Annotated in this window: 106 protein-coding genes, 1 tRNA gene and 3 pseudogenes (1 of these 110 only partly in view); 44 read left to right on the top strand and 66 right to left on the bottom strand. The window is 65.2% G+C overall.

The window, feature by feature from the left end; all coding sequences use genetic code 11:
• Positions 1-137: 137 nt before the first annotated feature.
• The 7 genes from rsfS to rplU form a co-directional block, all read right to left on the bottom strand.
• Complete coding sequence (gene rsfS, locus IPM60_05115) at positions 138-623, bottom strand: ribosome silencing factor (protein ID MBK8907289.1); 486 nt, start codon at positions 621-623, stop codon at positions 138-140.
• A complete protein-coding gene (locus IPM60_05110; GenBank protein ID MBK8907288.1) occupies positions 586-1,203 on the bottom strand; it encodes a nicotinate-nucleotide adenylyltransferase in 618 nt (205 codons plus the stop codon). Before IPM60_05110 ends, rsfS begins: the two co-directional genes overlap by 38 nt.
• A 19-nt stretch (positions 1,204-1,222) precedes the next feature.
• Positions 1,223-2,506 carry a glutamate-5-semialdehyde dehydrogenase gene (locus tag IPM60_05105; protein ID MBK8907287.1) on the bottom strand — a complete coding sequence of 428 codons (1,284 nt, stop codon included), beginning with the start codon at positions 2,504-2,506 and terminating at the stop codon, positions 1,223-1,225.
• Entirely contained in the window at positions 2,503-3,651 is a 1,149-nt protein-coding gene (locus IPM60_05100; GenBank protein MBK8907286.1) for a glutamate 5-kinase, read from the bottom strand. The genes IPM60_05105 and IPM60_05100 overlap by 4 nt, the downstream gene beginning before the upstream one ends.
• Positions 3,652-3,655: 4 nt before the next feature.
• Positions 3,656-4,672, bottom strand: coding sequence for a GTPase ObgE (gene obgE, locus IPM60_05095; GenBank protein MBK8907285.1), 1,017 nt, complete (start codon positions 4,670-4,672; stop codon positions 3,656-3,658).
• Between the two features lie 187 nt (positions 4,673-4,859).
• Complete coding sequence (rpmA, locus tag IPM60_05090) at positions 4,860-5,117, bottom strand: 50S ribosomal protein L27 (protein MBK8907284.1); 258 nt, start codon at positions 5,115-5,117, stop codon at positions 4,860-4,862.
• A 4-nt stretch (positions 5,118-5,121) separates the two neighbouring features.
• Positions 5,122-5,535, bottom strand: coding sequence for a 50S ribosomal protein L21 (rplU, locus tag IPM60_05085; GenBank protein ID MBK8907283.1), 414 nt, complete (start codon positions 5,533-5,535; stop codon positions 5,122-5,124).
• 212 nt (positions 5,536-5,747) lie between these two features.
• On the opposite strand from rplU, the gene IPM60_05080 reads away from it, so the two are divergent.
• Complete coding sequence (locus IPM60_05080) at positions 5,748-6,188, top strand: VOC family protein (protein ID MBK8907282.1); 441 nt, start codon at positions 5,748-5,750, stop codon at positions 6,186-6,188.
• Between the two features lie 24 nt (positions 6,189-6,212).
• Here the strand turns inward: IPM60_05080 and IPM60_05075 are convergent, their stop codons facing one another.
• The 5 genes from IPM60_05075 to IPM60_05055 all read right to left on the bottom strand — a co-directional run bounded on the left by IPM60_05075 (position 6,213) and on the right by IPM60_05055 (position 9,638).
• Positions 6,213-6,515, bottom strand: coding sequence for a DUF1244 domain-containing protein (locus IPM60_05075; GenBank protein MBK8907281.1), 303 nt, complete (start codon positions 6,513-6,515; stop codon positions 6,213-6,215).
• A 126-nt stretch (positions 6,516-6,641) separates the two neighbouring features.
• The gene (locus tag IPM60_05070; GenBank protein MBK8907280.1) at positions 6,642-7,127 is read right to left on the bottom strand and encodes an Hsp20 family protein; all 486 of its coding nucleotides are present in this window, start codon (positions 7,125-7,127) and stop codon (positions 6,642-6,644) included.
• Between the two features lie 317 nt (positions 7,128-7,444).
• Positions 7,445-7,660, bottom strand: coding sequence for a dodecin domain-containing protein (locus tag IPM60_05065; protein ID MBK8907279.1), 216 nt, complete (start codon positions 7,658-7,660; stop codon positions 7,445-7,447).
• 220 nt (positions 7,661-7,880) lie between these two features.
• Positions 7,881-8,504, bottom strand: a complete 624-nt coding sequence (locus IPM60_05060; GenBank protein ID MBK8907278.1) for a YbhB/YbcL family Raf kinase inhibitor-like protein — start codon at positions 8,502-8,504, stop codon at positions 7,881-7,883.
• A gap of 87 nt (positions 8,505-8,591) precedes the next feature.
• Positions 8,592-9,638, bottom strand: coding sequence for an NAD(P)/FAD-dependent oxidoreductase (locus tag IPM60_05055; protein ID MBK8907277.1), 1,047 nt, complete (start codon positions 9,636-9,638; stop codon positions 8,592-8,594).
• A gap of 156 nt (positions 9,639-9,794) precedes the next feature.
• Here IPM60_05055 and tsaE point away from each other — a divergent pair, with 156 nt between their 5' ends.
• Genes tsaE through addA form a run of 5 tightly spaced genes read left to right on the top strand, consistent with a single transcriptional unit; the run spans position 9,795 to position 18,522 of the window.
• Positions 9,795-10,274: a tRNA (adenosine(37)-N6)-threonylcarbamoyltransferase complex ATPase subunit type 1 TsaE gene (gene tsaE / locus IPM60_05050; GenBank protein MBK8907276.1), complete on the top strand. Its 480-nt coding sequence runs from the start codon at positions 9,795-9,797 to the stop codon at positions 10,272-10,274.
• Positions 10,264-11,271 (top strand): phosphotransferase, encoded by a 1,008-nt coding sequence (locus IPM60_05045; protein ID MBK8907275.1) that lies wholly within the window; start codon positions 10,264-10,266, stop codon positions 11,269-11,271. Before tsaE ends, IPM60_05045 begins: the two co-directional genes overlap by 11 nt.
• The gene (locus IPM60_05040) at positions 11,268-12,038 is read left to right on the top strand and encodes a nucleotidyltransferase family protein (protein MBK8907274.1); all 771 of its coding nucleotides are present in this window, start codon (positions 11,268-11,270) and stop codon (positions 12,036-12,038) included. The genes IPM60_05045 and IPM60_05040 overlap by 4 nt, the downstream gene beginning before the upstream one ends.
• Positions 12,039-12,078: 40 nt before the next feature.
• Complete coding sequence (addB, locus tag IPM60_05035; GenBank protein ID MBK8907273.1) at positions 12,079-15,042, top strand: double-strand break repair protein AddB; 2,964 nt, start codon at positions 12,079-12,081, stop codon at positions 15,040-15,042.
• A 6-nt stretch (positions 15,043-15,048) separates the two neighbouring features.
• Positions 15,049-18,522, top strand: a complete 3,474-nt coding sequence (addA, locus tag IPM60_05030; GenBank protein MBK8907272.1) for a double-strand break repair helicase AddA — start codon at positions 15,049-15,051, stop codon at positions 18,520-18,522.
• A gap of 15 nt (positions 18,523-18,537) precedes the next feature.
• On the opposite strand, the gene IPM60_05025 is transcribed toward addA, so the two are convergent.
• From IPM60_05025 to IPM60_05015, 3 genes are read right to left on the bottom strand one after another with little or no spacing between them, the layout of a single operon-like run.
• Positions 18,538-19,515 (bottom strand): NADPH:quinone oxidoreductase family protein, encoded by a 978-nt coding sequence (locus IPM60_05025; protein MBK8907271.1) that lies wholly within the window; start codon positions 19,513-19,515, stop codon positions 18,538-18,540.
• 22 nt (positions 19,516-19,537) lie between these two features.
• Entirely contained in the window at positions 19,538-20,362 is an 825-nt protein-coding gene (locus tag IPM60_05020; GenBank protein ID MBK8907270.1) for an MBL fold metallo-hydrolase, read from the bottom strand.
• 43 nt (positions 20,363-20,405) lie between these two features.
• A complete protein-coding gene (locus tag IPM60_05015; GenBank protein ID MBK8907269.1) occupies positions 20,406-21,155 on the bottom strand; it encodes an SAM-dependent chlorinase/fluorinase in 750 nt (249 codons plus the stop codon).
• Positions 21,156-21,325: 170 nt separating this feature from the next.
• Between IPM60_05015 and IPM60_05010 the strand changes: the two genes are divergently transcribed.
• Complete coding sequence (locus tag IPM60_05010; protein ID MBK8907268.1) at positions 21,326-21,589, top strand: Usg family protein; 264 nt, start codon at positions 21,326-21,328, stop codon at positions 21,587-21,589.
• Positions 21,590-21,597: 8 nt separating this feature from the next.
• On the opposite strand, the gene rpoH is transcribed toward IPM60_05010, so the two are convergent.
• Positions 21,598-22,488 (bottom strand): RNA polymerase sigma factor RpoH, encoded by an 891-nt coding sequence (gene rpoH, locus IPM60_05005; protein MBK8907267.1) that lies wholly within the window; start codon positions 22,486-22,488, stop codon positions 21,598-21,600.
• Between the two features lie 787 nt (positions 22,489-23,275).
• Between rpoH and IPM60_05000 the strand changes: the two genes are divergently transcribed.
• Entirely contained in the window at positions 23,276-23,914 is a 639-nt protein-coding gene (locus IPM60_05000) for an ABC transporter substrate-binding protein (GenBank protein MBK8907266.1), read from the top strand.
• 18 nt (positions 23,915-23,932) lie between these two features.
• Here IPM60_05000 and hisI read toward each other — a convergent pair whose 3' ends face one another.
• On the bottom strand, positions 23,933-24,418 hold the full coding sequence (hisI, locus tag IPM60_04995; protein ID MBK8907265.1) for a phosphoribosyl-AMP cyclohydrolase: 486 nt from the start codon (positions 24,416-24,418) through the stop codon (positions 23,933-23,935).
• 231 nt (positions 24,419-24,649) lie between these two features.
• Here hisI and IPM60_04990 point away from each other — a divergent pair, with 231 nt between their 5' ends.
• The 3 genes and pseudogenes from IPM60_04990 (at position 24,650) to IPM60_04980 (ending at position 28,599) form a co-directional block, all read left to right on the top strand.
• Positions 24,650-24,826 (top strand): 50S ribosomal protein L32, encoded by a 177-nt coding sequence (locus tag IPM60_04990; GenBank protein MBK8907264.1) that lies wholly within the window; start codon positions 24,650-24,652, stop codon positions 24,824-24,826.
• A 131-nt stretch (positions 24,827-24,957) separates the two neighbouring features.
• Complete coding sequence (locus tag IPM60_04985; GenBank protein MBK8907263.1) at positions 24,958-27,603, top strand: MMPL family transporter; 2,646 nt, start codon at positions 24,958-24,960, stop codon at positions 27,601-27,603.
• 29 nt (positions 27,604-27,632) lie between these two features.
• Positions 27,633-28,599, top strand: a pseudogene (locus tag IPM60_04980) (dihydrodipicolinate synthase family protein).
• Positions 28,600-28,630: 31 nt separating this feature from the next.
• Here the strand turns inward: IPM60_04980 and IPM60_04975 are convergent.
• Together IPM60_04975 and IPM60_04970 are read right to left on the bottom strand one after the other, a co-directional pair.
• Positions 28,631-28,981, bottom strand: coding sequence for a two pore domain potassium channel family protein (locus IPM60_04975; protein ID MBK8907262.1), 351 nt, complete (start codon positions 28,979-28,981; stop codon positions 28,631-28,633).
• Positions 28,982-29,231: 250 nt separating this feature from the next.
• A complete protein-coding gene (locus IPM60_04970) occupies positions 29,232-30,926 on the bottom strand; it encodes a SulP family inorganic anion transporter (GenBank protein ID MBK8907261.1) in 1,695 nt (564 codons plus the stop codon).
• Positions 30,927-31,218: 292 nt separating this feature from the next.
• On the opposite strand from IPM60_04970, the gene IPM60_04965 reads away from it, so the two are divergent.
• Both IPM60_04965 and IPM60_04960 read left to right on the top strand, forming a co-directional pair.
• Positions 31,219-33,015 carry an SLC13 family permease gene (locus tag IPM60_04965; protein MBK8907260.1) on the top strand — a complete coding sequence of 599 codons (1,797 nt, stop codon included), beginning with the start codon at positions 31,219-31,221 and terminating at the stop codon, positions 33,013-33,015.
• Between the two features lie 124 nt (positions 33,016-33,139).
• A complete protein-coding gene (locus IPM60_04960) occupies positions 33,140-34,393 on the top strand; it encodes a mechanosensitive ion channel (GenBank protein ID MBK8907259.1) in 1,254 nt (417 codons plus the stop codon).
• Positions 34,394-34,424: 31 nt separating this feature from the next.
• Here the strand turns inward: IPM60_04960 and IPM60_04955 are convergent, their stop codons facing one another.
• The 5 genes from IPM60_04955 to argH form a co-directional block, all read right to left on the bottom strand.
• Entirely contained in the window at positions 34,425-34,610 is a 186-nt protein-coding gene (locus tag IPM60_04955; GenBank protein MBK8907258.1) for a hypothetical protein, read from the bottom strand.
• A gap of 195 nt (positions 34,611-34,805) precedes the next feature.
• Positions 34,806-36,152 (bottom strand): class I SAM-dependent RNA methyltransferase, encoded by a 1,347-nt coding sequence (locus IPM60_04950; GenBank protein MBK8907257.1) that lies wholly within the window; start codon positions 36,150-36,152, stop codon positions 34,806-34,808.
• Positions 36,153-36,161: 9 nt separating this feature from the next.
• The gene (locus IPM60_04945; GenBank protein MBK8907256.1) at positions 36,162-36,908 is read right to left on the bottom strand and encodes a DNA-binding protein; all 747 of its coding nucleotides are present in this window, start codon (positions 36,906-36,908) and stop codon (positions 36,162-36,164) included.
• Entirely contained in the window at positions 36,905-37,762 is an 858-nt protein-coding gene (locus tag IPM60_04940; protein ID MBK8907255.1) for a HipA domain-containing protein, read from the bottom strand. The genes IPM60_04945 and IPM60_04940 overlap by 4 nt, the downstream gene beginning before the upstream one ends.
• A gap of 61 nt (positions 37,763-37,823) precedes the next feature.
• Positions 37,824-39,224, bottom strand: a complete 1,401-nt coding sequence (gene argH / locus IPM60_04935; protein MBK8907254.1) for an argininosuccinate lyase — start codon at positions 39,222-39,224, stop codon at positions 37,824-37,826.
• Between the two features lie 47 nt (positions 39,225-39,271).
• On the opposite strand from argH, the gene IPM60_04930 reads away from it, so the two are divergent.
• The 3 genes from IPM60_04930 to IPM60_04920 are packed head-to-tail and all read left to right on the top strand — an operon-like array spanning position 39,272 to position 41,856.
• The gene (locus IPM60_04930) at positions 39,272-39,832 is read left to right on the top strand and encodes a TlpA family protein disulfide reductase (GenBank protein ID MBK8907253.1); all 561 of its coding nucleotides are present in this window, start codon (positions 39,272-39,274) and stop codon (positions 39,830-39,832) included.
• Positions 39,833-39,848: 16 nt separating this feature from the next.
• Complete coding sequence (locus IPM60_04925; GenBank protein ID MBK8907252.1) at positions 39,849-40,865, top strand: endonuclease/exonuclease/phosphatase family protein; 1,017 nt, start codon at positions 39,849-39,851, stop codon at positions 40,863-40,865.
• Positions 40,852-41,856, top strand: coding sequence for an ADP-ribosylglycohydrolase family protein (locus IPM60_04920; protein ID MBK8907251.1), 1,005 nt, complete (start codon positions 40,852-40,854; stop codon positions 41,854-41,856). Before IPM60_04925 ends, IPM60_04920 begins: the two co-directional genes overlap by 14 nt.
• 161 nt (positions 41,857-42,017) lie before the next feature.
• On the opposite strand, the gene IPM60_04915 is transcribed toward IPM60_04920, so the two are convergent.
• Positions 42,018-42,446, bottom strand: coding sequence for a hypothetical protein (locus IPM60_04915; GenBank protein ID MBK8907250.1), 429 nt, complete (start codon positions 42,444-42,446; stop codon positions 42,018-42,020).
• A 237-nt stretch (positions 42,447-42,683) separates the two neighbouring features.
• Between IPM60_04915 and IPM60_04910 the strand changes: the two genes are divergently transcribed.
• On the top strand, positions 42,684-43,106 hold the full coding sequence (locus IPM60_04910; GenBank protein MBK8907249.1) for a hypothetical protein: 423 nt from the start codon (positions 42,684-42,686) through the stop codon (positions 43,104-43,106).
• A 41-nt stretch (positions 43,107-43,147) separates the two neighbouring features.
• Here IPM60_04910 and IPM60_04905 read toward each other — a convergent pair whose 3' ends face one another.
• A complete protein-coding gene (locus IPM60_04905; protein MBK8907248.1) occupies positions 43,148-43,318 on the bottom strand; it encodes a hypothetical protein in 171 nt (56 codons plus the stop codon).
• A 155-nt stretch (positions 43,319-43,473) separates the two neighbouring features.
• On the opposite strand from IPM60_04905, the gene IPM60_04900 reads away from it, so the two are divergent.
• The 5 genes and pseudogenes from IPM60_04900 (at position 43,474) to IPM60_04880 (ending at position 49,034) form a co-directional block, all read left to right on the top strand.
• The gene (locus IPM60_04900; GenBank protein MBK8907247.1) at positions 43,474-45,384 is read left to right on the top strand and encodes an aminopeptidase P family protein; all 1,911 of its coding nucleotides are present in this window, start codon (positions 43,474-43,476) and stop codon (positions 45,382-45,384) included.
• Between the two features lie 180 nt (positions 45,385-45,564).
• On the top strand, positions 45,565-45,957 hold the full coding sequence (gene sdhC, locus IPM60_04895) for a succinate dehydrogenase, cytochrome b556 subunit (GenBank protein ID MBK8907246.1): 393 nt from the start codon (positions 45,565-45,567) through the stop codon (positions 45,955-45,957).
• Position 45,958: 1 nt separating this feature from the next.
• Positions 45,959-46,372: a succinate dehydrogenase, hydrophobic membrane anchor protein gene (gene sdhD, locus IPM60_04890; protein ID MBK8907245.1), complete on the top strand. Its 414-nt coding sequence runs from the start codon at positions 45,959-45,961 to the stop codon at positions 46,370-46,372.
• Between the two features lie 68 nt (positions 46,373-46,440).
• Positions 46,441-48,232 (top strand): annotated as a pseudogene (locus IPM60_04885) (succinate dehydrogenase flavoprotein subunit).
• A 22-nt stretch (positions 48,233-48,254) separates the two neighbouring features.
• On the top strand, positions 48,255-49,034 hold the full coding sequence (locus tag IPM60_04880; GenBank protein MBK8907244.1) for a succinate dehydrogenase iron-sulfur subunit: 780 nt from the start codon (positions 48,255-48,257) through the stop codon (positions 49,032-49,034).
• Positions 49,035-49,259: 225 nt separating this feature from the next.
• Here IPM60_04880 and msrA read toward each other — a convergent pair whose 3' ends face one another.
• Together msrA and IPM60_04870 are read right to left on the bottom strand one after the other, a co-directional pair.
• Positions 49,260-49,883 carry a peptide-methionine (S)-S-oxide reductase MsrA gene (gene msrA, locus IPM60_04875; GenBank protein ID MBK8907243.1) on the bottom strand — a complete coding sequence of 208 codons (624 nt, stop codon included), beginning with the start codon at positions 49,881-49,883 and terminating at the stop codon, positions 49,260-49,262.
• Between the two features lie 82 nt (positions 49,884-49,965).
• Positions 49,966-50,634, bottom strand: a complete 669-nt coding sequence (locus IPM60_04870) for a dienelactone hydrolase family protein (GenBank protein MBK8907242.1) — start codon at positions 50,632-50,634, stop codon at positions 49,966-49,968.
• Between the two features lie 69 nt (positions 50,635-50,703).
• On the opposite strand from IPM60_04870, the gene IPM60_04865 reads away from it, so the two are divergent.
• Positions 50,704-51,264, top strand: coding sequence for a PaaI family thioesterase (locus IPM60_04865; GenBank protein ID MBK8907241.1), 561 nt, complete (start codon positions 50,704-50,706; stop codon positions 51,262-51,264).
• Complete coding sequence (locus IPM60_04860; protein MBK8907240.1) at positions 51,258-51,683, top strand: PaaI family thioesterase; 426 nt, start codon at positions 51,258-51,260, stop codon at positions 51,681-51,683. The genes IPM60_04865 and IPM60_04860 overlap by 7 nt, the downstream gene beginning before the upstream one ends.
• Positions 51,684-51,755: 72 nt before the next feature.
• On the opposite strand, the gene ychF is transcribed toward IPM60_04860, so the two are convergent.
• From ychF to pgeF, 6 genes are all read right to left on the bottom strand, one after another.
• Entirely contained in the window at positions 51,756-52,856 is a 1,101-nt protein-coding gene (gene ychF / locus IPM60_04855) for a redox-regulated ATPase YchF (protein ID MBK8907239.1), read from the bottom strand.
• Entirely contained in the window at positions 52,846-53,463 is a 618-nt protein-coding gene (locus IPM60_04850; protein MBK8907238.1) for an aminoacyl-tRNA hydrolase, read from the bottom strand. The genes ychF and IPM60_04850 overlap by 11 nt, the downstream gene beginning before the upstream one ends.
• 40 nt (positions 53,464-53,503) lie before the next feature.
• Positions 53,504-54,142, bottom strand: a complete 639-nt coding sequence (locus tag IPM60_04845) for a 50S ribosomal protein L25/general stress protein Ctc (protein ID MBK8907237.1) — start codon at positions 54,140-54,142, stop codon at positions 53,504-53,506.
• 63 nt (positions 54,143-54,205) lie between these two features.
• The gene (locus IPM60_04840; protein ID MBK8907236.1) at positions 54,206-55,138 is read right to left on the bottom strand and encodes a ribose-phosphate pyrophosphokinase; all 933 of its coding nucleotides are present in this window, start codon (positions 55,136-55,138) and stop codon (positions 54,206-54,208) included.
• Between the two features lie 312 nt (positions 55,139-55,450).
• Entirely contained in the window at positions 55,451-56,602 is a 1,152-nt protein-coding gene (locus IPM60_04835) for an aminopeptidase P family protein (protein ID MBK8907235.1), read from the bottom strand.
• Positions 56,603-56,629: 27 nt separating this feature from the next.
• Entirely contained in the window at positions 56,630-57,397 is a 768-nt protein-coding gene (gene pgeF, locus IPM60_04830; protein ID MBK8907234.1) for a peptidoglycan editing factor PgeF, read from the bottom strand.
• A gap of 490 nt (positions 57,398-57,887) precedes the next feature.
• Here pgeF and IPM60_04825 point away from each other — a divergent pair, with 490 nt between their 5' ends.
• From IPM60_04825 to IPM60_04815, 3 genes and pseudogenes are all read left to right on the top strand, one after another.
• Positions 57,888-59,219, top strand: coding sequence for a dihydroorotase (locus IPM60_04825; protein MBK8907233.1), 1,332 nt, complete (start codon positions 57,888-57,890; stop codon positions 59,217-59,219).
• Entirely contained in the window at positions 59,210-59,806 is a 597-nt protein-coding gene (locus IPM60_04820) for a GNAT family N-acetyltransferase (GenBank protein ID MBK8907232.1), read from the top strand. The genes IPM60_04825 and IPM60_04820 overlap by 10 nt, the downstream gene beginning before the upstream one ends.
• Positions 59,807-59,882: 76 nt before the next feature.
• Positions 59,883-60,038 (top strand): annotated as a pseudogene (locus tag IPM60_04815) (isocitrate lyase/phosphoenolpyruvate mutase family protein).
• Here IPM60_04815 and IPM60_04810 read toward each other — a convergent pair.
• The 3 genes from IPM60_04810 to hrcA form a co-directional block, all read right to left on the bottom strand.
• Positions 60,039-62,012 carry a PBP1A family penicillin-binding protein gene (locus IPM60_04810; GenBank protein MBK8907231.1) on the bottom strand — a complete coding sequence of 658 codons (1,974 nt, stop codon included), beginning with the start codon at positions 62,010-62,012 and terminating at the stop codon, positions 60,039-60,041. It lies immediately after the preceding pseudogene.
• Between the two features lie 203 nt (positions 62,013-62,215).
• Entirely contained in the window at positions 62,216-62,962 is a 747-nt protein-coding gene (grpE, locus tag IPM60_04805; GenBank protein MBK8907230.1) for a nucleotide exchange factor GrpE, read from the bottom strand.
• Between the two features lie 33 nt (positions 62,963-62,995).
• A complete protein-coding gene (gene hrcA, locus IPM60_04800; protein MBK8907229.1) occupies positions 62,996-64,081 on the bottom strand; it encodes a heat-inducible transcriptional repressor HrcA in 1,086 nt (361 codons plus the stop codon).
• Positions 64,082-64,298: 217 nt separating this feature from the next.
• Here hrcA and rph point away from each other — a divergent pair, with 217 nt between their 5' ends.
• From rph to IPM60_04780, 4 genes are all read left to right on the top strand, one after another.
• Positions 64,299-65,024, top strand: coding sequence for a ribonuclease PH (gene rph, locus IPM60_04795; protein MBK8907228.1), 726 nt, complete (start codon positions 64,299-64,301; stop codon positions 65,022-65,024).
• A 129-nt stretch (positions 65,025-65,153) separates the two neighbouring features.
• Positions 65,154-66,335 (top strand): aspartate aminotransferase family protein, encoded by a 1,182-nt coding sequence (locus IPM60_04790; GenBank protein ID MBK8907227.1) that lies wholly within the window; start codon positions 65,154-65,156, stop codon positions 66,333-66,335.
• A 1-nt stretch (position 66,336) separates the two neighbouring features.
• Positions 66,337-67,251, top strand: a complete 915-nt coding sequence (gene argF, locus IPM60_04785) for an ornithine carbamoyltransferase (protein ID MBK8907226.1) — start codon at positions 66,337-66,339, stop codon at positions 67,249-67,251.
• A gap of 19 nt (positions 67,252-67,270) precedes the next feature.
• Complete coding sequence (locus IPM60_04780; GenBank protein ID MBK8907225.1) at positions 67,271-68,185, top strand: Hsp33 family molecular chaperone HslO; 915 nt, start codon at positions 67,271-67,273, stop codon at positions 68,183-68,185.
• Between the two features lie 55 nt (positions 68,186-68,240).
• Here IPM60_04780 and IPM60_04775 read toward each other — a convergent pair whose 3' ends face one another.
• The 3 genes from IPM60_04775 to IPM60_04765 all read right to left on the bottom strand — a co-directional run bounded on the left by IPM60_04775 (position 68,241) and on the right by IPM60_04765 (position 72,310).
• A complete protein-coding gene (locus IPM60_04775) occupies positions 68,241-69,374 on the bottom strand; it encodes a glycosyltransferase family 4 protein (GenBank protein MBK8907224.1) in 1,134 nt (377 codons plus the stop codon).
• Positions 69,375-69,638: 264 nt separating this feature from the next.
• Positions 69,639-69,839: a hypothetical protein gene (locus IPM60_04770; GenBank protein ID MBK8907223.1), complete on the bottom strand. Its 201-nt coding sequence runs from the start codon at positions 69,837-69,839 to the stop codon at positions 69,639-69,641.
• On the bottom strand, positions 69,824-72,310 hold the full coding sequence (locus IPM60_04765) for a hypothetical protein (GenBank protein ID MBK8907222.1): 2,487 nt from the start codon (positions 72,308-72,310) through the stop codon (positions 69,824-69,826). Before IPM60_04765 ends, IPM60_04770 begins: the two co-directional genes overlap by 16 nt.
• 624 nt (positions 72,311-72,934) lie before the next feature.
• Here IPM60_04765 and IPM60_04760 point away from each other — a divergent pair.
• Together IPM60_04760 and IPM60_04755 are read left to right on the top strand one after the other, a co-directional pair.
• Positions 72,935-74,422, top strand: coding sequence for a hypothetical protein (locus IPM60_04760; protein ID MBK8907221.1), 1,488 nt, complete (start codon positions 72,935-72,937; stop codon positions 74,420-74,422).
• A gap of 2 nt (positions 74,423-74,424) precedes the next feature.
• Positions 74,425-75,027 carry an acyltransferase gene (locus IPM60_04755; GenBank protein ID MBK8907220.1) on the top strand — a complete coding sequence of 201 codons (603 nt, stop codon included), beginning with the start codon at positions 74,425-74,427 and terminating at the stop codon, positions 75,025-75,027.
• Positions 75,028-75,143: 116 nt separating this feature from the next.
• Here IPM60_04755 and IPM60_04750 read toward each other — a convergent pair whose 3' ends face one another.
• On the bottom strand, positions 75,144-75,992 hold the full coding sequence (locus IPM60_04750; GenBank protein MBK8907219.1) for a sulfotransferase domain-containing protein: 849 nt from the start codon (positions 75,990-75,992) through the stop codon (positions 75,144-75,146).
• A 302-nt stretch (positions 75,993-76,294) separates the two neighbouring features.
• Here IPM60_04750 and IPM60_04745 point away from each other — a divergent pair, with 302 nt between their 5' ends.
• Positions 76,295-77,233: a PRC-barrel domain-containing protein gene (locus tag IPM60_04745; protein MBK8907218.1), complete on the top strand. Its 939-nt coding sequence runs from the start codon at positions 76,295-76,297 to the stop codon at positions 77,231-77,233.
• A 69-nt stretch (positions 77,234-77,302) separates the two neighbouring features.
• Here IPM60_04745 and IPM60_04740 read toward each other — a convergent pair whose 3' ends face one another.
• On the bottom strand, positions 77,303-77,782 hold the full coding sequence (locus IPM60_04740; protein MBK8907217.1) for a gamma-glutamylcyclotransferase: 480 nt from the start codon (positions 77,780-77,782) through the stop codon (positions 77,303-77,305).
• A 239-nt stretch (positions 77,783-78,021) separates the two neighbouring features.
• Here IPM60_04740 and IPM60_04735 point away from each other — a divergent pair, with 239 nt between their 5' ends.
• Positions 78,022-78,753, top strand: coding sequence for a hypothetical protein (locus IPM60_04735; protein MBK8907216.1), 732 nt, complete (start codon positions 78,022-78,024; stop codon positions 78,751-78,753).
• Positions 78,754-78,881: 128 nt separating this feature from the next.
• On the opposite strand, the gene IPM60_04730 is transcribed toward IPM60_04735, so the two are convergent.
• Complete coding sequence (locus tag IPM60_04730) at positions 78,882-79,118, bottom strand: DUF1467 family protein (GenBank protein MBK8907215.1); 237 nt, start codon at positions 79,116-79,118, stop codon at positions 78,882-78,884.
• A 225-nt stretch (positions 79,119-79,343) separates the two neighbouring features.
• On the opposite strand from IPM60_04730, the gene IPM60_04725 reads away from it, so the two are divergent.
• A complete protein-coding gene (locus IPM60_04725) occupies positions 79,344-79,820 on the top strand; it encodes a VOC family protein (protein MBK8907214.1) in 477 nt (158 codons plus the stop codon).
• 347 nt (positions 79,821-80,167) lie between these two features.
• Here IPM60_04725 and IPM60_04720 read toward each other — a convergent pair whose 3' ends face one another.
• From IPM60_04720 to IPM60_04635, 18 genes are all read right to left on the bottom strand, one after another.
• Positions 80,168-80,956 carry a type III pantothenate kinase gene (locus IPM60_04720; protein ID MBK8907213.1) on the bottom strand — a complete coding sequence of 263 codons (789 nt, stop codon included), beginning with the start codon at positions 80,954-80,956 and terminating at the stop codon, positions 80,168-80,170.
• Complete coding sequence (locus tag IPM60_04715; GenBank protein ID MBK8907212.1) at positions 80,940-81,758, bottom strand: biotin--[acetyl-CoA-carboxylase] ligase; 819 nt, start codon at positions 81,756-81,758, stop codon at positions 80,940-80,942. Before IPM60_04715 ends, IPM60_04720 begins: the two co-directional genes overlap by 17 nt.
• Positions 81,758-83,251 carry an NADH-quinone oxidoreductase subunit NuoN gene (gene nuoN / locus IPM60_04710; GenBank protein ID MBK8907211.1) on the bottom strand — a complete coding sequence of 498 codons (1,494 nt, stop codon included), beginning with the start codon at positions 83,249-83,251 and terminating at the stop codon, positions 81,758-81,760. The genes IPM60_04715 and nuoN overlap by 1 nt, the downstream gene beginning before the upstream one ends.
• A 22-nt stretch (positions 83,252-83,273) precedes the next feature.
• Positions 83,274-84,794, bottom strand: a complete 1,521-nt coding sequence (locus tag IPM60_04705; protein MBK8907210.1) for an NADH-quinone oxidoreductase subunit M — start codon at positions 84,792-84,794, stop codon at positions 83,274-83,276.
• Positions 84,795-84,810: 16 nt separating this feature from the next.
• On the bottom strand, positions 84,811-86,772 hold the full coding sequence (gene nuoL, locus IPM60_04700; GenBank protein ID MBK8907209.1) for an NADH-quinone oxidoreductase subunit L: 1,962 nt from the start codon (positions 86,770-86,772) through the stop codon (positions 84,811-84,813).
• 6 nt (positions 86,773-86,778) lie between these two features.
• A complete protein-coding gene (gene nuoK / locus IPM60_04695) occupies positions 86,779-87,087 on the bottom strand; it encodes an NADH-quinone oxidoreductase subunit NuoK (protein ID MBK8907208.1) in 309 nt (102 codons plus the stop codon).
• Between the two features lie 2 nt (positions 87,088-87,089).
• Positions 87,090-87,704, bottom strand: a complete 615-nt coding sequence (locus IPM60_04690; protein MBK8907207.1) for an NADH-quinone oxidoreductase subunit J — start codon at positions 87,702-87,704, stop codon at positions 87,090-87,092.
• 117 nt (positions 87,705-87,821) lie between these two features.
• Complete coding sequence (nuoI, locus tag IPM60_04685; GenBank protein ID MBK8907206.1) at positions 87,822-88,310, bottom strand: NADH-quinone oxidoreductase subunit NuoI; 489 nt, start codon at positions 88,308-88,310, stop codon at positions 87,822-87,824.
• 77 nt (positions 88,311-88,387) lie between these two features.
• Positions 88,388-89,419 (bottom strand): NADH-quinone oxidoreductase subunit NuoH, encoded by a 1,032-nt coding sequence (nuoH, locus tag IPM60_04680; GenBank protein MBK8907205.1) that lies wholly within the window; start codon positions 89,417-89,419, stop codon positions 88,388-88,390.
• The gene (locus tag IPM60_04675) at positions 89,412-91,481 is read right to left on the bottom strand and encodes an NADH-quinone oxidoreductase subunit G (GenBank protein MBK8907204.1); all 2,070 of its coding nucleotides are present in this window, start codon (positions 91,479-91,481) and stop codon (positions 89,412-89,414) included. Before IPM60_04675 ends, nuoH begins: the two co-directional genes overlap by 8 nt.
• A 10-nt stretch (positions 91,482-91,491) precedes the next feature.
• Positions 91,492-92,781: an NADH-quinone oxidoreductase subunit NuoF gene (gene nuoF / locus IPM60_04670; protein ID MBK8907203.1), complete on the bottom strand. Its 1,290-nt coding sequence runs from the start codon at positions 92,779-92,781 to the stop codon at positions 91,492-91,494.
• The gene (nuoE, locus tag IPM60_04665) at positions 92,781-93,470 is read right to left on the bottom strand and encodes an NADH-quinone oxidoreductase subunit NuoE (GenBank protein MBK8907202.1); all 690 of its coding nucleotides are present in this window, start codon (positions 93,468-93,470) and stop codon (positions 92,781-92,783) included. Before nuoE ends, nuoF begins: the two co-directional genes overlap by 1 nt.
• A complete protein-coding gene (locus IPM60_04660; protein MBK8907201.1) occupies positions 93,467-94,645 on the bottom strand; it encodes an NADH-quinone oxidoreductase subunit D in 1,179 nt (392 codons plus the stop codon). The genes nuoE and IPM60_04660 overlap by 4 nt, the downstream gene beginning before the upstream one ends.
• Positions 94,646-95,263, bottom strand: coding sequence for an NADH-quinone oxidoreductase subunit C (locus tag IPM60_04655; protein MBK8907200.1), 618 nt, complete (start codon positions 95,261-95,263; stop codon positions 94,646-94,648).
• A 38-nt stretch (positions 95,264-95,301) separates the two neighbouring features.
• Positions 95,302-95,877, bottom strand: a complete 576-nt coding sequence (locus tag IPM60_04650; protein MBK8907199.1) for an NADH-quinone oxidoreductase subunit B — start codon at positions 95,875-95,877, stop codon at positions 95,302-95,304.
• On the bottom strand, positions 95,847-96,212 hold the full coding sequence (locus tag IPM60_04645) for an NADH-quinone oxidoreductase subunit A (protein MBK8907198.1): 366 nt from the start codon (positions 96,210-96,212) through the stop codon (positions 95,847-95,849). Before IPM60_04645 ends, IPM60_04650 begins: the two co-directional genes overlap by 31 nt.
• A 75-nt stretch (positions 96,213-96,287) precedes the next feature.
• Positions 96,288-96,364, bottom strand: a tRNA-Asp gene (locus IPM60_04640).
• 157 nt (positions 96,365-96,521) lie between these two features.
• Complete coding sequence (locus IPM60_04635; protein ID MBK8907197.1) at positions 96,522-96,950, bottom strand: hypothetical protein; 429 nt, start codon at positions 96,948-96,950, stop codon at positions 96,522-96,524.
• Between the two features lie 190 nt (positions 96,951-97,140).
• Here IPM60_04635 and fbaA point away from each other — a divergent pair, with 190 nt between their 5' ends.
• A complete protein-coding gene (gene fbaA, locus IPM60_04630; protein MBK8907196.1) occupies positions 97,141-98,220 on the top strand; it encodes a class II fructose-bisphosphate aldolase in 1,080 nt (359 codons plus the stop codon).
• A 329-nt stretch (positions 98,221-98,549) separates the two neighbouring features.
• Complete coding sequence (locus IPM60_04625) at positions 98,550-100,463, top strand: Na+:solute symporter (protein MBK8907195.1); 1,914 nt, start codon at positions 98,550-98,552, stop codon at positions 100,461-100,463.
• Positions 100,464-100,814: 351 nt separating this feature from the next.
• Here IPM60_04625 and IPM60_04620 read toward each other — a convergent pair whose 3' ends face one another.
• The 4 genes from IPM60_04620 to IPM60_04605 form a co-directional block, all read right to left on the bottom strand.
• A complete protein-coding gene (locus IPM60_04620) occupies positions 100,815-100,958 on the bottom strand; it encodes a hypothetical protein (protein ID MBK8907194.1) in 144 nt (47 codons plus the stop codon).
• 126 nt (positions 100,959-101,084) lie between these two features.
• A complete protein-coding gene (locus IPM60_04615) occupies positions 101,085-101,906 on the bottom strand; it encodes an ABC transporter permease (protein MBK8907193.1) in 822 nt (273 codons plus the stop codon).
• Positions 101,907-101,911: 5 nt separating this feature from the next.
• Entirely contained in the window at positions 101,912-102,682 is a 771-nt protein-coding gene (locus IPM60_04610; protein ID MBK8907192.1) for an ABC transporter ATP-binding protein, read from the bottom strand.
• 107 nt (positions 102,683-102,789) lie between these two features.
• The gene (locus tag IPM60_04605; protein ID MBK8907191.1) at positions 102,790-104,616 is read right to left on the bottom strand and encodes a D-alanyl-D-alanine carboxypeptidase; all 1,827 of its coding nucleotides are present in this window, start codon (positions 104,614-104,616) and stop codon (positions 102,790-102,792) included.
• Between the two features lie 368 nt (positions 104,617-104,984).
• On the opposite strand from IPM60_04605, the gene IPM60_04600 reads away from it, so the two are divergent.
• The 6 genes from IPM60_04600 (at position 104,985) to IPM60_04575 (ending at position 113,030) form a co-directional block, all read left to right on the top strand.
• A complete protein-coding gene (locus tag IPM60_04600; GenBank protein ID MBK8907190.1) occupies positions 104,985-106,619 on the top strand; it encodes an alpha-D-glucose phosphate-specific phosphoglucomutase in 1,635 nt (544 codons plus the stop codon).
• A gap of 324 nt (positions 106,620-106,943) precedes the next feature.
• On the top strand, positions 106,944-107,282 hold the full coding sequence (gene clpS / locus IPM60_04595; protein MBK8907189.1) for an ATP-dependent Clp protease adapter ClpS: 339 nt from the start codon (positions 106,944-106,946) through the stop codon (positions 107,280-107,282).
• Positions 107,283-107,290: 8 nt separating this feature from the next.
• On the top strand, positions 107,291-109,606 hold the full coding sequence (gene clpA, locus IPM60_04590) for an ATP-dependent Clp protease ATP-binding subunit ClpA (protein ID MBK8907188.1): 2,316 nt from the start codon (positions 107,291-107,293) through the stop codon (positions 109,604-109,606).
• A 42-nt stretch (positions 109,607-109,648) separates the two neighbouring features.
• Positions 109,649-110,752 carry a CoA transferase gene (locus IPM60_04585; GenBank protein ID MBK8907187.1) on the top strand — a complete coding sequence of 368 codons (1,104 nt, stop codon included), beginning with the start codon at positions 109,649-109,651 and terminating at the stop codon, positions 110,750-110,752.
• A 168-nt stretch (positions 110,753-110,920) separates the two neighbouring features.
• Entirely contained in the window at positions 110,921-112,522 is a 1,602-nt protein-coding gene (locus IPM60_04580) for a hypothetical protein (protein ID MBK8907186.1), read from the top strand.
• Positions 112,515-113,030 carry an isoprenylcysteine carboxylmethyltransferase family protein gene (locus IPM60_04575; GenBank protein ID MBK8907185.1) on the top strand — a complete coding sequence of 172 codons (516 nt, stop codon included), beginning with the start codon at positions 112,515-112,517 and terminating at the stop codon, positions 113,028-113,030. The genes IPM60_04580 and IPM60_04575 overlap by 8 nt, the downstream gene beginning before the upstream one ends.
• Before the next feature lie 7 nt (positions 113,031-113,037).
• On the opposite strand, the gene IPM60_04570 is transcribed toward IPM60_04575, so the two are convergent.
• On the bottom strand, positions 113,038-113,749 hold the 3' portion of the coding sequence (locus IPM60_04570; protein ID MBK8907184.1) for a hypothetical protein. Its footprint extends 266 nt past the window's final position; 712 of the gene's 978 nt are visible here — the last part of the coding sequence; its start codon lies beyond the right edge, outside the window; the stop codon is at positions 113,038-113,040.

Below are 113,749 nucleotides of genomic sequence, written 5' to 3'. Positions count from 1 at the left end.
GATCGACTCTGCCGGAACCGTTTAGTCCGGTCCCCGCTGTCGATCAAGGGGCGGATGAGCGATGTCGATACGGCCGGGCGCGCTGCACTGCGCTGATAAACCGCGCGGCGTAGGGCTTCTGACGCGATCGTTCGACTTCAGACTGAATGACCGGCTTGTGTGGTTGCGCGTTCCGCTGCGGGGACCAGCAGCGGCGTTCCCCACATCTTCTCGAGTTGATAGAAGGCGCGAATCTCGGGGCGGAACAGGTGCACGATCACGTCCCCGGCGTCGATCAGCACCCAGTCGCATTGCGGCGCTCCCTCCACCGCAAGCCGAGGCGCGCCGAACGCCTTGATCTTCTCCCGGAGATTTTCGCTCATCGCGCCGACGTGGCGCTGCGAGGTTCCCGACGCGATCACCATGTAATCGGCAATGGTGGTCTTTCCCGCGAGGTCGAGGACGACGACATCTTCGGCCTTGCCGTCCTCCAGTGAGGCATGCACGAGCGCAAGCAAAGGATGATTCGCCGGCGGTCTGCCTGTTGCAGTTGGTATGGCCCCGTATCCCTGATCTGTTGTTACTGTGCTGTCGCTTCCGGCACGACTAGGCCTTCTCCGGCGTCCATTCCGGTTCCCGGCCATCCGGCCCACGGGTCCGCCGCCGGATTTCGGTCGCCGATGTGGCGTGCGTAGGGACGCGAAGAAACGTCCAAGCCGGGGGACGCAGGTCGGCGAGCGCCCGCGCCCGTGACGGAGGCACCCGCGCTTTCGCGAACCGCCGCGACGCAACACCGGACAACGCCCGTAAAGAATAGGTCGGGCGCGGAAAAACCGCAATGGGGACGCTGCGGAACAGCCTTCGCCACTGCTTCCATTGCGGGATCTGGACGAGATTGTCAGCTCCCATCAGCCACACGAAGCGGATCGCTCTGAAGCGCCTTCGCAGTGCGGCGATGGTATCCACGGTGTGGGACGTGCCGAACTCACTCTCGATGCCGGTAACCCGGATGCGCCGGTGGTCGGCGATCCGCTGCGCCGCCTCGATCCGCGCCGCCATGGTCGCCATGTCGGCGGTCGCCTTCAGCGGGTTCTGCGGAGACACCATCCACCAGACTTCATCCAGGCGCAGCCGCTCCAGCGCGATCAACGAGATGTGCCGGTGCCCGTCATGGGCGGGATTGAACGAACCGCCGAGCAGCCCCACGCGCCTGCCGCACCTCATTATCTGGCGGCGGGCCCGGTCACGGGCGGCATTGTCCCGAACCGCGCACAACGTACTTGAAGCTGGTCAACTGCTCGACGCCGACCGGGCCGCGGGCGTGCAGCTTGCCGGTGGAGATGCCGATCTCCGCTCCCATGCCGAACTCGCCGCCATCGGCAAACTGGGTGGAGGCGTTGACCATGAGGATTGCGCTGTCGAGGCGGTTGACGAACTGTTCCGCCGCCGCCGGATTTTCGGTGATGATGGCCTCCGTGTGGCCCGAAGAATGGCGGGCAACGTGATCGATGGCGGCGTCCAAGCTTTCGACGACGCGCACCGAGAGGATCGCGTCCAGGTATTCGGTGTCCCAGTCCCCATCGTCGGCGGCGGCGACTCGCGTGTCGATGGCGCGCGTCTCGGCGTCACCGCGCACCTCGCAGCCCGCTTCCATCAACGCATCGAGGATCGGCGGCAGCACCGTCTTGGCGATCGCCCGGTCGATGAGCAGGGTTTCGGTGGCGCCGCAGATCCCGGTCCGCCGCATCTTGGCGTTGAGGGTTACGGCCCGCGCCATGTCCGGATCGGCGTCGGTGTGGATATAGGTGTGGCAGATCCCCTCCAGGTGCTTGAATAGCGGCACCCGGCTCTCGGCGGTGATGCGCTCGATCAGCGACTTGCCGCCGCGGGGCACGATCACGTCGATGAATTCGCTCATCTTCAGCATCTCGCCGACTGCTGCGCGATCGGTGCTCGGCACCAACTGGATGCTTTGTGCCGGCAGGTCCGCGGCGATCAGCCCGACGCTGAGACTTTCCATGATCGCCGTCGAGGAGTTGAAGCTTTCTGAGCCGCAGCGGAGAATGGTTGCATTGCCGGCCTTGAGACAGAGCGCGCCCGCATCGGCGGTCACGTTCGGGCGCGATTCGTAGATGACGCCGATCACCCCGAGGGGCGTGCGGACGCGCGAGATATCGAGGCCGTTGGGCCGCCGCCACGCAGCCATCACCGCGCCGATCGGATCCGGCAGCGCCGCGATCTCCTCCAGGCCCGCCGCCGTCGCCTCAATGCGCTCGGGCGTCAGTGCCAGGCGGTCGATCAACGCCGGCGCCATGTTCCTTTGTTGCGCAGACGCCAAGTCCCTCGCGTTGGCTTTCAGGATGTTGCCGATTTGCGCCCGCAGGTTGGCGGCGGTTTGGCGCAGCGCCGCGTCCTTGGCGTCGGGCGAAGCGGTCGCCAGACGGGTCGCGGCGTCGCGGGCGCCGGCGCCGATGCGCTGCATCATTTGCGCCATGCTGTCTCGGCGATCGATGACGTCGGCGGTCATGGCGTCTCCCATCCATAGTCAATGGCCAGATCGTCGCGGTGAATGATCTCCTCGCGCCCACGGTACCCGAGACGTTCCTCGATTTCACCGCCTTTGTGGCCCATGATCCGGCGCGCATCCTCCGCCGAATAGCTGCTAAGCCCGCGGCCCAGTTCGCGGCCGTCGGCGCTTCTGACCACGACCGCGTCGCCCTTGCTGAATGTCCCCTCCACGGCCACGACACCCACCGGCAACAGGCTGCTGCCGACCGCCAGCGCCCGTTCAGCGCCGGCATCGACGATGAGCGCGCCGGCGGGTTTAAGCGAACCGCCGATCCAGCGCTTTCGCGCCGTGCGCGGCGTCGCTCCGGGCAGAAACCACGTGCATCGCGCTCCCTCCCCGATGCGGCGGAGCGGGTTCAACGGCTTGCCGTCGGCGATCACCATCCGGCAACCGGCGCCCATAGCGATGCGCGCGGCCGCCAGCTTGGTCACCATGCCGCCGGTGCCGTCGCCGCCCGCGGCGTCCCCGGCCGCCGCCTCGATGTCCGGCGTGATCGCGTGGATCTCCGACACCAGATGCGCCTCGGCGTCGCGCCGCGGGTCCGAAGAGTAGAACCCGTCGATGTCCGATAACAACACCAGAATATCGGCGCTGATCATAGCGGCGACGCGGGCGGCGAGGCGGTCGTTGTCGCCGAAGCGGATCTCGTCGGTGGCGACGGTATCGTTCTCGTTGATCAGCGGCACCGCGCCGGCGCGCAGCAGGGTGGTGAGCGTCGCGTGGGCGTTGATGTAGCGGCGGCGGTCCTCGGTGTCGGACAGGGTCAGCAGCACCTGCGCCACGGTAAGACCATGACGGGCCAGCATCTCCTGGTAAGCGTGGGCGAGCTGGATCATGCCGGTCGCCGCCGCCGCCTGCTTTTCATCGAGGCGCAGCGTGCCCATCGGTAGTCCCAACTGCCGGCGGCCGACCGCGATCGCGCCCGACGAGACGAGCAGAACCTCCTGGCCGCGGGCCCGCATCGCTGCCACGTCCTCTGCGAGCGCCGTCAGCCAGGGCGCGTGAATGGACCCCCGCGCCTCGTCCACCAACAGCGCCGAGCCGATCTTGACGACGATCCGGCGCCCGCCGGCGAGACGTGCGGATGTCCGTCCGGTGTTCATGCCCTCAAGCGCCGGTTGCGACATCGCCGGCAGCCTCGCCGCGGATCCCGGCGCGGACCCGACGCAGGATCTCTTCGCTACCGGTTCCCGCGATGGCCGACGCCATGACGACGGAAGCGCCCGAGGCCTCGGCGAGCCGGCGGCGCTGGCTCTCCGCCGCATCGGGCGACAGCGCATCCACCTTGTTGAGGGCGACGATCTCCGGCCGCTCTTCCAACCCGGCGCCATAGGCGCTGAGCTCGTGGCGCACCACCTGGTACGCCGCCGCCACGTCGTCGCCCGTCGCATCCACCAGATGCACGAGAACGCGGCAGCGCTCGATGTGGCCGAGGAAGCGGTCGCCGAGGCCGGCGCCGCCGTGGGCGCCCTCGATCAGTCCCGGGATGTCGGCGATCACCATCGTCTCGTCGTCGACCTCCGCAACCCCCAACTGTGGATGGAGCGTGGTGAATGGATAATCGGCGATCTTCGGCCGCGCCCGGGATACAACGGACAGAAATGTCGACTTCCCGGCGTTGGGAAGGCCGATCAGGCCGGCTTCGGCCACCAGCTTCAGGCGCAGCCACAGCCACGCCTCCTCCCCCGGCCAGCCCGGATCTGCCCGCCGCGGCGCCCGGTTGGTGGAGGTCTTGAAGCGGTCATTGCCGCGGCCGCCATCGCCGCCGCGGAACAGGGTCACGCGCTGGCCGACTTCTGTAAGATCCGCGAGCAAGGTTTCCTTGTCCTCCGCAAACACCTGGGTGCCGGCCGGAACCGCCAGCACCACGTCTGCGCCGGCGGCGCCGGTGCGCTGGCGGCCCTTGCCGTGCTCGCCGCGGCCGGCTTTGAAGTGCTGACGGTAACGGTAGTCGATGAGGGTGTTGAGGCCGGCGACGCATTCGATGACGACGTCACCGCCGCGCCCGCCGTCGCCCCCGTCCGGGCCGCCGAACTCGATGTACTTCTCGCGCCGGAACGACACGCAGCCGTTGCCGCCGTCGCCGCTCTTCACGAACACCTTGGCTTGATCGAGGAACTTCACGGCGAGGGACTCAAGCTATCGGCACGACCCGGTCGCGGCGCGGATGGAGCGGGGTGAGGCCTTACTTGTGGCTCGAGGTCGACGCCTTGCATGGGGCGCCCGCTCCGCGCACGACAACCGGAATGAGCCGGAACAGTCCTTCGAGTGATGTCACGCGCCACGCCGCCACGGGAAGGGCAATACGCGCTCAGTCCGCCGTGGCGATGGTGACGAACTTGCGGCCGCCGGCCTTGGTCAGGAACTGGACGCGTCCTTCGGTGAGGGCGAACAGGGTGTGGTCCTTGCCGATGCCGACGTTGTCGCCCGGATGGAAGCGCGTGCCCCGCTGGCGAACGATGATGTTGCCAGGGATCACGACTTCGCCGCCGTACTTCTTGACGCCGAGCCGCTTGCTCTGGCTGTCGCGGCCATTGCGTGAGCTGCCGCCCGCTTTCTTGTGCGCCATGCTGCTACTCCTCCATGCCGCTTGCGCCGCCGGCTTCTGCAGCCGGCGCTGCGCTCGTTCCGGCCTCTCCCGCATCATCGGCCGACCGCTTCGGCGGCTCGCCGGTGGGGCTGATCCCGGTGATCCTTAGCACCGTCAAATCCTGTCGATGCCCGTGGGTGCGGCGATAGTGCTTGCGGCGCTTTTTCTTGAACACCAGAATTTTTGGCGCGCGCTTCTGGTCGACGATCTCGGCGAACACTGCCGCGTTCTCGACCAGGGGCGCGCCAAGCTTGAGGGCCGCGCCGGCGCCGCCGAGCATCAGCACGTCGGGGATCGCCAAGCTGTCGCCGGGCTCGCCCGCCAGACGCTCCACTTCGATGCGGGCGTTCTCCTTGACGCGATATTGTTTTCCGCCGGTGCGGATGACTGCAAACATGCGCGCGATCCAATGATGACGTGAAGACAAATAACATGCGTCCCGGAACGACGAGCGCCCGGAAGACCGGCACTATATGGGCTTTGGCTTCGTTGTCAACGGCCGCTGGGCGGTAGCGTCGGGCGGCATCGCTGCCTATGTTGCATCGTGCCGGCGTGAAGTCCGACCTGGGGGACCCCGGGGGCTCAACTGGAAGCACGGAGAGGAGAGATATGCAGTACCTGCATACGATGGTCAGGATCAGCGATCTGGACGAGAGCCTTGATTTCTACTGCAACAAGCTGGGCCTCAAGGAAATGCGCCGGCAATCCAGCGACAGCGGGCGCTACACGCTGGTGTTTCTCGCGGCGCCCGAGGATGCCGAGCGCGCCCGCAGCGACTCGACGCCGATGCTGGAGCTCACCTACAACTGGGACCCGGAAGACTATGCCGGCGGGCGCAATTTCGGTCACCTCGCCTTCAGGGTCGACGACATCTATGAGACGTGCCAGCGCCTGATGGATGGCGGCGTCACCATCAACCGCCCGCCGCGGGACGGCCGCATGGCCTTCGTCCGCTCGCCGGACGGCATTTCCATCGAGCTCCTGCAGAAGGGCGAGGCGCTGCCCGGGCGGGAGCCGTGGTCCACCATGGAGAACACCGGCGCGTGGTAGAGGGGATGCCCCCACGCACCTCCGTCAAAAAGCGTGCAGGGGCTTGCTGTCTTCGAAGGCTTTGATCTGCTCGGGCGTCGCTTCGCCCTGGTGCCGGTTTTTCCACGTCTCGTACGGCATGCCGTAGACGAACTCCCGAGCCTGTTCGTAGTCCAGGGGGACGTCTTGGGCCTCCGCCGCTTTCATCACCCACTTTGCAAGGCAGTTGCGGCAGAAGCCGGCGAGGTTCATGAGGTCGATGTTCTGCACGTCGGTCCGCTGCCGCAGATGGGCGATGAGGCCTCGGAAGGCCGCCGCTTCGATCTCCGTCCGTGTTCGTTCGTCCATCTCGCTCCTCCATCATGCGCTCCCTGCCCGGCGTCGTGGACCGGAAACGCTGGAACAGGACGGGCGCCAAAGTCAAAGACCCGGCGCCCGCAATTCACATCAACAAGCGTTGTTGGTCAGCCAGTGTCAGGCGGCGGCCTTATCGCCCTCGATCAGCTTGCTCTCCGTCGCCTCGACGCTCTCCGGCATCCCGGCAGCAATGGTGATCTTGCGCGGCTTCAGCGCTTCCGGCACCTTGCGGACCAAGTCGATCGTCAACAGGCCGTTGTTGAGCGCGGCGCCGACGACACGAACGTGGTCGGCAAGCTGGAACTGCCGCTTGAACGAGCGACCGGCGATGCCGCGATACAGCACTTCGGCGCTATTCTCGGCCTCCTTGCGCTGACCTTCGACGAGCAGGGCGTTCTCCTGGAAGACGATCGACAGATCCTGCTCGGAAAAACCGGCAACCGCCAGGGTGATGCGGTAGTGGTCCTCGTCGGTCTTCTCGATATTATAGGGCGGGTAGCTGTTGCTGGTCTCCGCCCACTGGTTCGAGTCCTCCAACAACCGCATCAACCGATCGAAACCGACGGTCGAGCGGAACAGCGGAGAAAAATCAAAACGGGTCATGGCTACACATCCTCCATGTAAGCAATGTGCCAAGTGTGAGAGGTCACACGCGGTCGACCCCTCGGTTCCCGGCCGGGCCCTTCAAGTGGCGCCCAGCCACTGGAGAAATGGAGCGATCGCCACCTTCTGTCAAGGGGCGGCGGCGGACGATCGACTGCGATAACAGCGGGTTGGAGGCTTCTTGCAGAGGCGCCGCGACGATCGTCGCACGTGCTGCACAGGCGCCGGCGGCGGCTCGAAGAACCGCCGCCATGCCGATCCTTCCGGATCACGGAGTTGAGGTCCGGTGGGCGGACCCAAAACCGCCGCAGCGCTTGTTACGCGTGCCGTTCCGGATGGTAACGGAACGACGCGTGGACCCGCGCCCGGTACTCGATCACCTTGTTCTCCTGCATGCGCAGGTCGAGCATTTCAACCTCCGCGACCCGGAGATCCTCGAGATGCTCGGCTGCCTGTTCCACGGCGCTTCTTGCCGCTTCTTCCCAGGAGGTGTTGCTGCTGCCGATGAGGCGAATGACGCGGTAGGTAGCCATGACGTTTCTCCCCTCTTGCCCATGGCTGATGCCACGATGCACGCCCGGCGGGGCGAAAGGGGGCGACCGTCCCGGTTCGTACCCGGCAGGCGCACGCTTCCCCGCTGCATGAACCCGGTGTCGGGAGCAACAGCGGCAGACCACCAGCTTAGCGCTTTCCCGCCCAACTCGCCAACCGCATTCGACAATGTCGCCAGGGCTGGGAGTCGCGAGACGAGGGTCAGCGGAGCTCGGGGTTGAGGGTGTAGAGGCCGATCCACTCGCCCTTGCCTAAAACGTGCCCCTCCATCGCCGCCAGTGCCTCCGGCGCGCCGAACCGGTCCGGCAGGTTCAGGCTCGGAACGTCCAGCGCGTACACGGTGAAGTAATAGCGATGTTTGATGGAGTCGTTCCACGGCGGGCAAGGGCCGTCGTAACCGCCGTAGTCGCCCTGCATGTCGGCGTCGCCGGCGAACCAGTCGGTGTAGCTGTTGATGCCGCGCACCCCATAGTCCGTGCGGCCGGGAGGCTTGCCGCGGGCGGACACCCGCTGCGAATCCTCGCCCGGCAGGAGTTCGGCGGTGTGCGCCGGGATGTCGACGAGCACCCAGTGATAGAAGTCAACGCGCGGCAGGTCGGCCGGCACCGTCATGTCCTCCTTGTTGACATGATCGGGCTTGGAGGGAACGTCCGGGTCATGACAGATGATCGCATAGGACTTCGTGCGGGCTGGCGCTCCCGACCAGCGGATGCCCGGGCTGCGGTTGCGGCCCATCGCCACGTGGCCCTCTTCGGCCGGGTTGCAGAACGCGAACTCGTCCGGGATCATCGTGCCGTTCGGCCACGCGTCGATGGTGACATTCAGCGTTTCCGTCATGGATTTGCCCCTTGATCTTCTGGCGAGTGGAGGCGCTTCTCTAGCACGGGCCGGCAGCGACCTCCACAGCCGAGGTCACGGCGCCGCGAATGCGCCCCCTGGCACGCCTTTCGTCGTCGAGTACTCGAAGTGCAGCGCCTCGCCGGGATGGACCAGGGGATGAATCGCGTGCGCCGCAATGGCCGCCTCCGCGAATCCGGTGAGGATCAGCTTCAGTTTGCCTGGGTAGGCGGCGATGTCGCCGATCGCAAACACACCCTCGAGGTTGGTCGCGCAGGTGGCGGGGTCGACGGCGATGCGATGGTGGTCAAGGTTCAGCCCCCATTCGGCGATCGGCCCCAGATTCTGCGACAACCCGAAGAACGGCAGCAGCACGTCAGCCTCCAAACGGCGCGTGTTTCCGGCGAGGTCCGCGACGATGACACCTCGTAATTCGCCGCCGTCGCCGTCAAGGGCGTTCAACTGGTAGGGGACCACCAGTTCGATGCGGCCTGCCGCTTCCAACGCCTTCAACGCCCGCACGCTTTCCGGAGCCGCACGGAACTTGGCGCGGCGATGGACCACGGCGACGCTCGCCGCCACGTCGGCCAACGCCAGCGCCCAATCGACCGCCGAATCGCCCCCGCCGGCGATCACCACGCGGCGGCCACGATAATCCTCGCGGCGCCCGACCAGATACTGCACGCCGAAGCCGGCGGGTCTGCTCTCATACGCTTCGATCCCGGCGAGCGGCGGCCGGTTGGGGCCGAAGGCGCCGACGCCGGCGGCGATGACGACCGCCCGGCAGTCGATGGGGGTTCCCGCCGACGTCTCCAAGTGCCAGCGCCGGTCCGCGATGGCGCGGAGCGCGACCACCTGCTGCCCCAGGTGCAGCACCGGCTTGAACGGCGCCGCCTGCTCGCGCAAGCGATCCACGAGGTCGCTGGCGAGGATGCGCGGGTATCCCGGGATGTCGTAGATCGGCTTTTCCGGATAGAGTGCGGCGCACTGGCCGCCGGCCGCGTCGAGGGCGTCGATCACTTGGCAGCCGAGCCCCAGCATGCCGCACTCGAACACCGCGAACAGGCCGACCGGTCCGGCGCCGATGATGGCGACATCGCATTCATGACTGGCGATGGTCATAGAAACCCCCTTTGGAAACAGCATGGCGCCCGGATATGATGCTCTGCAACATGACGCCCGCCGGCGCTGCGAGCAAGCATCGGGCGGCGGATGCGGCGGATGAAAGACGATGCGCAACAGGCTTGGCGCTGTATGCTGGCAGACAAGCTGACCCACATGGATTTCCGCAAGCACCTCCCCGGCGAGGCGGCGACGGCGGCGATCGGCCGGAGCTTGGCGCTGATCGCGCGACCGGGCGACGTGCTGGCGCTGTCGGGCGACCTCGGCGTCGGCAAGACCGTGCTGGCCCGCGCCTTCATCCGCGCCCGCTGCGGACATGTCGACGAGATTCCGAGCCCGACCTTCACCCTCGTGCAACTCTACGAGCCGGCGCCGCCGTTCATGACGACCGTTTACCACTTCGATCTCTATCGCCTGAACGGACCGGAGGAGGCATTCGAACTCGGCATTGAAGACGCCTTCGCCGATGGAATCTCGCTGATCGAATGGCCGGACCGCCTCGGCGATCTGCTGCCGGCGGCGCGGCTCGACGCGAACCTGCGGTACGCCGATGCGCCCGGCCACCGGATCCTAACCCTGCGCGGCAGCGAAAACTGGGCGAAGCGGCTGGTTGCTCTGGGCGAAGATGTCGGCTGACCGACACGCCCGCATCACTGCCTTCCTGGACGCCAACGGGTGGGGCGGGGCGGAGTCGCGGCGGCTCGCCGCCGACGCCTCGTTTCGCAGCTACAGGCGCCTCGCGCGCGATGGCCAAACGGCCGTGCTGATGGATGCGCCGCCGCCGAAGGAAGACGTGAGGCCGTTCATCCGCGTCGCCGACCACCTGCGGCGGCACGGGCTCGGGGCGCCGGCCGTCCTCGCCGAAGATACCGATGGCGGCCTGTTGTTGCTGGAGGACCTGGGCGACGACACCTTCACCCGGCTTCTGCAAAGAGGCGAGCCGGCGGAGCCCCTCTACGCCCTCGCCGTCGACGTTCTCGTTCACCTTCACCAGTTACCGGTGCCGGCGGGTGTCCCAGCCTACGATGACCAGCGCCTGCTCGACGAGGCGTCGCTTTTCACCGACTGGTACCTGCCGGCGGTACTGGATCGTCCCGTGACCGCGCCCGCCAGAGACGCTTTCCTGGGCGCCTGGTGCGAGACCTTGCCGGTGGTCCGGGACCAGCCACGCATCCTGGTGCTGCGGGATTTCCACGTCGACAATCTGATGCGGGTTGCCGGCCGCGAGGGACTGCCGGCCTGCGGCCTCCTCGATTTTCAGGACGCGGTCGCCGGGCCGGCAGCCTATGACCTGATGTCGCTCGTGGAGGACGCCCGCCGCGACATCCCCGCCGACCTGAAGGCTCGATTGCGAGGCCGCTACCGCGACGCTCTTCCGGGCCGAGACTGGACCGGCTTCGACGAAGTGTTCGCGGTTCTGGCGGCGCAGCGGCACGCCAAGGTCATCGGCATCTTCACGCGGCTCTGCGTGCGGGACGGCAAGCCCGGCTACCTGCACCACATCCCACGGGTCTGGCGGCTGTTGGAAACGGCGCTCGCCCATCCCGTCCTGGCGGGCGTCGCCGCCTGGTTCGAACGCCATGTGCCGCAGGACCGGCGCACCATCCCGCCATGCCGGATCGCCGCACCATGACTAGGGCGGTTCAGACCGGGACCAAGGCGATACAGGCCGGCCCGATCCGCCGCGGCATGGTGCTTGCAGCGGGGCTGGGTCTCCGCATGCGGCCGATCACCGACAAGACGCCGAAGCCGCTGATTGCGGTCGCCGGCCGCTCCCTGCTCGACCGTGTCATCGACCGGCTGGAGGCGGCGGGGGTTGGCAAGGTGGTCGTCAACGCCCACTACATGGCCGACAAGGTGGTCAAGCATCTCAAGAAGCGAAAGACGCCCAAGATCCGCGTCTCTGTCGAAGAAGAACGGCTGGAGACGGGTGGCGGCGTAGCCAAAGCGCTGCCACTGCTGGGAAAAAGGCCATTCTTCGTGGTCAACGGCGATGTCCTGTGGTTCGATGGCCCCTATCCGGCGTTGACGGCGATGATGGCGGCCTGGGACGACAGCCAGATGGACGCGCTGCTGCTGCTCCATCCGACCAATGAGGCCTACGGCTACGAAGGCGACGGCGATTTCGTCATGGACCCCGTTGGGCGGCTGACGCGCCGGCCGGAACGCCGGATCGCCCCGCTGCTGTTCGCCGGCGTTCAGATTCTGCATCCGCGCCTGTTCGACGACGCCGGGGACGGCGCCTATTCTCTCAATGTCCTCTACGACCGCGCGATCGAGGGCGGGCGGCTCTTCGGCCACCTTCATGACGGCACGTGGTTCCACGTCGGGCGGCCGCGCGACCTGGATGTCGTGGAACAGTACCTGGCCTCGGTCGATTGCGGCGTGAACCGCAGATGACCGGGCGCAGATGACCGGCGCGCGGATGCCCGGCGCGCGGATGACCGGCGGCGCCAACGTCTTCACCATCCCGGCCGGCATGCCGTTTGTCGATGCCTTGGCAGCGGGGCTCCGCCACCGGGTCGGCGACGATGCGGCGGCGCTTACCCGGGTCCGGGTCCTGTTGCCCAACCGCCGCGCTTGCCGCGCGCTCGCCGAGGCGTTTCTTCGCCATGGCGGCGGGCGGCCGTTGCTGCTGCCGCGCATTTCGCCGATCGGCGATGTCGACGAGGATGAACTGGCGTTTAGCGGGGCAGGGGAGAACGCGGGAGGCGAGGCCGGTACGCTGGACATGGCGATTTCGCCGGCGGTGCCGGATCTGCGTCGGCTGCTGCTGCTTACCCGGCTGATCCTCGCGATCCCGGGCGGCAGAAGATCGCCGGACCAGGCGGCGCGGCTCGCCGCCGAGCTCGCCCGGTTTCTCGACGCCGTGCGCATCGAAGGCTTGGACTTCGCCGGTTTGCGTGATCTGGCGCCGGATGCTCTGGCCGAGCATTGGCAGATGACCCTCGACTTTCTCTCCATCGTGACCGACGCGTGGCCGATGATGCTGGACGCCGAAGGTGGGCTCGACGCCGCCGAGCGCCGCAACCGGCTCCTCTACGCGCAGGCCGAAGCCTGGACCGCGGACCCGCCGTCGACGCCGGTGATCGCCGCCGGCTCCACCGGCACGATCCCCGCGTCGGCGCATCTGATCGGGGTGATCAGCCGACTGCCGCACGGCGCCGTGGTTCTTCCGGGTCTGGACCAGGATGCGGACGACGAGACGTGGGCCGCCCTGACGGAGGAGCCGACCCACCCCCAGTACGGCATGGCCCGGCTCCTCGCCCGCCTCGACGTGGACCGCCGCCAGGTCGTCCCGTGGCCGGCGCCGGGAATAGCGGCGACCGCGCCGGAGCGGGCGTCCCTCATCAACCGCGCCCTCAGGCCGGCGGCGACGGTCGACGGCTGGCGCCGAGATCCGCCCATCGCCGACGCCGCCGTCGCCGGCGTCTCCATCCTCGACGCGCCGGGACCGGACGAGGAGGCGCGCGCGATCGCGTTGTTGATGCGGAGCGTGCTGGAGGATGAGGAGCGGCGGGCGGCGCTGGTGACCCCCGACCGGGCGCTGGCGCGGCGGGTCGCCGCGGAACTGGAACGATGGGGCATCGCAGTCGACGACTCGGCCGGGCGGCCGCTGGCGGAGACGCCGCAGGGCGCGTATCTCCGCCTGATCGCGCGGATGGCCGGGGAGGCGCTGGCGCCGGTGCCGCTGCTGGCGGCGCTCAAGCATCCGCTCGCTGCGTGCAGCCTGCCGCCGCAGGCGTTCCGCGCCCTCGTCCGCCGCCTGGAAGAGCGCGTCCTGCGCGGGCCGCGGCCGGAAGCGGGGATCACCGGCCTCAGCCGCTCCGTCGCCGACCACGGCGCCGATCTGGTGCAGCTTGTGGATCGCCTCGGCGCGGTCCTCGACCCCTTGCTTGAAATGGTCGAACGGCCGGTAGCGAGCCTTGCGGACCTCGTGCAGGCTCATGTGGCGGCCGCCGAGGCGGTTGCCGCCAGCGACCAGCAACCGGGCCGCGACCGATTGTGGGCCGGCGACGCCGGGGAGGCTTCGGCGGACTTCGTCGCCGACCTCACGGACGCAGCGGACGATTTCGAACCGCTGGCGCCGCGGCACTATCCCGCCCTGCTCGATTCCCTCATGGCCGGGCGGGTGGTGCGGCCGCGCTATGGCCGCCATCCGCGCCTGTCCATCTGGGGCCCGCTGGAAGCGCGCCTGCAGCGGGCCGATGTGATGATCCTCGGCGGCCTCAACGAGGAGACGTGGCCACCCCGCGCTGCCGCCAGCCCGTGGATGAGCCGGCCGATGATGCAGGCGTTCGGCCTGCCGCTGCCGGAGCGGCGCATCGGATTGTCCGCGCACGACTTCACACAGGCGTTCTCGGCGCCCGAGGTCTGGCTCACCCGGGCGCGCCGCATCGAGGGCGCGCCGACCGTGGAGTGTCGTTGGCTCTCGCGCCTGCGGAACATCGTCGGCGACGGCGATGCGGGACGGCGGCTGTCGGCCGGCGGGCCGTGGCTCGACTGGCAGGCGCGACTGGACACCCGCGACGCCTGGATCTCCATCGCGCCGCCGGCGCCGACGCCGCCGGTCTCGGCGCGGCCGCGGCGCCTGTCCGTCACTCAGATCGAGTCGTGGATGCGCGACCCCTACGCCATCTACGCGCGCCATATCCTGACGCTGAAGGCGCTGCAGCCGATCGACATGGATCCCACCGCAGCCGATCTCGGCACATTCATGCATCTGGTGCTGCAGCGGTTCATCGAGGCGACGCCAGGGGCGCTGCCTGAGGACGCCGAGGCGCGGCTGACCGCGATCGGAGAGGAGGCGTGGCGCAGCATGCCGCCGCACGCCGCGGTGCGGGCGTTCTGGTGGCCGCGCTTTCGGCAGACGGCGCGCTGGTTCCTGGAAGTGGAACGGGAACGCCGCGCGTTCATCCGCTCGACGCTGACCGAGGTGTCGGGCTCACTTGTTGTGGATGCACCGGAAGGCCCGTTCGCGCTCGTCGCCAAGGCCGACCGCGTCGATATTCTCGATGGCCAGATCGTCATCGTCGACTACAAGACCGGGCAACTGCCGAGCGGCAAGGACATCGCTGCTGGTTTCTCGCCGCAACTGCCGCTGGAAGCCGCCATCGCCCGCGCCGGCGGCTTTCCCGGGGTTCCGGCGGGGACCGACACGGGCATCGAGTATTGGCGTCTACGCGGTGGCGCGGAAGGCGGCACGATCAAGCCGGTCAAGAACGCGGACATGCTCGCCGAGCAAGCCCTCGCGGGGTTGGTCAACCTGGTCGCCCGCTTCGATGTTGCCGACACGCCCTACCCGGCTCGGCCGCGGCCGTCGGCGGCGCCGCGCTTCTCCGACTACGAGCACCTGGCGAGGGTCAAGGAATGGTCGGCGGGCGGTCGCGAGGAAGGGGACTGAGGGGGCATGAGCACGCTTGCCCAAAGCCGGCACCCAGAGGACGCCGGCAGCCGGCAACGGGGCGCCGCCGACCCGACAGCGTCGGTGTGGGTGGCCGCCTCGGCCGGCACCGGCAAGACCAAGATCCTGACCGACCGGGTGCTGAACCTGATGCTGGCCGGTACGCCGCCGCACCGCATCCTCTGCATCACCTTCACCAAGGCCGCAGCTGCGGAGATGAGCATCCGCCTTGCCGAGGTTCTCGGCGCCTGGGCGACGGTATCCTCCTCCGAGCTGGAAACCCGGCTGCGCGACGTTCTCGGCCGCACGCCGGACGACCGTCAGCGCACCGTGGCACGGCAACTGTTCGCCCGCATCCTGGATGCGCCGGGCGGCATGAACATCCAGACCATCCACGCGTTCTGCCAGTCGGTGCTGGCGCGGTTTCCGGTGGAAGCCGGGATCTCCCCCCACTTCACGGTGCTCGACGAACGCGACCAGAAGGAATTGATGGCGGCTGCCATGGAGGAAGTGCTGGCCACCGCCGCCCATCGCGCCGATCTCGCCGAAGCCTTCGCCGTCATCACCGGCCATGTGCAGGAGTTGGAGTTCAGGGAACTCATCGCTGCTCTGGCCGCCGAGCGCACCCGCCTCGGCCACGTGCTCGACGCCTACGGCTCGGTCGCCGGGGCGGCCTCAGCGCTCGCCAAGCACCTCGGCCTCCGGCCCGGCGAGACACCGGCGGCGGTGGTGGCGGACGCCTGCGAGGACCGCGCCTTCGACGCCCTCGGGCTGCGCATCGCGGCCTCCGGGCTTGCAGGCTCCGGCAGTGCCACCGATCGCAAGCGCGGCGCCGCTATCGCAGGTTGGTTGGCGTTCGCGCCCGCCGAGCGCGCGGCGCAGTTCAGCGGCTATGTGGACGCCTATCTGACGTCGACGCTCCCGACCCGGGTGCGCAAATGCCTGATCACCGACAAGGCGGCCGCAGCCACGCCGGGTGCCTGCGAAATCCTGGAGAGTGAGGCGGAACGGTTGCTGGCCGTCGTCATGCGCCGCCGCGCTGCTGTCACCCGCGAGGCCACCGCCGCGATGCTGGTGGTCGGCGACGCGCTGCTGGCGGCATACCGGCGCCTCAAGGACGCGCGTTCGTTCCTCGACTACGACGACCTCATCCATTGCACCGCCGGGTTGCTGGAGCGCCAGGGCAGCGCGTCCTGGGTGATGTTCAAGCTCGACGGCGGCATCGATCATCTACTGATCGACGAGGCCCAGGACACCAGCCGCGATCAGTGGCGCATCGTCCGGGCGCTGACCGGGGAATTTTTCGCAGGCGAGGGTGCGGCGTCAACATATCAGCACAACCGCACCGTGTTCGCCGTTGGCGACGTCAAGCAGTCCATTTTCAGCTTCCAGGGCGCCGATCCGGCCGCGTTCCTGGAAAACCGGACCTGGTTCGGCGAGCGCGTCAAGGCGGCGAAGCGACCGTGGCGTCCGATCAGCCTGGAGGTTTCATTCCGATCGACCCGCGCGGTGCTGGCGGCCGTTGACGCGGTGTTCGCCCGGCCCGAGGCCGCCGACGGCGTCGCCCTCGATGGCGACATGATCGTTCACCGCGCGTGGCGGCAACTCGACGGCGGTTCTGTAGAGATCTGGCCGCCGATCCTCCCGCGCGACCAGGACGAACCGATGCCGTGGCGGCCGCCGGTGGAACGCTCGGCCGGCGACTCGCCTGAACTGCGGCTCGCGCGGCTGGTCGCAAAACGCATCAAGGCAATGGTGAGCGGCGAGGCCTTGGAGTCGGCGGACCGGCCGATCCGCCCCGGCGACATCATGGTGCTGGTCCGCCGCCGCGGCTTGTTCGTCGAGGAATTGATCCGGCAGTTGAAAGAACAGCACGTGCCCGTCGCCGGCATCGACCGCATGCTGATCACCGAGCAGATGGCGGTGATGGACCTGACCGTCCTCGGCCAGTTCGTGCTGTTGCCGACCGACGACCTGACCCTCGCCACCGTCCTCAAGAGCCCGCTGATCGGCCTCGACGAGGATGCACTGTTCCATCTCGCCCACGGCCGCGTCGGAAGCCTGTGGCACACGCTCCGCGCCCGCGCCGCCGACGATGCGGTGCTCGTCGACGCCGTCGGGAGACTCCACGCCTACATGGCGCTCGCCGATCAGGTGCCGCCGTTCGAGTTCTATACCCGCGTGCTTGGTCCTCTCGGGGGCCGGCGCCGGCTGCTCGCCCGCCTCGGCCCCGATGCCGAGGATCCGATCTCGGAGTTTCTCAACCTCGCCCTGGCCTTTGAACGCAGCCACGCGCCGTCGCTGCAGGGGTTCCTGCACTGGCTGCAGACCACCGGCGTCGAGATCAAGCGCGATTCCGAGCAGGGCGACCGCGACACGGTCCGCGTCATGACGGTGCACGGCGCCAAGGGCCTGCAGGCGCCGATCGTGTTCATGACCGACACCATGCAGGTGCCGGGAAAGTCGCCGAGGCTGACCTGGTCGGAAGCGCGGGGAGGGGAGCTGCTGCTTTGGCCGCCGCGCAAGCACGATTGCGAGACCGCCGCCAGCCGCGCCCAGGATGCGGAAAAGCGACGCCAGGCCCAGGAATATCGGCGGCTCCTGTATGTGGCGATGACGCGTGCCCGGGACCGCCTGATCGTCTGCGGCTGGCGTGGGCCCAAGGGCGGCGGCGAGGACTGCTGGTACCGGCTGATCCGCGCCGGCATCGAGGCGCGTGCCGCCGAACTCGGCGTCGAGCAGGTAGAGGATCCGTTTCTCGCCGCCGCGGAAGAGAGCGACGAGGCGACGCCGCTCCGCCTTTCGTGCCCACAGGAGCGTTCACCAGAGCGCAAGGAAATGCCGGCTCCAGGCGCTATGCCGCCGCTTCCGCCCTGGGCGGACCGGCCGCCGCCGGCGGAGCCGGAGCCCCCGCGCCCGCTGGCGCCGTCCCGCCCGGAGGACGAGGATCCGCCGGTGCTGTCGCCGCTGGGGCCTGACTTCGGCAGCCGCTTCCGCCGCGGCCGCGTCAGCCACCGCCTGCTGCAAAGCCTGCCTGACCTCTCCGCCGGCGACCGCGAGGCTGCTGCGCGGCGCTGGCTGGCGCGCCCGGTGCATCGGCTGAGCGCGGCGCAGCAGGACGAGATCGCCCGCGAGGTGCTGGCGGTAATCGGCGATCCGGAACTGGCGGCGGTGTTCGGCCCGGGCAGTCAAGCCGAAGTGCCGATCACCGGCACCATCAATGGCCGGGTCATTTCGGGGCAGGTGGACCGCCTCGTGGTCGAGCCGGAGCGCGTCACCGTCCTCGATTACAAGACCAACCGGCCCCCGCCGCGCGACCCCGCCAAGGTCTCACGCGCGTATCTCCGCCAGATGGCAGCGTATCGAGCGGCGCTCCAAGCCATCTACCCCGACCGGCCGGTGCGCTGCGTGCTGTTGTGGACCGACGGCCCCCGCGCCATGACGCTCTCGGACGCGCTCCTCGACCCCTTCGCGCCGTAGCCGCTGAAGCAAGCCTTACGCGACCGTCAGCACCAGCTTGCCGGTGGAGCGGCGGGTGCGCAGCGCCTCCAGCGCCGCGGCGGCTTCGGCGAGGGGGTAGGTCCGGGAGACGTGGGGGCGCAGCTTGCCCTCGCCGACCCACGCCAGAAGTTCCCGCATCGATTCCGCGAAGGCGGCCGGATCCAGGGTCCGGTAGGTTCCCCACACGTAGCCGTAGACGGTGAAATTCTTGACGAGCAGGATGTTGGCCGGGATCTGAGGGACGGCGCCGCTGGCGAAGCCGACAACGAGGATGCGCCCGCCGGGGCGCGTGCAGCGGAGCGACGCCTCGAAGGCAGTGCCGCCAACCGGGTCATAGACCACGTCGACGCCTTGTCCCGCGGTCAGTTCCAGCACGCGCTCGCGGATGTCCTCGCGGCGATAATCGATCAGGGCGTCGGCGCCGTAGCGCTCCGCGACCTTCAGCTTCTCCGCCCCGCCCGCGGTGGCGAGCACCCGGGCGCCCAGAGCCTTGGCGATTTCGACCGCGGTGAGGCCGACGCCGCCGGCGGCTCCGTGCACCAGCACGGTTTCCTCCGGCCGCAACGCGGCCTTGTAGCGGAGTCCAAGATGCGACGTGCCGTAGGCGACGGCGAAGCCGGCTGCGTCCACTTCCGAAACGCTCTCGGGCAGGGGAAACACGTCTTTGGCGGACGCCACCACTTCCTCCGCGAAGCCGCCGTGATCGACGATGGCCAGCACCCGGTCGCCGGGCCGGAACGCATCGACCCCATCCGCACATGAGACAACCTCGCCCGCCACTTCGAACCCCGGGATGAAGGGCAGCGGCGGCTTGGTCTGGTACTTGCCGGCGATGATCAGGGTGTCGCCGAAGTTGAGGCCGGCAGCGCGGACTGCGATGCGCACGCCGTCTGCGACCATCGGCGGCGGCGGCGCCTCTTCCACGACGAGGTCTTTCGGCTCTCCCCACGCCTTGCACACGACGGCACGCACTGGCTGCACTCCCTCCGGGCGTTCAGGACTTCAGGCGGAGAACCATCCCCTCTCGGGCGACGACGATATTTGCATTCTGCCGCCCGACCTCGTCTTCGAGATTCTGCATGAAGACGTCGTTGTGATCCGGTTCGTGATGGAACACGACGAGCTTTTTGGCGCCCGCCATCCTGCACAGGCGGAGGCCCTCATTCCAAGTCGAATGGCCCCACCCGATGTGATCGGCGAACTCGGCCTCGGTATAGGTGCTGTCGTAGATGACCGCGTCGGCGCCGTCGATGAGGCCAAGCACGCTCTGGTCCGGTTTCCCCGGCACGTGCTCGGTATCGGTGACGTAGCAGACCGACTTGCCGGCGTGCTCGATGCGATAGCCGGTCGCGCCATTGGGGTGATGAAGCGGCGCGGTGCGCACGACCACGTCGGGAAACAGGTGAAAGTGATCTCCGGCCTCGAAGTCCTCGAAATCGACGATGGCCTTCATGGCATCCAGGGGCACGGGAAACATCGGGTCGTGCATCTGCACGGCCAGCGCGTTCTGCACGCCGCCCTGCTCGCAGAGGTGCCCCGCCATGACGCGCACCCGTCGGTGGGCGTCATAGGCAGGCCGGAAGAACGGGAATCCGTTGATGTGGTCCCAGTGCGTGTGCGTCAACAGCAGGTGGACGTTGCGGACGTCATTCTCCTGAAACACCTTGCCGAGCTCACGAATGCCGGTGCCGGCGTCGAGAATGAAGCAGTGATCCCCGGCCGCGACTTCTACGCAACTCGTGTTGCCGCCGAACCTGATGTGGTGGGGTGAGGGGCAGGCAATGCTTCCCCGTACGCCCCAGAACCGAATAGAAAGCATCGCCCCCGCTCACCGCGCACTCTCGTGCAACGCCTGTCACGTCTCAATGTCTAATTGTCGCCCCGCTCTCGATGACGACAGCATCGCCGATCTTGACCCCGAGCCGATCCGAGGCCCGCGCCCGGTTCGCCGCCAGTTCGACAAGTCCATTCGCGTTGCCATACCAAAACATGTCCCCGACCGGTACCCTTTCGAACACCTCAGCGTACGACAACCGCTGCCCCGCAATCGTCACCGCCGCCGTGGTGGCCAGCGATGAGAAGCGGAACCCGGTCATGACGTTGCCGAATACATCTATGTAGATAATGCTCGCAAGGTCGTCCGGCCAATGGTCGCGGCGGACGCAAGCAGCATGCAGTTCCTCACCCACGGGGGCAGGATCGCGGGCGAGTCGGGCCGCCACCGGCGCGAACAGATCGCGGCCGTGAAACGACGCAGATATTCGCTCCGGGCGCCACGTGATGGTCCAACATCTGGCCTTGCTGTTGGCCCGTCGCATCACGAGTTCGAACAAGCCGTTGTCGGGGCCGACGAACCAGCGATCGTCGGCGTTCACCACCACCGGCCGGCGCGCCCCGCCGACGCCGGGGTCCACGACGCAGAGGAACACGGTGCCCGGCGGAAACTCCGTCACGTACGCCGGCAACAGGTAGGCAGCGGCCTTGGGATCATGAGCAGGAGCGTCGGCGAAGAGGTCGATGATGTCGACCTCCGGCGCGCCGCGCCGCAACACGGCTTTCATTTGGCCGAGGTACGGTCCCGTCATCCCGAAGTCGGTGAACAGCACGATCATCGGGGCAGTGTCACGAGCGCCTGGGGTCGCCAAAGGAACACAAGGGCTGTTAGCAGCCGAATGGTGGTGCTGACAAAATGCCGACTGGAACGTGTTTTCAATTGAGTGCGCCGAAAAACACCGGCAGCATTCATGATGATCCTGGTCCAACACCGTGAGGCGCACCAGAAATGCTTTCAATCGAAAGGCCGCTTCTGCCGTACCAGCTGACCACTGCGGAGATAACCTATCATCTGCCCGATTACCCGGAACTGCTCCAGAACTACATCTGGCAGGATTTCGACTTGGCCCCGGACTTCCCCGTTCTACGCCGTTTCCTCAAATTCTGGCAGAAGAATCTCGATGGCCGGGTGCACTCCGTCTCAGTCGCTGCTTCGGCGCCCGTCCGGCCATCGTCGTTTCAGTTCACCCGCTCGCTGCAAACGCTGCACTGAGCGGGCAGTTACGCGAGCGCCTCCACCGGCTCCGCGGACAGGGCCGCCACGCTCTTCCGCACCTTGTCCAGCGCCCGCGCCTCCAGTTGGCGGACGCGCTCCCGGCTGATGCCGTAGTCGGCCCCCAACTGTTCCAGCGTCTTGGGGTCGTCCTTGAGCCAGCGTTCCGCCAGGATCGCTCGCTCCCGGTCCGGCAGTTGCTTCATTGCCCGGCTGACCAATTGGCGGCGCTGACTGCTCTCCTGATGGTCAGAGGCGAGCGCTTCCGGCGAGGGCGACGTGTCGATCAGCGTGTCCTGGAACTCCAGGCCTTCGTCGCCGTCGCGGCTGAGCGGCGCGTTCAACGATGCGTCGCGCGCGGTGAGGCGGCGGTTCATGTCGACGATGTCCTTGGCCGGAAGGTCGAAGACCTTCGACAGCCGCGCCGCCTGATCCGGATCCAGATCGTCGTTGTCGATGATGTTGAGTTGCCGCTTGATGCGGCGGAGGCTGAAGAACAGCTTTTTCTGCGTCGCCAGCGTCCCCAGCTTCACCATCGACCAGGAGCGGAGGATGTATTCGGTGATGGCGGCGCGGATCCACCACATGGCGTAGGTCGCCAGCCTGAAGCCGCGCTCCGGCTCGAACTTCTTGACGGCCTTCATCAGCCCGATGTTGCCCTCGGAAATCAGATCGGCCACCGGGATCCCGTAGCCGCGGTAGCCCATGGCGATTTTGGCCACCAGGCGCAGGTGGCTGGTGACCAGCCGGTGGGCAGCCTCGACGTTACCTTCTTCCCGCCACCGTACGGCGCAAGTGTACTCCTCATCCTCGTTCAGAACCGGGAACGCCCAGATCTCTCGAAAATAGCGCGCCAAGCCGCCGTCCGCGGAAACAGCCGGTAAGTTCATTGTCGCCATGACACTGTTCTCCCTCTCGTTCACTCAAAGACTTGAACACCGCCGCGACCCGACCCGCAGGGGCCTTGTCTCGCGGGGCGGCGCCCGCATCTACCGGGAGGTCGACATCGATACCCGAATGGGATGCCCCAAGTGGGCTGGCTTGAAGTCGGCAGACTCGCCGTTTGCCTCCGTCGCCATACCCCTCTCGCGAAGCGATATGCGATCCCGCTCACCATAAAGGCCAAGCTCCAACACGGCGGCCCATCCTCGGCACCGCCGCATGTACAGGTAACGTAAGGTTAACACCCACTAAAGTCAAGGGTCTTTCCGCGGCTGTCGCATTTCGTGTGCTTGAGGAGGTCTGCCGGCGATCCCCTTGACGCCTCGCCCTCGCCCTTGACCGTGATCCCTCCCAAGGGTATGTTCATTCGATGTTCTTGTCCACGGCGAATCATGGGTTCCCTGTCCAGAGCGGGGCGCGTCAGGCGCGGGGTCTTTCAAGGAAAGCAAACCTAATAGGAACCGTTTGAATTCAATGCACTAACCTCGCTCTTGCATACATTTGCATACAAAAACATACATCTTTGGGCTCCAAACGGACACAAAATAAGCATTTTCAGGTACATAGTCCTATAATGTCTGCGCAAATCTGTCGCAAAGTGGCGATAACCGCACCAGATGGCCCTGAACCCGAAGTCGGACAGCCAAACGCCACGGGGCCAGGCGCGGTTCCGCTGCGCGTTGCGGGGAGGCCCGCACCGGCCTAGGTTCCGGTTGCGGCATCGTGGCACGGAGTGAGGCTCTCATGCGCTTGTGGTTAGCGGCCCTTGCGGCCTTCGCCCTATACGCCGGCGGTCAGGCGCTGGCCCAGACGAACGAGGCCCGGACAGGCGAACCGGCCGCCGTCGTAGCACAGTTCCATGACGCGCTGCTCGACGTGTGGAAGGACGCGGACAAGAGCCCGGCGGCGGAACGCTTCGATCGGCTGGCGCCGGCCGTGAAGCAGGCGTTCGACCTGCAGCGCATGATGCGTGGAGCGGCCGGCTCGAGCTGGGGCAAAGCCACCCCTGAGCAGCGTGTGCAGCTGGTGGAGGCTTTCACCCGCTACAGCGTCGCCACCTACGTCGATCGCTTCGACGCCTATGACGGGCAAACATTCCAGACGATCGGCACGCAGCCGGTGGCTGAAGACCAGGTCCTTGTCGAGACGCGCATCGTGCAGCCCAGCGCCGAGCCGGTGTCGTTGACGTACGTGATGAACCGGGAGGCGGACCAGTGGCGGATCGTCGACGTCCGCTACGTGTATGAAGGGAAAGCGGGCAACGAGATCCCGCGCCTGCACGGGGAATTCCGCCAAACCCTCAGGACCGGCGGTCCCGACTTGCTGGTGGAGAGACTGAACGCGCTCGCCGACCAGCGCCTCGCCGGCACCGGCGGCCAATGATGCCGGCAAGTAGCGCTGTCAGAGCCGGGTGGGATTGGGAGCGTCACCGTAGACCTCTTGCGGATCGAAGGTCTTGGCCGTCTCCTCGAACGACAGGCGCAACGACGCGTCGGCGGAGCCGCCTACCGGGATCGAGCGATAAAAGCACGACCGGTAGCCGACGTGACAACTGGCCTCGCCCTCGACGCGAACACGCAGCCAGACGGCGTCCTGATCGTCGTCGATGCGCAGTTCGACGACCTTCTGCACGAAGCCGCTGGTCGCGCCCTTGTGCCACAGGCACTGGCGGCTGCGGCTCCAATAGAACGCTTCGCCCCGGCGGATCGTCTCGGTGAGCGCCTCGGCGTTCATGTAGGCGTGCATCAGGACCTCGCCGCTCGCGGCGTCGGTGGTGACCACCGGGATCAGCCCGTCTGCGTCGAACTTCGGCGCGAGCCTGTCTCCTTCCTCGACTTGCTCGACGCTCTCGCGCTCGGCAAATACGTCTGTCGCATCACCTGGCATCGTTTCACCTGCCATCGCTTAACCAAAATCGTGCTCGTAGCCTCGGTTGATATGTCACGGTGCGTTGCCGGAGGCAAGGCAAGCGCAGATTCTGCTGGGAGTGGACGCCGGTCGCGGCTATAAGTCCGGCTTTCCGGCAGCGAAGCGAGCGGACGCGCTTGATCGGCAAGCGGGAGCTTGCGCCAGTCGGCAAAGAGTACAGGCGGACAGTAGTGGCGAAAGGTTGAAGTCATGGCGGTACCGAGAAAGAAGACCTCGAAGTCGAAGCAGGGCCTGCGCCGGTCCCACCACACGCTCGACGGCTCGACCTACGTCGAGGACAAGGAGTCGGGCGAACTGAGGCGGCCGCATCACATCGATCCGACGACCGGCAAGTACCGCGGCCGCGAGGTGCTGAAAGTCAAATAGCCCGCGGCCGCGCCCCGCCTTTCCGCGGCCGCGCGCCCGCGGCGGCACCCTCGTCGGCTACACCCGCGACCGCCCCCTCCCTCCCTCTGCTGCGGCCGGTGCCCGCGCTTCATTTCCAAGACCGAGACGCCGTGATCGAAGTTGTGCGTTCCGTGCCCCGACGGCTGTTGTTGTGGTGGACTTTCGTTGTCGGCCGATTCGCGTGGCCGGTAGTCGTCGCCAGCGCCGCTGTCACTGTTGCCGCGGCCGCGTACGTCATCGCCAACTTTGCGATCAACACATCGCACGCGGACATGTTTTCCGAAGACCTGCCGTTCCAGCGCATCGAGAAGCGTCTGAACGCTGCGTTTCCTCAGGAGAAGAACAGCGTCGTCGTGGTGATCGGCGCTCCGACGCCAGGTCTGGCGGATGACGCCGGGGACAGGCTGGCGGCCCGTCTGGCGGAGCGTCCCCATCTGTTCCCGCACGTCTTCGATCTTCAAGGAAGCGCGTTCTTTCGCCGCAACGGTCTCCTCTACCTCGACGTCGACGCGCTTTATGCGCTCGCCGACCGTCTTCTGGAGGCGCAGCCGTTCATCGACGCCCTGTGGCGGGACCCGTCCTTGCGCGGCCTCGCCGCTCTCCTCGCCGCGGCTGCCGATGCAACTGTCGAAACGCCTGCCGATGTTCCTTTCGATCTGAGCCCGATTCTGAACGATATCGCGGCCGTCGCCGAAGCAACGGCGGCGGAACGGCCCGGCAGCCTGTCGTGGCAACGCCTGATGGGCGGCGGCGCCGTCCAAGAGGCGCAGCGGCGCGTCTTCCAGGTCAGCATCGCCCTTGACTACAGCCGGTTCCGGCCGGCGCAAGCGGCTGTCGACACCATTCGCAGCGCCGCCGCCGAGCTTGGATATACGCCGGAACGAGGCTACCGCGTTCGCCTCACCGGGCCCGGGGCGCTGAACGACGATGAGCTGCAGAGCGTCTCCATCGGCGTTGGGCTTGCCGGCGTGGTGTCATTGGTGCTGATCGTCGGCCTCCTGCTCATTTGCTTTCGCTCGCCGCGCCTGCTCGTGGCCTCTCTGTTCACGCTCATCGCCGGCCTGATCTGGACCGCGGCATTCGCGGTCGCAGCGGTTGGGACGTTGAACCTCATCTCCGTCGCGTTCGCGGTGCTGTTCATCGGCCTTGGCGTCGACTTCGGCATCCACTACGCGCTCGCTTATCGTGAATGCAAGGAGGCCGGCGGCGATCACACGGCGGCTCTGCAGGCGACCGCGCGGCGCGTCGGCGCCGGCATCCCGTTGAGCGCGATCGCCGCCGCGATCGGTTTCTACGCGTTCCTGCCGACCAACTACACCGGGCTTGCCGAGCTCGGGCTGATCGCCGGGACCGGTATGATCATCGCCCTGTTTGCAAGCTTCACAGTCCTGCCGGCCTGGATGACGATCATCGAGCCGCGACTACGGAAGCCGGTTCCATGGGAAGCAACCGCCCAACTCGACGCCGCCAACTGGATCCGCCGCCACCACCGGCCTATCCTGGCAAGCGCGGCAGCGCTGGCGGTGGTTTCGGCGGCGCTGGTGCCGCTGGCGCGCTTCGATTTCGATCCGCTCAACCTCAAGGACAGGGACAGCGAATCCGTTGCGACGCTGCTGGAGATGGCGGTGGCCAAGCCGACCAGCATCTATGCCGTCTCGGTGCTGGCGAACGATCTGGAGTCGGCGGCAGCGCTGGCGCCAAAACTGGCCGCGCTCGACGCCGTCCAGAGCACCCGGACCCTCGCCAGCTTCGTGCCCGCCAATCAGGACGAGAAGCTCGACATCATCGACAATCTCGCCCTGTTCCTGGGGCCGACGTTCGCTGCTTCGCCGGCGCCGGCGCCGGACGAGGGTGAGACCGTGCTCGCGCTCCAGGACCTTCAAGACCGCCTGCAACGTCTGGCGGACCGGCGCGACGGGCCGACGGCAGAGGCGGCGGCGAGACTGCGCAGCGCCCTGGAGGCGCTGATGGAACAGCGGGCGCGGAAGCCCGACGTCCTTGGCGAGCTTGAAGACCGGCTGCTCGGCGGCCTCCACGGTCGTCTCGATACATTGCGGAGATCTCTCGCTGCGGAACCCGTAGCCCTGGAGTCGTTGCCGATCGACCTGCGCGAGCGCTGGGTGGCGCCCGGCGGCGAAGCTCGGTTGGAGGTTTACCCGGCGCCTGGCATCTCCACCTCGCAGGACGCGCTCCGCAGCTTCGTCGAGCAGATCCAGGCCGTCGCTCCCGACGCAGCCGGCCCTCCGGTCATCATTCTGGAGGCGGGGAAGGCAGTGGTGCGGGCTTTTCTTGAAGCCGCCGCGATCGCCATCATCGCCATCGCCGCAATGCTCGCCATCGTCTTCAGGCGCAAATCCGACATTGTCATCGTGTTCACTCCGCTCGCCTTGGCCGCACTGCTGACCGTGGCGGCATCGGTGGTGATCGGCATCCCCTTCAATTTCGCCAACGTCATCGTGCTGCCGCTGCTCTTCGGGATTGGTGTCGCCGGCAGCCTCCACCTCGTCGTCGGAGAGGCTAGGGGCATTGCGGCCGGCGCCAGGGCCGGTCAAGTCATGGGGTCGAGCACGCCACGTGCCGTCGTATTCAGCGCGCTCACCACGATCGCGTCGTTCGGCAGTCTGGCGCTGTCCCAGCATCCGGGCACGTCGGGCATGGGCGTCCTGTTGACGGTCGCCATCGGCCTCACGCTCGTCTGCACCATCATCGTGCTGCCGGCGTTGTTGGTGGTGGCGGAACATGCCCGACAGCCGTAACCTGCGCTCGACAAGCCGCGAAAGGACGCATGATGGGAACCCGAGGCTTTGCCGGCGTGCTGGTGCCGGTGCTGACGCCCTTCCACGACGATCTAGCGCCGGACCGGCGGCGGTGGGTGGCGCTGTGCCGCGCCCTGCTCGACGCGGGCGCCGATGGTTTCGCGGTATTCGGCACCACCAGCGAGGCCAATTCGCTCACTGCCGAAGAGCGGCGCGGCCTGCTTGAACACCTGCTGTCGGCCGGGGCTCCGACCGAGCGGCTGATGGTCGGCATCGGTAGCTGCGCGCTGCCGGAAGCAGTCGAGAACGCCCGCCACGCGGTCGCGGCCGGCTGCGGCGGGGTGCTGATGCTGCCGCCCTGGTACTACAAGAACCCGTCCGACGATGGCCTGTTCGCGTTCTATGCGGAAACCATCGAGCGTGTCGGCGACGCCGCGCTCCGCATCTATCTCTATCACTTTCCCGCCATGTCCCAGGTGCCGCTGTCCCTCGATCTGATCGCGCGCCTGATCGCGGCCTACCCGGAGACCGTCGTCGGCATCAAGGACAGCGGCGGCGACTGGGCCAACACCAAGGCGATGATCGAGCGCTTCCCCGGCTTCGACGTGTTCTGCGGCTCCGAGGAGTTCCTGCTCGCCACCCTTCGCCACGGCGGCCGCGGCTGCATCACCGCCGTCGGCAACGTCAACGTTCACGCCATCAACACCCTGTATCTGGCGTGGCGCAACGGGGACGGCGCGGCCGGGAAAGACCTCAGCCGGCATCGCGCCGACGCGGACGCGCAACAAGCGCGTATCGGCGATCCGCGCCCTGTTCACCCGCGGACCGACGATCCCGCTGTTGAAGGCGGTGCTGGCGCGGCACACCGGCGATCCCGGCTGGACCCATGTCCGGCCGCCGTTCTGTCCGGCGGACGCCGCCGCCGCCGAACGCCTCGATTCCGAACTCCGCGCCGCCGGCTATGATCCCGGCCCGCTGTTCGACTCACTTCGGTAAGACCGGACGGCTCGCGGCGACTGAGCCGGGATCATCCCTTGGGCGGCCGCGCGCTGCGCAGCGTGGCTTGGGCAAGGGCAGTCACGGCGGCGGCGAAGAGCCCGATGCCCGCGAAGAGGTAGCCGATCGTGAAGAGTTTGCCGAGCGCGGTTTGCGGGGCTAGATCTCCGTAGCCGACGGTGGCAATCGTGACGACCGAAAAGTAGGCGGCATCCAGAAACGACCATCCTTCTACCAACCAATAGAAGATCGTCGCGATGAGAATGAGTGTGGCGGCGAGCATGAGTACGCCCTGCACCTCGGGTTCCTGAACAGCGTGATAAAGGCTTCGGACCAGGCGCCGGATGCTGACGAAGTGGCCCGCAGGTTGTTCTTTGGTCATAGATTTCGCGACCTCAGGCGCCACCTAGCTTTTGGTGGCAATGCACTACTGTCTCGGTGTACGTCGTCGAGGCGCTGGACCGTCTGACGCATCATTGGAGGGTGTCAACTGACTGTGTTCCGGCGCTCGCGAGAGGAGCGAATATATCGGATACGTTCAAGTTCGACAGTGGTTCGACCCCTTGAGGAGCTTCCGCATTTCACGATGTGGCGCGACCGGCGACGTGTGGACGCGCTGCACCGAAGCTGCCTCAGTTCTTCAAAGTCTCGGAGCCATCACGCCTGTCTCCTCCTGCCTGCTCGGCATCGGCCTCTGAGACGTCAAGGTGATGGCGAATACCGCTGCGGGCATTGACGAACATGCGGCCCGCACCGAGCCGTTCAGCAAAGCCGGATGCCCGTACGTAGGCGAGGACGTCCGGGTTAAGGCCGGCAAGCCAGAGCGTCACGCCCTCTTCCGCCAAGCGGCGTTCGCCCTCCATCAACATCTGCAGCGCGGAATACTCGATGTCGAACACCCGGCTGAGGTCGAGCATGAGTATTCGGGGCTTTCGCTGGGTCACACGTTCCCGGATCCGCTCGCCAACCAGCTCGGCGTTGGCGAAGAAGAGCCTGCCTTCCGGACGCAGGATCAGGAGATCCTTGATGGTCTGGTCGCCGGGGTGTTCGGGAGATAGAGGGCGCAGAATGTCCTCTCCTCGCTTGCGGCCGATCTCGTAGACGCGCGGATGGGCCGCCTGCCTGGCCAGCCCTAGGAGCGAGAGGACCACTGCAACAACAATACCCTCAAGTGTGCCAAAGACGAGCACGCCGAGGAAGGCCACGATCGCCCAGTGGAATTCCATGCTGCGGACTTTGCGGATCGCCGCGAACTCCGTCGGCTGGAGCAAGCCGATCGAGTACACAATCACGATCGCCGCGAGCACCGCCTGCGGCAGGAGCCCCAGCAGCGGCGCGAGAATCAGCATCGTTGCTGCGGACATCACCGCTGTGACGAGAGAGGCCTTCTGTGTCCGGCCTCCCACGGCACGGACCACCGCCGTTTGTGATGTGCCGCCGCCTGCGGGCATCGCTCCCAAGAAGGCGCCAGACAGGTTGGCGGCGCCGGTCGCCAGAAGCTCCCGATTGGCCCTGATCGTCGGCTCTGACGGATGCGCGAACGCGCGGCCCGCGGCGATCGTTTCGGTGAAGCTCATCAGGGCGATGCCGATCGCACCTGGTAGCAGCTGCATCGCGAGGCCGGGAGTCGGAAGCGTAATCGATGGCAGCCCCTGCGGGATGATGCCCACCGTGTCAACGCCTGCCGAGCTGATGCCGAACAACCAGGATGCCGCCACGCCACCGCCAACCACCGCGAGCGGCGCCGGCGAGTGTGGCCAAGCGCGTTCCATGAGAAGGAGCACGACCAAAGCCGTCAAGCCGAAAGCAAGAGTGATGCCGGAGACGTCGGGAAGGTGGTGCGCGATACTCAGCACGTCGCGGAAGAAGCCGTCCTTCGTTATGTGGACGCCGAGCAGCTTCGGTATCTGGTCGAGAACGATCACGAGGCCAATCCCGGCCTTGAAGCCCGTGAGGACCGGCGCCGAAATGAGATTCGCGAGGAAACCAAGACGCAGGACCGAAGCCACGATCAGGAGGAATCCGGTCATGGCTGCGAGCGTCGCCGAAGCTGTAATGAGCCGCCCGGGGTCCCCGTCCGGCACGGCAATTCCGAGTTGCGCGGCCACAAGGATCGCCAGAGTTGCGGTCGAACTGACGCTCAGTACCCGCGACGTGCCAAGCAGGGCGTAGACGATCATCGGAACGAAAGCCGTGTATAGCCCCACGCTGACCGGCAAGCCCGCCACGGTCGCGTAGGCCATGGCCTTGGGAAGGACGACAGCCGCCGCTGTCAGGCCCGCAAAAAGGTCGGCCTGCAGCCCGGCGCCAAGTGAGCGTTCCGCCATATCGCTCCCGGTGCGTAGCATCTCGTGTCTCCAGTGAGGCAGGCTGAAAAAGCGTGGCGCCGCGTATGTGGTGGAATTCCCGGTAGGCGGCCTCCGAGGCGGCGAGGGTGGGCTGCTTCAGGGGACGTGGTCAAGGGCCCTGCGTCTCGCCCGCGCGGCGGCACCGGCGGGGCTCTGGTATTGACCGACAGTTGATGCAACGTTTGAGCGGCGCGCGTCTTCGTCCTATGAGTGGCGGCCGGCGCGGAGCCGCGTCGATCACCCTTGGTCAGTGCACCATCCGGAGACCCCGTTGTCCGAGTACGTCTTCCTGGGCATCCTGCTGCTCGCGGCGCTCTACCTGTTCTGGAGCCAGCGCCTGCGCCCGGACGTCACCGCGTTCCTGGTCATGCTGGCGCTGATCGTGCCGTGGCCGCATCCCGGCGGCGAGTGGCGGGGGGTCCTGACCTACGAGCAAGGCTTCTCCGGCTTCGGCAGCGCCGCGGTGCTGATGATCGCCAGCATGTTCATCATGGGTTCTGCGATGGTGCAGACCGGCGCCGCCGAGGTGCTCGGCCTCGGCGCCCTGCGCCGTGTCGCCGGCCGCGAATGGTCGTTGCAGATGGCGGTGCTGACGCTGGCGACGGTGATGTCCATGTTTATCAACGACACCACTGTGGTGGTCATTCTGCTGCCGCTGCTGCTCAACCTGTGCCGCGAGTTCAATCTGCCGCCGTCACGCTATCTGCTGCTCGCAGCGTACGGTGCGTTGATGGGCGGGCAATGGACCCTGATCGGCACCCGCAGCAATATCCTGCTGAGTGATTTTCTCCGCCAGCGCACCGACGCCGGCATCGGCTTCTTCGACTTCACGCCCAATGCCGCGGCGGTGTTCCTGGTGGCGGCGGCGTTCGTGTTCTTCATTGGCCGGCACTGGTTGCCTGCCCATGAGCCCGAACAGGGACCGGAGGCGGTGACACGGTTTCTGACCGAGATCGTCGTCGCAGAGGGCTCCAGCGCCGTCGGCCGCAAGATCCGCGAGCTGGATCTGTTTCGGAACAGGCAACTCCGCATCGTTGCCGTCATTCGCGACGGCCGTCGCCAGGTCCGCTCCGCTCCCCTCGCCGCCGGGGACATGATCCTCATTCGCGGCACCGCAGACCAGATCGGGCGCTTCGTGAAGTCCTCGGATTTCGAGGTTCAGGAACAGACCAAACTGACTCGAGCGTTCCTCGCCAAAGTCGATCTGGTGACCGTCGAGGCGATGGTGTCGCCGTCGTCGTACTTCGTCGGGGCGACACTGGAAGACATCGCGCTCAGCGACCGCTACGGCGTCACCGTGCTGGGCATGGAACGGCGGGGCCACTGGCTGACCGAGCGCCTGACCGAGACGCGCCTCATGCACGGCGACGCGCTCCTGCTGCTCGGTAGCGCCGACGATGTGGAGCGCCTCGGGCGGAGCCGCGATCTGATTTTACTTCAGGAGCACGCCTTTCCGGCGGTGGGGCAGGCCAAGGCGCTCATCCTTCTCGGCTTGATGGCCGGAGTTATCGTGCTGTCGGTGGGCGGCTTGATGGCGGCCGCGATCTCCATCCCGCTCGCGGCGGCGCTCGCCATCCTGTTCGGCTGCATCAGCGTGCGCTCGGCTTACGCCGCCATTGACTGGCCGACCCTGGTCATTCTCGGCGGCATGATCCCGTTCGGCATCGCGCTCGAGGAAAGCGGCGCCGCTTCGGCGATCGCGACGCTGGCCGTGCAGCACCCATCGGCGAGCGGCGCCACGCCCATCGTGTTTCTGGCGGCACTGTTGCTGGCGGCGGTCGTCCTGACGCAGATGATCGAGAATGCCGCGGTCGCCATCATCGTCGCGCCGATCGCGTTTCAGGTTGCGGAACTTGCCGACCTCGACGCCAAGGCGGTGATGATCCCGCTCGCCGTCTGCATCTCGGCCGGTTTCGCAACTCCGGTCGCCCATGAAGCCACAATCCTGGTGATGGGTCCCGGCGAGTATCGCTTCAAGCACTACTTGCTGCTCGGCGGCGTGCTCGCCATCATCACCTGGTTGGTGACCCTCATCGTCACGCCGCTGGTGTGGCCGTTGGCCGGCTGAAGAAAAATCGGAAATGCGTCATTGCCGTTTGTTGTTGATCGCCGTGCTCGTCGCCTTCGTCGGCCTGGCCGTCGAAGGTCACGCCCAGGAACAGGCCGAGCCGAAGACGCCAGCGGAGAAGGAGATCGCCGTCGACAGTGACGCCCGCTCCGACGCCGCGATCGCCGAGCGCATCCGCTCCATCATTCGCGAGCTTCCGGCGCTCGGCGCCGTCAGGATCGAGGTCGCGGCCGGCGTCGTCACGCTGGCGGGGGAGGTCGCCGACGCCGAGAGCGCCGAGGAAGCGGAAAAGCTGGCGGACCGGGTCGCTGGCGTGGTCGCCGTGCGCAACGAGATCAAGCTCGACGAGTCGGTTGAGAGGCGCCTCGCGCCGGCGTGGCAGCGGCTGGAGAAGCGGGTCGCCGACGCCTATGACATGGCCCCCGTCGCCGCCGCGGCGCTGCTTCTGTTCGCGCTCATCGTCGTGCTCGGCATCTGGATCGCCAGCCTGCGCTGGCCGTGGCAGCGGATCGCCCCCAACGCGTTCGTCGCCGACCTGATCCGCCAGTTGCTGCGGCTGGCGTTCATCGCCGCCGGGCTCGTCATCGCCCTCGATATTCTCGGCGCCACCGCGCTGCTCGGCACCATCCTCGGCGCCGCCGGCATCCTCGGCCTCGCCATAGGCTTCGCGCTTCGCGACACCATCGAGAACTACGTCGCCAGCATCATGCTCAGCATCCGCCAGCCGTTTCGGCCCAACGATCTGGTGCGGATCGGCGACCACGAAGGGCATGTCATCCGTCTGACGTCGCGCGCCACCATCCTGATGTCGCTGGACGGCAACCACGTGCGCATCCCCAATGCGGACGTATTCAAGGGCATCGTCGTGAATTACACCCGCAATCCCGAGCGCCGGTTCGAGTTCACGCTGGGCGTGGCCACCGACTGCAACCTGAAGCAGGCGGTCGACGTGGGGGTGGCGGCACTGGAACACCTGCCGTTCGTGCTGCGCCAGCCCGGACCGGCCGGCACGGTGCAGGATGTGGGCGACTCAAACGTATTGCTGTGGTTTTCCGGCTGGATCGATCAGCAGCAGACGGACTTTCTCAAGGCGCGCGGGGAGGGCATCCGCCTCGCCAAGCGCGCCCTGGAGGACGCCGGCTTCGCCTTGCCGGAGCCCATCTACACCATCCGCATGGGCGCCGCGGCGAGCGCCGCAGTCGGGTCCGCGGTTCCGCCTGCGCCCGCCGGCGAGGCGCACCGGACGCCGGCAGCAACCCCGGAGCGCGCCGATGTCGGCGACGCCTCCCGCGAGACCGCCGTCGTCGAGAAGGTCGATGCGGAACGTTCCTCTCTCGGCGAACAGGATCTGTTGCGCCCCGAAGCGCCGGGCGAGTAGGAAGCACCGCGCTTACGGTAAGAGCGCCGGTTTAGGAGTTGCCGAGGCCGGATGCGAAGGTAACGACGAACTCGTGACCATCGTCGTCCTCGCCGAGCACGAATTGGCATGCAAGGCGCGCCTGCTCCCCCTCCATCGAGGTTTCGTCGTCCGCCTCGCCGTCGCCGTCCGCCGACAACGACATAGCCTGAAGGCGATATCGTTCCGCATCGCCCATCGCAGCCCGCGTCCGCGGACGTTCCGTGTCGGTCCGAACTCCGGACCAGGCAAGCGCCGCAGTCGCCGGACCGGCAGTTGAACAGGATCGGGACGCCGTGAGCCGCGGCGATGGACAGCAGCGTCGGCCGCTCCCCCGGCGCGATCCTGACCTTGATCTCCCTGTCAAATCCCGATGACTGAAACCGGATGGTGATCAAGCCGCGTATGCCTTTGCTCGGCGGCGGAACGTGGCGGCCAGCTCCAGATGCGGGGACCACAGGAACTGGTCGACCGGCACCACCCGTTCCAGACGGTAGCCGCCGGCGGTAAGAATACCGGCGTCGCGGGCAAAAGTGCTGGGGTTGCACGAGACGGCGGCAATGACCGGCACCGCAGAGGCGGCCAACTCGCGGGCCTGCGCGGCGGCGCCGGCGCGCGGCGGGTCGAACACCACCGCGCCGAACCGCTGCAGCTCCTGCGGCCGCAGCGGCCGCGCGAACAGATCGCGCTTCTCGATCGTCAGGCCGGCGTCCGTTCGGGCCGTGGCGGTGAGCGCCTGGAGCGTTTCCGCATCGGCATCGACGGCATGAACGCGGGCCCCGGCGTCGCGCAGCGGCAGGGCGAAGGTGCCGGCGCCGCAAAACAGATCCGCAACCGGAGTCAGGGAGCCGGTGGTGGCGCCAACCGCCGCCAGCACCGCGGCGACCAGCGCCGCCTCGCCGGCGGCGCTCGCTTGCAGAAACGCTCCAGGCGGCGCCAGCACGCGGGTGCGCCCGAACGCGACGGTGGGCGCCCGCCGTTGCGCAACCGGTTCGGGCAACACAGTGTCCGAAGCGCGCACCGAAAGCCGCGCCAGATCCGCCGTCTCGGCAAAGGCCGCCAGCCGTTCCCGGGCCTGCAGGTCGGGCTCCCGCGGCAGCTCCAGCACCACATCCAGCCCGCCGTCCAGCAGCGATACCGCAACCCGGCACCGCTCCCCTGTCAGCAGCACCTCGGCGAGCAGGCGCCGCATCTCCGGCAGTAGTGCGACGATGCGGGGCGCCATCACCGGGCACTCTGCAACATCGACGATGTCGTGCCGGTTGCGGACCGTGAATCCGCAAATCGGCGGCGCATTGACCGCCGCAGGACGGAACGCCGCAAATGTCGCCCGGCGTCTCGCTGCTGGCGGCGTCCGCGCCAGCGGTTCCAGCCGGTAGCGGTCGATGCCGGCCCGCTTGAGCGCCTCTTCGAGACGCTCGCGCTTCCAGCGGACGTACGCGTCGTCGGTCAGGTGCTGAAGGCTGCAGCCGCCGCAGCGCCCGAAGTGGCGGCACGGCGGCGGCGCCCGCTCCGGCCCCGGCGACAACACCTCGACAAGCGCCGCGGTCAAGCCATCGCCGAGCCGCTGGACCGGCCGCGCGCGAACCCGATCCCCCGGCACGGTGAAGGGGACGTAGAGCCGCCGCCCGTCCGGCTCCTCCCCGATTCCGTCGCCGCCTGCGCCGATCGCCGTGACCGCCACCTCGACCGTGGCGACGGCGGGCGCTCGCTTACGCCGCCGGTTGTTCCGAGGAGGCAAGGTTGATCCTCACGCCGCCAGGGGCTCGAAATCCGCTGTCGTCATCGGCTCTTCGCCCGTCAGACGTCCGCTTAGCTCGACCAGCAACCGCTGCCGGGACGGGGCGGGCACCGGATTAAGTCGAACGGTTTGAGCTGTGAAATTGCCCTCTCCATCCAGGATTGCCGACGTCAGATCCCGGACGAGATAGCGCGGCGCCCAACCAATCATGACGTAGTCGGTGGTCTGTATCTGCAGAGCGTGTCCGGTCGCAGGATTGGTCAGTTCCAACGCAAGATTCAATTTTTCTCCTGGCGCAAGGCGTTCAAGACGCGTTTGGGCTTCGTTGTTGAGATGCCGCCAGCCGTGCAAGAAGAACCGGCACCTGATCGCACCATCCGCTTGTTTTTCGAGCTTGGGAAACACCTCGAACGCATCGGTGGCGCGCGTGCCGCCGCCAACCTCCAGAATTTCGATAGGGTCGGCGACGCCCGTCAGATCCATGTGGCGGATGTAGTCCTGAAAGTCCGGCCGGCCCGGCGTCATCACTCTGTTCTTGAAGAGGGGAAACAGTTCGCCCGACAGGTAGTCCGCTTTCAGTTGAGGAAAATCATCGAGCAGCCGGAACCCCGCTTGGCAACGCGCATCTTCCGCTCCCCGGATATAGCGAAAACGATAGAGCGGACGCGTCGGATCCGCATCGAGTCGTCCGATCGGAAACCAACGTCGCGTTCTGTCCTGATCCTGCCATGCGAGGAACAGCGTCTTGGCGGTCATTGCGGAAGCTTCCTCATTTCTTTTAGAGAATAGCACATCAGTTCCAGCGCGAACCTCCGCGCGATGGGCGTCATCCAGTCGCTCGGAATGCGATCGACGATGTCTTCCATGACCTCGCGCTCCAGATCCCGCAGTTTCTCAAAGCCGGCTTTCACGAGTTCCGGACACGCCGCGGCAGCCCGCCGCACCAAATCGAGCGGACTGATGCCATGAGCATCCTGCTCCGACCAGTAGATGCCGCCCCGTGCCTTTCGGGCATACTCTCCCATGCGGTCCGCCGTGAGCAGTCGCTCACGGCTCTTCGCGCCGCCGTCATCCGACAACTCCCGCCCGAGCGACGATGCGTGATCGAACGACGGTGCAACGACAGGAAGATGGGCATTGGACGAGCTGCGCAGCACCCCCCAATTCTCGTGATGACGGTCGGTATTTCCGATCAAGGCATCAAGAACAAGGTAACCGCCGAACTGGGACATCGCCCTGCGGGCCGCGGCCTCTTCCTCGAAGACCTTTTTCACGCCCAGCCGGATGTTGGCTAGCGTGTGATCGGAATTACGAAACCGCCGATCAGGATCATAACCAAGCACGTTGCCGACGAGGATCTGGTTCCCGTGAATCAGTTCCCCGGATCTGCTTGCGAAGGACAAAGTGGTTGAGCCGAAAGTGCCATCGAACTCCGCCAGTTCCACAAGTGCGTGCGAGAGGCGAAGATGCGCCGCAACCTCTGCGGCGATCTTTTCCGCCCAGTGTTCGCCTGTACCCGGACGCGGAAACTTGAAGAGCCAATCCGTGTCGCTGTCGGGGTCCCGGTACCAAAACTTCTGTTTGCTCCCAAGTGCCTCGTGTTCCAGCACCCATGCCGGCTGAACACTTACGACCTTGTATGGTCTGAGGGGCACGGTTTCGCTAGCGTCACTAGAGAAATCGCCGCCGGGCCTCGACAATGGCGGCGCGGACGTTGGGGGGGGAGGTGCCGCCTTCGCTGGTGCGGCTGGCGACGGAGTTGTCGAGGCTGAGGACTGCGTAGACGCCATCCGTCAAGGCAGAATCCACCGCCTGCAGCTCCGAAAGCGGCAACGATTCGAGAGCACACCCCAGCTCTTCGGCCTTTTTCACAAGCGCGCCGACGATGTGGTGGGCGCGGCGGAACGGCAGACCCTGGACCCGCACCAGCCAGTCTGCGAGGTCGGTGGCGGTGGTGAAGCCGTCGCCCGCCGCCGCCCGCATCCGCGCCTCGTCGAACTCCGCCCCGGCGATCATCCCGGTCATCGCCCGGACGCCGAGCAGAAGCGTGTCGGCGGCGTCGAACGCCGGCTCCTTGTCCTCCTGCATGTCCTTGGCGTAAGCGAGCGGCAGGCCCTTGATCACCGTCAGCAATCCCACCAGGGCGCCGATCACCCGCCCCGTCTTGGCGCGGATCAGCTCGGCGGCATCCGGGTTCCGCTTCTGCGGCATGATCGAACTGCCGGTGGAGAAGGCGTCCGGCAGGCGCAGGAACCGGAACCGCTCCGAGCTCCACAGCACCATCTCCTCGGCGAGGCGCGACAGGTGGACGGCGAGGATGGCGCCGGCGCCGAGGAACTCCAGCACGAAGTCGCGGTCGGAGACGGCGTCCAGCGAGTTGGCGCAGGGACGTTCGAATCCCAGCGCCGCCGCGGTCATGGTCCGGTCGATCGGGAACGATGTGCCGGCCAGTGCCGCTGCGCCGAGCGGGCATTCGTTGAGTCGGCGCCGCGCGTCGGCGAAGCGGCCACGGTCGCGCCCGAGCATCTCGACGTAGGCCAACATGTGGTGACCGAGGGTCACCGGCTGCGCGGCCTGCAAGTGCGTGAAGCCGGGCATGATCGTCGCCGCGTGCCGGTCCGCCTGGTCGAGCAGCGCCCGCTGCAGCCCCGTCAGCGCTGCGCCCAGATCGTCGGTGGCGTCTCGCAGCCATAGGCGTAAATCCGTCGCCACCTGGTCGTTGCGGGAGCGGGCGGTGTGCAGGCGGCCGGCCGGCTCGCCGATCAGCTCGGCGAGCCGCGCCTCCACGTTCATGTGAACGTCCTCGAGGGTGCGGCGAAAGGTGAACCGGCCGTCGCTGATCTCGCCATGAACGGCGTCAAGGCCCTGGAGGATGGCGTCGCCGTCGGCTTCCGATATGATGCCCTGGCGGACCAGCATGGTGCAGTGGGCCTTCGAGCCGGCAATGTCGTGGGCGAACAGGCGCCGGTCGAAGTCGACGGAGGCGTTGATCTCCTCCATGATCGCCGCAGGTCCGGAGGCGAAACGGCCGCCCCAGATCGCGCTGGCCGCTGGCTTTGGATGATCGGTCAACGATGGCCTCGCAAGCTCAAGGAGTGACGACAGTGCAGATGCCAACCATGCTTTGGGCTCGCATCATAGGGAGCGTGGTGGCGCTGATTGTGGCGATAACCGCCGTCCGCGCAAGCGCGGACGCATGCGCTGAGCCTCCCGCGAGCCTCGGCAAGTTCGATACCGCTGCCGCTGGCGCGCCTGCACCCGAGACGCCGTATCTCGATGCCGACGGCGACGAGCACAAGTTCGCGGAGCATCGGGGTCAAGGCTTGGTGGTCAATCTGTGGGCGACATGGTGTGCGCCATGCGTCGAGGAGATGCCGGCCCTCGACGCCTTGAACACCGCGCTCGAAGGCTCCGGCGTCCGCGTGCTGCCCCTGTCCGCCGACTTCAAGGGTGCAGATGCGGTTCGCCCGTTCTTTGCCCGCAACGGAATCGCGGCCCTGCCGGTGCTGATCGACAAGCGGGGCCGGCTGGCGCAGGCGTTCGGCGTCCCGGGATTGCCGACCACCATCCTGATCGGCGCCGACGGTCGCGAGAAGGGGCGCGTGCTCGGCGTCGCGGAATGGGATGATGCCGACAGTATAGCTTTCATCAAGGCCTGCCTTGGTCCCGAGACCGGGTAGCATGGGCGATCCCACGATGGCCGCTGCCGAGCAGTCCGACAGCCTGCGCATCGCCACCTTCAACGTCGAGAACCTCGGCGCGATCGGCGACCACGGTGTCACGATCGAGGAGCGGATTCGGTTGCTGCGCCCGCAACTGCTGCGGTTGCGCGCCGACATCCTGTGCCTGCAGGAAGTCGACAGCCAAAGTGACGGCCGGAAGCTGAAGGCCCTGGATGCCTTGTTGGCGGACACCCCCTATGCGCGCTTCCATCGCGCGGTGTCGTTGAGTCGCTCCAAAGGTATCCCGCGCGACAAGCACAACCTGGTCATCCTCAGCCGCTATCCGCTGGTCGAGCACCGGCAGATCCACCACGACCTGGTGGCGCCGCCGTTCTTTTCGTCCGCCGTGCGCGACCCGGATCGCGGCGAGCCGACACTGATCGAGTGGGACCGGCCGATCCTCTATGCCGCCGTCCGGCTTGATGACGACCGAATTCTGCACATCGTCAATCTGCACCTGCGCGCGCCGCGGGCTGCTTTCGTGCCAGAGGGCAAGGAGAAGGGCGGCGCATGGCGCACCATGTCCGGATGGGCGGAAGGCTTTTTCCTGGCGGCGGTCAAGCGCGCCGGTCAGGCGCTCGAGGTGCGCCTGCTGCTGGATCGCATCATGGACGATGATGCCGAGGCCCTCATCGCCGTCTGCGGGGACTTCAATGCCGACACCCATGAAGTGCCGGTCAGGACCATCCGCGGCGACGAGGAGGATGCCGGGAACCCGCATCTCGCCATGCGGACCCTGGTACCGGTGGAACGCGGCCTGGCGGACTCGCGGCGGTTCTCTGTAGTGCATCACGGGCGCCCGCAGATGCTGGACCACATCCTGGTGTCACGCCCGATGCTCGGCCGGTTGCGGGCCGTCGAGATCCACAACGAGGCGCTTGGGGATGAACTGATCACCTCCCGCGCCGTCCGCGGATCGCCGGAATCGTTCCATGCGCCGGTAGTGGCGGAATTCGTCGGCCGCGTGGAGAACCACGATGGCGGCTCTTGAAGATCGCTTCGTTGGCGCGTTTCTCGGCCAGTGCGTCGGCGACGCCGTCGGCTTCATGGTCGAGGGCAGTTCGCCGGCGGCTTGCCGTGCGTACGCCGACCAGGTGTTGATCCGGGGCGAGGCGTTCGAGGGCCGGCGCGGGCCGTACCGGCTCGGCCAGTATTCCGATGACTCTCAGCTCGCCCGTGAGCTGATGCGGAGCTACGTCACTTGTCGGCGCTTCGATCCTGCGGAATACGCGGCGCGCATCGCCAACATGTTCGCCGCCGGTCGCGTGGTCGGCGGCGGCAGGGCGACCCGGGAGGCCGCCGCGCGCCTGTCGGCCGGGGTTCCATGGACGGAGGCCGGCGCGCCGCCGCCCAATGCCGGCAACGGCAGCGCCATGCGCGCCGGCCCGATCGGCCTGATGTTCTACGACGATCCCGAAGCGCTGGTGGCGGCAGCCTGCGATCAGGGGCGCATCACCCATGCGGATCCACGTTGTTCGGCCGGCGCCGTGGCCATTGCCGGGGCCGTGGCGCTGGCGCTGGCGCTTGCCGAAACGCGGATCGACGTGAACCGATTCGTTGAACAGTTGGCGTCGATGTGTCGCAGCGTCGACGGGACGGTGGCCGAGACGATCGCCGGTTTGGGGGATATCGTCGATCTGGCGCCGGAGGACGCCGTCGCCGCGATCACTGCGGCGGCGCGGCCTGATTATCAGGATGTGGCGTCCGGCATCTCGCCCTTCGTAACGACCAGCGTTGCCTGGAGTCTCTATGCGTTTCTGCGCAACCCTGAAGACTATACGCGCGCCATTCACACCGCCGTTGCCGTCGGCGGCGACGTCGACACGACCGCCGCGATGACCGGGACGATCGCCGGGGCTCGACACGGTTCGGCCGCCCTTCCGCAATCGCTGGTCGCGCGCCTCACCGATCGGGGCGCGTGGGGAGCGCCGGAACTAACCGTCCTGGCGCGCCAATCGTGGCATGTGCGCTGCAGTGGCTGAGGCGCAAGAGCGGGCAGGGCGGGTTGCCGCAAGCGTAACCCGCCGAAGCGGCCGCGGCGCCCGGGTCCCCCGATGCTCGGATGCGACGGATCACGCTTCGCTCATCCGCCCTGCCCAGATGGTCGGGGCAATCAGCATCGGCGGTCTGAGGATTCCCCCGGTCAATCGCGCTCGGGCGCCCGATTCGGACCGCGGTCGACCATCAGTCGCTTCAGGTCCCGGAGGGCGCTGTCGACGAGGCGGTCACCGGTGGGGGAGCCGATGCCGCCTTCAGTGATGGCGCGCTCCAGCTTGAGAAGGATTTCCTCGTAACTGATCGCCGGTGTGCGCGCCAGCTGAAGAATCAGCGCCTTCCAGCGGGTATCGAAGCCGGCCTCGTCCCGTTGCCAGTCGTAGATCCCACGCTCCTGCACCCACTGCTCAATCTCCCGGTGCAGGAGCTCGATCTTGTTGTGAAGCAGCGGAATGTTGATTGGCGTACCGTCCGGAGCGGTTCCGGTGCCGCCGCCGAGCCCGGTTTCCTCATGGCCGGAAACGCTGTCTTCGCTGTTGCTCACGCTGCCTGTTCCCCGGTTCTTAACGATCAGCATGCGTTCGCTGAAATCTGCAACCTTGACTATAAAAGATGGCGAGATTGTGAGCAATTGCCCGTTTGGGTAGAAGATATGGGTAAATCAGGCAGCGGAGGGGGTGGTGCGGCCGCGTCAGGCAACTTCGGGCTGGCTGACGTCGGTGCGGCGCGCCGATCGCCCGATTGCGGAGGGCGCGGTGCTTGCGTAAGGTATGGTAGAGGCGGCGCGCGCCGTAGCGACGATGAGGAGAGGGGAATGGCGACTGGGTGGGGGTGGCCGGTAGCGGTTGTGGCCGTCGTGGTTCTGGCGTCCTGCAGCGACGAGCCGGTCCAGTGGCGGCCGAGCGCCAATTACGAAAGCCCGACTGTTGAAAATCAGCAAAAGGACGATCTGCTGCGCGCCCAGTGCGCGAGCCTTGCTAAGGAGCGCGCCGAGCAGGACTTCGCGCTCGGTCGACCGGATGTCGGGGATCAATATGGTCGGACGCTGCCGTATCGGGACGTCGTCGACAGCTACGACGCCGGCAAGTACAAGCGCGAGCTTTTCGACCGCTGCATGCAGCAGAACACGCTCGTCGATGCGCCGGCGGGCGCCGCCGGCGCTCCCCCGCCGCCAGAAGTTGAGATCCCGCCCGCCGAGAGTGAGACGCCGGCCACAGGAAACCGCCCGATTCGCTAGCTGTCTGTCGATGCCGCCGACCGGCGGTCAGATGCAGTCGATCAGATGTAGTCGATCGGCAGGGCGAATAGCGTAACGACGACTGCAGTGACCCGCCCGATGGCGATCATGACAAGGCGGTGGAGTTCCTCGGCGCGCATCCGTCGCGCCTTTGGAACCAGCGTCATCGGATCGTTGCTGTCAACATCGGACTGCGCGGCAAACAACTGCATTTCTTCGTGTCCGGCATCAAGCGGCAGTACGGCATCCCTTCGGCTGAAGGCAACGGGCCGGGACCGTCGCCGCCGTGAGTCTGCCGACCTGTCATTGCGTAACCTTGAACACCACGTCGATTCCCATGAGCCGGGAAATGCCGTAGGCTCGCGATATGGCCTCGACGGCGGACACTGAGTCTTTGACTCCATCGGCTTGCGCCTTCCCAGGCGGGGACGCAGCCGATGTTGTTGCGTGTCGGATGGACTCCCTTCGCCGGGAGCTTCGTCGTCGCCGCCTCGCCGGGCTGATAGTGCCCCATGCCGACGAGCATCAGAACGAGCAGTTGCCGCCCGCATCGCAACGTCTGGCGTGGCTGACGGGATTCGGCGGATCGGCCGGCACCGCGGTGGTGCTGCGGGACAGCGCCGCTTTGTTCGTCGACGGACGCTACACCGTCCAGGCGGCACTTGAAGTGAACGCCGCCCACTTCGAGATCCGCCACTTGTTGGACGAACCGGCGGCGGAATGGATTTCCGAGCACCTGCCGCAGCGCGGCCGACTGGGGTTTGATCCCTGGCTTCACACGACATCCCAGGTCGAGCGCTACCGTGCGGCGTGCCGCAAGGCCGGGGGCCGGCTGGTCGCACTCGAGGCGAACCTCATCGATCTGCTATGGACGGATCGGCCACCGCCGCCGCTGGCGCCAATCATCCCTTACGGCGTGTCGTTCGCCGGGCAGGCTGCGTTGGAGAAGCGCCGACAGATCGCGGACGGCATGGTCGCGGAGAAGCACGACGCCGTGGTGGTCACAGCACCGGACTCCGTTGCCTGGCTTCTGAACGTGAGGGGAGGGGACGTCCCCTACACGCCGGCGCCGCTTGCCGTCGCGATTGTGCACGGAGATGCGTCCGTGGAGGTGTTCACGGATCCGCGCAAGGCGTCGCTCGGCCTTGATGAGCACCTCGGCGCCGACGTCAACGTGCGGCCGCCGGAGGCGCTCGGCGCCGCGCTCGACCACCTTGGCGAGCACCACAGGACAGTCCGCTTCGACGCCGACCTGACGCCGTTCTGGATCGTCGACCGCCTGCACCGCGCAGGCGCCAGGACGGTGGTCGGGCCCGATCCGTGCGTCTTGCCGAAGGCGATCAAAAATTCAACCGAGTTGGCAGGCATGCGGGCCGCGCACCGGCGCGACGGCGCCGCCCTGACGCGCTTCCTCGCCTGGCTCGACCGCATGGCGCCGAGCGGCGCCTTGACCGAATCTGCTGCCGCCGAAAAACTTGAGTCGTTCCGGAGGGAAGCCGAACGATTTTGCGGCAACAGCTTCGCCACAATATCAGCGGCGGGCGGCAACGGCGCCATCGTGCATTATCGAGTGACCGCTGCGACCGACCGGCGGTTGGAGCCGGGCTCGCTCTACCTGGTCGATTCCGGCGGCCAGTACCTCGACGGCACGACGGACGTGACGCGAACCGTCGTGGTCGGCCGGCTCGAAGACGCGGTCGACGCCGGGGTTCGCCAAGAATTACGGGACCGCTTCACGCGGGTGCTCAAGGGGCACATCGCCATCGCCACCGCCTGCTTCCCGGCTGGAACGACCGGCTCGCAGCTCGACGTGTTGGCGAGACAGGCGCTATGGCGGGTCGGGCTCGACTACGATCACGGCACCGGCCACGGAGTCGGCGCCTACCTCAATGTCCACGAAGGCCCGCAGCGGATTTCGAAGATCGCCAATAAAACCGCGCTTCGGCCCGGCATGATCATTTCCAACGAGCCGGGCTACTACAAGACCGGCGCCTACGGCATCCGCATCGAGAACCTGGTGGCGGTGACGTCGGCGACAGTTCCGTCGCCGAAGCCGGCCTCGGCATCCGGGGGCGCCGCGGCCGCGACGTCGTTCCTCGGCTTCGAGACCCTGACACTGGCGCCGATCGATCTTCGCCTGGTCGACGTGTCGCTCATGTCGACGGACGAGATCGCGTGGCTCAATACTTACCACGACGAGGTTCGCACCGCCCTCACCCCCCTGATCGACCCGGCCACCGCCGCCTGGCTCGCCGAAGCGACTCGTGCCGTCGGGTGACCCGTTCGCCCGCCCGATGGCTGCAGGCTGCGGCGCCTCAGGTGGATCGGGTGAAGTCCCCAAGGTCCCCGAATAACCCCAAAAATTCTGCGAATGCGAAGATTGACTCCTGCGCGGAGGGGGTCCTAAAATGCGTCTTCGCAGTTGCGGGAAGAATAGGAAGAATAAGGGGTTTTCCCTATGGTCGCCGCCAATCGCCCACTGTCGCCGCACGTCCAAGTGTATCGGCCGCAAATCACCTCGGTGCTGTCCATACTGCATCGCGCCACAGGGGTGTTCCTGACGTTCGGAACGCTGTTCCTGACCTGGTGGCTGACCGCCGCCGCCTACGGGGCGGAAGAATTCAATAGCGCACAGTCGTTCCTCGGCTCCTGGTTCGGACACCTGTTGATCTGGGGCTTCACGTTCTCCCTGTTCTATCACTTCGCCAACGGCATAAGACACCTGTTGTGGGACTTCGGATGGGGGTTCGAGCTGCCGCAACTGAAACTCTCGGGCATGATCACCGTCGGAGCCGCCGTCGCGCTCACACTGGTGACGTTGATCGCCGCGTACGCATCGGCGGGAGGTTGACATGAACGCGCGTTCATCGGGCGGAACAAATCTGCGCTCATCCCTTGGTCGCGCTCGCGGCCTCGGCGCCGCCAACGAAGGCGTTCACCACTGGTGGACGCAAAGGGTCACGGCCATCGCTTTGGTGCCTCTCGGCCTGTGGTTCGTGTTTGCCGCTATCTCCCTTATGGGCGCCGATCTGGCCGAGTTTCGGGCGTTCTTCGGCATTCTCGGCAACGCGCTGATGATGATTCTGCTGGTCCTGGTCATGTTCTACCACGCCGCCATCGGCATGCAGGTGGTGATCGAGGACTACCTGCACGGAGCGTCGCGGATCATCGTATTGCTGGCGGTCAAGTTCGCGCTCTACGCAATGGCGGCGTCGTGCGTCATTTCCGTTCTTTGGCTCGGCGCCCGGGTATTGCCGCCAAGCTGATGCCGAAGGGAATCAAGAAAGCGCGGACCACACATGGGCGGTAATAGAGAAGCGGGACTGGAAAGACCATGACAAGCGCGTATCCCATCACCGACCACATGTACGACGTCGTCGTCATCGGCGCCGGCGGAGCCGGGCTCCGGGCGACCCTCGGTTTGGCTGCGGCCGGACTCAAGACGGCCTGCATCACCAAGGTGTTTCCGACCCGCTCCCACACCGTCGCCGCCCAGGGCGGCATCGGCGCCGCGCTCGGCAACATGGCCGAAGATTCCTGGGAATGGCACATGTACGACACCGTCAAGGGCTCCGACTGGCTCGGCGACCAGGACGCGATCGAATACATGTGCCGGCAGGCGGTGCCGGCGGTGCACGAACTCGAACACTTCGGGGTGCCGTTCTCGCGGACGCCCGAGGGCAAGATCTATCAGCGCCCGTTCGGCGGCCACATGCGCAACTACGGCGAAGCGCCGGTGCAGCGCGCCTGCGCCGCCGCCGACCGCACCGGCCACGCCATTCTTCATACCCTTTATCAGCAGAGCCTGAAGCACGACGCCGAGTTCTTTGTCGAGTACTTCGCCATCGATCTGATCATGGACGATAGCGGCGCTTGCCGCGGCGTCGTCGCCTGGAACCTGGACGACGGCAGCATCCATCGCTTCCAGGCACACGGCACGGTGTTTGCTACCGGCGGTTACGGGCGCGCGTATTTCTCGTGCACGTCGGCCCACACCTGCACCGGCGACGGCAACGGCATGGTGCTGCGGGCCGGGCTGCCAGTCCAGGACCACGAGTTCGTGCAGTTTCACCCGACCGGCATCTACGGCTCCGGCTGCCTCATCACCGAGGGCGCCCGCGGTGAAGGCGGCTATCTCACGAACTCGGAGGGCGAGCGGTTCATGGAGCGCTACGCGCCAACCGCCAAGGACCTGGCGTCGCGCGACGTGGTCAGCCGCGCGATGACCGTGGAGATTCGCGAAGGCCGCGGCGTCGGCAAGGACAAGGACCACATCTACCTGCATCTCGAGCATCTGGGCAGCGACGTGCTGTGGCACCGGCTGCCGGGTATCACCGAAACCGCCCAGATCTTCGCCGGCGTTGACGCCACCCGCGAGCCGATCCCGGTGCTGCCGACAGTGCACTATAATATGGGCGGCATTCCGACCAACCATCTCGGCGAGGTGCTGCGGCCAACCGAGGCCGACCCGGACGCCGTCTGCCCCGGCCTCTACGCCGCCGGCGAATGCGCGTCGGCCTCCGTGCACGGCGCCAACCGACTCGGCACCAATTCGCTGCTCGACATCGTCGTGTTCGGGCGGGCGGTGGCGCTCACCTGCGCCGACAAGATCTCGCCGCGGGCCACCCCACCCGCCGTTGCCGAAGAACTCCGCGGACTACTCGCTCGCTCGCCTCGACCGGTTGCGCAACGCCAACGGCGGTAAACCGACGGCCGCGATCCGCGACAAGATGCAGCGCTGCATGCAGAACAACGCCGCGGTGTTCCGCACACAGGATGTGCTGGCCGAGGGCTGCCGGCAGATCGACGAGGTGTGGAGCATGCTCGGGGACATCCGCCTCAGTGATCGCTCGCTGATCTGGAATTCGGATCTGGTCGAGGCGCTGGAGCTCGAAAACCTTATGGCTTGCGCCGTCACGACCCTCTATTCGGGCGAGGCCCGCAGGGAAAGCCGCGGTGCCCACGCTCGGGAGGATTGTCCGGACCGCGACGACCAGAACTGGATGAAACACTCGCTCGCCTGGCTCGACGATAACGGCAAGTGCCGGTTGGACTATCGCCCGGTCCACACCTACACGCTGACCAACGAAGCCAAATACATCGAGCCGCAGAAGCGGGTGTATTAAACGTAAGAAGAGGTGTCCCCCGATGGTGGAACTCAGCCTGCCTGCAAATTCCCGGGTCCGCGACGGCAAGAGCTTCCCGGCGCCCGCCGGCGCCAAGAAGGTCAAGCGCTTCAAAATCTACCGCTACAATCCGGACAGCGGCGACAATCCGCGCCTCGATACGTTCGACGTTGATCTCGATGCCTGCGGGCCGATGGTCCTCGATGCGCTGATCAAGATCAAGAACGAGATGGACGCGACGCTCACCTTCCGGCGCTCGTGCCGGGAAGGGGTGTGCGGGTCTTGCGCCTTCAACATCGACGGCGTCAACACGCTCGCCTGCACAAAGGCGATCGACGAGATCAAGGGCGACGTCAAGATCTATCCGCTGCCGCACCTGCCGGTGGTCAAGGATCTGGTGCCGGATCTTTCGGTGCCGTACGCCCAGTTGCGATCCATCGAGCCGTGGCTGAAGTCCGATACCCCGCCGCCGGCCGGCGAGCGCCTGCAGAGCCCGGAAGAGCGCGTCAAGCTCGACGGTCTGTGGGAATGCATCCTTTGCTTCTGCTGCCAGACGAGTTGCCCCTCGTACTGGTGGAACGGCGACCGCTACCTGGGCCCCGCGGTGCTGTTACAGGCGTACCGGTGGATCGCCGACTCCCGCGACGAGGCGACCGGAGAGCGGCTCGACAATCTCAACGACCCGTTCCGGCTTTACCGCTGCCACACCATCATGAACTGCACCGCGACCTGCCCCAAGCACCTCAACCCCGGGAAGGCCATTGCCGAGATCAAGTCCTTGCTGGCGGACCGCATCTTATAAAGCATGGTGGATGATCTAATTTACGAAGGCGGGGAGGCGTCCGCCGGCACTACTCCTTCCCGGGCGTCGGCGGCAACAGGTTCGCCTTGCAGGACGACGTGGTGGAGTACGACCGCGCGTCGAGCGCTCATACCGCCTCCGGAGCCGCAGATCGTGTCACCCTCAGCGGTCGCGGCGTCGGCAACGGCTGGCTTGGTCGGGCCTGCTCGCCGTCCGTGACTAGCTCTACTCGGGGTTGGGGATGCCGCGGTACGCTTGAACGCCCCACACCTCGTTTACCCGCGCGTTCCGGCCGCATGACCAGCGGTAGTATTTATACTGCAGCGGGTTCTTGTTGTAGTAATCCTGGTGGTAGTCCTCGGCCGGATAGAATTTGCCAGCCGGCTCGATCGGGGTGACGACGTCTCCGCCGAGCGCCGCGTCGGCGGCAGCCTTCGACTCCTCCGCTACGCGCCGCTGCTCGTCATTCTCGACGAAGATCGCGGTCTCGTACGACTTGCCGCGGTCACAGAACTGGCCGCCGGAGTCGGTGGGATCGACGCTGCGCCAGAACACGTTCAGCAAGTCCTCGTAGCTGACCCTGCTCGGGTCATAGGTGATCTGAACCGCCTCGCGATGGCCGGTCCCGCCGGCCGACACTTGCTTGTAAGTCGGGTCGGCAACCGTGCCGCCGGTGTATCCGGAAACAGTGCCCACGACGCCCGGCACCTTGTCGAAATCCGCCTCGACGCACCAGAAACACCCGCCGGCGACGGTCAGGGTCGCCGTGTCCTCGGCCTTGGCGCCGCCGGCGAACAGGACGACGCCGACAATGGCGGCGATACCCGCAATGATGCGCACCCTCGACATGTCCGTCGCCTGCTCCCTCCGCGATGCCGTTCCTGCAGACAGAGGTAAACCCAGCGGCAACCGATTCCCAATCACGCTGGCGTTATCGGAGTTGCTCCGCGAACAGCGCAAGGGTGTGGTCGAGAGCGGCGCGTGCCGCGTCGGGGCGGAAGTCCTTCCGCCGGTCGCAATTGAAGCCGTGGCCGGCGCCGTCATAGACGTTAATCGGGATGTCGGGGAAGGCGGCGCGGATCTTGGCGACGTTCTCCGCCGGGATGGTCGGGTCGTCGGCGCCGAAGTGCAGGATCACCGGACAGCGCGGCCGTTCGTCCAGCAAGTCGACGATGTGCCGGCCGTAGTAGCAGGCGGCGGCCGCCACATCGAGCCGGCACGCGGCCATCCACGCCCACGATCCGCCCCAGCAATAGCCGACCACGCCCACCCTGCCGTCCGGCCGCAGCGCTCCGGCAGCTGTGCGGATGTCGGTCACCGGGTCGTCCCAGCCGACCGCGGCCGCGAGTTCGCGGCCCTCTGCAATGCCGGCCTCGTCATAATCGAGCTCCACCCCGCGCCGGACGCGGTCGAACAGCGCCGGCGCCACAGCGGCGTAGCCGTGAGCGGCGAATCGATCGCAGACGTCGCGGATGTGGCCGTTGACCCCGAACACCTCCTGCACGACGACGACGGCGCCCTTCTGCTCCCCCTCCGGCTCGGCCTTGTACGCATCCAGCGTGTGCCCGTCCTCTGCGGTCAGGCGTATGGTCTTTCGCACGAGATCCTCCCGTTCCTCTTACGGCGCGCAATTTTGCGACCGCGAAATCACGTTCGGCAACGATGAACTATGCTCTATACTCCGGCTCCTGCTGAACGTGAACCGAGACCCGATGTGAAAGTTCGGAACCGGCCGCCCGACATCGACCGAATCATCGAGATCTTCGAGACCATTCCCCACGCCCGCGAGCTGGGCCTGCAGGTGCTCGAGTTGCGCTACGGGCACGGCTACATGCGCTTGCCGTACGACGCGCGCTTCGTCGGCAACCCGAGCACCGGCGTGCTGCACGGCGGCGTGGTCACGTCGTTCCTCGATACCCTTGGCGGCATGGTGGTCATGGCCACCGTGCCCGAAGGCACAGCCTTGGCGACCCTCGATCTCCGCATCGACTACCTGCGTCCAGCCCAGCCTGAGGTGGAGATCCTCGGTTCAGCGGAATGCTACAAGGTGACGGAGAGCGTCGCGTTCGTTCGCGGCATCGCCTACCAGGAGACGTTCCGCGACCCTATCGCCAATTGCACCGCCACCTTCATGCTGGGCGCGCGCGGCTTCACCGGCCATGGCAATACTGTGAGCAAGATTGTCGAAAAGATCGACGGCACAGCCTCGGATGGTGGGCAGCCATGCTAGCGACGATAGCCAAGCTCAGGACGCGGGGAGATGTGGCGGCGCTCAACGATCTGGTGCCGTATGCCCGCGCCGTCGGCCTGGAAGCCTACGTCGACGGCGGCGGCCTCGTCACCGTCCTCCGCTTTCGCGAATCCAACGTCGGCAACACCCAGATCCCGGCAGTGCATGGCGGCGTTGTCGGCGCCCTTCTGGAGCACGCGGCGATCCTGCATCTGCTCGCCGAGAGCGACGTGAAGGTGGTCCCCAAGATCATCAACCTGTCGGTGGACTTCCTGCGCCCGTGCCTGGCCGCCGACACGTTCGCGCGGGGCGAGGTGATCAAGCAGGGCCGGCGCGTTGCCAACGTCCGCGTCCAGGCCTGGCAGGACGCCGCCGACCGCCCCGTCGCCGCCGGCCACGCCCACTTCCTGGTGGCGTGAGGGCGCCGTCCGGGGGTATCGGGCGAGCATCGGCTCCGCCTCTCCGCCATGACGCTCGAGCAATGGCCGCTGTCAGACGTTGAAGCGGAACAGCATGACATCGCCGTCCTGGACGACGTAGTCGCGGCCTTCGGAGCGCATCAAGCCGGCGTCGCGGGCGGGCGCCTCGCCGCCGAGGCGAACAAAGTCGTCATAGGCGATGGTTTCGGCGCGGATGAAACCGCGCTCGAAGTCCGTATGGATGGCGCCTGCCGCCTGCGGCGCACGTGTGCCCGCCGGCACCGTCCAAGCCCGTGTCTCCTTTGGCCCCGCGGTGAAAAAGGTGATCAGGTGCAACAGCCGGTAGCCGGCATGAATGACGCGGGCGAGGCCGCTCTCATGGAGGCCGAGCGACTCCAGGAGTTGCGTGCGCTCGGCGGCATCCTCGATCTCCGCCAGTTCCGCCTCGATGCGCGCCGAAACCACGACGGCTTCCGCCGCCGCCTCGCCCGTATGTGCGATGACCGCGCCCGAAAGGTCGTTTCCTTCGGCAACGGCCTCCTCTTCGACGTTGCACACGTAGAGCACCGGCTTCGCCGTCAACAACTGCAGCATCCGGAACGTCTTCCGCTCGTCGTCTGCAATGTCGCAACCCCGCGCCGGTCGACCGTCCTGCAGTTCGGCCAGCACCCGTTCTACCAAAGCCAGCGCCTCCCGCGCCTCCCGGTCGCCGCTGCGCGCCCGCTTGGTCAGCGGCGTGAGGCGGCGCTCCAGGCTGTCGAGGTCGGCGAGCAGCAGCTCCGTCTCCACCACCTCGGCATCGCGCAGCGGATCGACATTTCCGGCGACATGTGTCACGTCGTCGTCCTCGAAGCAGCGCAGCACGTGGATGATGGCGTCCACCTCGCGGATGTTGGCGAGAAATTTGTTGCCGAGCCCCTCGCCCTGGCTGGCGCCTTTGACGAGACCAGCAATGTCGACGAATTCCAGCTGGGTCGGCGTCACCTTGGCGGACTTGGCGATGGCGGCGATGTGCTGAAGCCGGACGTCCGGCACCGCGACGCGCCCCACGTTGGGCTCGATGGTGGTGAACGGGAAGTTGGCCGCTTCCGCCGCCGCAGTCGCGGTGAGCGCGTTGAACAGGGACGACTTGCCGACATTGGGCAGGCCGACGATGCCGCAGTTAAACCCCATCGCGCTCACCCCCGCAGGCGCTTGCGGGATGCGGCTTGGGCGGAGTCAAGGTCAGCGCCACCTTGCTCATGAAGCCAGCGCCGTCGCCGTCCGCCAACAGCGGAAAGAACTCGGCAATGGTGTCGAGCAATGGCTGCAGCCAGGCATCGTCCGCCTTGGCGAAGTCCTTGAGCACGTGGCCGATGACACGATCCTTGTCGCCGGGGTGGCCGATGCCGAGACGGACCCGCCGGTAATCGGCACCGATGTGCGCATGCAGGCTGCGGAGCCCGTTGTGCCCTGCGTGTCCGCCGCCGTTCTTGCAGCGCACCTTGCCGGCAGCCAGATCCAGTTCGTCGTGGAACACCAACACGTCCCCGGGCGGGATCTTGTAGAACCCGGCCGCCGCCGCCACCGCCCGCCCCGACTCGTTCATGTAGGTCATCGGTTTCAAAATGAGCACCTTGCGGCCGCCGGCGCCCCCCTCGGCGGCCTCGCCGTGAAAGCGGCGGCGAAACGGCGCGAAGCGATGGCGGGCGGCGATGGCGTCCACCGCCATGAACCCGATGTTGTGACGATTGCGCGCATACACGGCGCCGGGATTGCCCAGTCCGACGACCAGCAGCACCGCCGCCGCGCCTTCCTCGGACGTCCGACGACTGAACAGTTTAAGTTTCGTCGGACGCGCCTTCCGCAGTGTCTTCGGCGGCACCCTCGTCCTCGTCGCCGTCGGCGCCGGCGACCGTCGGCGCAGCAATGACGGCGACCGTCGCATCGGCCTCCTGGTTGGCCGGCTCGACCCCCTCCGGCAAACCCAAGTCGCCAATGTGAATGGCGTCGCCGATGTCGCGGCCCGTCAAATCGACCTTGATGCTCTCCGGGATGCGGTCGGCGAGGCATGCAAGCGACACCGTGTGCAGCACGATATTGAGCATGCCGCCCTTCTTCAGGCCAGGGCAGGCCTCTTCGTTCTCGAAGATCACCTCGACCTCCACATCCACCCGCGTCGTCGCGCCGAAGCGCAGGAAGTCGAGGTGCAGGGGATGGCCGGTGACCGGATGGGTTTGCAGTTCCCGAGCGAGGACGCGCTGCGACTCGCCGCCGAGATTGAGCTCGAACACGCGCGAGAAGAACCCGTGGCCCTTGAACTGCTTCTGAAGCTCGCGGGTGTCCAGCGAGATCGCCAGCGGCGGCTGTTCGCCCCCGTAGACGATGGCCGGCACGCGGCCTTCCCGGCGGGTAGCGCGGGCACCGCCCTTGCCGAGGCGTTCCCGGCGCTCGACGTCAAGCTTTACGTTCTCCGACATTCTCAAAACTCCAATGCATAAAGCGCGGCGTAAAAACCGTGCCCTTCCATACAGGAAAGCGGTTCAGTGGAACAGGGAGGAAACCGACGTCTCTTCGCTGATGCGGCGAATCGCCTCGGCGACCAGCGGCGCCACCGTCAGCTGCTCGATATTGCTGGACACCCGCACGGCCTCGGTCGCTGCGATGCTGTCGGTGATGACCAGGCGGTGAATTGCGGACGAACTCACCCGCGCCACCGCGCCGCCGGACAGCACCCCGTGCGACACGTAGGCCGACACCGAGGTGGCGCCGGCGTCCATCAACGCCCGCGAGGCGTTGCAGAGGGTGCCGGCCGAGTCGACGATGTCGTCAATCAGGATGCACGTGCGGTCGCGCACGTCGCCGATGATGTGCATGACTTCCGAGACCCCGGCGCGCTCGCGGCGCTTGTCGATGATCGCGAGGTCGGTATTGATGCGACTCGCGATGTTGCGGGCCCGCACCACGCCGCCGACGTCCGGCGACACCACCATGACGTCGTCCGAGTTGTACTTCTCGCGAATGTCCTTCACGAACACCGGCGCCGCGAACAGATTGTCGGTCGGAATGTCGAAGAAGCCCTGGATCTGGCCGGCATGCAGGTCGATGGTCAGCACCCGCTCGGCGCCGGCGGTGGTGATCAGGTTGGCGACCAGCTTGGCCGAGATGGGCGTGCGCGGCGCCGATTTGCGGTCCTGGCGGGCGTAGCCGAAGTAGGGGATCACCGCCGTCACCCGCCGTGCCGAAGCCCGTTTCAGGGCGTCGAGGGTGACCAGCAACTCCATCAGGTTGTCGTTGGTGGGGTACGACGTCGATTGTATGACGAACACGTCCTCTCCGCGGACGTTCTCCTGGATCTCGACGAACACCTCCAAGTCAGAGAAGCGGCGGATCAGTGCCTTGGCCATCGGCAGCTTGAGATACGCGGAGATTGCGTCCGCCAGCGGCCGGTTACTGTTACACGCGACGATCTTCATACGCCGAGAACCCCAGATTTGGTGGCGGACTGTAGCAACCTCTTGTTTGTGTTGTAAACCGTGCTCTCGCCCCTGACCCCGTCGCCTGGATGGCGTGGAACGAGATTGGGGACCGGCTCTGCCTGTGGCACCGTACGGTCCCGTATGACGCTCCGCTGCACGCAAGTTTTCGATTCTCGTGCACGCTATGACCTGTTCGACTGAATCATTCGCACGGGTCTGCGCACTAAGCGATCATGCCGAGAATGCAGCTCGCCATCATCGCCAGGATCAGAAACAGCGTCAGAATAATGATGTACGGCATCGCGCCCTTTACTTGATGACAAGGTCCAGCGGAGCCCGGCTCAACAGTTCCGGCCCGGCCGCGCCGATGACCACCGTGTGACCCAGCGTCATCGCCAGTCCGGCATCCGAGTCCGCGATGATGATATGGACGAAAAACACCATGCCCGGCTCGGCCACAACGGGGTTCCGCGCGTACAGCATCGGCCAGTCCATCCAGTTGGGCGGGAACGTGGCGCCGAGGCTGTAGCCGCAGGCATTGAGCCGGTGCGGGCGCATGCGGGCGGCGTCGAGCACGCGGGCGTGGGCGGCGAAGGCGTCGCCCACGCATCGGCCAGGCCGCAGCGCCGCCGTCGCGGCGGACAGCGCGTCCCGGGCGACGTCGAACATGGTGCGTTGCCGCTTTGGCACCGCGCCGATGCAGAACGTGCGCATCAGGCAGGCATGGTAATGGCGATGGACACCGGCCCACTCGATGGTGAGCTGATCGTCGGCGTCAAGCCGCCGCCGGCCCGAGGCATAGCGGCAGAGAAGTGCGGCACGGCCCGAGCCGATGATGAACGGATTTCCCGGGTAGTCGCCGTCGCCCTGCAGCACCGCCCCCTGCATCGCCGCCAGGATGTCGCTCTCCGCGGCGCCGGGTGCGGTCAACGCCGCGGCCTGATCATAGGCGGCGTCGGCCAGTTCTGCCGCCCGCCGTACGTACGCCATTTCGGCGGCGCTCTTTACCAGCCTGAGGCGGCTGACCAGATCCGATGCGTCGGCCATTGTGCAAAAGCCGTCGAGCGCTGCTGCCAGCCGCTGCCCGTTGCGAGCGGTCAAGCCATAGGCCTCCCACTCCACCCCCAGCCGCCCGCCGCGGCAACCATGTTCGGCGAGGATGCCGGCAAGCTCGGCGGCGGGGTCGGCGTCCGGGGCGTCCACCCAGATCCGGATGTCCTCGATCACCGAGGTGTGTTGCGCCTGGCGCAGGTCGGGGGCGCGGGTCAGCAACGTCATCGCCCCGTCGGCTCCGAGGAACAGGCATTGGAAGAACACGTGGCCGAAGGTGTCGTAGCCCGTGAGGTAATAGAGGCTTTCCTGGCGGAACAGCAGGAGGCCGTCCAGCCCTAGTTGCACCATCTCCCGGCAGGTCCGCTGCCGGCGTTCGGCCATCTCCTCAACGGAGAAATGCAGCACCATGGTATCCGCGTCTCTACGCAGCCCGTCCTATGCCAGCACCGCGATGGCCGACAGCTGGCGGCCGTAGTCGCCGCCCCCGTTCAACGTTGTCCGCCGGTAGCTGAAAAAGCGGTCTGCGTCGGCAGAGGTGTCACAGTGTAGATCGTCGACCGCCGCCAGATCGAGTGCCGAAAGCCGCCGCGCCACGTAGCCGGGAAGGTCGAAGCGGAAATGGTAGCCCCGGTCCGAAGCCGCGAACAAGGCGCCATTGTCCGGATCGGCCGCGACGAATGTGGTGCGAAAGTCGGCGCCGACTTCGTAGGACTCCTGCCGGATGCAAGGGCCGACCGCGGCCACGATGCGCTTGCGCTCTGCGCCCAAAGCCACCATTGCCGCGACGGTCGCGTCTACGATGCCGTCGAGCGCCCCGCGCCAGCCGGCGTGCGCCGCGCCGACCACGCCCGCCTGCGGCTCGGCGAACAGCACCGGCGCGCAATCGGCGGTGAGGATGCCGAGCGTGACGCCGGGCGTGCGGGTGACCAGACCGTCTAGCTTCAGCCGGTCGTCCATCCGCCACGATGCGTCGACGGTGCCGACACTTGCCGAATGGACTTGATAGGCCGTCGTCAGCGATTCCGGGGCCACTCCGAGAGCGTCCATCGCCCGCGCCCGATTGACCCGCACCCGCGCCGGGTCGTCATTGGAACCCAGACCGCAGTTGAGCGACGCATAGATGCCCTCGCTGACGCCGCCTTCGCGCGTGAAGAACCCGTGGGCGATGCGGGGATGCGCAGTAACGATTTCGGACGTGATCATGACGGTGCGCACAACGCTGCTTCAACGGCCGCAGAAGATCACCCCCGGTTCATCAAGGGATCACTCATCATCGCAGTCTACAGGACTTGGTCGCCAACGCGAGGCTGCGTGAATGAAAAAAGGGCCCCACCGGAGGGTGGGGCCATTGTCTGTAGTGCGCGGGGCCGGTCATACCCTATTCGCGGACCGCAGAGCCGAAGCAGCGCCGGTTCCAAGCCTCCACAGGGAACCGGTTGCCCTCCCCGAAACTCGGCGACGCCATGGCGACGATGTGCCGACGCTGCAGCCCGCAGGTTTGACTGGCAAGGCAAGTCCGGCTGGTAGCCCCGACAGCAACACACCGAGCGTACACGAGGGCGCCGCCGCCGACTGTGAACTGCATCACACTCCGGCGCATTCGATGTGCCGCGCGCGATGATGCGGAACAGTGTTTGGTGGCCGAAGCCGAGACGGCTATAAGTTCGCTCATGCGCTGTCCCAATGGTCCCTCATGACACCCGCCTTCGATTCGGTGCTGCGCGGCGGCACCTGCGTTACGCCGGGTGGCCGTGTTGACGCTGACATCGGTGTGCGCAATGGCCGCATCGCCGCTATCGGTGCTCTCGATCCGTTTACCGCGCCCGAGATCGTCGATTGCTCAGGCCTGCACGTGCTTCCCGGCGTCATCGACACCCAAGTGCATTTCCGCGAGCCGGGGCTCGAGCACAAGGAGGATCTCGGCACCGGCACCGCGGCGGCGGCATTGGGCGGAGTGGTCGCCGTGTTCGACATGCCCAACACCAACCCGCCCACCACCACCGCCGCAGCGCTCGCCGACAAGTGCCGGCGCGCCAAGGGCCGCGCGTGGGTCGACATGGCGTTCTTCGTCGGCGCCACGCCTGACAACACCGCGAGCCTGGCTGAGTTGGAGCGCCTTCCCGCCTGCGCCGGCGTCAAGGTGTTCATGGGCAGCTCCACAGGCAACCTTCTGGTCGCCGACGACGCCGACGTCGCGCGGGTGCTCGCCGCCGGCTCCCGCCGCGTCGCCGTGCACTGCGAGGACGAGCGGCGCCTGAAGGAGCGGTTCACCATCGTCGAGGGCGGCGCGGACGTAGCAATGCACCCGGAGTGGCGGGATGCCGAAACCGCGCTGGCCGCGACCCGTCGCTTGCTGGCGCTGGCCAAGGGCGCCAAGCGGCGTGTCCATATCCTCCACGTCACCACCGCCGACGAGATGGCGCTGTTGCGCGACCACCATGACATCGCCACCGTCGAGGTGACGCCGCAGCACCTCACCCTCGAAGCGCCGCGCTGTTACGAGGAGTTGGACCAGTACGCGCAGATGAACCCGCCGATCCGCGATGCTCGCCACCGCGAGGCGCTATGGGCGGCGGTCGCCGGTGGGCTGGTCGACTGCATCGGCTCCGACCACGCCCCCCACACCCGCGAGGAAAAGAATCGACCGTATCCCGCGAGCCCTTCCGGCATGCCTGGCGTGCAGACATTGGTGCCGCTGATGCTGGACCACGTCGCCAAGGGACGCCTCTCGCTCGAACGCTTCGTCGACCTCACCAGCGCTGGGCCGGCGCGCATCTACGGCATCGCTGGGCGCGGCCGGATTGCGCTGGGGTACGCCGCCGATTTCACTGTGGTGGATCTGAAGGCGCGGCGGATGATCACCAACCGCTGGATCGTCAGCCGCTGCGGCTGGACCCCGTTCGATGGCTTCAGCGTCACCGGCTGGCCGATGATGACCATCGTCCGCGGCCAGGTCGTCATGCGCGACGGCCAGCTGGTCGGCGATGCGGTCGGCCAGGCGGTGCGGTTTCTCGAATGCCTGTGAGCATCGGCGCGGAGGTGGCGCCGGGCAAGCTTTCCTCCGTCGTGACATACCTGGAAACGACCGCGCCGCCGCGGATCATCGGCGAGCCGCCGGCGCCGCCGGGCGCCGCGATCGAGCGCCTGGAGACGGTGCCTGTTTCCCTCTACCGCGATCTCTACCGCCGGGTCGGCGAGGCGTGGCTGTGGTGGGAACAGCTGCAGGTTCCCGATGACGAACTTGCCGCGCGGCTTCGCGATCCCGCGGTCGAGGTGTTCATGTTCCGCCGCAGCGGCGACGTGATCGGCTACGCCGAACTGGACCGGCGAGAGCCGAACGCCGTGGAGATCGTCTTCTTCGGCCTGGTGCCGGAAGCCATCGGCCAAGGTCTCGGCCGGTTCTTTTTTGCGCGGATGCAGGAGATCGCCTGGCAGAGCGACCCGCACCGGGTCTGGCTCCACACCTGCACGGAGGACCACCCGAGGGCGCTCGGCTTCTATAAGGCCGCCGGCTTCCGCCCGTACTGCCGGGAGAGGGTCATCATCGACGACCCGCGCTCGACCGGCCTGCTTCCCGCCGGCTCCGCCCCGCACGTCCCGCCTGTTCGCTAGTGCACAGACCTATTCAGATGGTACATCTGACCGGGTCAGATCGTGCACTAATGCCGGACTGGCACAGTACATTGACATGGTCGGCCGTGCCGGCGCCATGGCGCAAGGCACCGCGACACCGCTGATCGCGGACGGAGACACCGGCTACGGCGGTCTCCGCAAGGTCGATCATACGGTGCGCGGCTTCGAGGCCGCCGGGGATGCCGGAATTCAAATCGAAGATCAGGCTGCCTCAGCTCTCCTCGGTGTTGAACAGATCTCGAATGCGATCGAGGAGGTTGCGCTCGCGCGGCGGTTCTGGGGCCGGACGCTGGCGCGGGATCGGAGCCTGAACCATGGGCGGGGGCGGGGGGGCCACGCCGGGAAGGGGGCGGACGGGCCAGCCGGCTTCGGCGTCGGTCATGAAGGCGTGCCACAGCTTGGCCGGCAGGCCGCCGCCGGTGACGCCTTTCATGGGTGTGTCGTTGTCGTTGCCCATCCACACGCCGGTGACGAGGTCGGCGGTGAAGCCGATAAACCAAGCGTCGCGATTCTCCTGAGATGTTCCGGTCTTGCCGGCGGCGGGGCGTGCGAGCCGCGCCGCCTTGCCGGTGCCGGTGGTGATCGCCGCCACCATCATGCGGGTGATCGCGCCGGCGGTGTCTCGCGAGACCACGCGGCCAGGGCCGGAACCCTGCCGCCGGTACAGGACTTGTCCGGTGGCGTCCTGGATGGTCTCGATGGCGTAGGGCCAGACGCCGTAGCCACCGTTGGCGAACACGGCGTAGGCGGCGGTCAGTTCAATCAGGCTGATTTCAGCGGCGCCGAGAGCAAGGCTGGCAGTCGGGCGCATGTCGCCAGTGACCCCGAACCGCCTAGCCACCTCGACGACGCGCTTGCGGCCGGCCTTCTCGCTGATCTGGACTGCGACCGTGTTGATCGAGCGGGCGAGGGAGTCCTGAACCGTCACCTCGCCTTCAAAGCGGCCGTTGAAGTTGCGCGGTCGCCATCCGCCGATCGACAACGGTCCGTCGACGAAGCGGCTTTCCGGCGACAAACCCGCTTCCAGCCCGGCCACGTAGACCAGCGGCTTGAAGGCCGATCCCGGCTGGCGGCGGGCTTGGACGGCCCGGTTGAACTGGCTCTCCCGATAGCTCTTGCCGCCGACCATGGCGCGCACCGCGCCGTCCGGCGACAGGGACAGGAGGGCGGCCTGGGAGACGTTACGATCCTGAGCTGCGGCGCCGACTGCGTCCGCCAGTCGTTGTTCCGCGATGCCCTGCAGACGCGAGTCCAGTGTGGTCATTACCACCAAGTCCCGGTCTCCGTCGCCGACGAAGGCCGGGATCAGGGTCAGCACCCAGTCGACGAAGTACCGGGCGTCGTAGCGGCCTGATCCGGCAGTCTGAAAACTGCCGCGAAATTGCCTGGCGGCTTCGGCCTCTGCGCGGCTCAAGACGCCGGCATCGACCATGCTGGCCAGCACCACATCGGTGCGCTCGCTGGCAAGGTCCGGGTTGGCACGTGGGTTGTAGCGTGACGGCGCTCGCAACAGGCCCGCCAACATCGCCGCCTGGTATGTGGAGACGCGGGTTGCCGGAACCCCGAAATACTTCCGCGCAGCCGCGTCGACGCCGAAGGTGCCGGCGCCGAAGTAGGCGCGGTTGAGGTAAAGGGCGAGGATCTGATCCTTGGTGAACTTGTGCTCCAGCCACAGCGCCAGCAATAGTTCCTGAACCTTGCGTTTGAAGGTGCGTTCGGGCGTCAGGAACAGGTTCTTGGCCACTTGTTGAGTAATGGTTGAGCCGCCCTGGACGACGCGGCCGGCCCGCAGGTTGACGAACACGGCGCGCGCAAGTCCGAGCACGTCCACTCCGAAATGCCAGTAGAACCGGCGGTCCTCGATGCTGAGCACCGCCGACGGCAGTGCCGGCGGGAGATCGCCGACCTGAACGGGTACACCGTAAAGCTCGCCGGTGGTTGCCAGCTCGGTGCCATCGGCGGCGACGATCGTGATCGCCGGCCGCCGTGTCGCGGCAATGGCTTCCGTCACGTCCGGAAGGTCGGTGCCATACCAAACGACCACGCCGCCGACTGCCAGCGTCAGCCAGATGACGACGACCGCGAACCACCGCGCGATGAACCGCACCCACGGCCTCTGCCACAGCGTCTTGTCTGCGGACGGCGTAGAGTCCACCGCAGCGCGCCGGCGAGGCGGATTTGCCATCTTGCGATCTCAGGACATCATTGCGATTGCCGATGACATAGTGCTGCCTGACCGCTCGCACAACGCGTGCAGAAAAACACCGGCGGTAGAAGGCGAAAGCGCCAGCCTAGGCAAATTTCGTCCCGCGCCATGCCGAGTGCAGTGGGCCGAATCTTTAAGTAGAGTGACGTTGCCAGCCTGCGCCGGTGCAGTCCACCAACCGGCTAGACCTCCTTGTCGACAGCGGGCGCGGCTTCGGCGCGGTGAGGTTCGTTGATCCCGCCGGCCCCGTCTTGCGGCGCCGATCTCGGTCCGCCTCGGGAAACACCCACGCGGGCGGGGCGCAGGGGACGATCGTGGATGCGGTAGCCGGGTTCCAGGATCTGAACCACCGTGCCATGCGGAACCGCGTCGTTCGGCAACTCGAACATCGCCTCATGCACGTTGGGATCGAACGGCTGGCCGTCCGCTTCGATGGGGGTGATGCCGTGGCGTGCGAACGCGGCAAGCAAGGCCTTCTCCGTCATCTCCACGCCGGCGACCAACGCGCTCAGGGCAGGGTCGTTCTGGCAGGCCTCGCGATCAACGGCAGCCAAGGCACGCTGCAGGTTGTCGGCAACCGCAAGCAATTCGCGAGCGAAGCCGGTTACCGCGTAGTTGCCGGCATCTTGACGCTCCCGCGCCGCGCGCCGCCGCAGGTTTTCCATCTCCGCCAGCGCCCGCAGATGCTTATCCTTCAGTTCGGCGATCTCGGCGTCGGCTGCAGCGAGGCGTTCGAGCAAGGCTGCCGTATCCACCGGATCAGCGGTCTGCGCCCCGTCACCCTCGGCCAGCGAGGTGGCGTCATATGCGTCGGTCGCTGTCTCTCCACCGCCCATCTCGCGAGCGTTGGATGCGACCTGTGCGGCTCGGTCCACCTCCGGGCTTTGCCCCCGGATCTCGATGTTGTCGTTGGCTTTTTCTCGTGACATGGATGGCCCTCTGGTCTGAAGTGGTCTCAGGGTTCAGCCGATCAATTCCCCGACCAGCTTGGCGGTGTAGTCTACCATCGGAATGATTCGCGCATAATTCATGCGGGTCGGTCCGATCACGCCGATGGCGCCGATGATGTTGCGGCGGCTACCCCGATATGGGCTTATAATCAGTGCGCACCCGGCAACGTTGAATAGCTGGTTTCCGGAACCGATGAAGATCTGGACGCCCTCGGCATTGTCGACGAGGGACAGCACGTTGAGCATCATCTCCTTGGTTTCGAGGATCGAGAACAGGGCACGGACCTGCTCCAACTCCTCGATGCCCTGGATTTCCTCGAGCAGGTTGGCCTGCCCGCGAACGATCAGCGATGCGCCGCTTTCGCCCCCCGCCCAAGTCGCGAGACCCGATTCCACCACCTTGCCGGCGAGATCGCCGAGACGTGCCTCGTGCGTCTTGAGCTCGGCGAGGATTTCTGCGCGGGCATCGGCGATGGACCGGCCGACCAGGCGCGCGCTCAGGAAGTTCGAGGCTTCTACGAGGGCCGACGGGCGGAGGTCCGGCGGCACTTCGACGATGCGGTTCTCGACCATGCCGTTGTCGTGGACGAGAACGACCAGCGCGCGGCCGGGGTTGAGATTGACGATCTCGATGTGCTTGAGGGGACCGTCGTTCTTCGGCGCCATGACCAAGCCGGCGCAGTGGGAGAGCCCGGACAGCGTCGTCGTCGCCTTCTCCAGCAAGCCCTCGATGCTGGACGCTGAGCCGGCGAACTGCTCGGAAAGATTACGGCGTTCCTCCTCGGGGAGATCCCCTATGCGAAGTAACCCGTCCACGAACAGACGCAGGCCCAACTCGGTCGGCAGGCGGCCCGCGGACGTGTGCGGCGCGAACAGAAGTCCGGCTTCTTCGAGATCCGCCATGACATTGCGGATCGTTGCCGGCGAGAGATTGAGGCCCTGAGATAATCCAGAAACTGCTCCGAATGCCAGAGAAGAGTTTGCGCTCAATCTCTTCGACAGCGTGCGCGAGCCGATCGGTTCGCCGGTCTCCAGGTAGGCGTCGACGATGTGGCGAAATATGGTGCGCGAACGCTGATTGAGTTCAGAAACCAGCATGTCCTGTCTGTGATCCGGAGTCTGCAGCTTCGTTGTTCCGTCTGTCCGCAACGCCTGGCGCCCAGCTTACGTGGGGCCCCCCGCCGGGCACTACGCAATATGTAGCCTCGGGTCCGGCAAGCGTCAACGTGACCGGGCTTTACGAGCCGGTGCGGCCGGAGTAGCCTCTGCCGCTTTCCCCGCTCCCTTTCATCCCTGACTATGCGAGATTTGCCCGATGAGACCCTCCGGTCGCGCCTCCGACAAGCTGCGCCAAGTCGTTCTGGAGACGGAGGTGAGCAAGTACGCGGAGGGGTCGTGCCTGGTGCGGTTTGGGGACACCCACGTGCTTTGCACCGCTTCAGTGGAGGATCGCGTGCCGGCGTTCATCCGCGACACCGGCCGCGGCTGGGTGACGGCGGAATACGGGATGCTGCCGCGAGCTACACAAGAGCGCACCGCGCGCGAGGCGGCGCGCGGCAAGCAGGGCGGCCGCACGCACGAGATCCAGCGCTTGATCGGGCGCAGCCTGCGCGCGGTGGTTGACCGTGCCGCCATGGGTGAGATGCAGATTCGCGTCGACTGCGACGTCATCCAGGCCGACGGCGGCACCCGCACGGCGTCCATCACCGGCGCCTATGTCGCGCTGCATCTGGCGTTCCGGCGGCTGGTGGATCTCGGCATCCTGACGAGCATCCCGCTGATTGATCAGGTCGCCGCCGTCTCCTGCGGTATCTATAAAGGCGCGCCAGTGCTCGATCTGGACTACGCCGAGGACAGCGCTGCGCTGACCGACGCCAACTTCGTCCTCACCGGCCGCGGCGGCATCGTCGAGATTCAGGCCACCGCCGAGGAAGCGCCGTTCACGGATGCACAATTCGCCGACATGCTCACCCTGGCCCGCAAGGGCGTGGCCGAGCTGATTTCCCATCAGCGCAAGGTTCTGGTGGCGCCGGCTGGATGAGCGGGCGCGGGCACGGCGCGATCCATCCTCGGCGTGTCAGCGTTGACAGGGCGCGTGCCGCTTCACTAAGTTTGCGCCTTTTCGGTGCCGGCGGTAGCGTGCCTCGGCAGCGTTGCTCAGGAGACCGTCGTGCACTCTGCGCTTATGTCCAACTATCGGCGCTTCGACCTCGCCTTCGAGCGGGGTGAAGGTCCGTATCTCTTCTCTCATGACGGACGGCGCTATCTTGACTTCGCGGCCGGCATCGCCGTCGCTGCGCTCGGACACTGCCATCCGCATCTGGTGGCGGCGTTGCAGCGGCAGGCGGAGCGGCTGTGGCACTGCTCCAACCTCTACAACGTTCCCGAGCAGGAACGCCTTGCCGAGCGGTTGGTGGGCGCCACTTTCGCCGACCGCGTGCTTTTCAGCAATTCGGGCGCCGAGGCCGTGGAGTGCGCCCTCAAGCTGGTCCGCAAGTACCACGATGACACTGGTCATCCCGAACGCTACCGGGTGATCGCCTGCGCCGGCGCCTTTCACGGCCGAACTCTGGCGACGATCGCCGCTGGCGGGTCGCCCCGCCACCTAGAAGGCTTCGCCCCTGCCGTCGATGGTTTCGACCACGTCGCGTTCGGCAACGTCGATCAGGTTCGAGCAGCGGTTACGAGAGAGACGGGTGCTATACTGGTGGAGCCGGTGCAGGGCGAAGGAGGAGTGCGCGCCGCCAGCGACGCGTTCCTGATCGGGTTGCGCGAGGTTGCGGACGAATGCGGGCTGCTGCTGATCTTCGATGAGGTGCAGTGCGGCATGGGCCGCACCGGCAAGCTGTTCGCCCACGAATGGGCAGGCGTGACGCCCGATGTCATGGCGGTGGCCAAGGGACTCGGCGGCGGCTTTCCGATCGGCGCCTGCTTGGCTACCGAAGCAGCCGCCGCTGCCCTCTCCCCGGGCAGTCATGGCAGCACGTTCGGCGGCAATCCGCTGGCGATGGCGGTGGGGAACGCAGTGCTCGACGTGATGCTGGCAGAGGGCTTTCTCGAAAGCGTGCAGGAAGCCGCCCGGCATCTCGACCGGCACGTGACGGCGCTCGCGGCTTCGTATCCGCAGCAGATTACGGAGCTGCGGGGGCGGGGGTTGATGCGCGGCCTCAAGCTGTCCTCCGATGTGCGGCCGTTCGTGGCGCAACTTATGGAGCTGGGGTTGCTGGTGGTGCCGGCCGCCGAGGATGTGGTGCGGCTGGTGCCGCCGTTGATCATCGGCGAACAACAGGTGGTCGAAGCGGCGGGGATTTTGGACACAGCATGCGCCCAGCTGGGCGACAAGGCCGCCTAGGATGGCAACGCCTCGGCATTTCCTGGATCTTGATCATTTCGACCAGGCGACGCTCCGCTCGATCTTGGGGACCGCCGCGGACTTCAAACGCAGCGGCGACCAGCGGCAACACGCGACGCTGTTGTGCGGGCGGACGCTGGCGATGATTTTCGAGAAGCCATCAACGCGAACGCGCGTGTCGTTCGAGGTGGCAATGCAGCAACTCGGTGGCCACGCCGTGATCCTGTCGGACAGCGACTCCCAGTTGATCCGCGGGGAAAGCATGGCCGACACGGGGCGTGTGCTGTCGCGCTACGTGGACGCGATCATGATCCGCACGACGCACGCTGAGCGGCTGGCCGAATTGGCTAGTCATGCCACGGTGCCGGTCATCAACGGCCTGACCGACGAGTCCCACCCGTGCCAGCTAATGGCCGATATCATGACGTATGAGGAAGCGCGGGGCAGCATCGCGGATCGCACGGTAGCCTGGTGCGGCGACGCCAACAATGTTGCACGCTCATGGATTCATGCGGCAGCGCGGTTCGGCTTCCGACTGCGGATTGCCACACCGAAGGTCCTTCGGCCGGCCGAGAAATGGGAGATGCAACTGAAAGACGCGGAGGATGGCTGGGTTCAGTTCACCGAGAGCCCGGAAACGGCGGTGGCCGACGCCGACTTGGTGGTGACCGACACCTGGGTGTCCATGGGAGATGATCGCAGAGAGGTACGCCACAATCTCCTCACGCCTTACCGAGTGGACGAGGCGCTCATGTCAAAGGCCAAACCAGACGCGTTGTTCATGCACTGCCTTCCGGCCCATCGCGGGCAGGAGGTCACGGCCGGGGTCATAGACGGCCCGCAGTCGGTGGTGTGGGACGAGGCGGAAAATCGACTTCACGCCCAGAAAGGCATTCTCGCATGGTGCCTCGGGTGAGCCTGCCGATGCGACCCCGGTGACACGCCGCCGCGACGATTTCGTCCAGCCGTTCCAGATCGAGGCGCCGGAGATACGCGGTCGTCTCGTTCGTCTCGGCCCCAGCCTCGATGCAATCCTGCGCGGGCATGGCTACCCGCAGCCGGTAGCATCGATGCTGGCGGAAATTCTGGTTCTTACGTGCGTCCTCGGCAGCGGCCTCAAGTTTGACGGCATCTTCACGCTGCAGATTCACGGAGATGGTCCGATAGGTCTCGTCGTCGCCGACTTGACGAGCGCCGGCGACTTGCGCGGCTATGTGCGCTACGACCACGACAGATTGGTAACCGCTGGCCCACGGCCCGAAGGGCCTGTTCCGCATCTCATCGGTGCCGGACGAATGGCTTTCACGGTCGATCAAGGTCCCCATGCCGAGCGCTACCAGGGCATCACGGCTCTGGAGGGGGCGACGGTGGCCGACTGCGCCCATGCGCACCTTCGCCAGTCGGAGCAACTGGAGACGGCGATCATCCTACGTGCAGCGGTGTCGGAAGCGTCGGCGTCCGGCGGTGAACAACGAGCCGCCGCGTTGATGTTGCAGCGGTTACCGCCGCGCAGTCCCGCTCTAATGGATGCGGAGGAGGATTGGCGACGCAGCGTCGCCCTCATGAGCAGCGTCACCCCGGAAGAACTGCTCGATCCGTCGGTTGCGGCTGCGGAGGTGCTTTACCGGCTGTTTCACGAAGACGGCGTGCGGATGTTCAAGACGCGCCCGTTGCGGCACAGATGCCGATGCTCACGGGCCAGGGTGGAGCGGACTCTACGCGCGTTCCCAAGCGCAGAGGTTGGCTCGTTCGTGGAGGATGACGGCGCTGTCCGGGTTCGCTGCGAGTTCTGCGCCGCGGAATACATCTTCGACGAGGCTGACCTGGAGCGTCTCTCCTTCCCGCAGTAGGGCTGGCCTTCCCCCAGTAGGGCTTGCGCCAGCGGATCGGGCGCGAGGGCCTCGCCTACACAGCTGACAAGTCGATTGCGCCGGCTGAACGGAGGTAACCCACCTGGGCGGCGGAGCGCAGGACCAGCCTATCGAGCAGGGATGCCCGCGAAGCTTCGAGAGCCTCCGGTCGACGCCGCAGTGGCTCGTACGGTCTGTGCCAGTGCAGTGCTTCCACGGTCAGCAATGGGTGGCGGCGATCCACAGTGGGCCGGCCGAGCAAATCTAGAAGTTTCGAAACGGAGTCACTCGTCCGGAACTCGCTTTCGAAGCGCGCCCGCGCGGCAGCTTGCATGACGAGGAGAACGGAGCGGTTGGTCGCCAGAAACCGGACACAGTCCATGGCTTGAGCGGACCAATCCTCGACCGGGCAGATGAACCCGTCGGTGCCGCTGTCGATCATCCAACGCATGGCTCCGTTGCCGTCGCTGGCGATGGGGACGGTGGCAGATTCCATGGCTTCCAGTATCGTCATAGGACACGCTTCGCGACGCGACGGGAACAAAAGGATGTCCGCCTCGCGGAGCGCTTTCGTGAACTCATCGCGGGGCACGCGCCCACGAACCGTCACATTCGAAGATTTCTCGATTCTCTTGACGGCGCTTCGCGGCAGGTGGCCAAAACACTCCAGGTGCACGCTCTCCCAAGCGCCGCTATCGGCGGCGACCATGGCGGCGATGATATGAGCTCCCTTGGAGCGGACGACTCCGCCGCTGTAGATGAGGCGAAGGGGCCGGCCGTCATCCACATCCTGCCGCGGCGGCACACCATTGTCGCGAGCGCCGTTCAGGATCACCGGGCACTTGAAGACGGGCACCCCATGCCGTGTCACGAAGATCTTTTGCAGGTCGTATGATATGGCGACGACATGATCGATCCATTCATGGGAACGGCAAGCGAGCGTAGCCTGGGTTCCGAATTCTGAATGACCCACGGACAGCACCGGACAGGCAAGGGCGGGCGCAAGGCTCTGCAGGACGGGGTTGTCGTTGTTGATGGCGGCGTCTATGCCCGCGTCTTTGATGTTGCGAAATGCGTTCTTAGTGGTGGCTCGAGGATCGTCGGACTGGGCCGTCGGGATATGCTGAATGTGGTGTTGATCCAGCCAAGCGGTATTGTTCGGCGGCGGCGACATGAAAATGACGTGCATTCCGCGCGATCGCAGCTCTTCGCTGAGATCCTTGGCAAAAGCGCTGATTCCCGACCCTCTGTCAGGAGGACTGGAAGAGGCGATAAGAATCTTCATGCCATCGTACATCCCGCGCGTCGGCTGCCACTCGCTGCGACCGTAACCCATAATTCCTTCTGCGTACAAACTTCAGCCCTGGAGTTCTGGGAAGAAGGCTGGAGGCTGAGGTTTGTCGGGGAAGCAGGTTCGCGTGAAGCGCAAGTCGCGGGGCGGCGCCGGGGATGTTCACCACCAGCCGACGCGCCCGGCTTCCAAACGGCAGCCGCCCAGGCCCAGGCCCAGGCCCAGGCTCAGGCCCAAGCCCAAGCCCAAGCCCAAGCCCAAGCCCAAGCCCAAGCCCAGGCCCAGGCCCAGGCCCAGGCCCAGGCCCAGGCCCAGGCCCAGCCAGCGCCGCTCACGTTCTGCCCGCTTCAGAGTCTCATCCACGCAGCCGATCCGACCGGATAGTCGATGAGGGCGATGGTGTCCAAGTTGTCGATGGTTATGGCGCCTTCACCAATCGTGTCGGATCCGGCCGGAGCTAGAGTAACAACGCCGCCCGAGCGGTTAACGATGGTTACAGCCTGTCCATCGCCGGAGGCGGGCGGGAGGTTGAGCACGCCTGCGCCAGAGAGGCAGAGGACCTCGTTGTTGCTCTTTGTAAGTTCTGCAGGACTGTGCGCAGCCACAAACGGCGCGAAAGCGTTGTTCTCGCCTAGTACCTTCCAGCACAGCCACGCGGCGCCATCCCATTCGCCGATCAACAGGTATTCCTGCAGGGCACCCGGGGCGGTTGGCAACGGCGGCGGGGTTCCGCTGAGGACATAGTTGTCCCAGAAGTTCTCCGGCAACTTGTGTCCGCCCGTCTGGTCCTGTCTGATGATCAGCTGCCGCAAAGCGAAATAGGAACTGGAGGCACCGTAGTTGCTGTTGGTCACTTCCTTGACCTGTGTCGGCAAGGCGAGCGCACCCGTGATGTCTCCGGTGACCGTCAAGCGAGCGATCTGTTTGTATCCGAACGGGCAGTCCGCAGTGCCGCCGGAAATATCAGCAGAATTGAAAGGGTAGGTCGCGTCGCGAACTTCCTGGTCGACCACAAGGATGTTGTTATCCTCGTCGTACGTAAAGGGCCCGTCTGCCCCGAGTGATCCGCCGGCATTATACTGCACACTGCCGCCGGTTCCGGCGGGCGCACCGCCTGTACCTGCGGTGTTTGTAGTCTTGATCCACTGTGCGCCTGCCGCCGCGGCATCGACACAGACCCACTCCGTTCCGTTGCTGTTGTTGATCCATCGGGAGCCGACCGCATAACCGCTATCGGCGTCATCCGTGGAGCAGGGATCGACGCTGGAGGCAAGATTGACCTTCAGATCCGGCACGTTGCCAAGACCGACCTGTGCCTTGGTGACGGCATGGGGATTGCCCGTGTCGTCGACGTGCGAAGCAGCCGCGTAGGTACCGTCGTGGCTGTGGCTGGTGTCGGACTTGCCGGCCAGCGCCGTGTCGATTTGGGCGTGGGTGTAGTAGCGGGCGTCGCCACGGGCGTCGGTGTGGTATTGCGCGTGGTCGTCGTCAGCCAATCCGGTGAGCGCGGCGTGGTTCGTTACTCCGCCGCCTGCGCCACCGCTCGGGTCGTTCTTCCAGCGGCGCATGCCCGCTCCATCTGTCCCGTAGACCATATTGGCGCCGGGTGACGGTTCGTCGTTGACCAAGTTGAACGCGCGGTTGGCGCTCAGATCGCCGCCGCCAGTCAACGAGTAGCGTGCTTCGATGACGAGCCCCGCGGGCGCCGCCCCGACCTGCGCTGCAGTGACCGCGTGGGGATTGCCGGTGTCGCCGACATGCGACGCGGCTGCGTAGGTATTGTCGTGGCTGTGGCTGGTGTCGGACTTGCCGGCTAGCGCCGTGTCGATCTGGGCGTGGGTGTAGTAGCGCGCGTCGCCCCGGGCATCGGTGTGGTATTGCGCATGGTCGTCGTCGCCGAGGCCGGTAAGGGCGCCATGGTCGGTCACCCCGCCGCTAGGGTCGTTCTTCCAGCGGCGCACGCCAGCCACATCGGTGCCGTAGACCTTGTTGGCGCCGGGGGAGGACTCGTCGTTGACAAGGTTGATCACGCGGTCGGTGCCGAGATCCCCGCCGCCTGTCAAAGAGTACCGCGTGCCGACGCTTCGCGTAACAGGAGGCGCCCCCACCTGCACCGCGGTAACAGAATGGGGATTGGAGGTGTCGCCCAGGTGGATAGCCGGAACGTAATCGCCGTCATGATCATGACTGGTGTTCGACTTGCCGCCCAGAGCTGTGTCAACCTGGGAACGAGTATAATAGCGCGCGTCGCCGCGGGCATCTGTATGGTATTGAAGGTGGTCGTCGTCGCCGAGGCCGGTGAGCGCACCATGGTCCGTCGCGCCGCCGCCTGTGCCGACACCGCCGGACGGCGGATCGCTCACAATCAGGTTGCCATCCGCGTCGAAGTTGGGCCACTTGCCAGCCCGAGCCTGTCGTGGCGGCAAGACCAGATCGGCGTCCTCGTCATGTGCGGCGAGGCGAACCGACCGGTCGCGATCGGAAGTCAGATCCTGAAGAGCTGCAACTTGAAAATCGAGCTCGGCGTTCAAGGTTTCGGCTTTGAAGTAACCTGAGCTTTGGAAATCACTTACGCGCTCAATGGACACGTTTCGCACGATCGTGATGATCCGGTTCGCTGATCTGCCGGAGTTGAAGACAATGCTCCCAGTAGACGACTCTTGATCTATTTGAACTACATAGTCGGTGTAGAGGAACTTTCGATCTGCATCCTCGAATACAACGATATCCGCGTCCTTGAAAACCGCAAACGGGAAAAAGAACTCGGTCTGATCCTGCGAAGCGACGTATTGGATCCGCGGCTTTACGTTTGGGCTTATGGTGTTATCATCCATGGAACTCTCTCACCGGTGGCTGAATCGACTGTTTCAGACGTGCAGGATCGGCAACAACTGGGCGGCGCGCGCGCTGCTGAACCCGTGCACGTTAAGGCATATATTCCTCACATGATAAGAGACAAGGGCATTGATCATCGGTATGCGGAAATCTTTGGGGTTCTGCAGGCTCTTGCTACCTCGCCAGTTCGCGAGATCGCAGCGCAGCGTGCCGCTTGGAGCGGTGCGAGGACGTGGAGCAAAAATCGGTAGTCGTAGACAGGGGGCGCCTGCGAGGGCTAGGCGCGATCGTGGTCAATGCTACCTTTTGTAAATCACGGTGGGGTAGTGTATGCTTCAGGTGGTATAGATGGGCGGTGCGTCAGGTGACCAAGTTCGGCGCTCGATCATCGCTGCAAGCGCATCTTGCTGCCGCAAGAAACGGCCGTTGCCGAGAGGTTCCGTTTCTTGTAACGCGGAAGCGGTGTTCATTCTCGCTCCATGCATCTGCCCGGGAGCGTGTAGGGGCGGGGGCGGTAACGGTGACGGTGACGGGGTTCCTGCTGTTCGTGAGCCTTCCCACTCCTTTTGAGCAAAGCACGCCATGTCCAAACAACCGTTCTTTCACATAATTCGTGCGTCCGCATGACTGACACGTCCCGACTTCAAAACGGCACCGCCAAGCACGCCGGAAGCTTGATGCCGGTTTTCCCGCCGTCGCGCCCTGACCGTGTGCTCGCGCCACCCGCATCATCGGGCACAGCTGCGGCCGCGCCGGAGCAGGAGCGGCTGTCTTTTGCTCAATGGGCATGGATCGCGGCCTTAACGTTGTTGTTGTTGGACTCCCTCATTTCCTATTTCTTATCTACCTTTACCGGTAAAGATCTGCCGATCAACGCACTGGTGGCCCTCGTGGCATTGTCCGCCACGGTTATATTTGGTTTATACAGGATCATTCCACCGCCGGTGGCTCTTGTGAATCTTTTTTTATTATTTCTTGGTCTGTCTGTTGGAATCATAACAATCGACAAGTTACCGCTCACGATGTTCATAGGATTGTTCGGGGTGCTTATCGCCTTTTCGATTGGGTATGCGGCGATACGCTGGAACTCGAATGCCGAGGTATTTCGCCTCGTGTTCGTGGGAGTGGGTGCGCTCTATGCTGTCATATGTACGGTAGCACTTCTTAAAATTCATCCAAGTCTTTTCCCGCTCGAATATACCAACTGGGGGTATGAGGGACGTCTCTACGAAAGACCGCAAGTTACTACCGATCAGAACACGCAAGTGTTTTACCTTCTGATGATTCCGCTTGTGTTTTCACTAGCTAATCGCGCATGGCTAATTGCAGCAAGCAGTGCCTCGTTGATGTGTTCGTTCTACATATTGTCGCAGCTGCAGACGCGAAGTGGGATTCTGGTTCTCGGCGCGCTGACGGTGTTTTCGCTCGCATCTCCTTTGTGGTACAAGGAGCTTGGCCGAAAGAAACTGTTGCTACTACCTCTATTTGTTATTGTCCCTCTCGCCGCTCTGGTCGGAGGGTTTCTGGATGATCAGTTGGATGCGATCCTCTTGAGGTTTAGCAATACGGAGGAGACGGGAGGCGGGCGACTACTCGCGCTTCAATATTTATTCTCGCGCATTGGGAACACAGTATTCTGGCTGCCACAGGGCGAAGTGGACTGGCGCCGCATTCATTCCGGCGGGTCTCCGCACTCGATGCCGACGGTCATGTTTCTGTATGGGGGACTTCCCGCTCTCGTCGGGTGGGCCGGCTTGTTCGTATTGCCGACCATTGCTCTGGGTTGGCGCTTCCTAACCAAGAAGCTGGACCGGCTGGAAATCATGATCTTCGTGGCCGGCATGGGTTCGTTGGTGCTGTCAATGTCGTTGCCCCATCCGTTCAATGATCAGGCGTGGCTATGGACCGGAGCCGCGGTTGGAGCGCTCGAGCGATCCCGAAGACGGGAAATCGCGGCGGCGAGGGAAAGGGTGCCGCTGCTGCCCAGGCAGCCATTGGTAAAGGCCGAAGCAGCAGTACCGGAGACCGCCAAGGGCGGACGAGCACGGCCGGGGCGGGAGCCATGGCGCCGGAGTACGGGTGCTGCCGGCATGACGGGGGTCGCCAAGTGAACATCTGTCGTGTGGCGAGATTTGTGGCCTACTATGGTCTGCTGCGGCATATGCCGGCGTCGACGGGCCTATTCGGGTCGTTTTGGCAACGAATGAGGTTTCACTGCTGCCGCCGACTATTCTTGGCGTGCGGCGAGAACGTCAACATCGAGCGCGGCGCCTATTTCGGCGGGGGGCGTACCATACGCATCGGCGAAAATTCTGGCATGGGCATCAACGCGATCGTTCCGCGTGGCACGACCATAGGTGCGAACGTCATGATGGGGCCGGACGTCACGATCATTGCCCAGAACCATCGATTTTCGCGCCTGGATGTGCCCATGAACGCTCAAGGATTCGACGTGGAGCGTCCAGTGACGATTGGCGATGACGTTTGGATCGGGACACGAGTGATCATCCTCCCCGGCGTCACGATCGGCGCCGGCAGCATCCTTGGTGCGGGCGCGGTCATTGCCAAGGATGTGCCGGAACGGGCGATCGTTGTCGGCAATCCAATGCGCGTTCTGCGCTTCCGAGAGCAACAGGACGCTTCGGAGACACCATTGCGCCGGGACAGCGGGCCTACTCCCGCCTCGACTCTGGAGCGGCAACATCTCGGTGGCTGAGACAGAACGTTGGCGTCAGTGAAGCCGCACCAGCTTAAGGTGCTGGCTCGAACGTTCAGTAACGGAGTCACATCACGCCGGGCAGGCGGGCCGGACGGCCCTGACTTTATGGTGCGTTACGTCGCCCAGGCCGGAATACGTCGTCCGAGAATTTGTTCCAGATCCGACTTGCTTGCCCGAAACAGACCGCGGTAGTGCTCGGAAATGCGATCGTCGATACTGACCTTGATGGTTCGACCTCCCAGCAATGCAGACTTCAAGCCGAGGGCATGACCCAGATTTATCAACCAGTACATGTTCATGTCTTGTAGCTTGCGGGAAGCATTTACCATGAATGCGTATGCTCCCGGTAGACGCGGCAATCGCGACACGTTGACTTCCTGTTGGCCCGCTGCGTCGGGAAACCCGCCCGGCGTCAGATCAAGGAATGCTCCCAACTCGCGCTTGGCAGAGCCGACATCGGCAACGGCTTCTTCGAAGATGATGATGTGAAACCTGTCGCCGCCGAACTCCTGAAGAAACGGCTCCAGGTATCGAGCGTATAGACCCTGTTCGACCTGTTCCGGATGGGTTTCCATGAAACGCTCGAACGACCCTTCAAACCGGCGATACTGTAGGTATTTCTTGTAGGACGAAATTGCCCGCGCAAATGGCTCCCTGACAATGACAAGAAACTTATCGATCGATCCATAGTCGCGGATGCGGGCTGGTGCGGCGGTATCGTACATGGTGCCGGGAGAAATATCGCCGATCGCTCGATATATTTCGGCATCATCATCTTTTGGGAAAAACTGCTCGTACCAATCGGCACCCTTTTCGAAGTTGTGCGCAAAATAGTGCAGTTCTTTGTGAGCGGTCGGAACGTATACCTGAGGATGTGTGGACAACAGAGCGTAGAGCCATGTCGATCCCGCACCATAAGCACCGATACCGAGAAAATTCGGCTTCGCCCGATCTGCCCTCATATGGACTTGGCTCCTGATCCTACCCGCACCCTGACTGCATCGACGCCAAGCATGGTCAATCGATGTTGCACAACAATAGCGTGCACGGCGGCCGGACGCAACCATTCGTGCTCCCCCGGGTCGTCGAGCTCGCAAATTGCCAAGGTAATAGGCAAGCGGAACATTTGCCGGCGGCGACCGTTAATTCTTTGGAGACATGGCGGCGAAACCGTCGAGGATGGAGCCCGAGCAGACTCAGCTTTTCCGGCGATATCTCGGGCGGGTACGCTACAGGCTTCGTGGACACCGGTCAGGAGTGGACGATGTCGACACTGAAATGCACCACCGCCTTCGCGCTGGTGATGAGCGCAGGCGCCGTCTTGGCATCGACGGCACCGGCAGCAGCTAGCCCGCAGGGGAACAATTGTTCACTCTCTGCCGCTGGCGGCACGAATACCGATGCGCGCTTTCAAACACTAGATGCCGACGGGAACGGGGAAATTTCCAAAGAAGCATTCCGAAACTGCATGCAGACGTCAGTGGGATCGGAGACGCCGCAGCAAGACATGCAGAGGGCTGGCGAAACCCTCGTCGCTGCCGACCAAAATTCGGGTGGAAAGGCCGCAGCGGACGAGATCAAGCAGCAGCCAGCAACTTCCGAAGCGCCGCGCGCCCAGGCGAAGGTCGGCGAGTCCGAAGAAACCCACACGCAGGGTGCAACGGGCATGGAGGACGGCGCCACCGCCGGACCGGCCGCTGCAGCGGCGTCAACCGAGGGCACCCAAACGCCAGCCAGTGATAGCCCGGCAACCGACGCCACATCTGGCGAGCGTGCCACGCGCGCCAGTGCCGGAACCCCGTCGGCAGAGCCCTCCGACAGCGTCCGGACGGGCGGGCAGCAGGCGAACGGTCAGCAGAAGGCGGAGGTGTCATTCGGAGCCGGCGCTGAGAGCTTCAAAGCGGAAGATATCGTTGGTCGCGATGTCGTCAACCGTAATGGTGAGGACGTGGGCGAAATCTCAGCCGTGGTCGTGGATTCGCTGAAGCAGGACGTTTACGCCGTCGTGTCGATTGGCGGCTTTCTCGGGATTGGAGATCAGGAGGTCGTTATCCCTCTGACTGAATTGGACATCGGTGAAGACGCGGTCACGCTTATGTCGCAGCAGACACGGGATGAATTGAAGTCTCTTCCGGCATATGACGAGGAGAGTTACGAGCCAATCGACAGTGGGGCGGAACCTGCGGGCAGCAACGCGCGCTGAGGTTCTCCGAAGTTTTACGTCTCCTCGAGAGTACTTGTCGGGAGTGGCCGAAGCTGCTCCCGATGTTTTTTATGCGCCTGGTTTCGGTCGGCGCAGTGGGTGTAGCGTCACTTTATTGCGGATTGTGATGCGTGCAAGGCACTCCGCCTTGTGCCGCCGGCGCCAAGTATCGAAGCACCATCGCTCCGGTGACGCCGGCACCCACGGACGCGGAACGTACGCCAGTGCGGTGACCATGCGACCATTCAGCATGACCGAAAGCGGCGCTGTATCATACTCTCGGCCTTCGTGTGCGTTCAGGCGAGCCACCTCCTGGGCGCGCAGCCCGTGCACCACGATGCCGTAGACGAATTCGTCTAAACATCGTTGCAGGATGGGGTAGACGGCGCCGGCCCGCGTTGGTCGGTAGTACCCCTCGAGAACCGCCGACCGACGCGCCAATGAACCCACGCGCTTGCCACTCACGGCCGTCAGCACGTCGCGGTCCATCAAGGTGCCATAAAAGAAGCAGGTGAACGGGCCAAGAAGACCGGACGGCTTGATGATCACGAACTTCCGCTCACCGAGTCGAGGAGGATGGGCGGCGGCAGGACTCTGATCCACCGCGGGCGAGAGTGGGCGACATCCCGGCAAGCATTTCCGGCATAACCGACGCCTCTTGTCGCGGCCGATGATCGCGCGATCCGTGTGCGTGACGTCCGGCCCACAACGCTGCCCCACAAGCCCCTTGCATCATTATCTCATACGATGTATTTTTTATCGAAATACACGTCATAGGAGAAGCACGCATGTTTCATAAAGGAGTGAACGTCCGCAACGCCCGCTTGGTGACGGCGGCGATCGCAGCCACGGCACTCGCTTGGGCGTCTGATGCCTACGCCGGCCAAGTTGCCTTTCATCTCGACGACCATTTCTCCGGGCTCGGCACGCCGGAAGGGACATTGTCCGCGACAATCAGCGACGTGGCGCCCGGGTCCGTCATGATCACCATGGACGCGACCACGTTTTCGGGACCATGGGGCGTCAACATCGGTCGTTGGTGGTTCAATTCCAAGGAAGATCCGACGACATTCGCGTTCGAATATCAAGCGGCGTCGAGCGGCCCCAAAGCGGAGCAGGGCATCCACACTGCCTTCAATCCTTCCGCCCCCGCCAACCAATTCAAACCCGATCGTGACGGGTACTTCGACATCCTGTTCGACTTCAAGCCGACAGGAGCCAACGGCACAGTGTTCCAGCCGGGTGAGGTCGTCAATTACCTCGTCCAAGGCGTCGGCATCACCGCCGAAACGTTCAACCTGTTGAGCGACCACACCGTTCAGGGCGCCGGCCCCAACGGCCCGTTCACGTCCGTCGCGAGGCTAACCGGTTTCCCGGGCGGGGTCGCGGCGTTCCTCGGCGCCGATGATGCCGTGGTGACGGGCGATGTGGCGCCCGTGCCTATTCCGGGAGCCGCACTCCTGTTCGGCACGTCCCTGTTCTCCTTGGGGTTCTTGCGCCGTCACCGCGCACACGCCTGAACTCCGGTGTCATGCCAATAGGCGATAGAGGCGGCTCCCGGGAGCCGCCTCAACTCGTTGCCCGCTTGAGTATGGAACTGTTGTTCAAGCGGAAGCCCCACCCGGCATGCGTCGCCCATTTCATCCAGCTAGCGAAAGGAGATCAAGTCCATACGGATGATACCCCAAACGAGCATCCAGACTGCGGCGGCGGTGACGGTCGTGATCAACACTTTGAGCACGATCCGCGGCCGGCGGGGCGCGCCGGAGGCATGCCCCTTCTCGACGTCGGCGGCGTCTATGGGCTGTATGCCCCACGGTAAAACCATGAACAGGACCATCCACCAGATCACCACGTAGACGGTCAGGCCAGCGTAGAGCCCCATGGACCAGCTAAAGCTCCTGAATCACTGATGGTTCACCCGTGCTCTGCCGCGTGAACCGACATCCAACCCCGAATGCGCCGATCCGAATCCATTGAGCATAACGTACTCCCCTGGCCAGCGTGTTCCCTTTGGCATGTTGATGACCGATCGTCTTCACAATCCCGACAGGCCGTGGCATATTCCGTCGTCCGCATCATTCGGACAACGCACCAATGGGGAGTTTACATGAGCAGCAGGCCTTTCAAAGTACTCGGCATACAGCAGGTCGCCATCGGCGGTCCTGATAAAGAAAAGATGAAGAAATTGTGGGTGGACTCTCTCGGGTTGACGATTACGGGGAATTTCAGGAGCGAACGCGAAAACGTCGATGAGGATATCGCGGCGATAGGCTCGGGACCATTCAAAGTCGAAGTCGATCTGATGCAACCGGTTGATCCCGACAAAAAACCCGCGGTCCACAACACGCCCCTCAACCACATTGGCCTCTGGATAGACGACCTTCCTGCCGCGGTGGAATGGCTGTCAGCCAACGGCGTGCGTTTCGCCCCCGGTGGTATCCGAAAAGGAGCTGCAGGCTTCGATATCACGTTCCTGCACCCGAAGGGGAGCGAAGAGCAGCCTATCAGCGGCGAAGGGGTCCTGATCGAACTGGTGCAAGCGCCCCCCGAGGTCGTTGAAGCCTTTGAGAAAGTCGCCAGCTGAGCGCGGTGGAGGCGAACAAAAGGCCGCAGCGTTCCGCAGCGGGACGGGCGGCCGGTCCCAAGCCACGAGCTGATATGAACGGCGGCCCCCTGTGATGCAAAGGCTTCTTACACCGAGACTCTGAATCTGAATGCTCTTCCTCGCCCGGGTTCTCGGCATCATGGTGCAGGCGCTGGTGTGACGCGGGGCTTTGGCCCCGAAATCATGCACAACGCATCATCCGGGTTTCTGCGTCCAGACCAATACGCTGTCAGCAAGTTTCCCATGACCGATCCGGCTGTGAGGCGCGTCTCCGCACCGCGCCGAGGGCTTTGCCGCGACAGCCTGTTGTCTTGTCGGCAATCTCTCTACGAACGGCCCGTTGGTTCACGGTTCCGTTCGTGGATGGCGAAGAGCCCCTTGAGCGTCAAGTCGGGATCCGCATGTTTCAAAACAGGCGTGCACTCCGTAAAGAGGGATGCGAGGCCGCCGGTGGCGATGGCGTCCAGGGATGTGCCGTACTCCTCGCCGATCCGCCTTACCATGCCCTCGACCAAGCTCACGTAGCCCCAAAACACTCCTGAGCGCATCGCCTGCACCGTGCCCTTGCCGATGACCCGATCGGGACGGCCGACGGCGACGCGCGGCAACTGCGCGGACGCGTCATGGAGGGCCTTCAGGGAGAGGTTGATCCCGGGGGCGATGGCGCCGCCCAGGTAGCTCCCCTCTCCGTCTATGACATCGAACGTCGTGGCGGTTCCGAAATCGACTACGACCAATGGGCCGCCGTAAAGCGCGAAAGCCGCAACCGCGTTGACCAGGCGGTCGGCGCCCACCTCTTCCGGCCGATCGACCACTACATGGAGGCCGAGGTTGACCTCTGGCGCCCCGATAACCAGGGGCTGGCACGCAAAGTACCGGCGGCACATGAAGCGGAGGTTGAACAGGACGGCGGGAACGACGGTCGCGATGATGGCGGCATCAATGTCGCTGGCCTTGATTCCGGCGAGTGTCATCACCTGGTTGAGCCAGACACCGATCTCGTCGGCCGTTCGCTCGGCGCTCGTGGATGAGCGCCATTCGCCACGAATCATGCCGGACTGATCGAACACGGCAAAGACCGTGTTGGTATTGCCGACATCAACCGCGAGCAGCATCCGCAACCTTCACCTCTTCAACAGGGAGCGGCTCCGCCTTAAGTTCCGGCGGAAACACGTCCCCGGCGCAGATTAAGCGCTCAACCCCCCGTTCATCCGACAACAACATGGCGCCGCTAGCGTCGAGGCCGACGAACCGCCCGCTAGCGGTTTCGTCCGCGAGGCGCACACTGACCTGTTCGCCAAGAGCGTAAGCGATACCCAACCACCGGTTCCGGACCGCCGCAAACCCGGCGGTTTTCCACTCCGCCAAGCTATCGTCGATCCGTCCGCACAGCCGGTCGAGGATGGGCCGGAGATCCGTCGCGCCGACCCCTTCGTGAGCCAACGAGGTGGCACAAAACGCTCCCGCCACGTCGTCTGGCCGCCACGCCACATTCAGCCCGATGCCGAGCACGAGCCACGCGACCTGCCCACGAGAATCCGAGGCCGACTCCAAGAGGAGGCCGGCAACCTTGCGCCCGTTCACCAGGACATCGTTAGGCCACTTGCAGCGCACGTCGTGCGCGTCCGTCAAGAGGTCCGCGACGGTCGCGGCTACGGCCAGACTCGCGACAAAGCCGATCTGCAACGCTTGTGCGATCGGACATTGTGGTCTGAGTAGAAACGAGACGTGGAGATTGCCGCGCGGCGATGACCATGAGCGGCCGTGCCGACCACGGCCCTGGGTCTGTTGGCGGGGCCAGATAACGAGGCCTGCCGGGGCGCCGTGCAATGCTCTTCGCTTGGCTTCCTCGTTGCTCGAATCGATGCTGTCCAACTCGACAATGAGAAATCCCGAGTGCGCCGTTGCGAGGCCCATCAGTGCGCCGGCGCGCCGCCGACGAGGGAAGCCGCGGCCGCCGCCGCGTTGAGCAGTGGGTCCGGGTAGATGAAGAACAACAGCACCACGAGCCCGGACGCCAGCATGGCGACGCCGACATGGCGCCCGATCTGGCGGTCCAAATGATCGCCAGGCTCATCGAAGTACATAACTTTGACGATCCGGATATAATAGTACGCCGCCACCACGCTTGACAGGACGCCGATCACGGCGAGCGTGTATAGTTCTGCCTGGACCGCGGCGAGAAAAACGTAGAGCTTGCCGAAAAAGCCGGCGAGGGGCGGGAGACCGGCCATCGCGAACATGAAGATCGCCATGGCGAACGCCATCGCCGGGTGCGTCTTGGACAACCCAGCCAGGTCGGAGATCTCGACCACCATGGACTCCCGTCGGCGCATGCTCAGGATGCAGGTGAACGCACCCAAGTTCATGAAAAGATAAATTCCCATGTAAATCAGGACGCTGCGAACTCCGGCTTCGGTTCCCGCGGCAAGCCCGATCAGCGCATAACCGACGTGGCTGATCGAGCTGTAGGCCATAAGGCGCTTGATGTCGCTCTGGCCGATGGCTGCGAAGGCGCCGAGCACCATCGACGCGATGGAGATCAGCACGACGATCTGCTGCCACTGGTCGACCAGGCCGGCGAAGGGATCCATCATGACCCGAAGGAACAGGGCCAGTGCCGCCATCTTCGGCGCGATGGAGAAGAACGCCGTCACGGGCGTCAGCGCGCCCTGATAGACATCGGGCGTCCACATGTGGAAGGGAGCTGCAGAGACCTTGAACGACAAAGCCGCGAGGACGAACACCAAGCCGACGATCAGCCCCACCGGAGGCGCGCCATGGTCGAACTGCTCGAACGTCTGGGCCAGCACATCGAAGTTGGTGGTGCCGGCAAACCCGTAGATCAGCGAACTGCCGTACAGCAGCATGCCTGATGCCAGAGCGCTAAGGACGAAATACTTGAGGCCCGCTTCTGAGGATCGGAGGTCGTCCCGCTGGAACGCCGCCAAGACAAAGAGCGACAGGCTCTGCATCTCGAGCCCGACGTAAAGGGAGATGAGATCGTTGGCCGACACCATCATCAACATGCCGACGGTGGCGAACAGGATCAGGATGGCGTACTCGAACCGCGCGATCCCCTGGAACTCCAAGTAGTCCTGCGACACGTACAACGACAAGGCAGAGGCAAGCAGGATCAGGACTTTGAAGTACACCGCGTAGTCGTCGGCGATGAACATCCCTTCGAAGGTGCGGGTTGCTTCGCCCGGCGCAACCAGTGCCACCATGACGATGGCAACGGCAAAAACCGCAAGGGCGAGGCGCGAGACCACGCGGGACACGGCGACCCCTTCGGCGACGCCGCCCGGCCGGTAGAAGACGCCGACCATCAGCAGCGCCATCGCAGCGACGACAACGAAGATCTCGGGCAGCGCCGGGAGCAGATCGGGGAACTGGCTGGCTGGGTGCATTCCTGTTCTCGCTGTCGCGTCCTTACCGCCCGGCAGCCAGGTCGGCGCCGTTCGAAACGCCGGCGCGCGCCACGTCCAGCTGCTCCACCAGGTTGCTGACCGAGGCGTGCATCACGTCGAGGACCGGCATTGGGTAGAGCCCCAACCACAGGGCGAGGAGGACCAGCGGCGCGAAGACGGCGACCTCACGGGGACTGAGGTCGCCGATCATCTGCAAATTTTTCTTGGTGAGCGTGCCGAAGATCACCCGCCTGTAAAGGTAGAGCATGTAGGCCGCCCCGAGGATCATGCCGGTCGCCATGAACAGGGCCACCCACGAGTTTGCCTGAAACGCGCCGAGCAGGACGAGGAACTCGCCGACGAAGCCGCTGGTCCCGGGAAGCCCGGCCGACGCCAACATGAACAGCATGAATACCAGGGCATAACGCGGCATCCGGTGCACAAGGCCGCCGTAGGTCGCGATGTCGCGGGAGTGAATGCGGTCGTAGACCACGCCCACGATGAGGAAAAGTGCGGCGGAGACGATGCCGTGACTAATCATCTGAAAGACCGCGCCTTCGATGCCCTGCACGGTCATGGTGAAGGCGCCGGCGGTGACGAAGCCCATGTGCGCCACGGAAGAATAGGCGATCAGCTTCTTCATATCTTCCTGCGCCAGCGCCACCAGCGAGGTGTAGATCACCGCGATGATGCTGAGGGTGTAGACCAGCGGCGTGAAGCTCACTGACGCGTCCGGAAACATCGGCAACAGGAACCGGAGAAAACCGTAGCCGCCGAACTTCAGCAGCACGCCCGCCAGAATGACCGAGCCGGCCGTCGGCGCCTCCACGTGAGCATCCGGAAGCCAGGTATGAACAGGCCACATCGGCACCTTGACGGCGAACGAGGCGAGAAACGCGAGCCACAGCCAAGCCTGAAGGCCGGTGTCGAAATCGAACTCCAGCAGCGCCGGAATGCTGCTGGTGCCGGCCACGTAGATCATGGTCAACATCGCCAACAGCATCAGCACCGAGCCGACGAAGGTATACAGAAAGAACTTGAACGCCGCGTAGACCCGCCGTGGCCCGCCCCAGACGCCGATGATTAGGAACATTGGGATGAGGACGCCCTCGAAGAACACATAGAACAGCACGAGGTCGAGGGCGGCGAACATGCCGACCATCATCGCTTCCATGATCAGGAAAGCGATCATGTACTCCTTGACCCGTTCCCGGATGCTTTCCCAGCTCGCCAGCACGCAGATCGGCGTCAACAGCGTCGACAGCAGCACGAACGGCATCGAAATGCCGTCCACGCCCAAATGGTAGGCGATGTCGAGCCCAGGCATCCACACCGCGCGCTCCTGGAACTGGAAGCCGGCGTCGGCGGGATCGAAGCTCATCCACAGGCCGAGCGACAGGACGAAGGTGGTCAGCGTCGTCCACAACGCCACCCAGCGCGCGTTCCTTGCCACCACGTCCGGCTCGCCGCGGATGGTGAGGATGAACACCGCACCGGCGACGGGCAGGAAGGTGACCAGGGACAGAAGGGGGAGGTCGCCCATTGTTGGATGGCTCTCGTCAACTCGCCGCGTAAAGGAGGTAGCCGGTAATGATGATCATCACGCCGATCAACATGACGAAGGCGTAGTGGAACACGTACCCGGTCTGCAGGCGGGTGACACGATGGGCCACATTGACGGCCGCTGCAGCAATGCCGTCGGGGCCGATGCCGTCGATCAATGTCCCGTCGCCGCTCTTCCACAGGTTGCGACCGAGGCCGAATGCCGGGCGAACGAAGATAGCGTCATAGAGTTCGTCGAAGTACCACTTGTTGAGCAGGAACCGGTAGACGCCGCTGAAGGTGTGCGCCAGCCGCCCGGGAAGTCCCGGCATCAACATATAGAGCACGTAGGCAAGCGCGATGCCGGCCAGCCCTTCAACCAGAGGCGACCATTTAACCCAGGCCGGCACGTGATGAGCAGCCTCCAAAGCTGGGTGTGTCTCGAGGACGCGTATCGAGTCCTTCCAGAACGCCTGCAAGCCGTCTCCGACGAAGGCTTCGTAGCCGATGAAGCCTGCAGCGATGGCGCCGACGCCGAGCACCGCCATCGGAATGATCATCACCATCGGCGACTCGTGCACATGCGCCCGGACTTTTTCGTCGGACCGGGACTCGCCATGGAACGCCAGGATGATAAGACGCCAGGAATAGAAGGCCGTCAGGAACGCAACCACGCTGCCGAGCAAAAAGGCGTAGCTGCCGACGGCGGTGTGGGCTGCGTAGGCGGCTTCGAGCACGATGTCCTTGGAGAAGAAACCGGCGAACGGCCACACGCCAACCAAAGCCAGTGAGCCAATCCACATCAGCGCATATGTGAAGGGAATTGCTTTCCAGATACCCCCCATCTTCCGCAGGTCTTGCTCGTCCGACATGGCGTGGATGACGGAGCCGGCGCCGAGGAACAGCAGCGCCTTGAAGAACGCGTGGGTCATCAGGTGGAAAACGCCCGCCGAATACGCCGAGACGCCGCACGCGAAGAACATGTAGCCGAGTTGCGAGCACGTCGAATAGGCGATGACCCGCTTGATGTCATTCTGCACGCAGGCGACGGTTGCCGCGAAAAGGGCGGTCGAGGCGCCGACGACGGTAACCACCGCCAAGGCCGTGTCCGAGTACTCGAAGAGCGGCGACAGGCGCGCCACCATGAACACGCCAGCGGTGACCATGGTCGCGGCGTGGATCAGCGCCGACACCGGGGTCGGTCCCTCCATGGCGTCCGGAAGCCACGTGTGCAACCCGAGCTGCGCCGACTTGCCCATGGCGCCCACGAACAGCAGCAGACAGATGACGGTGAGCGCGTGAAACTCCCCGCCGAAGACGCTGATCGCGGCCTCCGCCTTGCCGTCGACGGCCGAGAAGATGGCGTCGAGGCGGATGGTGTCGAACAACAGGAACGTTGCCAGTATACCGAGCATGAACCCGAAATCGCCGACCCGGTTGACGAGAAACGCCTTGATCGCCGCGGCATTGGCCGAGGGTTTGTCGTACCAGAAGCCGATCAACAGGTAAGACGCGAGGCCAACGCCCTCCCAGCCGAAGAACAACTGCAACAGGTTGTCCGCCGTCACCAGCATCAGCATGAAAAAGGTGAACAGGTTGAGGTAGGCCATGAACCGCGGGACAGACGGGTCGTGGGCCATGTAGCCGACGGAATAGACGTGGATCATCGCTGAGATCACCGTCACCGTCAGCATCATCACGGCGGTCAGGGTATCGAGCTTCAGCGCCCAGGCAACGGCGAGGTCCCCCGAACTGACCCAGGTCATCAGCTCGATGCTGCGCACATTGCCGCCGCCGACGACGTCCAGGAAAACGATGATGGCGAAGCAGGCGGACAGCAGCAGCGCCCCGCATGTGACCAACTGCGAGGCGCGATCCCGCTTCGCCTTTTGCGCTTTGTCGGCCGCTGGCATCAAGGCAAGGATGCCGGCGATGATTGCGCCCAACAGCGGCAGAAACACGACGGCGACGGCGGACACCTCGGCTCAGCCCTTCATCAGGTTGATGTCTTCGACGGCGATGCTGCCGCGATTGCGGAAATAAATGACCAGCACCGCGAGACCGATCGCGGCTTCCGCTGCGGCCACGGTCAACACGAACAACGCAAACACCTGCCCGACCAGGTCGTTGAGCGCAACCGAGAACGCCACCAGGTTGATGTTGACTGCGAGCAGCATCAGCTCGATCGACATTAGAATGACGATGACGTTTTTACGGTTGAGAAAGATCCCGAAAATGCCGAGCGAGAACAGGATAGCGGCGACAGAAAGATAATGGGACAGGCCGATCGTCAACATCAGATGCCCCTGCCGCTGGAGACCTTGCGGATCTCGATCGTGTCCTTGGGACGCCGGCGCACCTGATGCGCGATGTCCTGGCGGCGCACGCCCGGGCGGCGGCGGTGGGTGAGGACGATGGCGCCGATCATGGCGATCAAGAGGATCACCCCGGCCGCCTGGAAGATGTAAAGGTACTGGGTGTAGAGCAGACGCCCGAGGGCGGCGGTGTTGGTGACTGCCTCGAACGGTGGCGTCGGAGCCGTACCTGCGACGGTGGTTTCAGGCGCTAGGGTCCAACCGCCGACGATGATCAGCAACTCCAGGAGCAGGATCAGGCCGATCAGCCCGCCGAGCGGAAGATACTGGAAGAACCCTTGCCGCAACTCGACGAAGTTGATGTCGAGCATCATCACCACGAACAGGAACAGCACCGCGACGGCGCCGACGTAAACGACCACCAGGATCATGGCGATGAACTCCGCGCCCATCAGCACGAACAGGCCGGCGGAGTTGAAGAAAGCGAGAATCAGGAACAGGACGGAATGAACGGGGTTCCTCGCCGACACCACCATCACCGCGGCAGCCACGGTGATGAATGCGAAGAGATAGAAGGCCAGAGCCTGAACGATCATATCGTGGAACAGTCGGCTAGATCGAGAGAGGGGTGGCGCGGCTACCCGCGGTGCCGCTGTTCATAACGCCCTTGAACCGGAATCTCAATAGGCAGGGGCGCCTCTCGCCCACAAGCGTCACCGATAAGGAGCGGCGGCGGCTAGGCTGGCGGCAATTTCGGTTTCCCACCGGTCGCCGTTGGCGAGCAGCCTGTCCTTGTCGTAGAGCAGTTCTTCCCTGGTTTCGGTCGAAAACTCGAAGTTCGGGCCCTCGACGATAGCGTCGACCGGACAGGCCTCCTGGCAGAAACCGCAGTAAATACATTTAACCATGTCGATGTCGTATCGCGTCGTGCGGCGGCTGCCGTCGTCGCGCGGTTCGGCCTCGATGGTGATCGCCTGAGCAGGACACACCGCCTCGCACAACTTGCAGGCGATGCATCGTTCCTCGCCGTTGGGATAACGGCGGAGCGCGTGCTCGCCGCGGAAGCGTGGGCTGATCGGGCCCTTTTCGTACGGGTAGTTGATGGTGACCTTGGGGCGAAACATGTAGCGGAGCGTCAGCGTCAGGCCCGATAGCAGTTCTGTCAGGAAAATCGTACGGGCGCCGCGTTCAATGAAACTCATTGTCCCTTTGCTCCCTTGCTCATCTCTCACACGTACCTGACCCGCGCGGTTCAGCCCGCGTACCTGACCTGCGCGTTTCAGCCGGCGCGCGGCGCCCAGCCGAACACCACAAGGACGCTCGCGACGATGACCACGGCGGCCAGCGACAGGGGCAGGAACACCTTCCAGCCAAGCCGCATGAGCTGATCATAGCGATAGCGGGGAAACGTCGCCCGCACCCAAATGAACACAAACAAACACAGCGCGATCTTGAGGAAGAACCAGATGGGCCCCGGAACCCAGGTGAACGGCACAAAGTTGAACGGCGGCAGCCACCCGCCGAGGAAAAGGATCGTCGTCATCCCGGACATGAGAATCATGTTGCCGTATTCGCCGAGGAAGAACAGGGCGAACGTCATCGACGAGTATTCGACGTTGTAGCCGGTGACCAACTCAGCCTCCGCTTCCGGCAGGTCGAACGGATGACGGTTGGTCTCAGCCAGCGTGGACACGAAGAAAATCACCGCCATTGGCAGCAGCGGCACGACAAACCAGTTGAGGAAGCCCCAGTCGCCTTTCTGGGCGAGGACGATATCGGTCAAATTGAGCGACCCGACGCAGAGCAGCACGGTGATGATGACGAAGCCCATGGAGACTTCGTAGGACACCATTTGGGCCGCCGAACGCAGGCCGCCAAGGAACGCGTACTTCGAGTTGCTCGCCCATCCCGACATGATGATGCCGTAGACGCCGAGCGACGATATCGCGAACAAATAGAGGATGCCGACGTTGATGTTAGCCAACACCATGCCTTCGTCGAACGGGATCACCGCCCACGCCACCAGCGACAGGCTGAATGTCAGCATCGGCGCGACCACGAACACGCCTCGGTTGGCGCGGGTCGGCAGCACCGTTTCCTTCAGGAACAGCTTCAAGCCGTCTGCAATCGGCTGCAACAGGCCAAATGGTCCAACGACATTGGGTCCTTTGCGCAGATTGATGGCGCCGATCACCTTGCGCTCGGCCAAAGTCAGGTAGGCGATCGCCAGCAACAGCGGCCCGACGATCATCATGATTTTCATGACGATCCACATCGTCGGCCACATATACACGTGCCAGAATTCAGCCATCTGTGCCGGTCTTTCTTGTCTCGGACGGCAACAAGGTGCGGACGCACTCCGCCATGGTGACAGACGCCCGACATATCGGGTTGGTCACGTAGAAGTTGGCGATGGCCGGCCGGAACGGATCCTTCGCAAGAGCCCCGGAGGCGCCGAAGTCACCCCATGCCGCCGGGGCGACGATATCCAAGCTTCTGAAAGACGCATTGACGGCCTCAAGCCGCGCCCGCACTTGCTCCAGCGTATCGTAGGGAAGGGTGTGCCCGACCGCCTCGGACAGCGCCCGGATGATCCTCCAGTCTTCACGCGCCTCGCCCGGCGGATCGGCGGCGCGCAGGCCACGCTGAACGCGGCCTTCGGTGTTGACGTAGGTGCCGCTCTTCTCCGTGTAGGCTGCCCCGGGCAACACTACGTCAGCGCGCTGAGCCCCCGCGTCGCCGTGATGGCCCTGATAAACCACGAACGCATCGCCGAGGCGCTGCATGTCGATCTCATCTGCTCCGAGCAGATAGACCACCTTGATCTCGCCCGCTTCTGCGCCGTCCAGGATGCCGGCGAGGCCGCGTCCGCCATCGCCGGGGACGAAGCCCAGATCGAGCCCGCCCACCCGCGCCGCGGCGGTGTGCAGCACGTTGAACCCGTTCCAGCCGCCGGCTTCGTCGATCATCCCGAACTTGTCGACGATGGCCCGTGCGGCGCCGAGGATATGCGCGCCGTCGACACGCGCCAGAGCGCCCATGCCGAGGACCAGCATCGGGCGCTTCGCGTCATCGAGCACCTTGGCGAAGTCATGCTCGCCGGCGAGGAGGGCGTCCAACGCCGACGCATCGTTGCCAAGTCCCTGATAGCGATAAGTGAGATCCGCGTCCGTGCCGATGGCAGCGATTTTTGCCTTGCCGGTAAGGAAACGTTTGCGGATGCGGGCGTTGATGATCGGCGCCTCGATGCGGGGGTTGGTCCCCACCAGAAGGATTGCGTCGGCCATGTCGATGCCGGCGATCGTCGAATTGAACAGGTACGAGCTCCGGACGGCGGCCTCGAGCTTGGCCCCGTCCTGTCGGCAGTCCAGATGCGGCGAGCCGAGGGCGGACCCCAGGTCCTTCAGCGCCACCATCGACTCGCAGCAGGCCAGATCGCCGGCAACCGCGGCGACGGCTCCGCCATCGACGGACTTCAGCCGCTCCCGGATCTCCGCGAAGGCTTCCGCCCAACCGGTCGGACGCAGCCGCCCGTCCCGACGCACATAGGGTCGATCGAGGCGCTGGCGGCGCAACCCGTCGTACGCGTAGCGGGTCTTGTCTGATATCCACTCCTCATTGACGTCTTCGTTGACCCTCGGCAGTACCCGCAGCACCTCGTTGCCGCGGGTGTCGACGCGGATGTTGCTGCCTACCGCGTCCATGACGTCGATGGTCTCGGTCTTTTTCAACTCCCACGGCCGGGCGACGAACGCGTACGGCTTGGAGGTCAGCGCGCCGACCGGACACAGGTCTATGATATTGGCCGACAGTTCCGAAGAGAGCGCCTTCTCCACGAAGGTCGTCACTTCCATCCTCTCGCCGCGTCCAGTCGCACCCAGTTCCGGCACACCGGCGACCTCAGTTGCAAAGCGGATGCAGCGGGTGCAGTGGATGCAGCGGGTCATGATCGTCTTGATCAGCGGCCCCATGTACTTGTCTGTCACCGCCCGCTTGTTCTCGTGGAACCGGCTGCGGTCAAAACCGTAAAACATCGCCTGATCCTGGAGATCGCACTCGCCGCCTTGGTCGCAGATCGGGCAATCGAGCGGATGATTGATCAGCAAGAACTCCATCACGCCCTTGCGCATCTTGTGGACGGCGGGCGTGTTGGTCTCGATGACCATGCCGTCGGCGGCGGGCATTGCGCACGACGCGATCGGCTTCGGCGCTCCCTTCATGGCGACGAGACACATCCGGCAGTTGCCGGCGATGGACAGGCGCTCGTGGTAGCAAAAGCGGGGGATCTCGATGCCGGCCAGTTCGCATGCCTGCAGCACGGTCAGGCCGGCCTCGACTTCGATCTCGATGTCGTCGATCGTCAGCTTGGGCATTTCTGCGATCCTACGCCGCGGTCTGTGTCGGTTCGACGGCTCGGTCCAGGATGCGCCGCTCGATCTCCGGCCGGAAATGGCGGATCAAGCCCTGTATCGGCCAAGCCGCAGCGTCGCCCAGCGCGCAGATGGTGTGACCCTCTACCTGCCGCGACACATCCTCGAGTAGATCGATCTCCTCGACGCGCGCGCGCCCCTCGACCAGCCGCTCCATCACCCGCCACATCCACCCGGTGCCCTCGCGGCACGGGGTGCACTGGCCGCAGCTCTCGTGCATGTAAAAGCGCGACAGCCTGGTGATCGCCTTAATGACGTCCGTGGAGGAATCCATCACCATTACTGCCGCCGTTCCGAGCCCCGACTTCACCTCCTGCAGCGAGTCAAAATCCATGCGCACGCTATCGCATATTGAGCGCGGCAGCAGCGGCACCGACGAGCCGCCCGGAATGATCGCCAACAGGTTGTTCCAGCCGCCGCGGACCCCGCCCGCGTGACGCTCGATGAGGTCCTTCAGCGGCACCCCCATCTCTTCCTCGACGGTGCAGGGCTGATTGACGTGGCCCGAGATGTTAAACAGCTTGGTCCCCGTGTTGCGCGGTCGGCCGATCCCGCCGAACCAGGCGCCGCCGCGGCGCAGAATGGCTGGAACGACGGCGATAGTCTCGACGTTGTTGACTGTCGTAGGGCACCCGTAAAGGCCCACCGCGGCTGGGAACGGCGGTTTCAGGCGTGGCTGCCCCTTCTTGCCCTCGAGGCTCTCGAGCAACGCGGTTTCCTCGCCGCAGATATAAGCCCCTGCACCGAGGTGGACGTGAATGTCGAAGGCCCACCCGGAACCGCAGGCGTCCCTGCCGATGAGTCCGGCCTCGTAGGCCTCCTCGACAGCCCGCTGGAATGCTTCGGCCTCGCGGTAGAACTCACCCCGCACGTAAACATAGGCGGTGTTGGCGCCCATCGCGACGCCCGCCAACAGGCAACCTTCGATCAGCTTGTGCGGCTCGTGCCGCAGGATTTCGCGATCCTTGCAGGTGCCCGGTTCGCCCTCGTCGGCATTGATGACAAGGTAGTGCGGCCGCGGACCGGCCTGCTTCGGCATGAACGACCACTTCATGCCGGTGCTGAACCCGGCGCCGCCGCGGCCGCGCAAACCCGACTGCTTGACTTCCTCGACGATCCACTCTCGTCCCTTGGCGATGAGATCCTTCGTCGCGTCCCAGTCGCCGCGGGACTGCGCGCCCTTCAGGCCGACGTCAGCAATGCCATAGATGTTGGTGAAAATGCGGTCCTGATCACGCAACATCAAGCGTTTCCTTCCTTCCGCCGCCGGCTGGTGCTCTTTACAGGGGGCTCGGGCTCCGGGACGGGTTCCTCGTCGCCGGACGCCTCATCCAAACTGGTAAGCGTCGTCAGGCCGCCGACCGGCTCGCAGCTTCGCCGACCGATCTGCGACCCGCGCTTCGGCGTTCGACCGTGCCGGAGGTCTTCAAGGATGGTCGCGGCGGTCTCCGGCGACAAATCCTCGAAATAATCGTCGCCTATCTGCATCATCGGCGCGTTGACGCAGGCGCCGAGGCATTCGACCTCCGAGACCGTGAACGCGCCGTCCTCGGTCGTCTGCCCCGGACCGATCCCCAGGCTTCTACGGCACGCAGCGATGATCTCGTCGGATCCGCGCAGCCAGCATGGCAGGTTGGTGCACACCTGCACGTGGTGCCGGCCGATCGGCTTGAGATTGAACATGGTGTAGAACGTCGCGACTTCGTAAACCCGCATCGGCGGCATGTCCAGGTAGTCGGCCACGAAGTCCATCACGTCGCGCGACACCCATCCGCCGTTCTGGCGCTGCGCCAAATTCAGCAACGGCATCACCGCGCTCGCCTGGCGCCCCTCCGGGTAACGGGCGACGATGGCGGCGGCCTTGTCTCGGTTCTCGTCCGTGAATGCGAAGGATGCCGGCATCGGTTTGGGGGCGGTGGTCGCGTTGCTCATCGATCAATCTCGCCAAACACGATGTCCAGCGAACCGAGCACTGCGACCACATCAGCCAGCATGTGACCACGGCACAGATGATCCATCGCCTGCAGGTGGGCGAACCCCGGCGCCCGGATTTTGCAGCGGTAGGGGCTGTTGGTGCCGTCCGCGATCAGATATACGCCAAACTCGCCTTTCGGCGCTTCCACCACCGAGTAGGTCTCTCCAGGCGGCACGTGAAAGCCCTCGGTGTACAGCTTGAAGTGGTGAATGAGGGCCTCCATCGAGTGCTTCATCGCGCCCCTCAACGGCGGCGAGACCTTGTTGTCGTCTACCTTGACGGGCCCCGGCGGCATTTGGTCGAGGCACTGGCGAATGATCTTCAGGCTTTCCCGCATCTCGTACATGCGCACCAGGTAGCGGTCGTAACAGTCGCCGACCTTGCCGACCGGAATGTCGAAATCCATGCGCTCGTACGCGTCATAGGGCTGCGCCTTGCGCAGATCCCACGCGACCCCGCAAGCGCGCAGGCACGGTCCGGTGAAGCCGCGATCGAGCGCGTCCTCGGCGGTGATGGCGCCGACGTCCACGGAACGCTGCTTGAAAATGCGGTTCTCCGTCAACAACCGTTCGAGATCGTCGAGGAACGCAGGAAACTGTTCGCACCAGTCCCAGATGTCGTCTGCGAGATCGGCCGGCATGTCCGAGGCGACCCCGCCGGGCCGGAAGTACGCCATGTGCATGCGGGCGCCACTTACCCGCTCGCAGAATTCCATCAACCGTTCGCGCTGTTCGAAGCCCCACAGGAACGGAGTCAGCGCGCCGATGTCCATCGCATAGGCGCAAATGGTAAAGATGTGATTCAGGACCCGGCCGATTTCGGCGTACAGCACGCGGATGTACTGCCCCCTGGGCGGCACCTCCACGCCCAGCAGCTTCTCCGTGGCGAGACAGAAAGCGTGCTCCTGATTTTGGGGAGAGACGTAGTCGAGCCGGTCGAAATACGGCACGCTCTGCAAGTACGTCTTGTATTCGATGAGTTTCTCGGTGCCGCGGTGGAGAAGGCCCACGTGCGGATCCGCGCGCTCAATCACCTCGCCGTCCATTTCAAGCACCAGGCGCAGCACGCCGTGCGCGGACGGGTGCTGCGGTCCGAAGTTCAGCGTGTAGTTCTGGATCAACGACTCTGGCATTTATGAACGCTCTTCCTGTCCGTCGGCTTTCTCGTCGCCCGGAAGCCGCGCCTGCACGCCTTCCCATGGACTGAGGAAATCGAAGGTGCGGAACGCCTGCGCGAGCTTCACCGGCTCGTACACGACACGCTTCTGCTCATCGTCGTAGCGCACCTCAACATAGCCGGTCAGCGGAAAATCCTTGCGCAGCGGATGCCCTTCAAAGCCGTAGTCGGTCATGATGCGGCGGAGGTCCGGGTGGCCGCTGAACAGGATCCCGAAGAGATCCCATGTCTCGCGCTCCCACCAGTCGGCGGAGTTGAACACGCCGGTGACCGTCGGCACTGCGGTTTCCGCATCGGTCTGCACCTTCACCCGGATACGCCGGTTGTGGGTGAGGCTGAGAAGATTGTAAACCACATCGAACCGAGGAACCCGATCCGGGTAGTCGACGCCGCACACGTCCATCAACTGCTTGAAATGACAATTGGCGTCGTCGCGGAGAAGAGTGAGAACCCGCACCACCGACTCCCGCTGCACCACGATGATCAACTCATCGTGCGGCATCGATACATCGCGCACGTCATCCGGCAATGCGGCTTGAATGTACTCGCCGAGGTCCTTGAGGGCCACGTCCATTGTCGTCTCGAACCTTCAGAAGGATATTCAGCCGCAGTCTAGCGCCACAAGCCGCCTGTCCGTCGAATTTTTCTCTGGAGCTGCAGCACGCCGTAAACCAGCGCTTCCGCCGTCGGCGGGCAACCCGGCACATAAACGTCGACCGGAACCACCCGATCGCAACCGCGTACCACCGAATACGAATAGTGGTAATACCCGCCGCCGTTGGCGCACGACCCCATGGAGATCACGTAACGCGGCTCCGCCATCTGGTCGTAAACCTTGCGGAACGCCGGCGCCATCTTGTTGGTCAACGTGCCGGCGACAATGATGACGTCCGACTGCCGCGGGCTGGGGCGGGGCACCACTCCAAACCGATCCAAATCATAGCGGCTCATGTACGCGTGCATCATTTCGACGGCGCAACACGCGAGCCCGAACGTCATCGGCCAAAGAGATCCCGTGCGCGCCCAGTTCACCAGCTTGTCCAACTGGGCGATCAAGAACCCGCGGTTGCGCAACTCGTCACTCGCTTGGCGCAGCAACGCGTCCTGGTCGGCGCCCGGCGGGATTGGTCGGGTCAGCGTGTGATCGGGCAATCCATCTACTCCCATTCCAGCGCCCCCTTCCTCCATTCATATATGAAGCCGACGGTGAGCACCGCGAGGAAAACCATCATCGACAAGAACCCGAACATGCCGATATCGCCGAGGGTGATTGCCCATGGAAACAGGAATGCGACTTCCAGATCGAAGATGATGAACAGGATGGCCACGAGATAGAAGCGAACGTCGAACCTGCCGCGGGAATCCTCGAACGGATCGAACCCGCACTCGTATGCCGAATCCTTAGCCATGTCGGGCTTTTGCGGAACGACGATGTAGGAGACTCCCACGGCGGCGCCGGCTACCACTACAGCGATCCCGATGAAGATCAGTATCGGCAGGTATTCGGCCAAGAGAGCGGGCATGACATGATCCTCGTCATTCCGAATGTCGTCCGCGGCGCCGGGAAGAGGCGGCATGGCGACCGCGCCATGGCGCAGTGGCGGGAGTGACGGGACTCGAACCCGCGACCTCTGGCGTGACAGGCCAGCGCTCTAACCGACTGAGCTACACCCCCGGATGCGCCCACCACAGAGCTACGTGATGTAAAGCCGCCCCCGCCGGGTGTCAAGCCGCGACCCCCGGCGTCCGGGCCGCGTAACCGGGGAGGCGTTTGCATCGGAGAAACCGCTGCGCGTTGCGAAATTCGCCGTGGCCGGATTGTTCTTCCCGACCTACCCGGAGCCGGCAGACCGCAGAAGCACTTCCACGACCGTGTCGATGACCGTGTCGTGATCCGGCGACATGCCTTCGTCGATGCCCATCTCGCGTTGCAGTTGACGTTTCAGAAACGGCACTGCCGGCCGCTCTCCCGTTCGCGCTGCGAACGCGGCAACCAGCCGGCAGCCGGCGTCGGCCGCCGCGACGACGAAGGCGCCGAGCGTATTGCCGTCCGCCGATACACCTACAGCCCCTCGGCTGCGGCCAAGGGTGCGCTCGACGCAGCCCGGCAGGCCGGGATCCATTTCGGCGCCCAGTTCCTGGGCGCTGCTGCGAGCGACGGTGACAGGGTCGAGCACGACCGATCTCTCCTCAGACTGGTGGAACACCGCCATGAGCATCGGCAGCCAGCCGCTCTTTGCAAGGTTGGCGTGTTCGCCCATGCGCCCCTTGCATGTTCGCCCATGCGCCCATCGCATGACAGTCGCGGCTTCGTAACGTTGGCGGGAGGATCGGTCTCTGTTAAGAAGGCGCTGGAACGACGGATCGGTCGCCGATTGCGATGCCGGTCCATAACCGCGCCGCATGACCTCGACCCAAACGAGCCCGATCTACAACAAGGAGAAGTACATCATGGGTAGGAACACCCTTAAACCCGGAGTCGTCACCGGCGACGACTATATTGCGTTAGTCGCAGCCTGCAAGGAGGGCAACTATGCGCTGCCCGCCGTCAACGTTACCGGCACCAACACCATCAACGCGGTGCTTGAGGCCGCGGCCAAGAACAAGTCCGACATCATCATCCAGCTTTCCAACGGCGGCGCCCAGTTCTACGCGGGCCAGGGCTTCCCGGACGCTAGTCTCGCCAAGGTGCTCGGCGCCGTCTCGGCCGCCCGCCACGTGCACATGATGGCCGAGCACTACGGCGTCTGCGTCGTGCTGCACACCGACCACGCCAACAAGAAGCTGATCCCGTGGGTCGAAGCGCTGCTTGATCACGGCGAGACTTTCTACAAGGAGTCCGGCAAGCCGTTGTTCAGCTCCCACATGCTCGACCTCTCCGAGGAGCCGATCGATTGGAACCTCGAAGAGTGCGCCCGGGTGCTGAAGCGCATGACCAAGATGGGCATGAGCCTCGAGATCGAGCTCGGCGTCACTGGCGGCGAGGAGGACGGCATCGGCGGCGAGTTCGACGAAAGCGCCGACAACTCCAAGCTCTACACCCAGCCGGAGGACGTCCTGCAGGCGTACGAGAAGTTGGCGCCAATCGGCTCGTTCTCCGTCGCAGCGTCGTTCGGCAACGTCCACGGCGTCTACAAGCCGGGTAACGTCAAGCTGCGACCGGAGATCCTCAAGAAGTCGCAGGACATGATCTGCGAGCGCGCCGGCACCGGCGCCAATCCGCTCAACTTGGTGTTCCACGGCGGATCCGGCTCGGAAAAGGAAAAGATCACGGAGGCAGTCAGCTACGGCGTGTTCAAGATGAACATCGACACCGACACCCAGTTCGTGTTCGCGGAAGGCGTCGGCAAGTTCGTCGACGAGCACGCCAACGCCTTTCATTACCAGCTCGATCCGGAAACCGGCGCGCCCTTGAAGAAGTTCTACGACCCGCGCAAATGGCTGCGCGAGGGCGAAAAGGCGATGGTCGAGCGCCTCGGCGAGGCCTGCGTCGACCTCGGTTCACAAGGCAGATCCATCGCGCAAGCGTAACCACGCTCCGGCCAGTGCAATGGTGCATTCAAAGAATGCACCATTGCTGCACGTATCCTTTTGAATCTTGTGCATGCTATGACCCAGTCGACTGAATCATTCGAATGGGTTTGTACACTACCGGCCGGCACTTCCCGCTACTCGCAATGGCGCGATCGAGCGGGAAATGTCGGCCCCTCCGCCACCCACAACCCCGACGTGCTCGCCTCTCGCGGCACTGCCCTCGGGTACCCCGCACAGCGAAGTCCTGGTATTGGCGCAGCGGGGGACGAGGAGGAGCGTCGTGGGGTCCTGAACATCCATAACCAGAACCGCGCAGATCATTCCCGGTGCTGTCGCTCGTCGACGTCCTGATCATCGGCGCCTTCGTCGTCTACAGCGTCGGCGCGGGTCTGCGGTCGCGGACCCAGGCGAGCAAGAACCTGGAGGAGTATTTCCTTGCCGGGCGCACGTTGCCGGGGTGGAAGGCCGGGATCAGCATGGCGGCCAGCCAGTTCGCCGCCGACACACCGTTATTGGTCACCGGCCTGATCGCCGTCGCCGGCATCTTTTCGCTGTGGCGGCTGTGGGTCTACGCCGTCGCCTTTCTGGTGCTGGGGTTCCTGCTCGCCGCGTGCTGGCGGCGGGCCGCGGTGCTGACCGACGCCGAGTTGACCGAGATCCGCTACGGCGGGCGCTCGGCGGCGGTCCTCCGCGCCGTCAAGGCGCTCTACTTCGGCACGATCTTCAACTGCACGGTGCTGGCCTGGGTGCTGTTCGCCGCGCGGATGGTCGCAGAGCCGTTCCTGTTGTGGCACCAGTGGCTACCGGCGGCGTTTTTCCAGCCGGTCCAGGCCGTGGTCGAAGCGATCGGCGTGCCGATGACCATCGATCCGGCAAGCCCGATGGTGTGGGTGTTGTCGGCCAACAACCTGATCTCGATCCTGGCTATCGTCGCGGTGACGACGCTTTACTCCACCACCGGGGGGCTCAGGAGCGTCGTCAACACCGACATCCTGCAGTTCGCGCTGATGATGCTGGGCACCGCTGCGTTCGCCTGGATCGTGGTGGATCAGGCGGGCGGCCTCGCGGCGTTGCCCGACCGCATCAACGAGTTGTTCGCCGCCGACCGCACCGTCGACGGCATTACGCCCGAGCAGATCCTGGCGTTCGACCCGTGGAACGCCCGCGGCGTCACCCTGCTGCTGCTCGCCGTGTTCGCGCTGCAGTGGCTGGTCCAGCTCAACGCCGACGGCACCGGCTACCTGGCGCAACGGTCGATGGCGTGCCGCTCCGACACCGACGCCCGCCAGGCTGCCGTGGTATTCACCATCGCCCAGATCCTGTTGCGGAGCCTGTTGTGGCTTCCGTTGGGCCTCGGATTGATGATTCTATTTCCGCCGGACTTCGGCGCCGCCGGGCCGCTGTCGCTGCTCACCGCTGAGCGCGAGATGACGTACGTACGGGGCATCGCCGAGACGTTGCCGCCCGGCGTCAAGGGCCTGATGCTGACCGCGATGCTGGCAGCGCTGGCGTCGACGGTAGACACACACCTTAACTGGGGCTCGTCGTACTGGACGAACGACCTTTACAAGCGCTTCTTCTGCCCGGTCGTCCTGAAGCGCGAGCCCAGCCCCCGGAGATTGGTATGGGTCGCGCGCGGCGCCAATCTGCTGATCCTCGCCATCGCGCTCGTCGTCATGACCCAGTTGTCGTCGATCCGCATGGCATGGCAGACGTCGTTGCTGCTCGGTGCCGGCATGGGCATACCGTTGGTGTTGCGCTGGCTGTGGTGGCGGATGACCGCGATGGCGGAGATCGCCGCCATCGTCGCCTCGCTGGTGCTGGCGCCGGTGCTGTTGCTGGCGCTGCCGGCGACCGACGATGACGCGCTGCGCTTGTTGGTCATGGCATTGGTGTCGACGGCGGCGGCGGTGGCCACGGCGTGGCTGTGGGGACCGGAGGAGCGGGCGGTGCTGGAGGCGTTCTATCGCCGCGTCCGTCCGCCCGGCCTGTGGTCGCCGGTTGCCTGCGGACTCGGGCTACCGGATAACGGCCGCCGTCGCTTCCGGGTCGGCTGCCTGATGGTGGCCGCTTCGGCAACTTCCATCTTTTGTTTGTTGATTGCAGCCGGATCGTGGCTGGTCGGCGCACCCGCGCCGCCATGGGCGGAGTCTCGCACCCTCTACCTGGCAACCCTCGCCGCCGTCGGTTTTGCCTTGATCCCGCTGTGGGCGCACGCGACGATGCGGCGAGATCCGTGATCGGAGGGGACGGCCATGGACAGGGGCCGGCACGGAGCGGACGTCAAGAACGTCGCCATCGCGCGTCACGGCGGCGGCGCCCACGCCTCCTTCACCTGGCTCGTGCTGCAGGCGACACTGAAACGCAAGAAGGCCTGAAGCGCCGAGATGTCGGACACACCCCCAGCGTCTCCGAGAAGTGAAATCGCAGCCGCGCGCGCCTGAGTGCGCTCCGCGACGAGTTTAGGGCCGTCGCCGGCCACTGGCTGGACCACTGGCGCGAAGATGGCGATATGTACGCCACCCATCCCGATGACGCCCGCTACTTAGCGGCGCCCTGACCGTTAGCAGTCCGGCGTTGGCTCGAGCGCGTCAGCCCTTTGACGCCGACTTCTCAGTCTCGACGTTCTGCTTAAGCGCCTCGGCCCGCTGCCTCTTGACTTCCTCACGCTCACGGCGCTCGATCTCTGCTGCATCGACCTTCGGCTTGTCCTTCTTCTTGAACAGATCGAACATCGTTTTTCCTCCACTGCCATTGTTACTAAAGCGCCGACCTCGAGTCTCGCAAAGTCGCCGCCCGGCTTCAAGCTAAATATTCAGCTTCCTCTTCATGAATGTCATCCTGATCTTATGAAGTTGCGCTCATTCCCCTTGCTGCAACAGCAGTCCGCGGCGGCGCGCGATCCGGAACATGTAGAGGAAAAAGACGATGGCTGCGCAGAGGTGCACGACGTTGAGCATCAATGCGCCGAGCAGCAGGTCGATGCGGAACGCGGAGTGGAACAGCACCGAACGCATGCCTTCGAACACGTACGCCGACGGCAGGGTCCATGCGACGGGCTGCAGCCATGCAGGCAGCGTCTCGATGGGGTAATAGATGCCGCTGATCGGCGCCACGGCGAAGATGGCGACCCACGCCAGGTTTTCCGCTCCGAGCCCGAGGCGCAAGACCAACGCCGAGACGATGAGGCCGATGCTCCAGCCGAACACGAGCAGGCTGGCGAAGAAGGCGACGAGCGGCAGGCCGAGTGAGAACACCCACACATCGAACAGCGGCAATGCGAGCAACGCCGCCGGAGTCACCCCGATCAGAGTCCGCGCCAAGCTGAGCAGGGTCATCGCCGCGATCATTTCGATCGGCCGCAACGGACTTGCGAACAGCTGCCCGAAGTTGCGCGACCACATCTCCTCCAGGAACGTCAAGGAGACGCCGAGGTTGGAGCGGAACAGGATATCCCACAAAAGCACCGCGCTGATCAGCACCCCGGCCGCCTCGGCCACCCACGACGAGTGCCCCATGAAGAACGTGGTGACGAACCCCCAGAGGATCATCTGCACGGTCGGCCAATAGGCCATGTCGAGGATGCGCGGCCACGAGCGCCGCAAGACGTACATGTGGCGTAGGAAAACCGCGAAGACTCGGCGCCACGAAAATCCGATGTCGCTGAACGGGCGCGTTGGCATTGCGTTCATTCCGCCGCCGTCGCGCCCTCGCCATCGCTGTCATGCCGGCGGCCGCGGGCGATATCCAGGAACACGTCTTCCATGGTGCGGCGGCCGTACCGCCCGATCAGCGCTTGCGGCGCACCCTGGTCGACGATCCTGCCGGTTCTCAGGATCAGGACGTCGTCGCACAGCCGCTCGACTTCCGCCATGTTGTGGGACGCCAGAAGCATGGTCATTCGTGTCCGCGAGCGGTGTTCTTCCAGGTACGCGCGCACCCAGTCCCCGGTGTCCGGGTCGAGCGACGCGGTCGGCTCGTCGAGCAGCAGAAGCTCCGGATCGTTCAGCAACGCTTTGGCGAGCGCGACGCGGGTGCGCTGACCCGAGGAGAGGGTGCCGGTCGGCTTCTTCAGCAGATCCGAGATCTCCAGGTCGGTGGCCAGGTTCCGAATCCGAACCGGCAGGTCCCGAACTCCATAAAGGCGGCCATACACGATCAGGTTTTCCTCGACCGTCAGCCGGCGCGGCAAGTCGACGTAGGGGGACGAGAAGTTCATCCGGGCAAGGACGCGGTGACGATGATGCACCATGTCCTCGCCGAGCACGCGAACGGAGCCGCTCGTGGGCAGCAGAAGGCCCAACAAAATAGCGAGGGTCGTCGTCTTGCCGGCGCCGTTACCACCGAGTAGCCCCGTCGTCGATCCGCGACCGACTACGAAGCTGATGTCGGAGATCGCCCGCGTGTCCTTGAACTGTTTGGACACGGACCGCACCTCGACGACCGGGGAATCGATCATGTGCAAGCGGATGGACCCGTTGCGGAACTGCTACCGGCCAGCCGGCCATGTGCGTCAGATGGGATCCGCGCCGGTCTCTTTCAACGCTACTCCGTTCGCGCTGCGGTTCAGGCGGGACCGGAGCTCCTCATGCGCAGAACCATGCACGGCATTTTCCGCGTCTTGAGGGCGCGGCAGGCATGGTAGGCCTCTGGCTTGGTGATGCCGACAACCTGGGCGCGATAGAGCTTGCTGCCGCGTTTGGCGGTCAGCGGAACGACCGTCACGTTACCGGACTCGAGGGGGCCGGGAGTGTTGGCAACCGCGTCTTCCGCAAGCTTGCGGGCCGAGCCCTCAGTCGCGACGACGCCGACCTGAACCCCCCAGTCCGCGGCATACTGGGATATTGGCGCCGCGTTGCCGGTAGATCCTTGGTCGACCGTGGGCGTCTCGCCCGCTGCCGGCGCCCACGCTAGCGCCGCATTGCCGGTGACGCGAAGCACCATGCAGTCCTTCTTGCTCTCACGCAGTTGGCGGCAGGCGAGGGATGCGCTCTCCTTGCTCACGCCGTGCACCCGCGACAAGAACATGGTGTGATTGCGCGACGTCTGCGTCACGACGACCGGCATTCCGCTGGCCAAGTGCCGCGAGGCGGTCGCAGATGCATCGCGCGCGGCATCACGGGCCGGATCGAGCCCCATGAAGGCGCCCACCTGAACCCCCCAGTCGCCGGGATCGCCTTCTTCGAGCGGCCTGATCGCAGCGGTCTCGGTCGCTGCCTCCCGTGCGAACGTCGGCTTGGCCGTGGGCGTGCCGATCCGAGCGCCGAGGGCACTGGCGGTGCGCAGCATCGGCGCTTCGTCGACCCGCAGCACGAGGCACTTGACCCGCTGTGTCTTCAAGACGCGGCAGGCCTGGTAGGCGTCCTGCTTGCTGAAATTGAGGATGCGAGCGAGATGGTAGGAGCGTTTGCCGCGAGCCTCGGAACGATCAATGCGGATAATGGTGTCGTCCGCCACCGACTGGAGATGCCGGGCGGCATTACGGGCCGCACGCAGCGCCGCGCCCTTGTCGGAAAAGGCGCCGACCTGTACGCCCCAGACGTCGTCGCTGCGATGCCCGACCAGGGTCGTCGGCTTGGAGCCGCCGAAGCTCTGGTCCAGCAGTGCCGCCATGTGGGTGTTGCGCGTAGCCGATGTCTTGCCGCCAAAGACAACGCCGATCAGCCGCCGCCCGTCCCGCTTGACCGAAGCCACCAGATTGTAACCGGATGCGCGGATGTAGCCGGTCTTGATGCCGTCCGCGCCGCTGTAGGTGCCGAGAAGCCGGTTGTGGCTGCGGTAACTGTGCCCGCCGTAGCTGAAGGTTTGCGCGGAGAACACATGATAATGATGTGGGAAGTCGCGGATCAGGGCGCGCGCCAAAGTCGCCATGTCGCGGGCGGTGCTCAACTGTTCGGCGTCAGGCAGGCCGGAGGCGTTGCGGAACGTGGTGCGCGTCATGCCAAGCTGCCGCGCGCGGATCGTCATGGCTCGCGCGAAATTCTGCTCCGTACCGCCCAGATACTCGCCAACGACCGCCGCCACGTCGTTTGCCGACTTGACCGCTAGTGCCTGGATGGCGTCTTCGACCTTGATGGATTGCCCCGGCTTCAGTCCCAGCTTTGATGGCGGCTGCGACGCGGCGTGCTTGGAGACCGGCATCGACGTCGCAGGCGAGACGCGGCCTGTGTCCATCGCCTCGAACAGCATGAACAGCGTCATCATTTTGGTGAGAGACGCCGGATACTTGCGGTCGTCCGGATTCGATGCGTGCAGGATCCGGCCCGTCGCCGCATCCATGACCAGGGAGGCATACTTCGCGAGCGCGGGCGCGGGGGCGAGAAAGACAAGGCCGCACACGAAAGCGGCGCAAATTGAGTACAGCCTGGACCGTCGCTTCGTGTCCGCGGTCATTCTACCTCCCCGCAACTGCAACACGGCCGTCAATGCGGCCGATACCCCTGCCGTCAAATCCATCTTTGCCACAACACCGCACTTGGATACAACATGATTCTCGTCTGATTCCAGAGCGTAATTCAAAGGCGTTCTCATGGCGTGTCGAGTTGAGCGCAGTTCCTGTCGAGGGGCCGCTTTGTCATGGTTTGCGCTACGTCCATAAGAATCGGTTAACGCCATGAACTTTCGCTGCTGTCACGGTCCCGACCATGCACTCGGGCGCAGAGAGCGCTGCCGATCGGCGGCAGTTGGCGACCTCTCCCAAGGTTGCTAATGTCCGCGCGCCTTATCCAAGGGGCGTAACTCGGAGCGGGATGAACAAGTCGATGACAATCAGGACCATCAAGACCACACCTTTCGAAGGGCAGAAACCCGGCACGTCCGGCCTGCGCAAGAAGGTCAAGGCGTTTCAGGAGCCGCACTACCTGCAGAACTTCGTGCAATCGATCTTCGATTCGCTCGACGGCTACCGCGGCGAGTGCCTTGTGGTGGGCGGCGACGGCCGCTACTTCAACCGGGAAGCTATCCAAATCATCGTCAAGATGGCAGCCGCCAACGGTTTCGGGCGGGTGCTGGTCGGGCAAGGGGGCATCCTGTCGACGCCGGCGACCTCCTGCGTCATCCGCAAGCGCGGCGCCTTCGGCGGCATCGTCCTCTCCGCCAGTCACAATCCCGGCGGCCCGAGCGAGGACTTTGGCATCAAGTACAACATAGGCAACGGCGGTCCGGCGCCCGAAAAGGTGACAGAGGCCATCTATGCGCGCACCCGGGTCATCAGCGAGTATCGCGTGGCCGACGTGCCTGACGTGGACATCGATCGGTTGGGCGAGAGCCGGATTGGCGACATGATCGTCGAGGTCTTCGATCCGGTCGCGGATTACGCCGATCTCATGGAAAGCCTGTTCGATTTCGCGGCGATCCGCGAGATGTTCGTCGCCCGCGGCTTTCGCATGTGCTTCGACGCCATGCATGCGGTGACCGGACCCTACGCCTGCGCCATCCTTGAAGACCGCCTCGGCGCCCCTGCAGGCACAGTGATCAACGGCATTCCTCTGGAAGATTTCGGCGGCGGCCATCCCGATCCGAACCAGGCTCACGCTCATGATCTGGTCGCGGCAGTCGATGCGCCGAATGGGCCGCAGTTCGGCGCCGCGTCGGACGGCGACGGCGACCGCAACATGGTCATCGGCAAGCGCTTCTTCGTGACGCCCAGCGACAGCCTTGCCGTCCTCGCCGCCAACGCCGCGGCGGCGCCCGGGTACCGCCGCGGACTGTCCGGCATTGCTCGGTCTATGCCGACCAGCCAAGCGCCGGACCGCGTCGCCGCGGCTCTCGGCATCCCGTGTTTCGAAACGCCGACGGGGTGGAAGTTCTTCGGCAACCTGCTCGACGCCGGCAAGGTCACGCTCTGCGGCGAGGAAAGCTTTGGGACCGGCTCCGATCATGTGCGCGAAAAGGACGGGCTGTGGGCGGTGCTGTTCTGGCTCAACGTCGTCGCCCACCGCGGCGAGTCGGTCGCCGACATCGTCCGCGACCACTGGCGCACCTACGGCCGCAACTACTACTCGCGTCACGACTACGAGGGGGTCGACGTGGACGCGGCGAATGGTCTGATGGACCGGCTGCGGGAGCAGACGTCAACCCTGGCGGGGAAACGGCTGGGGGCGTACGAGGTCGCCTTCGCCGATGACTTCTCCTACACCGATCCGGTCGACGGCAGCGTTTCGACGCAACAGGGCATTCGCGTTGGTTTCGTCGATGGCTCACGCATCGTCTATCGCCTGTCGGGAACCGGAACCGAAGGGGCGACCCTTAGGGTGTATGTGGAACGCTACGAGCCCGACCCGGCGCTTCACGACCAGGACCCACAAACTGCCCTTGCGCCGCTGATCACCATCGCCGGCGAGTTCGCCGATATCCCGCTACGCACCGGCCGCGACCGACCGACGGTCATCACCTGATCCGCCCGCGTGGGTGAGCACAAAAGGGCTGGCTTGCGCGGCGGCCAATCCAGTCGAGAAGTTCTGGGGGATGCGGGCTCGCGGCAGGCTTCCCATCTACGTTTGAGTGTGCGCACACGAACCGGTGAGCAAGGGGTTGACCCAGTCTGCCCCGCAGGCTGCGCCGTGGGCGCGATTTTGCCACATTCTGCGATGGGCGCTGGAGACGGGTGGCCTTCGTGGGAAAAAATGCGATATATTCGGACTGGAGGTGGACGCCCGCAGTGGGTGGGGCACACTCCGAACCGAGCAGGTCGTGGCACAGGAAATGAACGGAGAAACACCATGAGCGCCCCGAACCGACCGTCCATAAACGGCGTTCCGGGGACCGGCATTTCCACCAAGAAGCGGCCGAAAACCAAGAAGCCGTCAATGTACAAAGTTCTGATGTTAAACGACGACTACACGCCGATGGAGTTCGTCGTTCATGTCCTCGAACGGTTTTTCGGCAAGGGTCACGAGGACGCGGTGCGCATCATGCTCCACGTCCATCACCGCGGCGTCGGCATTTGCGGGATCTTCACGTATGAAGTTGCCGAGACCAAGGTCAACCAGGTCATGGGGCTGGCGCGTCAGCATCAGCATCCGCTGCAGTGCACCATTGAAAAAGAAGGTAACGAATAGGGACGCCCATGCTGTCGCGCAATCTCGAACAGACTCTGCACCGGGCCTTGGCGCTGGCCACTGAGCGTCGCCACGAGTACGCCACCCTGGAGCATCTGCTTCTGGCGCTGACGGAGGATGAGGACGCGCTGCCGGTGCTCCGTGCCTGCGGCGTGGAGGTCGATCAGTTGCGACACGAAGTAAGCGAATTCGTCGACCGCGAGCTCGAGGCTTTGAAGGCCGCCGCCGCCGCCGAGCCGAAGCCCACTGCCGGCTTCCAGCGGGTGGTTCAGCGCTCCGTCATTCACGTGCAATCGTCCGGGCGGGAAGAGGTGACCGGGGCCAACGTGCTGGTGGCGTTGTTCTCGGAACGGGAATCCCACGCCGTGTACTTCCTCCAACTGCAGGAAATGTCGCGGCTCGACGCAGTCAATTTCATCGCCCATGGCATCGCCAAGATGCCGGGCGAAGGCCGCCGGCGCACCGTTCAGGGCTCCGACGAGGCGGAGGCGACAACCGAGCGACCGGCGCGCAAGGGGCACGAGGCGCTGGAGGCCTATTGCGTCGACCTCAACCGCAAGGCCAGCGAAGGCCGGATTGATCCACTGATCGGCCGCGAGTCCGAGATCGAGCGCACCATCCAGATCCTCTGCCGCCGCAGCAAGAACAACCCCCTCTACGTGGGCGATCCGGGCGTCGGCAAGACCGCCATCGCCGAGGGCCTGGCCCGCCGCATCGTTCTTGGCGAGGTGCCGGAAGTCCTTCAGGACGCCGTGGTCTACGCCCTCGACATGGGCGCGCTGCTGGCCGGCACCCGCTATCGCGGCGATTTCGAGGAGCGGCTGAAGCAGGTGGTCAAGGAGCTGGAGGCGTTCCCCGGCGCCATCCTGTTCATCGACGAGATCCACACCGTGATCGGCGCCGGCGCCACCAGCGGCGGCGCGATGGACGCCTCCAACCTGCTCAAGCCGGCGCTGGCCTCGGGCACGCTGCGCTGCATCGGCTCGACCACCTACAAGGAATACCGCAACTACTTCGAGAAGGACCGGGCGCTGGTCCGCCGCTTCCAGAAGATCGACGTCAACGAGCCGACGCTGGAGGATTCGGTCAAGATCCTCCGCGGCCTCAAGCCCTACTTTGAGTCCCACCACTCGGTCCGTTACACCAATGAGGCCCTGCGCACCGCGGTTGAGCTGTCGGCGCGCTTCATCAACGACCGCAAGCTGCCCGACAAGGCGATCGACGTCATCGACGAAGTGGGCGCGTCGCGTATGCTGGTGCCGCCCCATCGCAGGCGCGCGACAGTGACCGTCAAGGACGTGGAGGACGTGGTCGCCAAGATCGCCCGCATCCCGACCAAGAGCGTCTCCAGCGATGACCGCAAGGTTCTGCAGACCCTCGAGCGGGACCTCAAGACGGTGGTGTTCGGGCAGGACACCGCTATCGCGGCGCTGGCCAGCGCCATCAAGCTCGCCCGCGCCGGGCTGCGCGAGGCCGAGAAGCCGATCGGCAGCTACCTGTTTTCCGGTCCCACCGGGGTCGGCAAGACCGAAGTGGCGCGCCAACTGGCCCACGTCCTTGGCATCGAGCTGGTGCGCTTCGACATGTCAGAATACATGGAGCGCCACACGGTGTCGCGCTTGATCGGCGCGCCGCCGGGATACGTGGGCTTCGACCAGGGCGGCCTGCTGACCGACGCCATCGACAAGCAGCCGCACACCGTGCTGCTGTTGGATGAGATCGAGAAGGCGCATCCGGATCTGTTCAACATCCTGCTGCAGGTGATGGACCACGGGAAGCTCACCGACCATAACGGCAAGACCGTCGATTTCCGCAATGTCATCCTGATCATGACCACCAATGCCGGCGCCGCCGAATTGGCCAAGCCGGCGATCGGCTTCGAGCGCCATGATCGGATCGGGGACGACAGCGAGGCCATCGAGCGCATGTTCTCGCCGGAGTTCCGCAACCGCCTCGACGCCATCATCCCCTTCGCCGGCCTGTCGCCGGAGGTGGTCGGCCGCGTCGTCGACAAGTTCGTGATTCAACTGGAGGTGCAGCTCGCCGACCGCCAGGTGACCATCGAGCTGACCGACGAGGCGCGCAAGTGGCTGGTCGACAAGGGCTATGACCAACGCTACGGGGCGCGGCCGCTGGCTCGCGTGATCCAGGAGCACATCAAGCGGCCGCTTGCCGAGGAACTGCTGTTCGGGCGTCTCGCCAAGGGAGGCATCGTCCAGGTCAGGGTCGAAGACGGCGAGATCCGCTTCGACTATCCCGATCCGGCCGAGGCCGGGCCGCCGACCCGCAAACGTCAACCGGTGCCGCCGGTGCCGGCGCGCTGAGCGGGGAACCGCGAAGCGACGCGGTCGGGCAGGGGAGACACGATGCAACTTCTTGGGGGCATACGGGTGCTGGATCTCAGCCAGTATCTGCCGGGTCCCTTCGCGACTCGTATGCTGGCCGACATGGGCGCCGACGTGGTCAAGGTGGAGCCGCCGGGCGGCGAGCCGGGCCGCACCCTCGACACCGGCAACATGGTCGGCGTGTCGCCGTACTATAACATCATCAACGCCGGCAAACGGGTGATCGAGTTGGACCTCAAGGCCGACGCCGACCGGGCCCGCCTGGAGGCACTGGTGGCAACGGCCGACGTGCTGCTGGAGTCGTTCCGCCCCGGCGTTCTCGACCGCCTCGGCGTCGGCGAACAGCGCCTCAAGTCTTTGAACCCGCGATTGATTCATTGTGCGCTCTCGGGTTGGGGTCAAACCGGGCCGCTGCGGCTCGCTGCCGGGCACGACCTCAACTACGAAGCCTTGACCGGCACCCTGGCATCCACCGGCACCAGCGAAACGCCGGTGATCCCGTTCCCGCCCATGGCAGACCATGCCGGCGCCCTGATGGCCGTGATCGCCGTACTCGGCGCGCTCGCCGCCCGCGTCAACGGCGCCGGCGGGGCCTACCTCGACGTCGGCCTCGCCGATTCGTGCCTATCTCTGCAGGAACTCGCCTTCGCCTTCGAGGCCCGCCGCGGTCGCGGACTGCTGAGCGGAGGCGCCGCCTGTTACCAGATCTACCGCACTGCCGACGACCGATTCGTGACGCTGAGCGCCCTGGAGCCCAAGTTCTGGCGGAACTTCTGCACTGCCGTCGCCCACCCGCAATGGATCGAGCAGCAATACCAGCCGCTGCCGCAGACCACCCTCATTGCCGAACTAAAGGTCCTGTTCGCTTCCCAGCCGCTCGCCCACTGGGAGGCGCTCCTGCCGGAGGCCGACTGCTGCTATCTCGCCGTCATCGAGCACGCCGACATCCCGACCCACCCCCACGTCGCCGCGCGCGGCTTGGTGTCTCCCCAGCCCGACTACACCGAAATCCTGTTCCCGGTTCATGTCGACGGCGAGGCGCCGTCTCCCCGCCAGCGGGTGCAGTTCATCGATCCCCAAGCTGCCCTGACGGCATGGGGCGCGTCACCGGTGGCAGCGTCTTAGTCGCATCGCTCCGTCGGCGATTGCGAACGACGCAGAGCATCCCCGTCGGCTGTTCCGGCAGCCGCCTCGGGATTTCTCGCGGCCGCGTGTTTCCGGCGCTTTCAACCCTGAGCCCGGGCGACTATGGTCGAGCCGGTTGGCGACACGGAAACAGTGCGAGGCGCCCCGATGATCAGATCTTCCCCTCTCACCCAGCTCGGCAAGCGGGCGGCCAAGGAGTTGGTCGCCAAAACCCATGGTTCCGCTTCCCAGGAAGCGGCGGAATACATGGACGATGAGCCGGCAGCGGTGCTCGATGTGATCGACCTGATCGTCGCCGAAAGCCGTAAGAAGAAGCCCAACGAGAACCTGGTGTCGGCTTACGCGTTCATGCTCGCTCACGGTCTCGATGGGGTGCGCATGCAAATCGAGGGCGGTCTCGGCGCCGGCGAACGCATCAAGGCCGCCGCAGTGGACAAACTGCTGCGCCTCGGGCGTGGCGGCGCCGTCGATCCAGCGGTGCTGATGGTGATACTCTCGCAGTTCAGCGGCGCCAAGCTGGACATGGGGGACGATCTACGCGCCATGTTGGCGGATTGTATACAGGACATGCCGCCTCCTGGCGAACACGGCGTGACCCGCGACGGCAGGGAGGTAGAGCGGCACTTCGCGGAGGTCGTCTCGGCCGCGAAAGGGGACCTGTTCATCCTTCAGAAGCAGATGTTCGAGCGCGCCGACGTTTTTCCCCCGGACAGCCGGGCCAGCATGGCCTTGGCAATGCTGCAGTCCGACCAACCGTTGATCCGGGAAGCGTCCATCGGCTGGCTGCTCGACCGCAACTCGCTAGTGCGCACCTCCGTTGCCGAAGCCATCGCCAATCTCAATCCGCCGGCGCGGATCAGCGGGTCAATGCTGCGGCGCATGATCGCGCTCCGCAACTGGCTGCCCGCGGTGGATCGCCCCGCTCTGGATGCAGCGATCCGAACCTGCCGCCAGCGCGAAGTGGCATGCGCATCGTGGCCATCGGGCGAGGTCGTCAAGGCATTGGCCACCGGCATCGACGGAGGCGGCGCTCAGTCGTTGTTCCTCGTCGCTAAGGAAAAGCGCAAGTACGCGATTGTGGGGCTCCTGTTGAAGCACGACGTCGGTATTCGTGACGCCTGGGTCAATCACGGCCTGTCCCGCAGCAACGTCGACGACTTTCTCGAAGATTTGCCGCTGGACGCGGATTTTTTCCATACGTCGATCGATTACCTCCAAGCGAGCACCGCTCATCTGCTCGCCACCGGAGTGGCTACGGGGACGCTGCCGCCGTTCATGTTCTTCGACCTGGCAGAGACGATCGGCGTCAGCGATCTCAACCCGGCGGCGATGGAGGTCGAGCGGCTGGTCGCGGACCTGTGCGAGCAGGTCGACGACGGCATCCTGAAGCCGCGGGCGGTCACTCGCGTCATCAAGACCATCGACCACTGGCATGCCGAATTCGCCTTCATGGAGACCTGGTTCGAGAACGACGACCTGGTTAGAAAACAGGTTGCCGAGGCTGGAGTCGGCGCCGCTGGAGAACCTGCGTTCATCCTCAATACCGTTCTGCCGCAGCGGCGCAGGCGGTGGGCGGAGATGATCGCATGGACCGCCTACACCCTCAAGCAGGACGGCGACGAGCCCTACTGGGAGGAGTTCGCGGTGACGGCGCGGGAGTTGCTGTCCGACCGTGACATCGCCGACTTCGCGATCATGAAGGCGATTGCCGAAACCACGTCGGCCGCTCTCCGCGATGCCGATGGCTGATCGTTCGCCGGCGACCACGGCTCCGAATGAGCGCGCGGCTCGCGGCGGACGTGGCGACCACTCCCAGGCCATCACGCTGCCACCGGTGATCTACGCGGGCTTCTTCGCGGCCGGTATCGTCCTCGACGCCCTGTGGCCGGCCGCCGTGTTTCCCACCGCGGTTCAATATGCAGTCGGTGCGGGGCTGCTGGCGACGGGCACGGCGATTGCGGTGCCGACCCTGCTCGCGTTCCGCAGGCACCGGACGACCTTGCACGTACATCAGTCGACGACGGCGTTGATTACGGATGGTCCGTTCCGCTGGTCGCGCAACCCCGCCTACCTGACGCTGACGCTGCTCTATCTCAGCGCCGCGGTCATGGTGGACTCGCTGTGGGTGGTGGCGCTGTCGGCGCCGGCGGTGCTGGTACTCACCTACGGCGTCATCGTGCGTGAAGAGCGCTACCTGGAGCGCACCTTTGGCGACGCCTACAGGCGCTACCGGGCGCGCGTGCGCCGCTGGCTGTGAGCGACCACTAGTCCGCGGAGGCGGAGCCCGGTTGCGGCGTGGCAGCGCCCGCTGCGGGGAGAGCGCCCGGCACCGGCGTCGACGGATCGAAGGGATGCGGCTCGTCCTCCGGCCACGGCGTGCCGCGAGGCGCTGCTGCCGTCGCCATCTTTGGCGCAGCGGGCGCCGTCGGTTTCGCGACCGGCTTTGCAGCCGGCTGCGTGGCGGTGCTGGCAGCGGATCTCGATGGCGCTGCGGATGGACGTGGAGCAACCCGGGCCTTCCCTGCCGAACGCGGCTCGGGTTCTTCCGTCTCAACGACCGGCTTCTCCGCGACCGGCGTCACCGCTGCGCTTTTATCGGCGGCTGCCTTGTTGGCAGAGGGGGCGGGGGCGCCGACCAGCGCGGCCGGCAGGCTGAATCCGCGCTTCGTCACTACCACCGAGCCCGCAGGCGCCGACTTCGAAGCCGCGGCCGAACTCGCAGAGCCGTCCGACGTTTGGGGTGCTGCCTTCGGCTTTGCCTTGCGAGGTGTCGCTTTCGGCTCGGCCTTGGGTCGGGCTTTCGGTTGAGCATCTTGTTGAGCGGCGACAGTGGCGGCCGGATTGACCGCGGCAGGCCGCTCGGGCGCATTGGCAGCCTGCAGCGGACGATCGCTGCCCTGGAAGTTGCGGACCGACAACAGAAAATGCGCGATCTCGTAATAGCCCTTGTCGATGGCGATGTCGACCGGGGTCAGT

The sequence above is a fragment of the Rhodospirillales bacterium genome, assembly GCA_016710335.1.
Lineage (GTDB): Bacteria > Pseudomonadota > Alphaproteobacteria > Rhodospirillales > Defluviicoccaceae > JADJXQ01.
This window is presented reverse-complemented; position numbering and strand designations above follow the sequence as displayed.

What these genes read in the sequence shown, in the direction of transcription:
- IPM60_04720 (MBK8907213.1), bottom strand. Translation starts at nt 80,956, where the DNA reads ATGCTGCTCGCGGTTGATGTCGGCAATACCAACACGGTCTTTGCCGTG.
- sdhC (MBK8907246.1), top strand. Translation starts at nt 45,565, where the DNA reads ATGGTCGCCGCCAATCGCCCACTGTCGCCGCACGTCCAAGTGTATCGG.
- nuoE (MBK8907202.1), bottom strand. Translation starts at nt 93,470, where the DNA reads ATGAGCAACGCGACCACCGCCCCCAAACCGATGCCGGCATCCTTCGCA.
- IPM60_04990 (MBK8907264.1), top strand. Translation starts at nt 24,650, where the DNA reads ATGGCGGTACCGAGAAAGAAGACCTCGAAGTCGAAGCAGGGCCTGCGC.
- IPM60_04775 (MBK8907224.1), bottom strand. Translation starts at nt 69,374, where the DNA reads ATGCACGTCATTTTCATGTCGCCGCCGCCGAACAATACCGCTTGGCTG.
- rph (MBK8907228.1), top strand. Translation starts at nt 64,299, where the DNA reads ATGAGACCCTCCGGTCGCGCCTCCGACAAGCTGCGCCAAGTCGTTCTG.
- IPM60_04845 (MBK8907237.1), bottom strand. Translation starts at nt 54,142, where the DNA reads ATGTCGGAGAACGTAAAGCTTGACGTCGAGCGCCGGGAACGCCTCGGC.
- nuoF (MBK8907203.1), bottom strand. Translation starts at nt 92,781, where the DNA reads ATGTTGCGTGATCAGGACCGCATTTTCACCAACATCTATGGCATTGCT.
- IPM60_05000 (MBK8907266.1), top strand. Translation starts at nt 23,276, where the DNA reads ATGCGCTTGTGGTTAGCGGCCCTTGCGGCCTTCGCCCTATACGCCGGC.
- clpA (MBK8907188.1), top strand. Translation starts at nt 107,291, where the DNA reads ATGCTGTCGCGCAATCTCGAACAGACTCTGCACCGGGCCTTGGCGCTG.
- IPM60_04635 (MBK8907197.1), bottom strand. Translation starts at nt 96,950, where the DNA reads ATGGGCGAACACGCCAACCTTGCAAAGAGCGGCTGGCTGCCGATGCTC.
- IPM60_04925 (MBK8907252.1), top strand. Translation starts at nt 39,849, where the DNA reads ATGGCCGCTGCCGAGCAGTCCGACAGCCTGCGCATCGCCACCTTCAAC.
- IPM60_04620 (MBK8907194.1), bottom strand. Translation starts at nt 100,958, where the DNA reads ATGTTCGATCTGTTCAAGAAGAAGGACAAGCCGAAGGTCGATGCAGCA.
- IPM60_04955 (MBK8907258.1), bottom strand. Translation starts at nt 34,610, where the DNA reads ATGGGCGATGCGGAACGATATCGCCTTCAGGCTATGTCGTTGTCGGCG.
- IPM60_04690 (MBK8907207.1), bottom strand. Translation starts at nt 87,704, where the DNA reads ATGATCGTTCAGGCTCTGGCCTTCTATCTCTTCGCATTCATCACCGTG.
- IPM60_04910 (MBK8907249.1), top strand. Translation starts at nt 42,684, where the DNA reads ATGGCGACTGGGTGGGGGTGGCCGGTAGCGGTTGTGGCCGTCGTGGTT.
- IPM60_04820 (MBK8907232.1), top strand. Translation starts at nt 59,210, where the DNA reads ATGCCTGTGAGCATCGGCGCGGAGGTGGCGCCGGGCAAGCTTTCCTCC.
- IPM60_04655 (MBK8907200.1), bottom strand. Translation starts at nt 95,263, where the DNA reads ATGGACGTGGCCCTCAAGGACCTCGGCGAGTACATTCAAGCCGCATTG.
- IPM60_05105 (MBK8907287.1), bottom strand. Translation starts at nt 2,506, where the DNA reads ATGACCGCCGACGTCATCGATCGCCGAGACAGCATGGCGCAAATGATG.
- msrA (MBK8907243.1), bottom strand. Translation starts at nt 49,883, where the DNA reads ATGTCGAGGGTGCGCATCATTGCGGGTATCGCCGCCATTGTCGGCGTC.
- IPM60_04880 (MBK8907244.1), top strand. Translation starts at nt 48,255, where the DNA reads ATGGTGGAACTCAGCCTGCCTGCAAATTCCCGGGTCCGCGACGGCAAG.
- IPM60_05110 (MBK8907288.1), bottom strand. Translation starts at nt 1,203, where the DNA reads ATGAGGTGCGGCAGGCGCGTGGGGCTGCTCGGCGGTTCGTTCAATCCC.
- IPM60_04900 (MBK8907247.1), top strand. Translation starts at nt 43,474, where the DNA reads ATGGCCTCGACGGCGGACACTGAGTCTTTGACTCCATCGGCTTGCGCC.
- IPM60_05100 (MBK8907286.1), bottom strand. Translation starts at nt 3,651, where the DNA reads ATGAACACCGGACGGACATCCGCACGTCTCGCCGGCGGGCGCCGGATC.
- addB (MBK8907273.1), top strand. Translation starts at nt 12,079, where the DNA reads ATGACCGGCGGCGCCAACGTCTTCACCATCCCGGCCGGCATGCCGTTT.
- IPM60_05045 (MBK8907275.1), top strand. Translation starts at nt 10,264, where the DNA reads ATGTCGGCTGACCGACACGCCCGCATCACTGCCTTCCTGGACGCCAAC.
- IPM60_04915 (MBK8907250.1), bottom strand. Translation starts at nt 42,446, where the DNA reads ATGCTGATCGTTAAGAACCGGGGAACAGGCAGCGTGAGCAACAGCGAA.
- tsaE (MBK8907276.1), top strand. Translation starts at nt 9,795, where the DNA reads ATGGATTTCCGCAAGCACCTCCCCGGCGAGGCGGCGACGGCGGCGATC.
- IPM60_04810 (MBK8907231.1), bottom strand. Translation starts at nt 62,012, where the DNA reads ATGGCAAATCCGCCTCGCCGGCGCGCTGCGGTGGACTCTACGCCGTCC.
- IPM60_04575 (MBK8907185.1), top strand. Translation starts at nt 112,515, where the DNA reads ATGGCTGATCGTTCGCCGGCGACCACGGCTCCGAATGAGCGCGCGGCT.
- IPM60_04750 (MBK8907219.1), bottom strand. Translation starts at nt 75,992, where the DNA reads ATGAGGGCAGATCGGGCGAAGCCGAATTTTCTCGGTATCGGTGCTTAT.
- IPM60_05080 (MBK8907282.1), top strand. Translation starts at nt 5,748, where the DNA reads ATGCAGTACCTGCATACGATGGTCAGGATCAGCGATCTGGACGAGAGC.
- IPM60_05040 (MBK8907274.1), top strand. Translation starts at nt 11,268, where the DNA reads ATGACTAGGGCGGTTCAGACCGGGACCAAGGCGATACAGGCCGGCCCG.
- IPM60_04825 (MBK8907233.1), top strand. Translation starts at nt 57,888, where the DNA reads ATGACACCCGCCTTCGATTCGGTGCTGCGCGGCGGCACCTGCGTTACG.
- IPM60_05015 (MBK8907269.1), bottom strand. Translation starts at nt 21,155, where the DNA reads ATGATCGTGCTGTTCACCGACTTCGGGATGACGGGACCGTACCTCGGC.
- hisI (MBK8907265.1), bottom strand. Translation starts at nt 24,418, where the DNA reads ATGCCAGGTGATGCGACAGACGTATTTGCCGAGCGCGAGAGCGTCGAG.
- sdhD (MBK8907245.1), top strand. Translation starts at nt 45,959, where the DNA reads ATGAACGCGCGTTCATCGGGCGGAACAAATCTGCGCTCATCCCTTGGT.
- rpoH (MBK8907267.1), bottom strand. Translation starts at nt 22,488, where the DNA reads ATGGCGACAATGAACTTACCGGCTGTTTCCGCGGACGGCGGCTTGGCG.
- IPM60_04580 (MBK8907186.1), top strand. Translation starts at nt 110,921, where the DNA reads ATGATCAGATCTTCCCCTCTCACCCAGCTCGGCAAGCGGGCGGCCAAG.
- rpmA (MBK8907284.1), bottom strand. Translation starts at nt 5,117, where the DNA reads ATGGCGCACAAGAAAGCGGGCGGCAGCTCACGCAATGGCCGCGACAGC.
- IPM60_04735 (MBK8907216.1), top strand. Translation starts at nt 78,022, where the DNA reads ATGTTTCATAAAGGAGTGAACGTCCGCAACGCCCGCTTGGTGACGGCG.
- IPM60_04835 (MBK8907235.1), bottom strand. Translation starts at nt 56,602, where the DNA reads ATGGTGCTGCATTTCTCCGTTGAGGAGATGGCCGAACGCCGGCAGCGG.
- IPM60_05075 (MBK8907281.1), bottom strand. Translation starts at nt 6,515, where the DNA reads ATGGACGAACGAACACGGACGGAGATCGAAGCGGCGGCCTTCCGAGGC.
- IPM60_04975 (MBK8907262.1), bottom strand. Translation starts at nt 28,981, where the DNA reads ATGACCAAAGAACAACCTGCGGGCCACTTCGTCAGCATCCGGCGCCTG.
- IPM60_04765 (MBK8907222.1), bottom strand. Translation starts at nt 72,310, where the DNA reads ATGGATGATAACACCATAAGCCCAAACGTAAAGCCGCGGATCCAATAC.
- rsfS (MBK8907289.1), bottom strand. Translation starts at nt 623, where the DNA reads ATGGCCGGGAACCGGAATGGACGCCGGAGAAGGCCTAGTCGTGCCGGA.
- grpE (MBK8907230.1), bottom strand. Translation starts at nt 62,962, where the DNA reads ATGTCACGAGAAAAAGCCAACGACAACATCGAGATCCGGGGGCAAAGC.
- nuoH (MBK8907205.1), bottom strand. Translation starts at nt 89,419, where the DNA reads ATGGCTGAATTCTGGCACGTGTATATGTGGCCGACGATGTGGATCGTC.
- IPM60_04650 (MBK8907199.1), bottom strand. Translation starts at nt 95,877, where the DNA reads ATGGAGGAAGGGGGCGCTGGAATGGGAGTAGATGGATTGCCCGATCAC.
- IPM60_04645 (MBK8907198.1), bottom strand. Translation starts at nt 96,212, where the DNA reads ATGCCCGCTCTCTTGGCCGAATACCTGCCGATACTGATCTTCATCGGG.
- IPM60_04860 (MBK8907240.1), top strand. Translation starts at nt 51,258, where the DNA reads ATGCTAGCGACGATAGCCAAGCTCAGGACGCGGGGAGATGTGGCGGCG.
- IPM60_04745 (MBK8907218.1), top strand. Translation starts at nt 76,295, where the DNA reads ATGTCGACACTGAAATGCACCACCGCCTTCGCGCTGGTGATGAGCGCA.
- IPM60_04715 (MBK8907212.1), bottom strand. Translation starts at nt 81,758, where the DNA reads ATGGGCCTCGCAACGGCGCACTCGGGATTTCTCATTGTCGAGTTGGAC.
- hrcA (MBK8907229.1), bottom strand. Translation starts at nt 64,081, where the DNA reads ATGCTGGTTTCTGAACTCAATCAGCGTTCGCGCACCATATTTCGCCAC.
- IPM60_04865 (MBK8907241.1), top strand. Translation starts at nt 50,704, where the DNA reads ATGCTCTATACTCCGGCTCCTGCTGAACGTGAACCGAGACCCGATGTG.
- IPM60_04615 (MBK8907193.1), bottom strand. Translation starts at nt 101,906, where the DNA reads ATGCCAACGCGCCCGTTCAGCGACATCGGATTTTCGTGGCGCCGAGTC.
- IPM60_04585 (MBK8907187.1), top strand. Translation starts at nt 109,649, where the DNA reads ATGCAACTTCTTGGGGGCATACGGGTGCTGGATCTCAGCCAGTATCTG.
- ychF (MBK8907239.1), bottom strand. Translation starts at nt 52,856, where the DNA reads ATGGGGTTTAACTGCGGCATCGTCGGCCTGCCCAATGTCGGCAAGTCG.
- fbaA (MBK8907196.1), top strand. Translation starts at nt 97,141, where the DNA reads ATGGGTAGGAACACCCTTAAACCCGGAGTCGTCACCGGCGACGACTAT.
- IPM60_04930 (MBK8907253.1), top strand. Translation starts at nt 39,272, where the DNA reads ATGCTTTGGGCTCGCATCATAGGGAGCGTGGTGGCGCTGATTGTGGCG.
- IPM60_04730 (MBK8907215.1), bottom strand. Translation starts at nt 79,118, where the DNA reads ATGGGGCTCTACGCTGGCCTGACCGTCTACGTGGTGATCTGGTGGATG.
- IPM60_04600 (MBK8907190.1), top strand. Translation starts at nt 104,985, where the DNA reads ATGACAATCAGGACCATCAAGACCACACCTTTCGAAGGGCAGAAACCC.
- IPM60_05055 (MBK8907277.1), bottom strand. Translation starts at nt 9,638, where the DNA reads ATGACCATCGCCAGTCATGAATGCGATGTCGCCATCATCGGCGCCGGA.
- IPM60_04760 (MBK8907221.1), top strand. Translation starts at nt 72,935, where the DNA reads ATGACTGACACGTCCCGACTTCAAAACGGCACCGCCAAGCACGCCGGA.
- IPM60_04945 (MBK8907256.1), bottom strand. Translation starts at nt 36,908, where the DNA reads ATGACCGCCAAGACGCTGTTCCTCGCATGGCAGGATCAGGACAGAACG.
- IPM60_04970 (MBK8907261.1), bottom strand. Translation starts at nt 30,926, where the DNA reads ATGGCGGAACGCTCACTTGGCGCCGGGCTGCAGGCCGACCTTTTTGCG.
- IPM60_04725 (MBK8907214.1), top strand. Translation starts at nt 79,344, where the DNA reads ATGAGCAGCAGGCCTTTCAAAGTACTCGGCATACAGCAGGTCGCCATC.
- nuoN (MBK8907211.1), bottom strand. Translation starts at nt 83,251, where the DNA reads ATGCACCCAGCCAGCCAGTTCCCCGATCTGCTCCCGGCGCTGCCCGAG.
- addA (MBK8907272.1), top strand. Translation starts at nt 15,049, where the DNA reads ATGAGCACGCTTGCCCAAAGCCGGCACCCAGAGGACGCCGGCAGCCGG.
- argF (MBK8907226.1), top strand. Translation starts at nt 66,337, where the DNA reads ATGGCAACGCCTCGGCATTTCCTGGATCTTGATCATTTCGACCAGGCG.
- IPM60_04660 (MBK8907201.1), bottom strand. Translation starts at nt 94,645, where the DNA reads ATGCCAGAGTCGTTGATCCAGAACTACACGCTGAACTTCGGACCGCAG.
- IPM60_04920 (MBK8907251.1), top strand. Translation starts at nt 40,852, where the DNA reads ATGGCGGCTCTTGAAGATCGCTTCGTTGGCGCGTTTCTCGGCCAGTGC.
- IPM60_04605 (MBK8907191.1), bottom strand. Translation starts at nt 104,616, where the DNA reads ATGACCGCGGACACGAAGCGACGGTCCAGGCTGTACTCAATTTGCGCC.
- IPM60_04905 (MBK8907248.1), bottom strand. Translation starts at nt 43,318, where the DNA reads ATGCAGTTGTTTGCCGCGCAGTCCGATGTTGACAGCAACGATCCGATG.
- clpS (MBK8907189.1), top strand. Translation starts at nt 106,944, where the DNA reads ATGAGCGCCCCGAACCGACCGTCCATAAACGGCGTTCCGGGGACCGGC.
- IPM60_05070 (MBK8907280.1), bottom strand. Translation starts at nt 7,127, where the DNA reads ATGACCCGTTTTGATTTTTCTCCGCTGTTCCGCTCGACCGTCGGTTTC.
- IPM60_05065 (MBK8907279.1), bottom strand. Translation starts at nt 7,660, where the DNA reads ATGGCTACCTACCGCGTCATTCGCCTCATCGGCAGCAGCAACACCTCC.
- IPM60_04840 (MBK8907236.1), bottom strand. Translation starts at nt 55,138, where the DNA reads ATGAAGATCGTCGCGTGTAACAGTAACCGGCCGCTGGCGGACGCAATC.
- IPM60_05020 (MBK8907270.1), bottom strand. Translation starts at nt 20,362, where the DNA reads ATGCTTTCTATTCGGTTCTGGGGCGTACGGGGAAGCATTGCCTGCCCC.
- pgeF (MBK8907234.1), bottom strand. Translation starts at nt 57,397, where the DNA reads ATGATCACGTCCGAAATCGTTACTGCGCATCCCCGCATCGCCCACGGG.
- nuoI (MBK8907206.1), bottom strand. Translation starts at nt 88,310, where the DNA reads ATGAGTTTCATTGAACGCGGCGCCCGTACGATTTTCCTGACAGAACTG.
- rplU (MBK8907283.1), bottom strand. Translation starts at nt 5,535, where the DNA reads ATGTTTGCAGTCATCCGCACCGGCGGAAAACAATATCGCGTCAAGGAG.
- IPM60_04675 (MBK8907204.1), bottom strand. Translation starts at nt 91,481, where the DNA reads ATGCCCAAGCTGACGATCGACGACATCGAGATCGAAGTCGAGGCCGGC.
- IPM60_04610 (MBK8907192.1), bottom strand. Translation starts at nt 102,682, where the DNA reads ATGATCGATTCCCCGGTCGTCGAGGTGCGGTCCGTGTCCAAACAGTTC.
- IPM60_04705 (MBK8907210.1), bottom strand. Translation starts at nt 84,794, where the DNA reads ATGGGCGACCTCCCCCTTCTGTCCCTGGTCACCTTCCTGCCCGTCGCC.
- IPM60_05010 (MBK8907268.1), top strand. Translation starts at nt 21,326, where the DNA reads ATGCTTTCAATCGAAAGGCCGCTTCTGCCGTACCAGCTGACCACTGCG.